Origin of the sequence: Jiangella rhizosphaerae, from assembly GCF_003579925.1 — a bacterium.
Classification (GTDB): Bacteria; Actinomycetota; Actinomycetes; order Jiangellales; family Jiangellaceae; genus Jiangella; species Jiangella rhizosphaerae.
In genome coordinates, this window is the sequence record NZ_QUAL01000018.1 from 1 (window position 1) to 88,281 (window position 88,281).

Below are 88,281 nucleotides of genomic sequence, written 5' to 3' on the forward strand. Positions count from 1 at the left end.
AACTGCGCGGCCGCGCCCGCCTCGAACCCGGCCACCCACGCGGCCAACCGGGCGGACGCCGCCACCGCCTCCACCAGCTCGTCCGCGCTCGCGGCCGCCGGGTCGAACCGGGCCAGTCGGGCGGCCAGCTCCGGCCCGGCCGGCACCTGATCGATGTCGAAGACCGCGACAGCGGCCTCGCCGCCGGTGCACAACTGTTCCAACAGCGCCGGATCGATGTCGGCGACGCTCGGGTCATCGCATGGCGCCGTCTCCCACTCCACCGGCGGAGCAACCTCCGGCGGCGGAGCAGTCGACAGCGCTTCTTCGAACATGCAAATGATCTTACCCGCCCCCACCGACAAGGTCCGGCTCAGCCGAGTGGCGCGAGCGGCAGACGTACCATGCAGCGTGGCCAGGTACACCCTCGGGGCGGCCGCCGTCCTCGTCCTGACGGCGGCCGGGTGCAGTGGTGACGAGGAGACCGAGCCGGCTCCGGCGCCGTCGATCCTGACCGCATCGGAGGTCCCGACGGCGACCGAGACGGCCACCGCCACGCCGACGCCCACACCGACGCCCACACCGACCCCTTCCCCCACACTGCCGCAGGTGTTCGACCCGGCCGCCGCGTACGCCGTGGTCGAGCACCTGGCCGGCACGATCGGCCCGCGCGAGGCGACGTCGCCGGGGTTCCAGCAGGCGGCGCGGTACGTCGTCGACGCCATGACGGCGCTGGGCTACGAGGTCACCACGACGCCGTTCTCGGTGCCCGACGGCAACTCCTGGGGTGTCGACGTCGAGGCGGGAACGTCGCGCAACGTCATCGCCGACCCGCCCGGGTTCGACCCCGCCCAGCCGCACGTCGTCGTCGGAGCGCACCTCGACACCGTCCCGCAGGCACCCGGCGCCGAGGACAACGCGTCAGGCATCGGGGTCATGATCGAGCTGGCCCGGATGGCCGCCGCCCAGCCGCCGGGGCTGCCGGTGCGGTTCATCGCGTTCGGCGCCGAGGAGCCGCGCGGCGACGGCGACTCCATGCACCACTTCGGCTCGCAGTTCTACGTCCGCGAGCTGCCCGCCGCACAGGCGGCGGCCGTGGCCGGCATGGTGTCGCTGGACCGCGTCGGCGTCGCCGCCGACCACGTGCCGGTGTGCACGGGCGGGCGCGGCACGACGGCGCTGCGCGATGCGCTCGTGGCCGCCGCGGCGGCGGCCGCCGTACCGGTGCGGACCTGCGAGAACCGGTCCAGCGACCATTGGTCGTTCGAGAAGGCCGGCCTGCCGTCGGCGCGGCTGGGCAGCATCCCGTACGACGGCTACCACTCGCCCGGCGACGTGCCCGCGGTCGTCGATCCCGCGCAGCTGGGCCGCGTCGGCGCCATCGTCTGGGCCTGGCTCGGCACGCTCTGATCCCCGCGGAACGGGAGGTTTCGGGCAGCCCGGGCCGGGGCAAGAATGCCCTCCGTCGAGCGGACGGGAGGCGGCATGCGGCCGAGGCGGGCGAGCACCGCGGCCGTCGCCGTGCTCGTCGCCGGCGTCCTGGCGACGGCCGGCTGCGGCGGTGACCCGGTCGCCGTCCCGCGGGCCGAGAGCGTCGAGATCCTGCCGCTGGATCCGCCGTCGGCGACCCCGAGGCCGAGCACTACCACGGCCACTCCGACGCCGTCCTCGTCGCCCACGCCCACGCCCACGCCGACCGCGGAGCCGGAGCCCGAGCCGGAGGAGGAACCGGCCCCGACGGAGGAGCCCGAACCCGAGCCGCCGGCCTCCGAGCCGCCGGCGGAGGAACCCGAGGAGCCGGCCGAGCCCGAGCCCACCGACGTCGGCACGCAGGCTCCCGAGGGCGGCATGTCCGAGCGGGAGCAGGAGGTCGTCGACCTCACCAACGAGATCCGGGCGGACGAGGGCTGCGGCCCGCTGCACGCGGACGACCGGCTGCACGAGGCGGCCGTCCTGCACAGCGAGGACATGGCCGAGCGCGACTACTTCGACCACGTCACCCCGGAGGGCGTCGGCCCGGGCGAGCGGGCCGAGCGGGCCGGCTACGACAGCTGGGGCGGCGAGAACATCGCCTGGGGCTACCGCAGCGCCGAGGACGTCGTCGAGGGCTGGATGGACAGCCCCGGCCACCGGGAGAACATCCTGAACTGCGACTTCCAGGCGATCGGGGTCGGCGCGGCCGACAGCGACGGCGGGCCGTACTGGACGCAGATGTTCGGCTACGAATGACTTGACTTCGAGTGTGCTCGAAGTCCTACCGTCGATGGTGTGACGACGCTCGATCTGCGCGACACCCCGATCCCACAGCCCACCGAGACCATCTCCGAGGTGGCCGAGCGCACCGGCGTGACGGCCCACACGCTGCGCTACTACGAGCGCATCGGCCTGCTCGACGTCCAACGCGACAGCGCCGGGCGCCGGCACTACACCGCCGACGACGTCGACCGCGTCGTGTTCATCACCCGGCTGCGCCAGCTCGACATGCCGATCCGCGACATCCAGCGCTACTTCGAGCTGGTCGCCCTCGGGCCCGGGACCGAGCCCGACCGGCTGGCGCTACTGGTGAAGCACCGCGAGGCCGTCCGCGTCCGCATGGAGGCCCTGCGCGTCGCCCTCGACGTCGTCGACTTCAAGATCGCGAAGTACGGCGGCACGGCCGCACCGTGAGGCGGCTCAGGCCAGCACGTTCCACTGATCCAGGGCCCAGCGCCAGCTGCCGTCCGGCTGCCGGCGCGCCACCTCGGCGGTCACGCCGCCGTCGGTCAGCCGGGTCGAGGTCAGCGCGATATCGCCGGTGCGCAGGACGGGCTGCTGGTCGCCGAGGGTCAGGGTGACGCCGGAGGCCACGTACTCCGCGAAGAACCCGCGGATGGCGTCGCGGCCGGTGACGGTCTGGCCGGGCGAGACGCCCATCACGGCGTCGTCCTCGAACAGGGCGACCAGGCCGTCGACGTCGCGGTCGTTGACGCGCTGGACGAAGAGGCGTTCCAGATCGGACGGCTCGGCCGCAACCGGCCGGTCGTCAGTGCTCATCGAGGGCTCCTTCTGAGGGGACCGGCGACGGCGTGCGCTGGAGGCGGCGCCAGGCGAGCAGGCCGCACACCGCGAAGCCGAGCGCGTTGGCCAGGCCATGGGTCGCCGCCATCCAGGTGAGCGACAGGTGCGGGACGGCGTCCCAGACGTGCCCCGCCGCCCAGCTCAGCGCCAGCAGCATGGTCGCGGCCAGCACCGCCGCGCTCACCGTGAGCAGCACCCGCGTCACCGCGCTGCCCGCCGACGGCACCACGTCGCGCCAGACCGTCCAGCCCAGCAGCCACATGCCGGCGGTCAGCACGACGGCGCCGGCCAGCTCGACGCCGTCGCCGGTGAAGTAGCCGAGGAACACCAGCGCGACGCCGCCCGGCACGGTCAGCGCCGCGATCGACGACGACGGCGACGGCGCGCGGCTCGCGGTCAGCCCGGCCACCAGGGCCGCCGCGAACCCGGCGTAGTGGAAGTGCGCCACCGTCAGCAGCTGGGTCGTCATGCCGAAGCCGAGCAGCTCCCAGCCACCGCGCTCGGCGATCAGCGAGGCGGCCGCGACGGCCGGCGACGCCATGGCCGTCAGCACGGCGATCTCGACGGGGACCAGCGACCGGCGGCGCAGCAGCCGCAGCAGCGCCAGCACCGCGAGCCAGGCCGCCACGGCGGCGTAACAGCACGCCAGCACGACGGCGAACCCGTCGCCGCGGTCGAGCAGCAGCGACAGCCCGCCGAGCAGCCCGGCGAACGGCCACACCTGCCCGACCGGCCCGAGCCGCTGCCGGTCGTCGTCGATCAGCCGCAGCCCGAGCGGCACCACGACGACCATCCCGAGCGCAAGGATCCAGCCGACCAGTACCGTCACGACTAGGACTCTAGAGGTCAGCGGAAGGAGATCGATGCCGGACATCCGGGACAACCTGGCGGCGGTGCGGGCGCGCGTCGACGCGGCCTGCGTGGCGGCCGGCCGCGCGCCGGACGAGGTCGAGCTGCTGCTGGCCACCAAGACGCAGCCGGCTGCGCGGATCGCCGAGGCGATCGCCGCCGGCGCCCGGCTGATCGGCGAGAACCGGGTCCAGGAGCTGGCCGAGAAGGACCTGGAACTGACTGCGCTCGCGGGTCCGAAGCTGTTCGAGCGGCACTTCATCGGACACCTGCAGTCGAACAAGGTCAACCAGGTGCTCCGGTACGTCAGCTGCGTCCAGTCCGTGGACGGCGTCGAGCTGGCCGACCGGCTGCAGCGCCGGCTGGAGACGCTGGACCGGACGCTCGACGTGCTCGTGCAGGTGAACACGTCCGGCGAGGCGACCAAGTCCGGCGTCGCGCCGGCCGGCGCGGTCACCGTCGTCACCGAGGTCGCGAAGCGGGATCGGCTGCGGGTCCGGGGGCTGATGACGGTCGGCCTGCAGTCGCCGGACGAGGCCGCGGTGCGGGCGTCCTACCGCGCTCTTCGCGAGCTGCGCGACCGCGCGGCCGACGTCGTCGGAGCCGAGCTCCCCGTCCTCTCCATGGGTATGAGCGGCGACCTCGAGGCCGCCGTCGCCGAGGGCGCGACGATGGTCCGGATCGGCTCCGCGGTGTTCGGGCCGCGGCCCCGGCCGGCCTGACATCGCAGCAGACGGACGGTGTTGATCATTGGCTGCCGCGATCGCCGTCCGGTTATCCTCTTCGCGTCTCGGGAACAACGTCGGATACCGTGCGTTGTCGCAGGGAGTATTCGTGAGCCGAAGGGGTCGGTTCACCGTGCCCGGGGAGTGAGGAGCATTCATGGCCCGATCCACGAACGGCACGGCCCGCCGCCGTCTCGTCGTCGTGGAGTCGCCGGCGAAGGCCAAGACCATCGCCGGTTACCTTGGTGACGGTTACATGGTCGAGTCGTCGTTCGGCCACATCCGCGACCTCCCGTCCAAGAAGACGGAGGTCCCCGCGGCCGAGCGCGAGCGGTACGGCAACCCTGTCGGCGTCGACGTCGAGGGCGGTTTCGAGCCGCTGTACATCGTGCCGCCGGGCCGCGCCAAGGACCAGGTCAAGAAGCTCAAGACCATGCTCAAGGAGGCCGACGAGCTCCTGCTCGCCACCGATGAGGACCGCGAGGGCGAGGCCATCGCGTGGCACCTGCGCGAGGAGCTGAAGCCGAAGGTCCCGGTCCGCCGCATGGTCTTCCACGAGATCACCCGCGACGCCATCCGGGCCGCCGTCGAGAACCCCCGCGACATCGACGAGGACCTCGTCGACGCGCAGGAGACGCGGCGCATCGTCGACCGCCTCTACGGCTACCAGGTGTCCCCCGTGCTGTGGCGCAAGGTCATGCAGGGCCTGTCGGCGGGACGGGTCCAGAGCGTGGCGACGCGCCTGGTCGTCGACCGCGAGCGCGAGCGCATGGCGTTCCGCTCGGCGGAGTACTGGGACCTCACCGCCACGCTCGACACCGGCACGTCCGACGACCCGCACGCCTTCGAGGCCCGGCTGGCCACCGTCAACGGCACGAAGGTCGCCTCCGGCCGCGACTTCGACGCGCGCGGCGAGGTGAAGAGCCGCGACGTCGCGGTGCTCGACGAGCAGCGCGCCCGCGCCCTGGCCGCCGCGCTGGGCGACGTCGACTACACCGTCCGCTCCGTCGAGGCCAAGCCGTACACCCGCAAGCCGTACGCGCCGTTCCGCACCACCACGCTGCAGCAGGAGGCCTCGCGCAAGCTGGGCTACGGCGCGGCCCGCACCATGCAGGTGGCGCAGCGGCTGTACGAGAACGGCTTCATCACCTATATGCGTACCGACTCCATCACGTTGTCCGACTCCGCGTTGAACGCGGCCCGGGCGCAGGTGGCGGAGCTGTACGGCGCCGAGTACCTGCCCGACGCGCCGCGCAAGTACACCAGCAAGGTGAAGAACGCGCAGGAGGCGCACGAGGCGATCCGCCCGGCCGGCGACACCTTCCGCACGCCGGCCGAGACCGGCCTGCGCGACGACGAGTACCGGCTGTACGAGCTCATCTGGATGCGCACCGTCGCCTCGCAGATGCGCGACGCCAAGGGCGAGACGCTGACCGTCCGGGTGGGCGCCACGGCCGCCACGGGCGAGGACGTCGAGTTCACCGCGTCCGGCCGCACCATCACCTTCCACGGCTTCCTCAAGGCCTACGTCGAGGGCGCCGACGACCCCGAGGCCGAGCTCGACGACCGCGAGCGCCGGCTCCCGCACCTCACCGAGGGGCAGGGGCTGACGGCGGCCGGCGTCGAGCCCGAGGGCCACAGCACCAAGCCGCCGGCCCGCTACACCGAGGCCACGCTGGTCAAAGAGCTGGAAGACCGCGAGATCGGCCGCCCGTCCACCTACGCGTCGATCATCCGCACCATCCTCGACCGCGGCTACGTGTTCAAGCGCGGCACCGCGCTGGTGCCGGCCTGGCTGGCCTTCGCCGTGGTCCGGCTGCTCGAGGAGCACTTCACCCGGCTGGTCGACTACGAGTTCACCGCCAAGATGGAGGACGTCCTCGACGACATCGCCGCCGGCCGGGCCGACCGCGCCGCGGAGCTGGCGCAGTTCTGGCACGGCGACGACACCATCGAGGGCCTGAAGAAGCTCGCCGACAACCTCGGCGAGATCGACGCTCGCGAGATCTCGTCGTTCCCCATCGGCGACGGGTTCACGGTGCGGGTCGGCCGCTACGGGCCCTACCTCGAGGACGCCGACGGCAACCGCGGCAGCATCCCCGAGGACCTCCCGCCCGACGAGCTCGACGCCGAGAAGGCGCGAGAGCTGGTGGCCCGCGGCAACGGCGACCGCGAGCTGGGCGTCAACCCCGCCACCGGCAACACCGTCGTCGCCAAGTCCGGCCGGTACGGCCCGTACGTCACCGAGATCCTGCCCGACGACGCGCCCAAGAACGCCAAGCCGCCGACGGCGTCGCTGTTCAGCACCATGTCGGTCGACACGGTGACGCTCGACGACGCGCTCCGGCTGCTGACGCTGCCGCGGGTGGTCGGCAAGGACGCCGAGGGCAACGAGATCGTGGCGACCAACGGCCGCTACGGCCCGTACGTCAAGAAGGGCTCGGACTCCCGGTCGCTGCCCGACGAGGCGTCGCTGTTCACGGTCACCGTCGAGGAGGCCGAGAAGCTGTTCGCGCAGCCGAAGGGCCGCCGCGGCGCCCGGGCCGCCACGCCGCCGCTGCGCGAGCTGGGCACCGACCCCGCCTCGGGGAAGCCGCTGGTGGTCAAGGACGGCCGGTTCGGCCCCTACATCACCGACGGCGAGACGAACGTGACGGTGCCGCGGGGTACCGACATCGAGCAGCTCACGCACGAGCGGGCGGTCGAGTTGATCGCGGAGAAGCGGGCCAAGGGCCCGGCGCCGCGTAAGCGGGCCGCGCGGTCGCGCAGCTGACCGCGGCCGCGTCGGCGGCGCCGCGCCCTCCCCGCGAAACTCCAAGATCAACGTGGAGTGGGCGGAGAGGGCGGGACGCTGCGGCTCAGTCGCCGTGGGTGATGAACCCGGGCGGGCCGAACCGGACCCCGGTCTCGGGGTCGATGCTGTAGTGCGAGTACGGCGAGAAGCTGCCCGAGGCGATCTCCTTCTCGACCTCCTCCATCGGGACGTGCTTGCCGGCCTCGATCTTGCGGTCCAGGCCCAGCCAGTCGAGCATTCGCTTGTTGGTGATCCCCATGTAGAGCACCGGCTCGTCGCCGGAGTTCACGTGCGTGTGCCACTGCATGGTCGGGATGAACAGGAAGTCGCCCTGCTCCCACGGGTACTTCACGCCCTGGACCTCGGAGTGGCCGACGCCCTTCATGATGTAGATGGCCGCCTCGTTGTGGTGCTTGTGCAGGCGGGTCTGCTGGCCCGGGGCGAGCTCTGAGATGTGCAGCTGGATGGTCCGCAGCGGCAGGTCGACGTCGCGCGCGGGGTGCTGGCGGTCGCCGTCGGCGTAGAGGTCCAGGTGCGGCTGCTTGTGGATGATCGCCTTCGCGGCGAGCGGCCGCACCTCGTCCTCGTGGTAGTGCAGCTTGCCGGTGCGGCGCGGGTTGGCGGGGTCGTGGTCGTCGTGACCGTGACCGTGCCCGTGGCCGTGCCGCTCACCGCCGGTGGCCTGCTCCGACGCGTCGTGGTGGGTCGTCATGCGGCGTGCTCCTCGCTGTGATGGGCGCCTCGTCCAGGTCCTGCCCACGATGGAGTACCGGCTACTGTGTGTCAAGGATAAAAGATACGATCCGCGGCATGACTGAGCGTGTCTGGGATGCCTTCCTCACCGATCGCGACAAGGCGCACCTCGCCGCGTCACCGCCCACCAGGTCGTACGGCTTCGGCCGGCGGGCCGTCGTGCTCTCGGTCGACAACTACCGCAAGGCGGTCGGCGACGAGCCCGAGCCGATCCTCGACGCCATCGCCACCTGGCCCGGCAGCACCGGCCTGGAGGGCTGGGCCGCACTGGAGAAGATCGAGCAGCTGCTCGCGACGGCGCGCGAGTGCGGTGTCGAGGTGATCCACCTGACGGCGTTGAGCTCGGAGGAGTCCGGCATCCCGGCGTGGGGCGCCCGCCTCGGCGGCCGGCACGCGCCGCCCGTCCGCACGGCGGAGGAGGCCGACCGCCATCGCCGGCGGCTCGACATCGTGGAGCAGGCCGCTCCGCTCCCCGGCGAGGTGGTGCTGAAGAAGACGGCGCCGAGCGCGTTCTTCGGGACGCCGCTGGCGGCCTACCTGATCGGCCGGGGCGTCGACACCATCATCGTCTGCGGCGAGAGCGTCAGCGGCTGCGTCCGCGCCACGGTGGTGGATGGCCGCAGTCATCGCCTCAACGTGATCGTCGTCGAGGACTGCGTCTACGACCGGCACGAGGCGTCACGGGCGATCAACCTGTTCGACATGGACCAGAAGTACGCCGACGTCCTGTCGCTGGCGGAGGTCACGGCCTGGCTGCGCAACCAGGCGGCGACAGTTGATAACGGATCCACAACGAACTGAGCTGCGTCTCCGCGCCCATTGACTGTTACCGAGGTCACATCCTACGTTCTGCGGATACAACATCTAATAGCCAATCGACCGGCGCCAGAGGAGAGCACATGTTGCTCCAGCAGCTGCACCGCGGCCCAAGCCCGACCCGGCTCCTGACCATCAGCGCGCTCGCCGCGGGCGCGCTCGTGGTGACCAGCTGCGGCTCGCCCGCCGGTGGCTCCGACGAGACCGCCGCCGGTGGCGACGTCTGCGAGGGCTCCCGGGCGGTCGAGCTGATCGGCGAGACCGACGGCATGGACCAGCAGGAGCGCCAGGACCAGCTCGTCGCCGAGGCCACCGAGACCGAGGGCGGCGAGGTCGACTTCTACACCGAGATCAACGACCCGCAGCCGGTCGTCGACGCCTTCCAGGAGCAGTACCCGGACCTCACCGTCAACGTCTACCGGGCCGGCAGCGAGCAGATCCGCCAGCGCGTGCTCGAGGAGTCCGCCGCGAACTTCCCCGGCGCCGACGTCGTCGAGCTGGACTCCCTGGAGATGTCGATCATCGACGAGAACGGGCTGCTGGCGCCGGCGTCGTCGCCGTACATCGACGAGCTCACCGACGCCGGCAAGTTCGAGAACTTCACCGGCGACCGGCTCAGCTACATCGTGCCGGTCTGGAACTCGGGCATGATGTCCGCCGACGAGGCGCCCACGTCGCTGGAGGACCTGGCCGACCCGCGGTTCACCGGGCGGCTGGCGCTCGAGGGCAGCGACGTGTTCTGGTTCGCGGGCCTGGTGAAGTACATGGAGAGCGAGGAGGGCAAGACCCGCGACGAGGCCGTCCAGGTCTTCCGCGACATCGCCGCCAACTCCGCCATCACCTCCGGGCACACCACGACGACCGAGCTGGTGGTGGCCGGCCAGTACGCGATCGCCGCGAACAACTACATCCACCGTGCGCTGGAGCTGCAGGCCGCCGGCGCGCCGCTGGAGTGGGCGCCGGTGCAGATCCCGGTGGTCGCCGAGATCACCGGCATCGCCGTCCCGTGCCTCTCGGACAACCCGGCGGCGGCGCTGCTGCTGCAGGACTTCGTGCTCAGCGCCGACGGCGGCCAGCGCCTGTTCGTCGAGGAGGGCCGGACGCCGGCGAACGCCTCGCTGGCCCAGGAGACGCTGGGCGGCGAGACGATCGAGCCGATCGTCGTCGACGTCCAGGAGATCGCCGACGAGTACGAGGAATGGGCGACGCTCTGGGACGAGGTCATCCGCGGCGGGGGCCAGGGATGACGCAGCTGGCCGACGCCGGGCCGGCGCCGTCCCCCGACGCCGCCCCGGGCGCCGAGCGCGGCCCGCGCCGGCCCAGGGCGGTGTACGTCCTGGGCGTCGTGGTCCTCGCGATCCTGGCCTACCTGGTCCTGTCGCCGCTGTTCTACCTGGCCTGGCGCGGCCTGACGACGGGTGAGGGCTTCAGCCTCGCCAACATCAGCGCCGCCTACAGCGTCGAGGGCACGCCGGAGATGCTGGTCAACTCGTTCGTCTTCGCCTTCGGCTCGGCCGCGGTGAGCACGGTGAGCGGGACGGCGCTGGCGTTCTTCTGCGTGCGGTCCAACGCCCCGCTCAAGCCGCTGCTGTACGCGGCGTCGATCGTCCCGCTGATCATTCCGGGCATCCTCTTCACCATCGCCTGGGTCTTCCTGCTCAGCGAGGACGTCGGCGTCATCAACATCCTGCTGCGCTCGGTGGGCCTGGACTTCCTGCAGATCGACGCGTTCTCGCTGCTGGGGATGGCGCTGATCGACGGCATGCACCTGTCGCCGCTGGTGTTCCTGCTGATGTTCGCCGCGTTCAAGGCCACCGACCCGGCCCTGGAGGAGTCGGCGCTGATGAGCGGGGCCAGCGTGCCGTCGGTCATCCGCAAGGTGACGCTGCCGCTGGTGCGCCCGGCGCTGTTCGGCGCGATCCTCGTCATGGTCGTGCGCGGCCTGGAGTCGTTCGAGACGCCGGCCGTGCTCGGCATCCCGTCCGGGAACTGGGTGTTCACCTCGCGCATCTACCAGGCGCTGCACACCTACCCGGTGCGCTACGACATCGCCGCCATCTACTCGATCAGCCTGCTGCTCCTCACGGTGGCCGGGCTGCTGTTCGTCCAGCGCGTCAACCGGCGCGGCGAGCGGTTCCAGACCATCTCCGGCAAGGGCTTCCGGCCGCGGCCGCTGGACCTCGGCCGCTGGCGCTGGCCGGTGTCGGTGCTGTTCGCCCTGTACTTCGTGGTGGTGGTGGTGCTGCCGGTGGCGATCCTCGTGTGGATGTCGCTGCTGCCGTACTACCAGACGCCCAGCATCGATGCCCTCGACACCCTGACGCTGCGCAACTACGAGCGGATGTTCGACATGCCGGGTGTCGTCGACGCGGTGCGCAACTCCGCGATCCTGGCCGTCACCAGCGCCACCGCGGTCATGCTGTTCACCAGCGTCGTCGCCTGGTTCGTGCTGAAGTCGCGGATGCGCGGGGCGCGGTTCCTCGAGACGCTGGCCAGCTTCCCGCTGGCGATGCCCGGCCTGGTGCTCGGCGTGGCGCTCATCTTCATCTACCTGCGCTCGCCGCTGCCGATCTACGGGACGCTGCTGATCCTCTTCATCGCCTACGTCACCCGCTACCTGCCGTACGGCATCAGGTACGCGACGTCGTCGCTGGGCCAGGTGAGCGCGGAGCTCGAGGACTCCGCGCAGATGTCCGGCGCCACCTGGCGCGACACCTTCCGCCGGGTGGTGGTCCCCCTGATGGCGCCGGGCATCGTCGCGGGCTGGGTCTACATCGTCGTGGTGTCGGTCCGCGAGCTGTCCAGCTCGATCCTGCTCTACTCCCAGGACACCCGGGTGCTGTCGGTGACCATCTGGGAGCTCTGGGAGAACGGCGAGACCGGCGTGCTGGCGGCCGTCGGCGTCGTCATGGTCGTCGCCCTGATGATCCTCGTCGGTGTCGCCTACAAGCTCGGCGCCAGGGTCGGCGTCCGGGACCTCTGACGGACGGAGTGGACGCACATGCTTCAGGTCGACGCGCTCTGCAAGGCGTTCAAGGAGGAGACGGCGTCCAAGCACGACCGCGTGCACGCGGTCGACGACGTCACCTTCACCGTCGAGGAGGGCCAGTTCTTCACCCTGCTGGGGCCCAGCGGCTGCGGCAAGACCACGACGCTGCGGTGCATCGCCGGGTTGGAGCGCCCGGACACCGGCGAGATCGTGGTCGACGACCACGTGTTGTTCTCGCACGACCGGCGCATCTCGATCGCGGCCAATGAGCGCAACCTCGGCATGGTGTTCCAGAGCTACGCCATCTGGCCGCACATGAACGTCTTCGACAACGTCGCGTTCCCGCTGCGGGTCGGCAAGCGCCGGCGCACCCCGAAGGCGGAGGTGACCGAGCGGGTCGAGCGCGCGCTGAACGTCGTGGAGCTGGGCCACCTGGCCGGCCGGTACGCGACGAAGCTCTCCGGCGGTCAGCAGCAGCGGCTCGCCCTCGCCCGGGCGCTGGTCATCGAGCCCAAGCTGCTGCTGCTGGACGAGCCGCTGTCCAACCTCGACGCCAAGCTGCGCGAGTCGCTGCGGTTCGAGCTGAAGCGGCTGCAGCGCGAGCAGGGCATCACGACGGTGTACGTCACGCACGACCAGTCCGAGGCGCTGTCGATGTCGAACGCCGTCGCGGTGATGAAGGACGGCCGGATCAGCCAGCTCGGCGACCCGTTCGACATCTACCTCAAGCCGGCCAACCCGTTCGTGGCGGACTTCGTCGGCACCACCAACTTCATCGACGGCGTCGTCCGCGAGCAGACCCCGGACGGCTGGGTGGTGCACACGGCCGACGGCCCGCTGACCGTGGCCGCGACCTCCGGCGTGGGCGTCGGCGACGAGTGCGTGGTGTGTGTACGGCCCGAGCACGTCGAGGTGCTGCGCGACGACAGCAGCACCGGCGGAGACAACGTGCTCACCGGTGAGGTGCAGACCCGGCTGTTCGTCGGCGAGGCGATGGAGTACCAGGTCCGGCTGCCGAACTCGCAGCTGCAGTGCCGGACGCCGGCGGCCGCGCGGCTGTCGTCGGGCAAGCCGGTGTCGCTGCACCTGCCGCCGGCGCACTGCACGGCGCTGCCGCGGCCGGAGGCCCGGGCCGGGTCGCGCTGAGCGCCGTCTCGTCGGGTGCGACCGGTGCGCGTGTTCGCGGGCCTGCGGGCGGCACGAGGGCGCGTGTTCCGGTCGCTGTCCGAGCGCAACTACCGGCGGTTCTTCGCCGGGCACAGCTGCTCGGTGGTGGGCACCTGGATGCAGCGCATCGGCCAGGACTGGCTGGTCCTGGAGCTGACCGGGAGCGCGTTCGCCCTCGGTGTGTCGATGGTGTGCCAGTTCCTGCCGGTCTTGGTCGGCGGCGTCTGGGGCGGGGTGGTGGTCGACCGCGTCGACACCCGGCGGCTGCTCATGGTGACGCAGGCGGCCCAGGCCGTGCTGGCCGCTGCGCTGGCGGCGTTCTCGCTGACCGGCACGGCGACCCTGCCGATCGTCTACGGCCTGGCCGCCGGGCTGGGGATCGTGACGGTGTTCGACAACCCCGCGCGGCACACGTTCGTCGCCGAGCTGGTCGGCGAGGCGGACATCGTCAACGCGCAGGCGCTGAACAGCCTGGTGAACAACGCCGGCCGACTGGCCGGTCCGGCGCTGGCCGGCGCGCTGATCGTGCTGGTCGGCGTGGGCGTGACGTTCGTGATCAACGCGGTCTCGTTCCTGGCCGTGCTGGTCGCGCTGTGGCTGATGGACGTCGGCACGCTCCGGCGGCGCCCGCCGGTGCCGCGGGCGCCCGGCCAGGCCCGCGCTGGGCTGCGCTACGTCTGGCGGCACCCGGAGCTGCGGCTGGCGATCGTGCTGGTCGCGGTCGTGTCGGTGTTCGGGCAGAACTTCCGGGTGGTGTTCCCGATCCTGGCGTCGGAGGTCTTCCACGGCGACGCACGGGTCTACGGCTGGCTGACCGCGGCGCTCGGGCTGGGCGCCGTCGCCGGCGGGATGGCGGCCGCGGCGGCCACGACGGCGACGCCGCGGCGGCTGCTGCTGGCCTGCGCGGCGTTCGGAGCGGTGAACCTGGCCGTCGCGGGTGCGCCGGCGCTCGGGGTGGCGCTCGCGGCGGTCGTACTGCTCGGCGTGACGAACATGGTCGTCAACACGCTCGCGCGGGCGCTGATGCAGCTGCGCACCGCGCCGGAGCTGCGCGGCCGGGTGATGGCGATCAACGGGCTGGTGTTCCTCGGCGGCACCCCGGTCGGCGGGCCGCTGATGGGCCTGCTGTGCGAGTGGTGGGGTGCGCGCGCCGGGCTCCTGGTGTCGGGTGCCGCCTGCCTCGCCGGCGCCGTCGCCGTCGTGCCGGTCCAGCGTCTTGCCCGATCAGGTCCCGCACTTTAGACTCTGTATCAATTATCCAAAATGGAGGTTCGATGCGGAGCGAAGACGTCGTCTTCTACAGCGAGGGCTGCCGGATCTCGGCGTCCTGGCGCACGCCGGATCGGTCCGACGGGCCGCTGCGGGCCATCGTGCAGGGGCCGGGCTGGCTCGGCCTGAAGGACGCCAAGCTGTACGTCCGGTACCACGAGGCGCTCACCGCCGCCGGGTTCGGCGTGCTGATCTTCGACTACCGGGGCTTCGGCGACTCCGAGGGCGAGAAGAAGCTCTCCCCGGCCGTCCAGCTGCAGGACCTGCGCAACGCCGTGACCTACCTGACCACGCGCGACGACGTCGACGCCGACCGCATCGGCGTGTTCGGCTCCGGCGGCACGGGCGGTGGCAACGCCGTCCTGCTGGCCGCCGTCGACGACCGCGTCCGGGCCGCCGTCAGCCAGCTCCCCGTCGCGAACGGACGCGACTGGCTGCACCGCATGCGCTCGGAGTACGAGTGGCTGGACTTCCTCAAGGGCCTCGACGACGACCGCCGCGAGCGGGTCACGACCGGCAAGGGCCGGCTGGTCCACCCGCGCGAGGAGATCATGGTCCCGACGCCGGAGCGGCGGGCCACGACCGTCAAGGCCGACGTCGACAGCCGCATCCCGACGGCGGTCTCGCTGGCCGCGGCCGACGAGATCCTCGAGTACGACCCGCTCAGCGCGGCCCGCACGCTCACCACGCCGCTCATGGTCATCGGCATCGAGGGCGACGCGACCACGCCCACCGACCACGCCGTCGCGATCTACGAGGCCGCGAAGGGCCCGCGCCGGCTGGTCATGCAGCGGCACACCACGCACTACGCCGCCTACGACAAGTACTGGGAGAAGGTCACCCCGGCGATCGTGGGCTGGTTCGACACCTACCTGGCCAACGGCGACGTCGTCATCACGACGCAGGACGGCCCGGCCGAGTCCGTGACCTACCTGGAGGGGCAGTGACATGGCAGTGACGACCCGGATCAGCGGAGGCGACGTCGTCACTCCGAGCGGCACCGTCCGTGCCGACGTCCTGATCTCCGACGACGGCAAGATCGCCGGCCTCGTCTCGCCCGGTACGGTCATCGGCGACGACGCGACCGTCGTCGACGCGGCCGGACGCCTGGTGCTGCCGGGCATGGTCGACGTCCACGTGCACACCCGCGAGCCCGGGTACACGCACAAGGAGGACATCACCACCACGACCGAGCAGGCCGCGGTGGGCGGCGTCACCACGATCTTCGGCATGCCGAACCTCGACCCGCCGACGACGGACCGGAAGACCCTCGACGAGGTGCTGGCGCTGTACGCAGAGAAGTCGATCGTCGACTACAATCACAACCCGGCGCCGACGAACTTCGAGGACATCGCGTCGATGGCCGAGGCCGGCATCAACGCCTACAAGATCTACATGGTGGTCGACACCGGCCGCACCTACCCGCACCCGGCCGGCACCGGCATGCACGACCACGGTCACCTGCTGCAGATGATGGACCTGATCAAGCCCACCGGGAAGCGGTTCATCATCCACCCGCACGACCAGGCGCTGATGGACTACATCGAGGGCGAGGTGCTGGCCCGCGGCGACAACACCCCGCAGGGCTACGCCGGCGCCTACGCCGCCCGCGACGGCGTCATCTGGGACACCGCTATCGACGTCGTGCTGCGGCTGTCCGAGGCGTCGGGCTGCCCCATCCACATCGCCCACATGCAGACCCGCCGGTCCATCGACGCGGTGCGCCGGGCCAAGGCCCGCGGCGTCGACGTCACCGGCGAGGTGAACCACTGGGCGCTGTTCCTGTCGACCTGGCGCGACGTCGAGACGCTGGGCCCGTACGCGCTGTCGTACTGGGTGCCCGACGACCACCGCGCCGCCGTCTGGGAGGGCCTGCTGGACGGCACCATCGACATGATCTCCTCCGACCACGCGCCGCACACGCGCGAGGAGAAGGAGATCGGCTGGACGAAGATGTGGAGCGCCCACACGGGCACGCCGGGCATCCAGTACTACTACCCGCTGCTGCTCGACGCCGTCCGCCAGGGCCGGATCCCGCTGGAGCGCGCCGTCGACGCCGCCGCCCGCCGGCCGGCCGACGCGTTCGGCCTGACCGGCGTGAAGGGCCGCATCGCCGTCGGCTACGACGCCGACCTCGTCATCGCCGACCTCGACAGCCCGTGGACCATCACCAACGACGGCGTGCTGTCCCGCTGCGGGTGGACGCCGTACGACGGCCGGAGCCTCGGCGTCCGGTTCGAACGCACCCTGGTCCGCGGCACGGACGTCTTCGCCGACGGCGCCGTCGTCGGCAAGCCCGGCCACGGCCGGCTCGCCACCGCCCACCTCTGACGCCCACCCCCGAAGGACGATACGAATGCGATATGGACTCTTGCTGCCCCACTTCGGTGAGCAGGCCGACCGGGAGAAGCTGCTCAAGGGCTCCCAGCGGGCCGAGGAGCTCGGCTTCGACTCGGTGTGGGTGCGCGACCACCTGGTGTTCGAGCCGCACGGCGAGATGGAGAAGCCGAACCGGACCTTCTACGACGCGCTCACCACGCTGACCGCGATCGGCGCCGTCACCGAGCGGATCCAGCTGGGCACCGGCTCGCTGATCCCGTTCCGGCACCCGCTGGTGACCGCGCTGATGGCCGGTACGATGTCGCACCTGCTGGGCGCCGACCGGCTCATCCTGGGCTTCGGCGCCGGAACCTTCGACCACGAGTTCGAGGCGATCGGCTGGGGCGACCGCGACCGCGTCGAGCTGGTCCGCTCCAACGCCGAGATCCTCAAGCGGGTCTTCACGGAGAACGAGGTCACCTACAAGGACGACAACTTCTCCTTCGAGGACGTCAGCATCGAGCCGAAGCCGCTGGGCGGGCGCATCCCGTTCTGGTACTGCGGCGCGACGCCGCGCTCGGCCCGGCTGGCGGTGGAGTTCTGCGACGGCTGGATGCCCGGCCGCATCGCCATGGCCACCCTGCGCAAGCGCATCGAGACGATCGAGGAGCTGTCCGCGGCGGCCGGTCGCGAGCGTCCCACCATCGCCGTCATCCCGCCGACCTCGATCGAGCGCACCCGCGAGGAGGCGCTCGAGCACGTCAACATCCCCGGCCTGCTGGCCTGGGCGAACAAGTCCAAGTGGGCGGTCAAGCCGCCGTCGGGCCGCTTCGAGACGGTCGAGGACCTGGAGGGCCAGCTGATCGCCGGCGACGTCGACGGCGCCGTCGAGGAATGCCGTAAGTTCGAGGCAGCCGGCGTCGAGCACCTGGTCTTCGACTTCCGCTTCAAGTTCGACAAGTGGTTCGACCAGATCGAGCTGCTCGGCACCGAGGTCCTGCCCAAGCTCAAGAGCTGAGTACGAGAAAGGGGCCCGCATGCCTCGAAACGAGTTCGGCCGCGAGCTGACGGTGTCCGCGGCGCCGGCGCAGGCGTGGGCGACGCTGACCGACGTGCCGGTGCTGGTGTCGTGGATCAGCGTGCTCGAGCAGGCCGAGGAACTGGCCCACCTCGAGCGGTACACGGCGGTGCTGCTGGACCGGCTCGGCCCGTTCAAGCTGCGCGCCGACCTCGCCATCACGCTGAGCGACGTGCGCACCGAGGAGCACGTGACGGTGCACGCCGAGGGCGAGGACCGCCAGGTCGGCTCCCGGCTCGTCGTCGACGCCACCCTCGATCTCGAGCCGGCGGCCGGCGGCGGCACGACGGTGCGCGTGGCCGGCGTGTACGAGGTGAGCGGCAAGGTCGCGGCCATGGGCGGCGGCACCATCACCAAGAAGGCGGAGAAGATCATCAACGAGTTCTTCTCCAACGCCGGGAAGGTGCTGGGCGCCGCATGACGCTGCCGCCGTTCGCCCTGCTGCGACCCACCACACTGGACGACGCGCTGCGCGAGCTGTCCGAGGACTCGGTGCCGTACTGCGGCGGCACCGAGCTCCTGCTCGCCATGCGCGCCGGCCTGCACCGGCCCGCGGCACTGGTCGACCTCAAACGGATCCGAGAGCTGTCCGGGGTGCGGGTCGAGGACGGCGTGCTGGTCATCGGCGCGACCGAGCGGCACGCCGACCTCGCGGCGCACCCCGTTGTCCGGGAACGGCTGCCGGTCTTCGCCCGCATGGAGAAGCACATCGGCAACGCCCGGGTGCGCACCCAGGGCTCCATCGGCGGCAACCTCTGCTTCGCCGAACCGAAGTCCGACGTCGCGACGGTGCTCATGGCACTGGAGGCGTCGGTCACGCTGGCCGGACCCGGCGGCCGGCGCACCGTGCCGGTCGAGGAGTTCGTCGCCGGCCCGTACTACGCGGAGAAGGAGCCCGACGAGCTGCTCGTCGACGTCCGCGTCCCGCTGCGCGACGGGCTGCGCGGCGCGTACGTGAAGTTCCAGACCATGGAGCGTCCGACAGTGGGGGTCGCGGTGCTGGCCGACGACGCCGCCGGCTGGTACCGGCTGGGCGTCGGCGCGGTCGGCGAGGTGCCGCTGGCGTGGTCGTTCGGGTCGCTCGGCGAGATCGACGCCGACGAGGTCGCCGGCTGGGTCGACCCGACGCCGGACCTGTCGGGGTCCGAGGAGTACAAGCGGCACGTCACCGCGGTCTACGTGCGGCGTGCCCTGGCGAGACTGGAGCAGGTGAGCGCATGAGCGAGTCCGCGTCCGAGCCGGTGCAAGGTCCTCCGCGCGTCCCTGTGACCGTCGAGGTCAACGGCGTCAGCGTCGACCGGCAGGTCGAGCCGCGCTCGCTGCTCGCCGACTTCCTGCGCGAGGACCTCGGGCTCACCGGCACCAAGGTGAGCTGCGAACTGCAGGTGTGCGGCGTGTGCACCGTGCTCGTCGACGGCCGGCCGGTCAGCTCGTGCACGTTCCTCACCGCCGACGCCGACGGCGCCGCCGTCACCACCGTCGAGGGGCTGTCCGACGGCCAGACCCTGCACCCGCTGCAGGAGTCGTTCGTCGACCACTTCGCGCTGCAGTGCGGGTTCTGCACGCCGGGCTTCCTCATGATGTCGAAGGCGCTGCTCGACGGCGACGACGTCCCCGACCGCGCGGCCATCGTCGAGCACCTCGAGGGCAACATCTGCCGGTGCACCGGTTACCAGCCGATCGTCGAGGCGGTCGAGCATGCCGCCGAGCGGCTGCGAGGAGGCGCGCATGGGTGAGAACGTCGTCGGCCGGTCGGTGCGCCGTCCGGACCTCGTCGAGAAGGTCACCGGCGCGGCGCAGTACTGCGTCGACGTGACGATGCCCGGCATGGCGCACGCGAAGGTCGTGCGGTCCGATCGCGCGCACGCGCGGATCACCGGCATCGACGTCGCCGAGGCGCTGGCCGGTCCCGGTGTCGTGGCGGTCGTGACGGCCGACGACATCGCGTCGCTGCACGCGCGGTTCGGCCACATCATCGCCGATCATTGGATCCTGGCCACCGGCAAGGTGCGCTACTACGGCGAGCCGGTCGCCGTCGTCGTCGCCGAGACCGTCGCGGCCGCCGCCGACGCCGTCGAGCTGGTCCGGGTCTCCTACGAGGACCTGCCGGCGGTCATGGACGTCGACGCCGCGCTGGCCGACGGTGCGCCGCTGGTGCACGAGCAGAGCTACGAGGCCACCGGCGACGAGTCGTTCAAGAACCTGTCGCACGTCGACGAGGAGACCGCCGAGCCGGCGCTGACGAACCTGGCGCACGAGGTCACCCTCGGCTGGGGCGACGTCGACGCCGCGTTCGCCGAGTCCGCCGCCGTCGTCGAGAACACCGTCCACTTCCCCATGCTCTACGCGTACGCGATGGAGCCGTACAACGCCGTGGCGTCGTACCACGAGGGAGCGCTGAGCGTCGTCTCCACGGCGCAGCACCCGTACATGGTCCGCGACGACCTCGCCCGCGTCTTCGGCCTGCCGCTGGCCCGGGTCCGGGTCACGTCGCCGTACCTCGGCGGCGGCTACGGCTCGAAGTCGTACACCAAGGTCGAGCCGCTGGCGTCGGTGGCGTCCTGGGTCACCGGGCGGCCGGTGAAGCTGACGCTCAGCGTCGAGGAGGCCATCTACACCACCCGCGTCGACTCCGCGCGGATCCATGTCAAGAGCGGCTTCGCCGCCGACGGCACCATCCTCGCGCGCGACTTCGACATCGTCATGGACTCCGGCGCGTACGCCGACAACAGCCCGCTGGTCATGGCCAAGGCGGTGAACCGCTGCTTCGGCCCGTACCGGGTGCCGAACCTGCGCGTCCGCGGCCGGTCGGTCTACACGAACACCGCACCGGCGTCGTCGTACCGCGGGTTCGGCGCGCCGCAGGGCAACCTGGCCGGCGAGACCAACCTCGACCGGGCCGCCGAGCGGCTCGGCATCTCCGGTGCGGACATCCGGCGGCGCAACCTGGTGCGCAAGGGCGAGGAGATCCTGCCCGGCAAGCGCGGCATCGACGCCGACATCCCGGCCGACCTGGAGATGGTCGTCGAGTCGCTGGAGCGCGACCGCAAGGACGTCCCCTACTACGGCATCGGCTTCGGCTGCTCCGCGTCCGACGCCGGCGCGTACCCGATCTCGACGGCCCAGGTGCGCATCCAGATCGACGGATCGGTGCTGGTGCTCAGCGGGTCGACGGAGATGGGCCAGGGCAGCCGGTCGCTGCTCGCCCAGGTCGCCGCCGAGGAGCTGGGCGTCGACCTGTCCGTCGTCACGGTGGTCCAGTCCGACACGTCGGTGACGCCGTACGAGCGGACCACCGGCGCCAGCCGCACGACCACGCTGGTCGGGCTGGCGCTGCAGCGCGCCTGTGCCGACGCCCGCGCCAGGCTGCGCGACATGGCCGCCGAGCTGTTCGAGTGCGCGCCCGGCGAGGTGCGCGACCTGCCCGGCGCGGTGGCCGGCCCCGACGGGCGCGAGCTGAGCTTCGGCGCCGTCGTGCGGCAGTGGTTCGGCGGCTCGGCCGGCGAGGTCACCGGCGTCGGGCTGCTGCGCCGCGACGGCGCGACGCAGAAGATGCCGCCGTTCTGGGAGGTCGGCATGGTCGGCGTCGCGGTCGAGATCGACCCCGAGACCGGCGTCGTCGCCGTCGACCAGCTGGTCACGGTCGCCGACGTCGGCTTCGCCATCAACCCGCGTGCCGTGGAGGGACAGGACCTCGGCGCGGCCACGCAGGGCCTCGGCGGCGCGCTGTACGAGGAGCTCGTCTACGACGGCGCGCAGCTGGCCAACGCCAACGTCGTCGACTATCGCGTCCCCCGGATGAAGGACCTGCCACGAAAGATCGATCTGATGATTGCCGAGCGCAGGGACGGTGTGGGACCGTATGGCGCCAAAGGCGCGGGGGAGGGCACGCTCAACCCCATCGGCGGTGCGGTGGCCGCGGCCGTGGCGCGGGCCGTCGGCCGGTGGCCCGACCGTCTTCCACTCACCCCCGAGCGCGTGTGGCGCCTGATGAGCAGCGATTGACTAATGTATCTTCGAGAAATACCGGAGGCAGGGGAACAATCATGGCGAAGGCGAAGTCCGCCGCAGCGGACAACGGTCAGTCGGCGGGGCAGGAGGTCCTCGACCGGCTCGCCCAGTCCGTGCGGGGCACCTTCCAGACCGTCGAGGACATGACGCAGACGTTCATCCGTGAGGCGATCCTGCAGGGCCACTTCCCTCCGGGGCAGCGGCTGAACCTCGACAACATCGCGGCGACGCTCGGCGTCAGCCGCATGCCGGTCCGGGCCAGCCTGCGCCAGCTCGAGGGCGAGGGCCTGGTCCGCATCCACGCGCATCGCGGCGTCACCGTCTCCGTCCTGCAGCCCGACGAGATCGCCGAGATCTACGAGCTGCGCATCCTGCTCGAGACGTACCTGCTCGAACGGGCGATGCCGCACCTCACCGAGGACATCCTGCGCGACCTTCGCGCGTCGGCCGAGGCCATGGAGGCCGCCGACGACCTCGCCGACGGCCTCGAGATCCGCAAGGACTTCTACGAGAAGCTCTACGCGCTGGCTGAGCGGCCGCGCGCGCTCGCCGAGGCCAAGCACCTGCGCGGCTCCGTCGGCCGCTACCTCCTGCTGCTGCGGGTCACCGAGGAGCACGGCGGCCACCCCGGGCTGCTGTCGCACCTGGAGAAGGGCGACCTCGAGGGCGGCAAGAAGTGGCTGCGCGACCACCTGTCGCACGTGTCCGAGGAGCTGCAGAAGCTGGTCTCCGAGAACGATCCCGCGGCGGCCGGCCGCTGATCGTCGTCGCGGGTGGTCAGGACTCGGGCCGGACGTAGGCGTCCCAGGCCGTGCCGCACTCCTCGCACTGGTAGAGCACGGCGATGAAGCCGCGCGCGTCGGGCTGGTCCGCGCGGCTCAGCTCCACCTTCTGCCCCGAGTCGCACTCGGGGCAGTACTCCTCGGTGACGTTCATGCTTCCTCCAGTCGGTAGGCCACGCCGAACACCAGCAACCCGCCCGCCGTCAGCGTCAGCGGGCCGATCAGCTCGCCGTCGGTGGCGGGGTCGAGGTCGCCGTCCCTGATCGTCAGGACGACGTGCGGCTGGTCGCCGAACTCCGCGCTCATCTTCTGCTTGGTCAGCTCCACGATGTCACCCTCGGCGTGCTCGAGCACGTGCCGGTGGATCGGGTGGCAGGCGGTGCCCGTCGGCGTCGCGTTCGGCGGGAGCGCGGCGTAGACCAGCGAGCGCAACCCGGGTCCGGTCATGGGGGCTCCTTCGACTGTGAGTTTTAGATATCGTATCGAAAATCACGGTTGCCGAGGAGGCATGGATGAGCGACGCGCCGGGCGGCGACGGCCGGAGCCCGCTGCGGCGGCGCGACTTCGCGATCTACTGGTGGGCCGGCATCGTGTCCAGTCCCGGCAACTGGGCCAGCAACGTGTGCGCGTCGGTGCTCATGCTGTCGCTGACCGGGTCGCCGTTCCTGGTGGGCGTCGTCAACTTCGCGATCTTCATCCCGAACCTGCTGTTCAGCCTGCCCGCCGGTGCGCTCGGCGACCGCGTGGAGCGCCGCCGCATGGTCGTCGTCAGCCAGTCGGCGGCGCTCGTGGTGGCGGCGCTGATGGCCGTGCTGAGCGGGCTCGGCGCGCTGACGCCGCTGCTGCTGGTGGTGACCTGCTTCCTGCTGGGCACGGCGAACGCGTTCACCAAACCGCCGATTCTCGCGCTGATCCCGCTGCTGGTGCCCCGTCCGATGGTCGCCCGGGCGACCGCCCTCAACGTCGTGCAGTTCCAGTTCGGGCAGATCGCCGGGCCCGGCATCGCGTCGGTGCTGCTGCTCGCCGCCACGCCGACGTGGGCGTTCGCGCTCAACGCGGCCAGCTGCCTCGGCCCGATCGTGGCGATGCTCCTCATCCGCGTCGACGCCGATGCCGGACGCGGGGAGGTGGCGGCGCCGCGGCGCTCGTCCGGCGGGGTGGCCGAGGGGCTGCGGTTCGTCGCCCGGACCCCGCTGATGCCGGCCATCCTCGCCGCCGTCGTCCTCACCAACGCCGCCGTCGAGGCGTTGCGGACCCTGGCGCCGACGCTGTCCTCGGAGCTCGACCTGCCCGACGCCGCCGGCGTCGTCATCATGGGCAACAGCGTGGGCGCCATGCTCGGCCTGGCCGGCTTCGGGCTGATCGAGCGGGTGCTGCCGCGGCGCTGGATGCTGACGACGGCGTTCGGGCTGCAGGCACTGGGCGCCGCAGTGGTGGCGGTGGGCGGGAGCCTGCCGGTGCTGGCCCTCGGGGCGCTGCCGCTCGGGGTCGGCTTCTCGCTGAGCATCCCGCTGCTGAGCGCGTCACTGCAGATGCTGTCGCCCGATGAGTTCCGCAGCCGGGTCATGGCGGTGTTCTCGATGGCCCACCTGGGGTTGCGGCCGGTGTTCGCGCTCGTCGCGGGCGCGTTGGCGACCGGGTTCGGCGGTGCGGTCGCCCTCGTGGTCTTCGGGGTGATGGCCGCGGTCGTGGCCCTCGTCGTGCGACGGCTGCCGCTGGCCGGCCTGCCGTAAGCCGCCACCCGGCGGCCCGATTCGTCCGTTGACCGCCGCCATCCGTCCCACTAGTTTGGATATTTAATCAAATCCAGGAGGCCAGATGAGCAGAGTTCGGGTGGGGGAGCTGGACATCGCCTATCGGGTGACGGGGGCCGGGCCGGCGCTGCTGCTGGTCGCCGGGACCGGGTACAACGGCGGCACGTGGTGGCCCGGGATGGTCAACGACCTGGCGCGGGAGTACACCGTCATCACCTACGACCACCGCGGCACCGGCCGCACCAGGGGGCCGTCCGGCCCGTTCTCGACCCGGACGCTGGCCCGCGACGCGCTGGGGCTGCTCGCGGCGTTGGGGGTCTCCGGCGCGCACGTGCTGGGCCACTCGATGGGGGGCCGGGTCGCGCAGTGGATGGCGCTCGAGGGCGGAGCCAGGGTCGGCGGGCTGGTCCTGGCCGCCAGCGGGCCCGGGCCGCTGCCCGGCCACGAGGACCGGCACACCCCGGGCATCCCCGTGGCGACGGCGGCCGGGATGGTCGAGCTGGGATACGACGGCTACGTCCGCAGGCTCCAGCGCGACACCTTCTTCACCGAGTCGTATGCGCTGGCCCACCCGGAGCCGGTCGACTGGCTGTTCGACGCGTTCTGGGCGGGCCGGCCGACGGTGACCGACTACTTCCGGCACGTCATGGCGCGGCAGCAGCACGACACCGTCGAGCTGCTGCGGCTCATCGCCCACCCCACCCTGGTGCTCGTCGGCGACGAGGACGCGCACGCCGGCGGCACCGGCTCACATCTGGAGCAGTCGCTGTATCTGGCTCGCGCTCTGCCGTCCGCGACGCTGTCCGTGATTCCCGGCGTCAAGCACGGCTATTTCTGGGAGGCGCCGGTGGAATCGGTCGGCCGGGTCAAGCGCTGGCTGGCCGGAGTTGACACCGTCGTCACGTCATAGAAGCAGGTCAGCCATCTAGTGTCGACGGATCGAGCGAGTCACCCGAGACCATTGACCCAGCTTCTGTATCATGTATCCTCTCCTCAGAGCTCCCGGAAAAGTGACGCCCGTCATGGTGGAGCGTCGCGGAGGCTCCCATCCCGATCCAGGTCGGACGCACAGGAAGAAGGCCATCGCATGACTGTGGAACCGCAGAGCAAGTCCGTGCCGGACCTCGCCGACATCGAGCGTCGCGAGCAGCCGCTGAGCGGTGCGCGCAACAGTGAGATGGGGCAGCGGGAGACGTGGAACAAGAAGAACCCGCCCACGGAGGCCGTGCTCATCAAGGACCTCCGGACCACGGAGCTGACGCCCCGCGAGTACCGGAACACCAGCGCTCGGTTCTACCGTCTCGGCCACGACATCCGCCTGCAGCCGCACCTGAGCGAGCTCCCGCCCGGCGGCGCGTCGGTGAACCACCGGCACACCACCGAGGCCGTCATCTACATCGTCAAGGGCTTCGGCCACTCGATCATCAGCTGGGACGGCGTCAACGAGCAGCGCATCGACTGGGAAGAGGGCGACCTGTTCAGCTTCCCGGTGTGGATGTGGCACCAGCACTTCAACGACAGCGAGACCGACACCTGCCGCTACCTCGCCGTCCAGGACACCTTCTCGATGAAGGCGCTCGGCCTGCACGCCATCGAGCGCTTCCCCGAGGGCGGTACGGACAAGTAGCCGGCCGACCCTCCCGATCGTCCACCGCGAGCGAAGTGGGGAACGTGCAATGCGAGGGCTACACGCGAAAGGCCTGATGCTGGCCGGGACCGCCGCGGCGGCCGCGCTGGTGCTGGCGGCGTGCGGCAGCGACGCCGCGTCGCCGACCGCAGGCAGCGAGGACGAGGACCCGGCCGCCTTCTACGAGGGCAAGACCCTCACCATGATCGTGCCCTACAACCCCGGTGGCGGGTTCGACAGCTACCTCCGGCTGCTCGTGCCGTATCTGGAGGAGCAGCTGCCCGACACCACGATCCGGGTGGAGAACCAGCCGGGCGGCGGCGGGCTGATCGGCGCCAACGCCGTCTACCAGGCGGAGCCGGACGGCCTCACCGTCGGTCTCATCAACTACCCCGGCGCGGTCTTCGCCGAGGTCACTGGGACTGACGGCGTCACGTTCGAGAGCACCGAATGGACGCAGTACGGCCGGCTCGGCGCGCTGCCTCCACTGGTGTACACGGCGCCGGACTCCGAGTACACGTCGTTCGAGGACATCCTCGACGCGAGCGACACCGTGAAGTTCGGCCTCGGCGGCGTGGGCTCGGACGCCTACTACGTCGCCGTCGCCATCTCCAACGTGTTCGACTTCCCGCACGAGATCATCGGCGGGTACCCGGGCAGCAACGAGGCCGACGCCGCGCTGCTGGCCGGTGAGGTCGACGTGTCGGTGAACTCCGGCGGCGCGGGCGTGCTCATGGTCGAGGGGTCCGGGGCGCACGGCGTGGTCGCGGTGAGCAACGAGCCGCTCGAGCAGCTGCCCGACGTCCCGGTGATCGGCGACTTCGGCGACGACTCGCAGAAGGAGCAGCTGGCCCCGCTCGCCTCCATCTACGACCTGGAGCGGATGGTCGTCGGGCCGCCCGGCGTTCCGGAGGACCGTGCCGACTTCCTGGCCGAGGCGATCTTCGCCGCGGCGTCGGAGAGCGGCTACGCGGAGGAGATGGAGGCCGCGAGCTACCCGGTGAACGCACTGAACCGCGCTGACACCATGGAGCTCTCCAGCACGGTCAACGAGTCGATCGAGTCGCTGGCCGACCTGCTGGCGGACTGAGACGACAGGCGCGGGGTCGTGCGTCGGCGGACGCGCGGCCCCACGCCCGGCACGGACCCGAACACCCGCATGTAACGGAGTTCCGCTATGGGCCAGGCCCTTCTCGACGGTCTGCTGATGCTGCTCGAGCCGATGTCGCTGGTGTACCTCACCATCGGCATGGCGATCGGCCTCGTCTTCGGCTTCCTGCCGGGCCTGGCCGGTCTCGCCACGCTCGCCCTGCTGATGCCGGTGATCATCGGGATGGAGCCCGTGCAGGGCCTGGCGTTCATCCTCGGTGCCTACGGCGCGCAGTCGTTCGGCGGGTCGATCACCTCGATCCTGTTCAACGTCCCGGGCTCGGGGGAACAGGTCGTCACGACGTTCGACGGCTACCCCATGGCGCGCAAGGGGCAGGCCGGCCGCGCGCTCGGCGTCTCGGCCGCGTCCAGCGCGTTCGGCGGCATGTTCGGCGTCGTCATCCTGCTGCTGGCGATCCCGGTCGCGCTGCAGCTCATCACCTACCTGCGGCCGCCGGAGATCTTCGCGCTGGGCATCGTCGGCATCATGGTCATGGGCGTCTCCAGTGCCCGCACGAAGATCAAGGGCATCATCTCCGGCGCGCTCGGCCTGATGCTGTCGTTCATCGGACTCGACCCCATCACCGGCATCGCCCGCATGACCTTCGGGCACCTCGAGCTGAACAGCGGCCTCGGCATCACCGCGATGACGATGGGGCTGTTCGCCGTCACCGAGATGCTCGTCCTCTACACCCGCGGCCAGGCCATCGCGGCGCAGGCACCCGCGCAGACCAGCCGCGCGAAGGGCAGCCGCGTCATCGACGGTGTCTGGGACACCGTCCGCAACTGGAAGATGGTCATCCAGGGCGGCGTCATCGGCTCGATCTGCGGCCTGGTGCCCGGCATGGGCGGCACGGTCGCGATGTTCGGCGCGTACGGCTACGCCAAGGCGCGCTCGAAGGACCCCGACTCCTTCGGCAAGGGCAACCCGGTCGGCGTCCTGGCTCCGGAGTCGGCCAACAACGCCAAGGAGGGCGGCTCGTTCGTGCCGACGCTCGCGTTCGGCATCCCGGGCTCGTCCGGCATGGCGCTGGTCATCGTCATCCTGCTGATCCTCGGTTACGTGCCGGGACCGCAGATGATCGACAACCACATGGACATCGTGTTCCTCATCGCGTGGATCTGCGCGCTGAGCAACGTCCTCGCCAGTGTCCTCGGCCTCGCCATGGCGCCGTTGTTCGCGAAGCTGGCGTTCCTGCGGCCGCAGCTGCTGGCGCCGCCCCTGGTCGCCGTCTCGCTGATCGGCGCGTTCGTCGACACCCGGTTCATGCTGAGCGTGCTCATCGCGGTGATCGCCGGGTTCGCCGGCTACGTGCTGCGGGCGCTCGGCTACTCGCTGGCCGGGGTGATCCTCGGGTTCGTGCTGGGCCCCATCGTCGACCAGAACCTCGGCCTGGCCCTGCAGCTCTACGGTTCGGGCTTCGTGCTGCGGCCCATCACGGCCGCGATCCTCAGCCTGACGGTGGTCGCCGTCCTGTGGGGCCCGGTGCGCAAGGCCCTGCGGCGGCCGAAGGACGAGTCCGGCGGACCGGGCGGCGGCGCCGTCGTGGCCGCCGGTGAGGCAGGTGGGAGCAACCGATGAACGAACGCCGGTTCGAGCTGATCGTCTCGTGGATCCTGCTCGCCTTCGTCCTCTGGTATCTGGCGACGATGGCGTCGTACCCCGACAACGCCGGTCGGGTGCCGGTCATCACGGCCGCCGTCGCGGCGGCGGCGCTGGTGGTGCAGATCGCGACGCTGCACCTGCGCCGCCGCAGGCCGGCAGCGGACGGGGAACCGCACCTGCCGCACCTCGCCGAGGCCGTCCTCGACCGCGCCGACGCGCGCACCGAGGGGCACGACGTCCAGCATCCGCACCTGGCCGAGGAGCTCGAGGACGAGCTGGAGAAGGACTCCTACGACACGCTGATCGCGATCACGGGGGTCAGGCGCCGCCGGTTCCTCGCGATGGCCGCGTTCTGCGTGCTGTTCTACGTCGGCATCCTGGTCGCCGGGTTCGTGGTCACGACCGGCGTGCTCATCGCGGCGATCATGCTGTCGGCCAAGGAGCGGCTCCACGTCGCCCTGATCGGCGGCCTGGCCGGCGCCGCTGCGGCCTACGGCCTGGTGGTCCTGCTGATGGGGCTGCAGCCGTGGACCGGTTACCTCTTCGTCGGCCTCACCTAGACCCTGGAGCAGGCATGCCCACTCGGCTCGCACCCGGCGACGTCGCGCCCGTCTTCACCCTGCCCACGGCCGGCGGCGGCAGCGTCAGCCTCGCCGGCTACCGCGGCCGCCACGTCGTCGTCTACTTCTACCCGAAGGCGATGACGAGCGGCTGCACGACACAGGCCTGCGACTTCCGCGACTCGCTGGCCTCCTTGGCGGCCGCCGGGTACGACGTCGTCGGCATCTCTCCCGACCCGCTGGAGCGGCTGGCCGAGTTCGCGGCGAAGGAGCGCCTGACGTTCCCGCTGGCCTCCGACCCGTCGGCGACGACCCTGGCCGCGTGGGGTGCGTACGGCGAGAAGGTGAAGGACGGCCGCACGGTCACCGGGGTCATCCGGTCGACGGTGGTGGTCGGTCCGGACGGCCGGGTGGAGCTGGCCCGCTACGACGTCGCGGCCGACGGCCACGTCGCCGCGTTGCGTACCGAGCTCGGCCTGGACTGACCGCGCCGGTCTGGGAAGCGTCAGTTCGCCGTCACGCGGTCGCGGCGGGCGCTCCAGGTGGCGGCGAGCACGAACGCCAGCCCGATGCCGGCGGCCACCGGGAACCCGACCGCCAGCCCGGCCGCACCGATGAGCGGGCCGATCGCCACCGGCGCGACGGTGGCCGCCGCCTGGTTGACGCCCGAGCGCAGGCCGAGCGCCAGGCTGCGCTGCTCCGGCGGCGCCGCGTCGCTCATCAGCGTGATCAGCATCGGCAGGCTCAGCCCCTGGCCGATCCCCACCAGCGCGGCGGCCAGATAGCACAACGGCATCGTGTCGAACACCGGCGAGACCGCGACGCCCAGGCAGCCCAGCGCGAGCGCGACGGACGTGACGGCCACCGGCGTGCCGAGCCGGGCGATGCGGCCGGTGAAGAACGAGGTCACGGTGGCGACGACCGCCATCGCCGAGATGACGCTGCCGGCGACGGTGGGCGAGACGCCGTGGCCGACCAGGTAGAGCGGGAAGAACGACGACCACGCCGCCGGGACCCAGAGCCGGTTGAAGGTCAGGAACATGACGGTCTGGATCCGGCTCAGCCGCATCAGGCCGAGCGCCGCGCCGAACCCGGAGCCGGTGTCCGCGGCCGCCGGTGCCCGGCCGACGTCGAGCAGGCCGAGGCTGACGGCGAAGAAGACCGCGCCGAGGGCCACGACCATCGCGAACCCCGCTCGCGGGCCCTGCCAGCCGGCCAGTGCGCCGGCGAGGATCGGGCTGACGATCTGGCCGAGGTTGGCGACGGAGCTGAACCGTCCGGCGTCGTGGCTGCGGTGCGACCCGCCGCGCAGCCCGGCGGCGTAGGACTGGCCGCCGATCCAGCCGAGCGGCCGCACGACGCCCATCAGCGCCTGCAGTACGAACAGCAGCCACAGCGACGACGCCGCCATCATGCCGACGCCCACGAGCGCGGTGGCGGCGGTCCCGAGCTGGATCGACCGCTTGGCGCCGACGCGGTCCATGAACGCGCCCATCGGCACCGACAGCACCGTCTCGAACAGCGCCTTCACGCCGATCAGCAGGCCGATGACGCCCACGCCGGCGCCGAGCTCGTCGGCCCGCAGGGGCACCAGCAGATAGAGGACGGCGTTCATGCTGAGGCCGAAGCCGCCGACGGCGTAGGCCAGGAACCGGTGACGTGCCGCTACCTCGCTCACGATCGGCGGACCCTCCGTAGCTCTCGCTGAACCGGCAGAGTTCGGATAACATATTCAAAATCAGAGAGCCGGGTCAAGGGGCCCGCGACGATGGTGGTGCACTGTCCCCGTGCGAGACGGCGGTGGCTCGGATGGGTGACGGCCTGGCGCTCGTCGCGCTCGTGCTGTTCGCGGCGAACGCGTTCGTCGTGCGCGCCGCCAGTCGCCGCCTGGAGCAGGGGCTCGGGTTCCTCGTCTCGCTGGCGACGAACGTCGTGGCCGGCGGTGCGCTGCTGGCGGGTCAGCTGCTGCTGCGGCCCGAGCCGTTGCGGGTCGACTGGTCCGCCGCCGCGATGTTCCTGGTGGCCGGGGTGTTCTCGGCCTACCTCGGCCGGCGCGGTTACTTCAGGTCCGTCGAGACGCTCGGGCCGTCGCGGGCCAGCGCGGTGCAGGCGGCGAACCCGATGTTCACGATGGTCTTCGCCTGGGTGCTCCTCGGCCAGGCGCTGGGCTGGGCCGACGTCGCGGCGATCCTCGTCGTCGTGCTCGGCGTCTACCTGACCAACCGCCGGCCGGACCGCTCGACGCCGTCCGGTCCGCCGCAGGCCGACGAGCCCGCCCGGCAGCGGCTGGCGCTGCTCGCGCCGGCGGTCGTCGCGACCGCGTCGTATGGGCTGGGCAACGTGCTGCGCGGCGCCGCCGTCGACGACTGGACCGAGCCGATCGCCGGCGGCGTGCTGGGGGCGGTCGCCGGCACCGCGGCGTACCTGGCGTTCCACGTCTCGCCGCGCGGCTTCGTCGCCCGCGTGCGGCGGGCCGACCGGCGCGGCGTCGCCTGGTGGACGCTGACCGGCGGGCTGACCATCGGCGGCCAGATGAGCGTGATCGGCTCGGCGGCGCACATCGACGTCGCGGTGGCCGTCGCCATCTCGTCGGCGCTGCCGATGATCGTGATCCCGGTGAGCGTGATCGTGCTGCGGATCCGCGAGGCCGTCACCATGGTGACGGTGCTCGGCGCCGCGCTCATCACCGGCGGTGTCGCCTGGCTCGTCGTGTGGTGACGCACGAGCGCCTAGGCTCCCTGTGAGGGCCTTGCACACCGGCGGCGACCGGGGGCCGGAGGCTCCCGCGAGCCGTCGGTCGAGAGCGCGAGGCGGATAGAGAGCGGACTGTGTCGTGCAAGGCCCGACACGTGAGGATGATTGCCATGAGCCTGTACGCCACCGAGGTCAACCAGCTCACCGCCGCCTGGCTGCGGCGCACCGAGGGCGCCGGCGTCCTGTCCGGCGCGGGGCTCTGGCCGCTGCTGGCCGTGCTGGCGTCGTCGGCCGACGAGCCCGGCCGCGACGAACTGGCCGCCGCCGTCGGGCTGTCCGCCGACGAGTCCATGGACGCCGCGCGCGACGTGCTCAAGGCCCTGGCCGACCTCGACGGCGTCGACGCCGCGCTCGGCCTGTGGGCGCAGCAGGCGGCGCAGGTCCGGCCCGAGTGGCGCGACACCCTGCCGTCGGGCACGTTCGGCGAGCTCACCGGCGACGCCGCCGTCGACCAGCCGGTCCTCGACGCGTGGGCGCGCGAGCGGACGCACGGGCTGATCGAGCGGTTCCCCGTCCAGGCCGGGCCCGAGCTGATGCTGACGCTCGCGACGGCGCTCGCGCTGCGCACGACGTGGCAGCGCAAGTTCTCCGACGAGCCGTGGCAGGTCTCCGGCGGCGTCTGGGCCGGACGGCGCCTGGCCGGGCTCCAGCGCACCACCCCCGATGCCGACGACCTGCGCGTCGCCGACTCCGCCGCCGGTCCGCTGACGCTGACCAGGGTGGCCGGCGACAACGGCCTCGACGTCCACCTCGTGCTCGGCGAGGAGGGCGCGGCCTCGGGCGACGTGCTCGCCGCGGCGGTGCCGCTGGTGGCCGGCGACGCCGCGGTGACCGGCGGCGCGGCGCTGCTGGAGTCCGGCGACGTCGCGCGCTGGCCCGGGGTGTCGACGGTGTCCGCGCAGCGTCCCGGCCTGGTGCTCAGGACCGCCCGGTTCACCGTCCGCTCGCTGCACGACCTGCTGCGCCAGGCCGACGTGTTCGGGCTGCGCGCGGTCAGCACCGGCGACCGCGACCACTTCCCGGCCATCGGGCCGGTGCCGCTGCGCGTCGACCAGGCCCGGCAGGCCGCTGTCGCCATCTTCAGCGCGACCGGCTTCGAGGCGGCCGCCGTCACCGCCATCGGGCTGCGGGCGGTGTCGATGCCCGTTTACCGCGCCCAGGCGGTCGCCGTCAGCTACGACCGTCCGTTCGGCTTCCTCGCCGTCCACCGCGAGAGCGGCCTCGTCCTCTTCGCGGGCTGGGTCGACTCGCCGGAGGACTGGTCCGGGGCGTCGCAGCGCGAACGGCCGCAGCCCGGGGCGATGCGCGACCGCCTGCCACGCCACCCGGCGCAGTGACCTCAGCAGACCAGCTCGGGGGCTCGTGACGGCGACGGCTCGTCGCGGCCGGCGGCCGCGGCCTCGGCGGCGCGGGCGCGGTCGGTCATCCGGCGCCGGGTGCGGATGATGGTGTGCGCCGCGCCGGCCCAGACACCCACCAGGACGCCGACGGCCGCGCCGATCGCCACCTGGAGCCACAGCGGCGCGTCGGTGACCGTGCCGGTGACGTAACCGAGCCCGACCGCCCAGCTGGACCAGATGAGCCCGGCCGCGAACGCGATCACCCCGAACCGCCGCCGCCGCATGCCGGCCACCCCCGCCGCCGCGGACATCGTCGTCCGGCCCAGCGGGATGAAGCGGGCGGCGATGATGGCCGCCGCGCTGGTGGACCCCATGTGGTCATGGGCCCGGATGATCTTCGCCTTGAGCCGCCGGCCCAGCCGGAACCGTTCCAGCGCGCCGGGCAGCGCGCGCCGGCTCATGCCATGGACGGCGAGGTCGCCCGTCAGCGCGCCCAGCGTCGCCGCGGTGATCGCCCAGGCGACGTTCAGGTGGCCGGCGGCGGCGAGCGCTCCGGACGAGATGACGGCCACCTCGCCCGGGAACGCCGGCACCACCGCGTCGATGGCCACGAACGCCGCCATGACGAGGTAGGCGAGCGCGGGCACGGCCACGAACGACAGCAGGTCCATGGACTCCACACTCGGTGTCTACCGCCGCCGGAGCAACGGTGCGCAGCCGAACTCAGGGATCTCTCAGGGACGGACTCAGGGACGGTGCTGGGGCTGTCCCCAGTCTTCGGGGCGTACGCCCGCGTTGTCGGTGTCATTCACTACGCTGACCCTGTGGAGGGCCGTGCACACCGGCGACGACTGGGGGCCGGAGGCTCCCACGAGTCGTCGGTCCTGGGCGGAGTGAGTTGGAGCCAATGAGTTGACGTGCACGGCCGGACACATAGGAGTAGAGCTGTGAGCGGACCGCGAGGGCTGTTCGTCGCCTTCGAGGGCGGCGACGGTGTCGGCAAGACCACTCAGCAGGCGCTCCTGGCCGACTATCTGCGCGCCCAGGGCCGCGACGTCGTCGTCACCCGCGAGCCGGGCGACTCCCGCATCGGGCCGCAGGTGCGGGCCATCGTGCTCGACGGCGGCGAGCTCGACGCGCGAGCCGAGGCGCTGCTGTTCGCCGCCGACCGCGCCGACCACGTCGCGCACGTCGTCCGCCCGGCGCTCGCGCGCGGCGCCGTCGTGCTGGTCGACCGCTACGTCGACTCCTCCGTCACGTACCAGGGCGAGGGTCGCGGGCTCGGGCGCGAGCAGATCGCCGCCATCTCCACGTTCGCCACCCAGGGCCTACTGCCCGACCTCACGGTCGTGCTCGACCTCGACGAGGCGGCGCGGGCCGAGCGCGTGCGCCGGCAGGGCTACGTCGACCGCATCGAGCGCGAGCCCGACCACCTGCACGAGCGCGTCCGGCGGGCGTTCCTCGAGCTGGCCGCGGCCGCGCCCGACCGCTACCTCGTCGTCGACGCCGCCCGCCCGGCCGAGGAGATCGCGGCCGAGATCGCCGTCGCCGTCGAGAAGGTGCTGCGCACATGACCGTCTGGGACACCGTCGTCGGGCAGACCGTGGTGCCCGCCCTGCAACGCACCGTCGCCGACGCCGCCGCGTACCTCGACGGCGGGCCGCGCGGCGCCATGACGCACGCGTGGCTGTTCACCGGGCCGCCGGGCTCGGGCCGGTCGGTCGTCGCGCGGGCGTTCGCCGCCGCGCTGCAGTGCCCCAACGGCGGCTGCGGCCAGTGCTCCGAGTGCGCCGACGTGCGCGCCCGCACCCATCCCGACGTCGCGTCGCTGGTCACCGAGGGCCTGAACATCCGCATCAGCCAGGTGCGCGAGCTGGTGCCGCGGGCGGCGCTGCGCCCGGCCCGCGGCCGCTGGCAGGTGGTCATCGTCGAGGACGCCGACCGCCTCGGCGAGGACGCCGCCGACGCGCTGCTGCTGTCGGTCGAGGAGCCGCCTGAGCGGACGGTGTGGATGCTGTGCGCTCCCACGGCCGAGGACATCGTGCCCACCATCCGCTCCCGGTGCCGCGTCGTGCATCTGCGCACGCCGCCGTACGCCGACGTCGCCCAGCACCTCGTCGCCACCGCGGGCGTCGAGCAGGAGCTGGCCGAGTTCGCCGCCCGCGCCGCCCAGGGCCACGTCGGCCGGGCCCGCGCGCTGGCCACCGACCCCGAGGTCCGTGCCCGCCGCGCCGAGGTGCTGCGGCTGCCGTTCGACCTCGCCGACATCCGCCAGTGCCTCGACGCCGCCGCCAACCTCGTCGAGGCCGCCAAGGCCGACGCCGAGAAGCACTGCGACGCCCTCGACGAACGCGAGGTCGAGGAGCTGCGCAAGGCGCTCGGCGCCGGCACCACCGGCCGCAAGCCGCGCAACATCGAGGCCGCGGTGAAAGAGCTCGAGCGCGAGCAGAAGCTGCGCCGCACCCGGGTCCAGCGCGACTCCATCGACCGCGCGCTGGTCGACGTCCTGGCGCTCTACCGCGACGTCATGATGCTGCAGCTGGGCGTGCGCACCGAGCTCGTCAACGAGGAGATGCGCCCGTCCATCGACCGCCTCGCCCGCTCCGGCACGCCCGCATCCACCCTGCGCCGCATGGAGGCCGTGGTCGCCGCGCGCGAGGCGCTGCAGGCCAACGCGCTGCCGCTGCTCCAGCTCGAGTCCATGGCGCTGGCCCTGCGCGAGGGCTGAGCGCCTCCCGGTTAAGGTCGTCCGATGGACGCCGACGCCGACCCGTGGAAGATCGTCGACGCGCTCGCCGAGTGGGCCGAGCGCACGCCGTGGTGCGACTGGGTGGAGCTCGGCGGGTCGCTGGGGCGCGGCGCGGGTGACCGCGTCTCCGACGTCGATGCCGGTCTGGGCGTCGTCCTCGACGGCGCCACGTACGACGAGCGCCGCGACGCCGCGCTGGCGGCCGCGCGCGAGTACGCCGTCGTCGCCGACGAGCTGATCCAGCACCTCGGCAGCCCGGAGCAGCCGGCCGACCACCTCGTCCTGCAGTACGCCGACGGCCGTCAGCTCAGCCTCGTCGTCATGACGGCGGACAGCCGGCCCGGGCTGGCACCGGGATCGCGGCCGGTGTTCGACCGCTCCGGCCGGCTGGCCGAGCCGTTCTCGCCGTCCACCCTGCACGCCACCGACGAGGCGCGGCGCGAGTGGGCCTTCCTCGGCTGGTGGGGCCTGGCCGACGTCGCCAAGCATGCCGGGCGCGGCCGGGTCTGGCGGGCCATCGAGTCGCTGCACGAGGTGCGGTCGTTCGTCTGGCGGCTGCACGCCGCCGAGCTGGGCGTCGACTACCCGGTGTTCGGCGCGGTCAGTGTGCAGAACGCCGACTTGCCCGAGCCGGCCGGGTTGGCCGCGACCCTCCCCGCCGCCGCGGAGCCGGCCGCGATCATCGCCGCCGCACGGGCGCTCGGCGACGTGCTGGAGCCGCTGGCCGCGCCGCACGCCGTCGACGGTGTCCGGGCCGAGGCGCTGCGCCGACTCGCCGCGGCCTGACGCCGTTCACCGTCCGGTCGTCTTCCGGACACCCAGGCCCTCTGGCGTCTGCGCGGTTGACGACCTGTTGCTCATGAGGGGGGCCACCGGTGACCCGACCGCGTCCATCGCACGTCCGCGCCGCCACCGCCGCGACGGCGGGCCTGGCACTGACGGGGCGTTCGCGCTGCCGGCGATCGCGGACATCGTCGACGAGCCGATCTCGCACTCCGCGTCCGGCGCGCGCCTGGAGCTCGCGCCGATCGGCACCTACGAAACCGGCGTCTTCGACGAGGGCGCGTCGGAGATCGTGAGCTATGACGCCGGCTCCCAGTGGTCTGCCGCCGCAGCGCCTGACGTCGCGGCACCGCCTACGCGCGGCACACCACCTGCGGCGCTGGCCGATCTGGCGTTCGGCGAGACGTGGAGGATGTGGGCACGCCTCACGCTGGGCGCGCCCGTTTCGCGCTGTTTGTGGGGCTGTGGACAGCGATGATCATCCAGGATCGTCTACATCACGAGGATTTCGTGAGCTTCACCATGGCTGTAGGGGTGTTGACGCTGGGGTAATCCTCGTGATGGCTCCCGAATCACGGCGAAATCTCGCGATGTGGACGCTCCACGACACCAACGCCACACGCAAACGCGGCGAACGCACGCGGCGTCGTCGCCGCTCTTCCCCCGTCCCCCTGATAGCTGCCCGTTCTGAGCCGCGGGGGCGCGGGTCAAGCGGTCATCGCCGGCGCGAAGCGCCTCCATAGTCCGCTTGAGGCGCGCGCACGCGGCCAAGACAATCGGGCAGCAGGGGGACGGGGCCAACGCCACAAACCCCAGGCCAACGCAGACCCATCCTGCCGGTGCGGTCCGGGCCGACGTCGGCACGGCCGAGCTCGACGCGCTGCTCATCGGCGCCGCCCGGGCGGTCGAGCACGCCGGCGGCGACCCCGACGTGCGCCGGCGCACGCTGGCGGTCATCCTCGACGGCCTGCGTCCCGGCCGCGGCGATGCCGTTTCCCGCGCTCCGACGCCTTAGGGTGGACGCGTGGGCATGGTGATGGCAGTGGCCTTCACCCGGTACGGGAGGCTCTACTACCTCGACCCGGGTGAGCACAGTCCACGCGTCGGCGACAAGGTCCTCGTCCCCACCGACGACGGCCCCGAGGTCGCCGAATGCGTGTGGGCGCCGCAGTGGGTCAGCGAGGACATCGGTGGCCTGCCCGTGTGCGAGGGGCCGGCCACCGAGAAGCACCTGCAGCGCGAGGAGCGCAACCGCCGCCGCCGGGCCGAGATCCGGGTCGCCGCGCGCCGGCTCATCCGCCACCACGACCTCCCGATGAAGATCGTCGGCGTCGACTACGTCGACACCCGCCCCGACGTCGACCAGCTGGTCACCATCTACTTCAGCGCGCCGCACCGGGTCGACTTCCGCGAGCTGGTGCGCGACCTCGCCCGTACCCTGCGGGCCCGCATCGACCTGCGTCAGCTCGGCGCCCGCGACGAAGCCCGCGTGCAGGGCGGCATCGGGCCGTGCGGCCGCGACACCTGCTGCTCGACGTTCCTCACCGACTTCGAGCCGGTGAGCGTGCGCATGGCGAAGGACCAGGACCTCCCGCTCAACCCGTTGAAGATCTCGGGCGCGTGCGGGCGGCTGATGTGCTGCCTCAAGTACGAGCATCCGCTGTACCAGGACTTCAAGCGCAGTGTGCCGACCGTCGGCTGCGACGTCACCACCGACGACGGCGTCGAGGGCACCGTCGTCGCCTACAACGTCCCGGCCGAGACGGTGTACGTCCGCGACCGCGAGACCGGCCGCCGTGTCGCCTGCCCCAAGGCGAGCGTCTGCGGGTCCCGGCAGGCTTACGAGGGCGCCGTCGCCCAGGGGGCTCGCCGCACGCCCGACATCGAGGACGACGTGTACGAGGACGACGGGGAGAACCTGTGAGACTCCGTGCCCTGGCCGGCCTGGCGGTGGCCGCCGTGGTGGCCGCCGCGGGCTGCTCGGCCGAGCCGGCGCGTGACGGCCAGCCGGCCGACGTGCCGGACCGGTCGACGCCGGCCCCCGACGCCACCGAGGGGATCGAGCCCGGGCTGGAGCCGTTCTACACGCAGCAGCTCGAGTGGCGCGACTGCGGCGAGGGCTACCAGTGCTCGACGGCCACCGTCCCGGTCGACTACGCCGACCCGGGCGGCGACACCCTCGAGCTGGCGCTGCTGCGGGCGCCGGCGACGGGCGACCAGCGTCTGGGCTCGCTGCTGGTCAACCCGGGCGGGCCGGGCGCGTCCGGCGTCGAGTACGCGCAGCTGGCCGGCTCGGTCGTCACCGAGCAGGTGCGCGAGCGCTACGACATCGTCGGCTTCGACCCCCGCGGCGTCGCCGAGTCCACCCCGGTCGACTGCGTCGACGACGCCGAGCTGGACGAGTACCTCGCCGCCGACGCCACCCCTGACGACGACGCCGAGATCGCCGACATGGAGGAGTCGATCCGCGATCTCGCCGCCGGGTGCGCGACGAACTCCGGCGAGCTGGTTCCGCACATCGGCACCGCCGACGTCGCCCGCGACCTCGACGTGCTGCGCGCGGCGCTGGGTGACGAGAAGCTCAACTACCTCGGCAAGTCGTACGGCACGTTCATCGGCGCCCTCTACGCCGACCAGTTCCCCGACCGCGTCGGCCGGCTGGTGCTCGACGGCGCCATCGACCCCACGCTGTCCGGCGACGACCTCGGCCTCGGCCAGGCGCGCGGCTTCGAGCGGGCGCTGTCGGCGTTTCTGACCTGGTGCTTCGACCAGAGCGACTGCGCGCTCGGCTCGTCGGACGACGAGGCGCGCGCCACGCTGGCGGGGCTGCTGCGGCAGGCCGACCAGGAGCCGCTGGCCACCGACGACGAGAACCGCCCGCTCACCGAGTCGCTGGCGTTCTACGGCATCATCCTGCCGCTGTACCTCACTGCCGACGAGGGCTACGAGCCGCTCAACGAGGCGCTCGACCTCGCGCTCACCGAGGACGACGGCACGCTGCTCATGACGTTCGCCGACCTCTACCTCGAGCGCAACAGCGACGGCACCTACAACGGCAACGCCAACGAGGTGATCAGCCTCGTCAACTGCATGGACCATCCGGAGACCGCCACCGCCGACGAGGCGCGGGCGAGCCTGGCCGAGTTCAGCGCGGTGTCGCAGGTGTTCGGGCCGTTCCTCGCCTGGGGCGGGTTCGGCTGCTCCGCACTGGCCGACGGCCTGGCCGAGGCCGGCGTCGGCGGCGACGACGATCCCACGGCCACGCCCACCGGGGCGCCGGCGCCGCACCCGCCGGTCGCCGCACCGGGCGCCGACCCGATCCTCGTCGTCGGCACCACCGGCGACCCCGCCACGCCGTACGAGTGGGCGCAGTCGCTGAGCGAGCAGCTGTCGTCCGGTGTGCTGCTCACCTACGACTCCACCGTGCACACGGCCTACCTCGCGGGGAGCAACTGCATCGACGAGGCCGTCGACGCGTACCTGCTGGCCGGCACGGTGCCGGACGACGGCACGACGTGCGCCTCGTGAATCGCCGCGAACTATGCGGATAATGGAGTGATGCGCCTTCGCTTGACCATCCGCCGGGCCGTGCTCGTGCTGAGTGCGGCGGTGCTGCTGACGTCGTGCAGCGGCTCCGACGACGGCGGCGCGGGCGGCGACGCCACCGCGCAGGCGGAGGGTCCCAAGTCGCAGCGGGTTCCGTTGCGCCTCGACGGCATCAGCGACGAGGTGGCGTTCGGCACCCCGCTGCAGTTGAGCGTCCCCCGCGGCCACATCGACTCCGTCGAGGTCGCCCCCGAGGGCGGCGAGCCGGTCGAGGGCCAGGTCGGCGACGACGGCAGCAGCTGGCAGAGCGCCGCGCCGCTGGAGCCCGGCGCCTCCTACGCCGTCACGGTCGTCGCGTCCGACCGGCTCGGCATGGAGCACACGTTCACCGACTCCTTCGCCGTCGGCGCCGTGCCCGACGCCAACCGCCTCACGCTGAGCATGCAGCCCACCGACGGCGCCGTCGTCGGGGTGGGCGCGCCCATCACCGTCCGGTTCGACCAAGAGGTCACCGAGCGCGAGAACGTCGAGCAGGCCATGCACGTGGCGTCGAACCCGCAGGTCGAGGGCTCGTGGCACTGGGTGAGCTCGCAGGAGGTGCACTTCCGGCCGAAGGAGTACTGGCCGTCGGGCACCCAGGTGCGGCTGAACCTCGACCTCAACGGCGTCCAGGCCGGCGCCGACCTCTGGGGCGGCCGCTCCTACGACCTCGACTTCACCGTCGGGAAGGCGCAGGTCGCCACCGTCGACGCCGCCACCCACACCATGACCTACAGCGTCGACGGTGCGGCCGTGGCCACCTGGGACACCAGTCTCGGCGCGCCCGAGTTCGCCACCCGCAACGGCACGTACATCGTGCTGGAGAAGTTCGAGACGCGGCAGATGACCTCGTGCAACGCGAACATCACCTGCGACCCGAACGACCCGAACTACTACGACCTCGAGGTGCCCAACTCCGTCCGCCTGACCTGGAGCGGCACGTTCGTCCACTCGGCGTCGTGGTCCGAGGGATCGCAGGGGTCCGAGAACGTGTCGCACGGGTGCATCAACCTCAGCCAGGCCAACGGCGCCACGTTCTTCCAGCTGGCGCAGTACGGCGACATCGTCACGGTCGCCAACTCCACCCGCGGCCCCGAGGACCTCCTCCAGCGTGGCGACCCCGGCATGGCCGACTGGAACTACACCTGGGATCAGTACGTGGCCGGGTCGGCCCTCGGCGCTGCCATCACCACCGACGCTCTCTGACCCCTCGATTGGGTGCCGGGCACCTTCACGCCCTATACTCATGCACCGTGCCCGGTTCGCCGGGCACGCGCCGCCTTAGCTCAGTCGGTAGAGCGATTCACTCGTAATGAATAGGTCGTCGGTTCGATTCCGACAGGCGGCTCCACACCACGTCCCGGCCGGTCAGGCTCCTCCTGACCGGCCGTTCTCGTTCCCGTAGGCGCGATCAGCCCAGCGCCAGGTCCCGCTCGCGTTCGGCCCGCCGGCGCCGCTGCTCGACCGGGTCGGGCACGGGGGCGGCCGCCAGCAGCCGCCGGGTGTAGTCGTCCTGCGGAGCGGACAGGATGTCGGCGCTGCCGCCCTGCTCGACGATGCGGCCCTGGTGCATGACGGCGATGCTGCCGGCCAGCAGCTCGACGACGGCGAGGTCGTGGCTGATGAACAGGCACGAGAAGCCCAGCCGCGTCTGCAGGTCCATGAGCAGTTCGAGCACGCGCGCCTGTACGGACACGTCCAAGGCGCTGGTCGGCTCGTCGGCGACCAGCAGGACGGGGTCGAGCGCAACGGCGCGGGCGATGCCGACCCGCTGGCGCTGGCCGCCGGAGAGCTCGTGCGGGTAGCGGTTGCGCCAGGCCGCCGGCAGCTCGACGCTCTCGAGCAGCTCGGTGACCCGTTGCGCCACCTCCGCGCGCGGCCGGCCGTGCAGCCGCAGCGGTTCGCCGATGCTGTCGCCGATGGTGTACCGGGGGTTCAGCGACGACGCCGGGTCCTGGAAGACCATGCCGACGGTGCGCCGCAGCGCGCGCAGCTCCGCTCGCGACGCCTTCGTGACGTCCTGACCGTCGACGACGACCCGCCCGGAGGCCGCCCGCAGCAGGCCGACCACGCAACGGCCGATCGTGGACTTGCCCGATCCGGACTCGCCGACCAGGCCCAGCACCTGTCCGCGCGGGATGGTGAGCGACACGCCGTCGACGGCGCGGAAGGCGGGGCGCCCGAAGCCGCCGGGATACTCGACGACGACGTCGTGCAGCTCCAGCGCGGCGCGCGGACCGTCGCCGGGCGCGGCCGGAGCCGGCCGGACCTCCTGCCGTCCCAGGTGCGGCACGGCGGCCAGCAGGTCGCGGGTGTACGGCTGGGCCGGCCGGGCGAACAGCTGCTCGACCGGCGCCTCCTCGACGATCTCGCCGCCCCGCATGACGACGACGCGGTCGGCGATGTCGGCCACCACGCCCATGTCGTGGGTGATGATGAGGATGGCGGAGTCCAGGCGGTCGCGCAGGCTGCGCAGCAGCGCGAGGATCTCGGCCTGGACGGTGACGTCGAGCGCCGTCGTCGGCTCGTCGGCGATGAGGACGGCGGGATCGCACGAGATGGCCATCGCGATCATGGCGCGCTGGCGCTGCCCGCCGGAGAGCTGGTGCGGGTAGTACCCGAACCGCTGCTCCGGGTCGGGCAGCCCGACCAGGCCGAGCAGCTCGACGGCCCGCGCCCGCGCGGCCCGGCGGCTGAGGTCGGTGTGCAGCCGGAGCGCCTCGACGATCTGCGAGCCGACCGTGAAGACGGGGTTGAGCGCCGTCATCGGGTCCTGGAACACCATGGCGACGTCCTGGCCGCGTAGCCGCCGCAGGGTCGGCCCGTCGGGCGTGGTGACGTCGCGGCCGCCGACCTCGATGCGCCCGGTGCGGACGGCGGTCGGCGGCAGTAGCCCCAGCACGGAGAGCGCGCTGACGCTCTTGCCCGAGCCGGACTCGCCGACCAGCGCGAGGATCTCGCCCGGCCGGACCTCGATGCTGACGTCGCGCGCGGCGGTGGTGGTGCCGTCGCCGGTGCGGAACTCGACGCCGAGGCGGTGGATCGCGAGCGCGGGTGTGGTCACAGGGCGCCCCCTTCGACGAGGGTGAAGGCGCGCTTGACGGTGATCAGCTCCAGGCCGATCTCGACCCGGCGGATGCCGGGCAGCTCGCCGAGCACGCGGGTGTTGAAGGTCAGCAGATCGTCCTGGTGCCGGAGAACGACCTCGCAGGTCAGGTCGCTGTAGCCGGCGGTGGAGGAGAGGTAGCGCACCTCCGGCCGCTCGCCCAGCGCCTTGGCGGTCTCGTCGAGGTGACGCAGGTCGACGGCGAGCCAGTAGAACACCTCGACGCCGTAGCCGAGCAGCTCCGGCCGGACGATCGTCGTGTAGCGGACACGCCCGTCCCGGGTCAGCGTGTCGAGCCGCCGCTTGACCATCGACTCGCTCATGTCGAGCCGGGCGGCCAGCTCGGCGAAGCTCAGCCGGGCGTCGTCGCCGAGCAGCTCGACGAGGGCGTGGTCGCGCTCGTCGAGCGGCTTCGGGTCGCGTTGCTCGATGGGCCCGCGCTCGGACTCCAGCGTCGCGATGGCCTCCGGCGACAGCGTGCCGTGCGCCCACACGTTGGCGACCTTGTGCTGGGCGATCACCGTCTCGGTGACTGTCGAGAGGATGCCGTCGACCTGCTCGATCTCCTCGAACAGCACCCGGGCCAGCGCGCGCTGCGACGGCACGATCAGCTCGACGATGAGGTCGAACGTGCCGGTGATGAGGGCGGCGAAGCGCACGTCGGGCCGGGCGGCCAGCTCGGCGGCGACCCGCGGCGCCTGGCCGACGCGGCAGGTGACCTGGACGAGGACGGGGTAGCCGCCGACGCTGCGCAGCGGGTCGGCGGACGCGACGACGCGGACGAGGCCGGAGCCGAACAGCCGTTGTGCGCGCCGGGCGGCCGTGGTGTCGGACGTGCCGACGGCCCGCGCGATCTGCTGCCACGTCGCCCGGCCGTGCGTCTGCAGCGCGGCGACGATGCGCCGGTCGAGGTCGTCGAGCACGGTCTCGTCCGTCATGGCGGCCATCGTATCGGACGGGGCGCCGAAATCCAGCGTGCAACATGAACGTTACGCCGATCTCCGTCGCAATACTTGCCGTGAATGCCGAGATCTGCCATCGTCGGTGGGGTTGATGAAGGATTCCGGGAGGTCTGCCGTGCTCGAACCGGCCAAGCGCTACGACGGGTATCGCTCGTACAGCTACCTGCGTGAAGGCATCGACTACAAGGCGTTCGATCTGGCGCCCGAGCTCGGCCGGGTGCCCGAGTACGGCGGGCTGGAGCTGTCCGACGCGCAACGGGAACGGGTCACCCGGCTGCTGACCGAGAGCGTCGTCGTGTCCACGCACGAGCACCCGACGCGGTTCCCCGACGACATCGGCGAGACCATCGACTACAACCGGCACGGGCGGCACCGCACCGGCTACGAGGGCCTCGCGCGGTCCGGCCTCACCGCCGTCATCGACAACTTCATGGACGGCACGGCGTGCGTGACCAGCCACGCCGGCTGGAAGTGGACCGACATCATCGCCGACCTCGGCATGCGCTTCTCCGACCTCGCCCACCAGGACTTCGTCATCAAGGCCGAGACGCTCGCGGACATCCGGCGGGCGCACGAGACCGGCCGCATCGCGCTCATCGCCGGGCTGGAGGCGTCCACCCCGATCGAGAACGAGCTGGACCGCATCGACATCCTCTACGGCTTCGGGGTCCGTCAGCTCGGCATCGCCTACAGCGAGGCCAACACGCTCGGCAGCGGGTTGAAGGAGCGCCGCGACGGCGGGCTCACCGCGTTCGGCCGCAAGGCCGTGGAGCGCATGAACAAGCTCGGCATCGTCGTCGACGTGTCGCACTCCGGCGACCTCACCTCGCTGGAGGTGATCGAGCACTCGACGAAGCCGATCATCATCACCCACGCCGGCGCCCGCTCGGTGTGGCCGACCAACCGGATGAAGCCGGACGACGTCATCAAGGCCTGCGCCGAGCGCGGCGGCGTCATCGGCCTGGAGGCCGCACCGCACACGACGCTGTCGCCGCAACACCCGCGGCACAGCCTGGAGTCGGTGATGGACCACTTCGTGTACTGCGTCGACCTGGTCGGCATCGAGCACGTCGGGTTCGGGCCGGACACGCTGTTCGGCGACCACGTCGGGCTGCACCACCTGTTCGCCGGCCACCTGTCGATCGGCGACGCCCACGGCTCGGTCGACTACGAGGAGGTCGAGTACGTCGACGGCCTGGAGAACCCGGCCGAGTGCTTCTGGAACATCGTCGGCTGGCTGGTCACACACGACTACTCCGACGACGAGATCCGCGCCGTCATCGGCGGCAACGCCATGCGTGTCATCGAGGAGGTCTGGGAGAGATGAGCACTATGCGCGGCCTGGGCCGGCGCGCCGCGCTGGGCGCGGCGGCGGCCCTGACCCTGGCGGGCCTGGCGGCCTGCGTCCCGTCCGAGCCCGACGGCGCGTCGGGCGACGCGTCCGAGGACGCCGGTGAGGGCGGCGACGGCGGCAGCGGCGGCGAGCTGGCCATCGGCACCACCGCGGACGTCGTCAACTTCAACCCGCTGGTCGGCAACAGCCGCACCGACAGCTGGGTCACGAACCTGATGTACCCCGCGATGATGACCATCGACGACGAGGGCACCAAGGTGCCGGCGCTGGCGACGGAATGGGGCTACGGCGAGGACGGCCTGAGCGCGTGGATCGAGATCCGCGACGACATGGAGTGGTCCGACGGCGAGCCGCTGACCGCCGAGGACGTCGTCTTCACCATCGACGCGATCAAGGCCGAGCAGCTGGGCACCGTCGCGGGCATGATCAGTGCGTACGAGTCCGCCACGGCCGTGTCGGACACCCGCATCGAGTTCACCCTCAGCAGGCCGGACGGCGCGTTCCTCAACAGCATCGGGTTCTGGATGCCGATCGTGCCTGAGCACGTGTTCGGGCAGGCCCCGACGGTGGCCGACTTCGCCAACGACTCCGACTGGGTGTCGGCCGGCCCGTTCGTGCTCACGCAGGTCGAGCGCGGGCAGCGCTATGTGCTGGAGGCGGTGGAGAACTATCCGCTCGCCGAGGACGGCCGCGCCGTGCTCGACCGGGTGGTGTTCCGCGTCTACCCCGACGTCAACACCGAGGTGCTGGCGCTGCGCTCCGGCGAGATCGACCTCATCGGCAACGCACTGCCGCCGTCGGTGGCCCGCGACGTCGAGGGCGACGAGGAGCTGCAGACGTTCAGCGTCCCGTCGCTGGGCTGGGCGCACATGCAGTACAACATGCGCCGCCCGCCGCTGGACCGGGTCGAGGTCCGCCAGGCGCTCGCGCACGCCGTCGACTACGAGGCCATCCGCGAGGTCGTGCTGGGCGGCAACGCGGTGTCGGCCAACTCCAGCGTCCTCACCCCGACGTTCGCGCAGTGGGTGGACGAGACGGCCGAGGAGTACGAGTACGACCCCGAGCTCTCCCGCGACCTGCTGGCGCAGGCCGGTGTCGAGAACCTCGAGCTGGAGATGATCTACGACGCCGGCGACCCGAACATCTCCTCGTGGGCGGAGCTGGTGCGCGACCAGGCGGCGGAGGCCGGCATCACCATCACGCTGGCCGGCCTGGAGCGCAACACCTACCTGGCCCGCACCAACGAGCGCGACTTCGACATCTACGCCGGGTCCTGGGCGATCATCGACGAGCCGCAGTCGAACTTCTCGCTGCTGTTCGCGCCGGACGGCTTCATCAACTACGCCGGCGTCAACGATCCCGAGATCAACCGGCTGCTCGCGGAGGCGTCGTCGGCGCTGACCGTCGAGGACGCGCGCGGGCCGCTGCACGAGCTGGCCCGCATCGTCACCGAGCAGGTCTACGACAACGTGATGTACGTCGAGCAGTTCACCTTCGCGGCCTCGAACGAGTGGACCGGCTTCCAGCCCAAGCCCAGCGAGCTGCTCTCGGTGGTCAACCCGCAGTCGCTGGCGTCGGTGCGGGCGGCGGACTGAGCGCACATGGCCCTGCTCCGGTTCGCTTCGCTGCGGGTGCTGCGCGGCCTGCTCACGCTGTGGTTCGCGGTCAGCGTCACGTTCTTCCTCGTGCGGCTGCTGCCGGGCGACCCGGCGCTGGCCATCGCGAGCCCGACGATGAGCGAGGACCAGCGCCAGCAGATCCTCGCCGACTTCGGGCTCGACCGGCCGCTCGCGGTGCAGTACGTGACGTACCTCGGTGAGCTGCTGCAGGGCAACCTCGGCGTGTCGTTCCGGCAGTCGATCCCGGTCGCGGACGTGCTGCTGGAGCGGCTGCCGTGGACGCTCATCCTCACCGGCAGCGCGCTGGTGCTGACGCTGCTCATCGGGCTGCCGCTGGGGGTGCTCGCGGCCACCCACCGCGGCGGCGCCCTCGACCGCTTCATCCAGGTCGGCGGCGTGATCGGGCAGTCGCTGTTCGTCCCGACGGTGGGCATCGCGCTGCTCTACACCTTCGGGCTCTGGCTGGGCTGGTTCCCGATCGGCGGCGCCATCGACGACGACGTCTACGGGCTGGAGGCGTACGCGAGCATGCTGCGGCACCTCGTCCTGCCGTGCCTGAGCCTGGTGGTGCTGCAGATCGGCGCCTACGTGCTCACGCTGCGGACGAACCTCATCGACGCGCTCGGCGAGGAGTACTGCACGGTGGCACGGGCCAAGGGCGCGCCGGAGCGCCGAGTGGTGTGGAAGCACGCCCTGCGCAACGCGCTGCTGCCGACGACGACGCTCGTCGGGCTCCAGCTGGGCTTCCTGGTCGGCGGCGCGGTCCTGACCGAGACGATCTTCGCCTACCCGGGCGTCGGGCGGGCGATCTACGAGTCGGTCGGCCAGCTCGACTTCCCGGTGCTGCAGGGCGCCTTCGTCCTGCTGGCGGCGGCGGTCGTGGTGGCGAACCTGCTGACCGACCTCGCCTACGGCCTCCTCGACCCGCGGGTGCGTGCGGCATGAGCGGGCTCAGCGAGGAGCTGACGACGGCGGTCGAGCCCGCGGCGGGCCCGACGCCGGCCAGCCGCACGTGGCGGGCGTTCCGGCGCAACCCGCTCGGCCTGGTCGCGGCCGGGCTGCTGGTGGTGCTGCTGCTGGTCGCGCTGGCCGCTCCGCTGATCGCCGACTACCCGCGCGGCTACGGCGAGGACGTGCTCGCCGGGCCGTCGGCGGCGCACTGGTTCGGCACCGACCACCTCGGCCGCGACATCTTCGCCCAGGTCGTCTGGGGGACGCGCACGAGCATGGCGGTGGGCCTCGGCGCGTCCGCGCTGGCGATCGTGCTCGGTGTGGCGGTCGGTGTCGGCGGTGCGTACTTCAAGCGGCTCGACGGCGTGCTCGGCCTGTTCGTCGACGTGATGCTCTCGCTGCCGGTGCTGCCGCTGATGATCCTGGTGGCGGCGCTGGCCGGGCCCAGCGTCACGACGCTCGTCGTCGTCATCGCGGTGTTCTCCTGGCCCGAGGTGGCCCGGGTGGTCCGCTCGCAGGCGCTGCCGATCGTGACGCTGTCGTACGTGGACGCCGCGCACGTGATGGGGGCGCCGAACCGCTGGGTGCTGGTGCGGCACGTGCTGCCGGCGGTGTCGCCGGTGATCGCGGTGTCGGTGGTGGTGACGGCGTCGCGAGCGGTGCTCAGCGAGGCCGGCCTGGCCTTCCTCGGTCTGGGCGACCCGTCCAGCTGGTCGTGGGGGACGATCCTCTACAACGCCCAGCGCTCCGGCGCGCTCAGCTCCTCGTGGTGGACGGCGTTCTTCCCGTCGCTGGCCATCCTGCTGCTGGTCGTCGCGGCCACCCTGGTCGCGCTGGCCTACAACGACGCCCGCAACCCCCGAACCCGACAGGACGGGACCCGATGACCTTCTCCCAGCGGCTGCCCGCCGCGTTCTACCGCGACGTCCACGCCCGGCTGCGCACGCGCATGCAGACCGCCGGGCTGGACGCCGTCGTCGTCGACGACTGGCACGACGTCGCCTACCTGACCGGCTTCTTCCACCACCCGAACGAGCGGCCCGCCGTCGTCTGGGTGGGCGCGGACCGCGTCGTGCTGCTGGTGCCGGAGCTCGAACGCGAGCACGCGCAGGCCCAGAACGCGGTCGTGGACGAGCTGGTGGCGTTCGAGGAGTTCCCCGGCGTCGACAGCCCGTTCGCCGCGCTGGCCAAGGCGGTGCCGTCGAGCGGCGTGTGGGGGCATTCGCCGGCGGTGTCGACCGGTCGGCTGGCCCAGCTGGAGGCGGTGTTCGGCGGCGTGACGTGGCGGATGTCGGCGCTGGTCGACGAGCTGCGGCTGGTGAAGCAGCCGGAGGAGGTCGAGCTGCACCGGCAGGCCGGCCGGCTCGGCGACGTGATGCTGGCCGCCGGCGTGGAGCTGGTGGCGGCCGCCGTCGCCGGCGGCGAGCTGCCCACCGAGGCCGAGCTGGCCGACCACGTCGTCCGCGCCGGCGCCAGGTGGATGTACGAGACGCACTCCGACGTCGTCGTGGTGCCGATGCTGACCGGCGGCCTCGTCTACGGCGGCGCCAACTCCGCCTACCCGCACGGGCTGCCGTCGTCGTACCGGCTGCGCCCCGGCGACACGTTCATCCTGTCGCTGGGCGGCGCCGTCGGCGGCCGGTACGCCGAGAGCGAGCGGACGTTCTTCCTCGGAGAGCCGACGCAGGAGCAGGTGGCCTACTTCACCGCCGACCACCGGGCGCAGGAGGCCGGCACTCGTGCTCTGCGGCCGGGGGCGCGCTGCCAGGACGTCAACCGGGCCTGCCTCGACGTCATCCGCGACGCAGGCTACGGCGAGTACCTGCGGCACCGTCAGGGACACGGGATCGGCCTGAACTTCCACGAGCCGCCGTGGCTGTCCGACGGCGACGACACCGAGCTCGCGCCCGGCATGGTCGTCTCCAGCGAGCCCGGCATCTACGTGCCCGGCCACGCCGGCTACCGCATCTCCGACACCGTGCTGGTCACCGAGCACGGACCGGAGCGGCTGACCGCCTTCCCCCGAGACCTTGACGACGTCGTCATCGCGCTGTCCTAGGAGGAGCAAGCAAATGATCGTGGAGATCAACGGCAACCCGCTCGACGTCGAGGTGCTCGGCGGCGACGACCCGGGCAAGCCGCTGCTCATCGCGCACCACGGCGCCCCCGGCCTCGGGTCCAGGAACGAGCCCACGGCGGCGTTCGGGCACCTGTCCGACCTGTGCCGGGTGCTGGTGTTCGACGCCCGCGGCAGCGGCAAGAGCGGCGACGTCCCGCCGTTCACGCACGAGCAGTGGGTCGCCGACATCGACGCGCTGCGCGCCTGGGCCGGCGCGGAGTCGCTGGTCATGGCCGGTGGGTCGTACGGCGGCTTCCTCGCGATGGAGTACGCGATCGCCCACCCGGACCGCGTGCTGGCGCTGGTCCTGCGCGACACCGCGCCGGACCACTCGCACGAGGAGGCGGCGATGGCCAACGCGCGCGCCTCGTCGCGCATCGAGGTCGACGAGGACAAGCTGGCCCGCATCATGGAGGGCCGCATCCGCGACAACGACGACTTCCGCGACTGCTGGGCGTCGATCCTGCCGCTCTACGACCACGAGTACGACCCGGCGTCCATCCAGGCGCGCGTCGACTCCGTCGACTACCACTACGCCACGCACAACTTCGCCTTCTCGGTGAACCAGCTGACCTACGACGTCAAGCCGGGCCTGCCGTCGGTGACCTGCCCGGCGCTGGTGACGGTGGGCCGCAGCGACTGGATCACGCCGGTCGAGTGCAGCGAGACCATCGCCTCGCTGATCCCCGACTCGCAGCTGGTGGTGTTCGAGAAGTCCGGCCACTCCCCGCCGATGGAGGAGCCCGAGCGGTTCCGGCAGGTGGTCCGCGACTTCCTGGTGTCGCGGGTGCTCGCTCGCTAGGAGTGCTGCGCCGCGTGGTGGGCGGCGAGCAGGTCGTCGCCCCAGTCGTGGCGCAGGTCGCGCCAGACGGAGTGGACGTGGTTCGCGTCGTGCTGGGTGTTGTCGTACTCGAGGAGGAACGTCGGTCCGAGGACGGCGTAGTAGTGGCCGTGGCCGGGCTCGACCGAGCCGGCCCAGCGGAACGTGACGTGCTCCAGCCCGGCGGCGGCGATCTCGGCCCAGGCCGGCGCCGCGGCGGCCGTCGTCACCCGGCCGAGGTAGTGCCGGACCAGCCGCTCGAGCAGCTCGCGTGCGTCCGGCGGCATGTCGCCATAGGCGAGGCCCGGCGCGATCCGTCCCGCGTCGGCGACCGGGTCGTCGCGGGTGAGGATGTCGCGCGGCGCCTCCGGTGACGTGATGGCGGCGGCCTTCTCGGCCGGCGGCAGCGACGTGACCAACGCCCGGCCGAGGTCCTGTTCGGCGGCGAGCGTCCGCCGTCCGGCGCCCGGGAAACCGCCGGGAACGGTGGCCGGGTTGGCGCCGAAGAACTGCGGCGTCGCGGTGACCCGGCCGTCCACCACGGTCACCGTGACGGCCAGGTGGTGCCCGCCCAGCCGCCACCCCCACGTCGCCGACCCCGGCGTCCCGTACACCCGGAACCAGTACAGCCCGGGCTGCCGCCGCTCCCACGTCGGCACCCCGGCCGCGCGCTCGACGGCACCGAGCACCGTCTCGAGGTCCATGATCGCCCGCGCGTCGGCGAGCCCCGTGGCCGACAGCCCGGTGGCCAGCAGCTCCAGCGCCAGCGATCGTTGCTGGCCGGACAGCTCGCCCAGCGCGATCCCGGGACGGGGCCGCGGCAGGTACGTGAACGTGCGCCGGTCGGGCGCGTCGAACGGCGCGGCCGCCTGCGCCAGCCGTCCGGGGTCGAGCGCGGCGAGGAACGCCGTCGCCGCCCGCGTCATCGGTTCGGTCATCGGACACCACTCTGCCAGCCCGGCACGCTCCGGGGTCGATCGCTGACACTCCGTGTCAGCGTCTGTCCGTCACCATCGGTCCATGGAGAAGACGCTGGAAGGCAAGGTCGCGCTCGTCGCCGGTGCGTCGCGCGGCGCGGGGCGGGGGATCGCGGTCGAACTCGGGGCGGCCGGCGCGACGGTGTACTGCACCGCTCGCAGCACGCGGGCGCAGCGGTCGGAGCAGGACCTGCCCGAGACGATCGAGGAAACCGCGGAGCTGGTCACCGCGGCCGGCGGGACGGGCATCCCGGTGCAGGTCGACCACCTCGTGCCCGAGCAGGTGAAGGCGCTGGTCGACCGCATCGACGCCGACCAGGGCCGCCTGGACGTCCTGGTCAACGACATCTGGGGCGGCGAGCTGCTGTTCGCCTGGGACGCGACGGTGTGGGAGCACTCGCTGGAGAAGGGCCTGCGGATCCTCCGGCTCGCCGTCGACACCCACATCGTCACCAGTCACTTCGCGCTGCCACTGCTGCTGCGCACGCCCGGCGGGCTGGTCGTCGAGATGACCGACGGCACCGCCGACTACAACGCGGCGAACTACCGGGTGTCGTTCTTCTACGACCTCGCGAAGGCCTCGGTGCTGCGCATGGGGTTCGCCCTCGGCCAGGAGCTGGGGCCGCGCGGTGCGACGGCGGTCGCGCTGACGCCTGGATGGCTGCGCTCGGAGCTGATGCTCAGCCACTTCGGGGTCACGGAGGAGACGTGGCGCGACGCACTCGAGCGGGAGCCGCACTTCGCGATCTCGGAGACGCCGCGGTTCGTCGGCCGGGCGGTCGCGGCGCTGGCCGCCGACCCGGACGTCGCACGCTGGAACGGGCAGTCGCTGTCCAGCGGCCAGCTGGCGCGGGTCTATGGTTTCACTGACCTCGACGGCAGCCGCCCCGACGCCTGGCGGTACCTGGTGGAGGTGCAGGACGCCGGCAAACCCGCCGACGTCACGGGGTACCGCTAGGAGCGACAGATGACGGACTCGGCTCGGCGCATCCGATGGGGCATTCTCGGCACCGGTGGCATCGCGGCCTCGTTCGCGCGCGATCTGCAGCTGCTCGACGACGCCGAGGTGGTCGCCGTCGGCTCGCGCAGCGACGAGAGCGCGAGCGGCTTCGCCGGCCGGTTCGACCTGCCGCGGGCCTACGGCTCGTACGAGAAGCTGGTCGACGACCCCGACATCGACGTCGTCTACGTCGCCACGCCGCAGACGGCGCACGCCGCGAACGTCCGGCTCGCCCTGGAGGCCGGGAAGCCGGTGCTGTGCGAGAAGCCGTTCACGGTCACCGGCGCAGAGGCGCGCGAGGTCGTCGACCTGGCGCGCGACCGCGGCGTGTTCCTCATGGAAGCGATGTGGACGCGGTTCCTGCCGCACTTCCGCCGCATCGACCAGCTGCTGCGCTCGGGCGTGCTGGGCGAGATCACGACGGTGGTCGCCGACCACGGCCAGGCCATCCCGGCCGGCGGCGGCCACCGGCTGCACGACCCCGCGCTTGCCGGCGGCGCACTGCTCGACCTCGGCGTCTACCCGGTGTCGCTGGCGTCGTACGTGCTGGGCCGCCCGGCCGGCGTCGTCGCGGCCGGCACGTTGCTGCCGAACGGCCTCGACGCCCAGACGTCGGCGGTGTTCACCTACGAGGGCGGCGCGCACGCCGTCGTCACCACCACGCTGGGGGCGCGGACGGCGAACCGCGCGGTCATCTCCGGCACCCAGGCGCGGCTGGAGATCGACGACGTCTGGTACGCGCCGACGTCGTTCTCGCTGCTCCGGCCGGGGTCGTCGCAGCCGGAGCGGTTCGAGCACACCCGGGTCGGCGGCGGGCTGCGCCACCAGGCCGCCGAGGTCGGCCGGCTGCTGCGCGAGGGCGCCACCGAGAGCGACGTCATGCCGCTGGACGAGACCGTCGCGATCATGGAGACGCTCGACGAGATCCGCCGGCAGATCGGGCTGCGCTTCCCCGGCGAGTGATCGTCCGGTCCGGTCCTGCTCGCCACGGCGGTGCTGGCCGCTCCGCAATGAGCACCGATACGCACCACGAACCGGCCCGGCGAGGGTGGAACTCATGGTGCTCGCGACCAAGAACGGGCAGCGAGCAGGGGACGGGGTCGATTCTGGGCTCCTCGATGCGCGCGGCGTTCGCCCTGTTCTGGCGTGACGCTGAGCCGTCGGCCGTACGCCGTTCGCGTCGCGTGGTGCGTGGAGGCGCTCATTGCAAAGCGCGGCGCACGAAACCTGACCTGCGCCATTCCGGCGGTCGCCCCGGTGCGGCCCGGCCTCGGGTAGGGCATCATCCTCCTGAGGAGGGGGCCATGACATCCATGCTCATGCCGGGCGTGACGGCGACTCGTCACCAGACGCCGCGGCTCACCGTCAACACGCTCACGGTGGCCGGCCGCGACACCGGGGAACCGGTCGTGTTCGTGCACGGCAACGTGTCGTCCAGCGTGTTCTGGCAGCCGGCCATGCTGCGGCTGCCTGAGCGGTTACGCCCGGTCGCGGTCGACCTGCGCGGCTTCGGCGGCACCGACACCCTGCCGGTCGACGCGACCCGTGGCGTCCGCGACTACGCCGACGACGTCGCCGGGCTGCTCGACACCCTCGGGCTCGACGACGCGCACCTGGTCGGCTGGAGCATGGGCGGTGCGGTGGTGCTGCAGCTGCTGCTCGACGCGCCCGCGCGGTACCGGTCGGTCACGCTGGTCAACCCGGTCTCGCCGTACGGGTTCGGCGGCACCCGAGGCGCGGACGGGAAGCTGTGCGATCCGTCGGCCGCGGGGTCCGGCGGCGGTGCGGCGAACCCGGAGTTCGTGGCGCGGCTGCGCGACGGCGACCGCGGCGACGACGGCGCGCTGTCGCCCCGTCAGGTGATGCTGTCGTCGTACGTGAAGCCGCCGTTCGTGCCTGAGCACGCCGACGCCTACGTCGAGTCGATGCTGACCACCGCCGTCGGCGACGACCACTATCCCGGCGACTCCGTGGCCGCCGACGCCTGGCCGGGCGTGGGCCCGGGCACCCGAGGCGTGCTCAACACGATGGCGCCGACGCATCTGCGCCTGGACGGGCTCGACGCCATCGACCCGAAGCCGCCCATCCGCTGGATCCGCGGTTCCGACGACGTCATCGTCTCCGACACGTCGCTGTTCGACCTCGCCTACCTCGGCTCCATCGGCGCCGTGCCGGGCTGGCCGGGCGAGGACGCCGCGCCGCCGCAGCCGATGGTCGCGCAGACCCGCGCCGTCCTCGACTCCTACCGCGCCGCCGGCGGCGTCACCAGCGAGACCGTCATCGCCGGCACCGCGCACAGCCCGCACATCGAGAAACCGGACGAGTTCGTGGCGGCGCTGGTCAGCGGGCTGGACACGCGATGACGCTCGGGGTCGCGGTCGACGGGGGGACGCTCGCGGTCCACGAGCTGGGACGCGGCGGGGCCGGCGCCCCCGTCGTCATGGCGTTGCACGGCATCACCGCGAACGCGCTGGCCTTCGGTGCGGTCGCGCAAGCGCTGGACGGCCAGGTCCGGCTGCTCGCGCCCGACTTGCGCGGCCGGGCCGACAGCCGGTCGATCCGCGGGCCGTGGGGGCTGGAGGCGCACGCCGCCGACGTCGTCGCCGTCCTCGATGCCGCCCGGGTCGAGTCGGCGGTGCTGCTGGGCCACTCGATGGGCGCCTACGTCGCGGCGCTGACGGCGTACCTCCACCCGTCCCGGGTGTCGTCGCTGGTGCTGATCGACGGCGGCGTCGGGTTCCCGGCTCCGGACGGCGACATCGACGCCGCTCTGGAGCAGGTGATCGGCCCGGCGATGCGGCGGCTCACCATGACGTTCGCCGACGAAGCCGCCTACCTGGACTTCTGGCGTGAGCATCCGGCGATCGGCCCGGCCCTCGACGCACCGTACGGCGAGCTGGTCGAGGCGTACCTGCGGCACGACCTCGTCGGCCGCGACGGCGAGCGTCGCTCGTCCTGCGTGCTCGACGCGGTGCGAGCCGACGGCGCCGACGTGCTGGCCGACCCGGTCGTGCTGCGCGCGCTGCGCGACGGCACCGTCCCGGCGACGCTGCTGTACGCCGCGCGCGGGCTGCTGGACGAGCCGCAGGGCCTGCTCGACGCCGAGCGCATCGCCGCGGCCGAGCTGCCGCCGACGGTCCGCGTCATCCCGGCCGGCGGCGTGAACCACTACACCGTCCTCTTCGAGCACCAGGCGGTCCGCCTGATCGAGTACGCCATCGGCACGTCGGTCTAGCGGCCGCGATGCTCAGCGCGCCGACCAGCCGCCGTCGATGACGAGGTCGGTGCCGGTGATCGACTGGGCGGCCGGGCCGGTGAGGTAGGCCACCGCCTCGGCGACCTCGTCGGGCTCGACGAGGCGCTTGATCGCCTCGTTGGCCAGCAGGATTTCGCTGACCACGCGCTCCTCGGGCAGGCCGTGCACCGCGGCCTGGTCGGCGATCTGCGCCTCGACCAGCGGCGTGCGCACGTAGCCGGGGTTGACGCAGTTCGACGTCACCCCGTGCGGCGCACCCTCGAGCGCCGTCACCTTCGACAGCCCCTCCAGGCCGTGCTTCGCGGCGACGTACGCGGACTTGAACGGGCTCGCCCGCAGGCCGTGCGCGCTGGAGACGTTCACGATGCGGCCCCACGAGCGCGCGTACATGCCCGGCAGCGCGGCGCGGATGAGCAGGAACGGCGCCTCGAGCATGAGCCGGAGCATGAACGCGAACCGGTCAGGCGGGAACTCCTCCAGCCGGGCGACGTGCTGGATGCCGGCGTTGTTGACCAGGATGTCGACGTCGATCTCGGCCGATGCCAGAGCGGCGGTGTCGGAGAGGTCGACCTGCCACGGCTCGCCGCCGCAGTCGCCGGCTACGGACGCCGCGCGCTCGCCGTCGACGTCGGCGACGATGACGTGCGCACCCGCCGCGCCCAGCCGCCGGGCCACCGCGGCGCCGATGCCGCTGCCCCCGCCGGTGACCAGCGCCCGCCGCCCGCTCAGATCGAGTCCCGTCATGGGGCGACTCTAGGGCGCACCCGCCCTCGCCGCACCCGCCCAACTCGGGGGAGGGAGGTGTGGAGGGAAGAAGCTGACTAGAGTCAGAGAATGGACGAGACGATGATCGCGCAGGTGCGGCGGTTCAACCGCGTCGTCACGCAGCAGGTCGGCGCGCTCAACGACCGGTTCCTCGCGCGCGACCGGCCGCTGGGGGAGTCGCGGCTGCTGTGGGAGATCGGCGACGGCCGGGACGTGCGGTCGCTGCGTACGGCGCTCGACCTCGACTCCGGCTACGTGAGCCGGCTGCTGCGCTCGCTGGAGGCGGCCGGACTGGTGACCACGCAGCCCAGCCCGGCCGACCGGCGGGTGCGGCTGGCCCGGCTCACCGAGGCCGGGTGGGCCGAGCGGCGGCTACTGGACGAGCGCAGCGACGCGCTCGCCGCGGAGCTGCTCGCGACGCTGCCCGGCCGGCAGCGCGAGCGGCTGGTCGCGGCGATGGCCGAGGTCGAGCGGCTGCTGACGGCGGCGTCGGTGCGGTTCGCGGTGACCGACCCGGACGACCCGGTCGCCCGGCACTGCCTGCGCGCCTACGCCGCCGAGTTGGACGTCCGGTTCGACGGCGGGTTCTCCCTGGACCATGGCATCCGCGCCGATGCCGCCGATGTGCGCCCGCCGAACGGGCTGCTCCTGGTCGCCATGCTGCACGGAGCGCCGGTGGGGTGCGGCGTGCTGCTGTTCCGCGACGCCGAGCCGGCGCACCTGAAGCGCATGTGGGTCTACGAGTCCGCGCGCGGACTGGGGCTCGGCCGCCGGCTGCTCGCCGAGCTGGAACGGCTGGCCGCCGAGCACGGCGCGCCGGCCGTCCGGCTCGAGACGAACTCAGCCCTGACGGAAGCGATCGCGCTGTACCGGTCGGCCGGCTACACCGAGGTTCCGCCCTTCAACGCCGAGCCGTACGCCCACCATTGGTTCCAGAAGCCCCTCCCGCCGCCCGGCTGACGACCCGACCTGCGACAATGGAGGCATGGCGGAACGCAAGCCGCCCGGCATGGGCTTCGAGACATGGATCGACAAACAGGTCCGCGAGGCTCAGGAGCGCGGCGAGTTCGACGACCTGCCGCTCGCCGGCAAGCCGTTGCCGCCCCGCCGCCCGGGCGACGAGTACACCTGGATCCGCGAGAAGCTGGCCCGCGAGGGCGAGTCCGCCGAGGCGTTGCTGCCGACGCCGCTGCGGTTGCGCAAAGAGATCCACCAGCTGCCCGAGACGCTGCGCGACGTCCGGTCCGAACAGGCGGTTCGTGACGTGGTCGCCGAGCTGAACGAGCGCATCGCGCAGTGGCTACGCGCGCCGTCGGGCCCGAACATCCCGGTCGCGCCCGTCGACGCCGACACCGTCGTCGCCGAGTGGCGCACGGCGCGGGCCGAGCGCCAGGCCGCCGAGCGTCAGATCGCCCAGGAGCGCGCAGCCGCGGCCGAGCAGGCGGCGGCCGCCGCGCGCGCCACCGCCGAGGAGGCCCGCCGCAACCGCGGCAACCCGCTCAGCCCGTTCACCTGGCTCACCTGGTGGCGCCGGCAGATCGGACGGCGGGGAGACCGAACGCCCTGACCAGCTCCGCATCGCGGAAGACCGTCACCCGGTCGATCCGCCCGCCGGCCATCGTCAGCAGCATCAGTCCGTGCGCCCGGTGCACGCCGTCCTCGCCGCGCTTGTACATCGCGTGCGCCGGCTGCCCGTTGGCCCGGGTCTCGATCGTGAGCATGTCGCCGGGCGCGCCGAGGCGCGGCGCCAGGAACCGGCCGACCGTCTCCGCACCGCGGAACCACGTCGCGTGCGGCGGCATCTCCAGCACGGCGTCGCGGGCCAGCAGCCGCACCAGGCCGTCGACGTCGGCGTGCTCGAACGCCGCCACGTAACGGTCCAGCAGCTCGCGCTGCCGCGCGTCGGACGGCTCCGGCGCGACGCGCGCGACGCCGTCCGCGTCCAGCCCGGCCAGCTGGGCCCGCGCCCGCCGTAGCGCGCTGTTCACCGCCGTCGTCGTCGTGTCGAGCAGCCGCGCGACCTCCGCGGCCCGCCAGCGCAGGACGTCGCGCAGGATCAGCACCGCCCGCTGCCGCGCCGGCAGGTACTGCAGCGCGGCGACCAGCGCCAGCCGCGTGCTCTCCCGGCCGACGGCGATGGCGGCGGGGTCGTCGGCGTGCGGATCGGCGACGGCGNGATGGCGGCGGGGTCGTCGGCGTGCGGATCGGCGACGGCGTCCGGGAACGGCTCCAGCCACGGCACGTCGGTGAGCGGCGGCTCCAGCGGTGCGTCGGGGTCGGCGTTCGGCCCGCCCAGCCCCGACGGCAGGGCGCGGCGGCCGCGGCTCTCCAGCGCACGCAGACACGCCCGGGTCGCAATGGTGTACAGCCAGGTGCGCAGCGACGCCCGGCCCTCGAACCCGTCGTAGCCGCGCCACGCCCGCAGGTACGTCTCCTGGACGGTGTCCTCGGCGTCGTGCAGCGACCCGAGCATGCGGTAGCAGTGGGCCAGCAGCTCGCGGCGGTACGGGTCGGTCTGCCGGGCGAACTCGTCGGCCCGCGCCTCGGACGTCACGGTCATTCGGTCCCTCCTGGTCGTGCGCTCTCCCTGGTACAGACCCGCGCGGCACCCGGAAGTCGTCGGTGCGGCGAGTTTCGCGGTGACGGTGGATCTGCCTGGGGTGACGGAATCGTGAAACCGAAGGAGTCGCACGATGAGCTCGCGCTCACACCGGGCCTGGGTGCTGGCCCTCACCTCGATCGCCTCGCTCATGGTGGCACTGGACACGCTGATCGTGACGGTCGCCCTGAGCACCATCAGGTCCGACCTGGGTGCCACGCTGGAGGAACTGGAATGGACGGTCACGGCCTACAGCCTGAGCCTGGCCGTGCTCCTGATGACCGGATCGGCCCTGGGCGACAGGTACGGCCGCAAGCGGCTGTTCGCCGTCGGCCTGGTGGTGTTCACCGCCGCGTCGGCGGCGTGCGCACTGGCTCCTGGGATCGGCTGGCTGATCGCAGCCCGGATCGTCCAGGGTGCCGGCGCCGCGGTGCTGATGCCGCTGTCGCTGGCGATCCTGAGCGCGGCGTACCCGCCCGAGCGCCGGGGCCGGGCGATGGGCGTCTTCATGGGCGTGACCGGGCTGTCGGTGGTCGGCGGGCCGCTGCTGGGCGGCGCCATCACCGAGGGCGCGTCCTGGGAATGGATCTTCTGGCTGAACGTGCCGCTCGGGCTGCTGGTCCTGCCGTTCGTGCTGACGCGTATCGAGGAGAGCCGCGGCGGCGACACGGGGCTCGACCTTCCCGGCCTCGCGCTGGGCACGGCCGCGGCGTTCGGCCTGGTATGGGGGCTGGTCCGTGGCAACGTCGCCGGCTGGGGCAACGCGGAGGTGGTGACCGCGCTGGTGCTGGGCGTCGCGCTGCTGGCGGCGTTCGTGGCGTGGGAGCGGCGAGCGTCCGAGCCGATGCTGCCGCTCGCGTTCTTCCGCTCCCGGGCGTTCTCCGCCGGCAACGCCACCGCCTTCCTGCTGACCGCCTCGCTGTTCGGGACGCTGTTCCTCATCGCCCAGTTCATGGAGATCGGCCTGGGGCACACGCCGTTCGAGGCCGGCCTGCGACTGGTGCCGTGGACCGGCTGCCTCATGGTCGTGGCGCCGGTCGCCGGCGCGCTGGTCGACCGGCTGGGCGAGCGGCCGTTCCTGGTCGGCGGGCTGCTGCTGCAGGCCGGCGGGTTCGCCTGGCTGGCGCTGATCGCCGAGCCGGGCATGGCGTACGCACCGCTGGTCCCGCCACTGGTCATCAGCGGCATCGGCATCGCGATGGCGATCCCCGCCACCCAGAACTCCGTCGTCGGCGCCGTGCCCGCGCACATGATCGGCAAGGGCGCCGGCACGAACACCATGCTCCGGCAGCTCGGCGGGGTCTTCGGCATCGCCGTCCTGGTGGCGGTCTTCGCCGGCCGGGGCGGCTACGCCTCGCCGCGGGAGTTCACCGACGGGTTCGTCGCGGCCCTGGCCGGCGCCGCGCTGCTGGCCCTGGCCGGCGCCGCCGCCGGGTTGCTGATTCCCCGGCGGCGGACGACGGCGGACGCCGCGGACGGCGCCCGTGACCGTCACCGCGAGGTGGTCAGGAGCTGAAGTACTCCGTGAGCACCGGGACCTGCACGGCCGCCTTCACCATGTGCGTCTGGCCGGGCAGGGTCCGGTGCTGCGCGTTGGGCAGCACCTCGGCGAGCCGGCGCTGACTGTTGCGCATGTACTCGGGGCTCTTGCCGCCGTCCATGACCAGCGCCGGCTGCGTGACGGCGGACCACCGGTCGGCCGGGAACGGCTTGCCGTAGCCGGTGTCGCCGAGCACGCGGTAGTCGTACGGGATCGTGTGCGCGACGGCCTTGAGCTTCTTCCACACCGGCGTGAGCCGCATGATCGCGATGGCCGCGGCCGGCGTGCCGACGGTCTTCATGAACAGCTTGACGACGTCGCTGCGGCGGTCGGCCGCGACCAGCTCGTCGGTGCGGGCCAGCAGGTCCGGCGGCCACGGCTTGCCGGTGTCGTCGGTGATGGCCGGCAGCTCGTAGAGCGCGAGCTTCGTGACGCCGGAGCCGGGCCGCTTCGCCGCCTCCAGGGCCAGCGCCGCACCGGAGGAGCAGCCGTACATGAACACCTCGCCACCGGCGGCGGCGATCAGGGCCTCCAGGTCCTCGGCCTCGCGCTCGACGGCGTACGGGGCGGTGTCGCCGCTCTCGCCGCGGCCGCGCCGGTCGTAGAAGTAGACGGTGAACGCGGCGGCCAGGCCGTCGGCGAGGTCGGCCATCGGGCCGAAGTCGCGGTAGCACAGGGCGCCGTCGACGAGGATCAGCGGCGGCCCGGAGCCGACCTTCGTGTAGGCGATGGTGGTGCCGTCGGCCGAGGTGACGGTGCTGGACATGGGCGGACTCTCCTTGGGCGGGTGAGTGTGGTCAGCCGAGGACGCGGGTCAGCCAGGCCTGCCAGGCGGCGTCGGTGTGGCGGTGCGCGTCGTCGGCGAAGACGTGGTGGGCGGCGATCATGGGGCCGTGGAACCCCTGGAGGAAGCGGATCAGCGTGCCGGCGGTGCGGATGCCGAGGGTCTCGGCGTTGACGTAGTAGACCACGCCGTCCTCCTCCGCACCGTCCGCGAACCGCAGGCGGATGCCGTCGCCGGGAGCGACCGGAGCGGTGAGGCCGAGCTCGGCGCGCAGCGTGGCCCAGGCGTGGTCCCAGTCGGCGACCGGCGGGCCGAACGCCGTGACGGGCGTGGCCGTGCGGCCGGCGAAGTGGGTGAGGTACTCGAACAGCGTCTGGAAGAACAGCTCGTGGCCGCGCGACATGGCCTCGAACTCGTCGGCCCAGTCGTCGCCGGGGAGGAAGCCGCTCGCGACCACCCGCAGCGTGGTGCTGCCGCGGTCGCGGCCCTCGAGCAGGAACTCGTAGGCGACGAACCGGCCGTCAGGCTCGGGCTCGGTCGCGTAGGCCAGCCGCTTGCCGGGCTCCCACGCGGTGACGCCGTGCGCCGGAGCGTAGCCGCCGAAGTCGATGCGGACGGCGCCGTCGGGGCCCGGCTCGACGTCGGCGCGGCCCATGAACCACGACTCGATGCCGGGACCGGTGGCGATGGCCGCCCAGATCTCCTCGGGCGTGGCGTCGACGTCGGCCTGGTGCGTCGACTCGAACTCGCGACCCATGGTCAGGACTCCTTCGGCGCGGCGTCGACGCTCGGGTGGACGGCGACGACGATGCGGTGGGGGCGTCCGCCGGGGGCGGACTCGTCGTGGTACTTGGCGACCAGCGCGGTGACGGCGCCGGCCAGTTCTTCGGCGAACGCGGCGCGGTCGGCGGCCGAGGCGAACCGCACCTCGCCGTCGACGGCGAACGTGGCCACCCGCTTGCGCGCCTTGGCCGACGCCGTGATGAGCAGGCCGACGTCGCGGACCAGCCTCGACGCCAGCGCCAGCAGCCAGCGGGCGGACAGCCTGTCGGGTGAGCGGGACGGGTCGGGCTGCACGGCGGCCAGCGCCGTCGGCGAGATGACGTACGACGCCGCCGTCGCCTGGAGCACCCGCTCGGTGACGTTGCCCTTGCGCCGCTCCTCGACCAGCTCGACCAGGCCGTGCCGTTCCAGCGTGCGCAGGTGGTAGTTCACCTTCTGCCGGGCCAGGCCGACGCGGGCGGCCAGCATGGTGGCCGACCCGGGCTCGGCGAGCTCCGCCAGCAGCCGGGTCCGCATGGGGTCCAGCGACGCCTCCGCCGCTGCGGGGTCCTCGATCACCGCTACGTCCTGCATGCCGAGAAGCGTGCCACCGACAAATACGTTTGTCAAGAAGGTGAGCACTGTCGGAAGTCTTGGCATCTCGATGTTCTGATGCGAACATGTGTTCGTGGCCAGTCGGGCGACCATTCTGCATGCCGACCTCGACGCCTTCTACGCGTCGGTCGAGCAGCGCGACGACCCCGACCTGCGCGGCAAGCCCGTCATCGTCGGCATGGGCGTCGTCCTGGCGGCCAGCTACGAGGCCAAGGCGCGCGGGGTGCGCACGGCGATGGGCGGCCGGCAGGCGCGCCGGCTGTGCCCTGACGCCGTCGTCGTCTCGCCGCGCATGTCGGCCTACTCGGCGGCCAGCGAGGCGGTGTTCGAGGTGTTCCGGCGGACGACGCCGCTGGTCGAGGGGCTCTCCATCGACGAGGCGTTCCTGGACGTCGGGGGGCTGGCGAAGATCTCCGGCTCGCCGCCGGAGATCGCCGCGCGGCTGCGCGCCGAGGTGCTGCGCACCGTCGGGCTGCCGATCACCGTCGGCGTGGCTCGCACCAAGTTCCTCGCCAAGGTGGCCAGCGCGGTGGCCAAGCCGAACGGCCTGCTGGTGGTCGAGCCCGAGCGCGAGCTGGAGTTCCTGCACCCGCTGCCGATCGAGCGGCTGTGGGGCGTCGGTGAGAAGACGGCGGTGAAGCTGCGGCAGCGCGGCGTCTACACCGTCGGCGACGTCGCCCGGCTGGCCGAGCGGTCGCTGGTCGCCATCGTCGGCCCTGCGGCCGGCCGGCACCTGCACGCGCTGGCCGTCGGCCGCGACCCGCGCCGCGTGGTCGTCGGCCAGCGGCGGCACTCCATCGGGTCGCAGCACGCCCTGGGCAGCCGGCGCCGGTCGGCGGCCGAGCTCGACGCCGTCGTCGTCGGCATCGTCGACCGCGTGGCCCGGCGGCTGCGCGGCGCTCGCCGCGTCTGCCGCACCGTCGTGCTGCGGCTGCGCTTCGACGACTACACCCGCGCCACCCGCTCGCACACCCTGGCCGAGCCGACGTCGCACACCGGCCAGCTGCTCACCGTCACCCGCAACCTCCTCGCCGCGGTGGCGCCCACCATCGAGCAGCGCGGGCTGACGCTGGTCGGCGTCGCGCTGAGCAACCTCGAGGACGACAACCCGCTCCAGCTGCCGCTGCCCATCGACCGCCACGGCGGCAGCGCGCTCGACGCCACCGTCGACGACGTACGCGACCGGTTCGGCTCGCGCGCCGTCACCCGCGCCGTCCTGCTGAACCGGGACGAGGGTGTGGTGATGCCGCTGCTGCCCGACTGACGGAGCGCCGTCAGCCGTCCCTGCTGCGTGGGCCGTCCCCCTGCTGCGGCTAAGAACGGGCAGTTATCAGGGGGACGGGGGAGTGTGGCGATGGGACCGGGGGCGTTCGGCCCGGCTTCTATGTGGCGTTGGTGTCGTTGAGCGTCCACGTGGTGAGATTTCCCCGTGATTCGGGAGCCGTCACGAGGATTACCCCAGCGTCAACACCCCTGCAGCCATGGTGAAGCTCGTGCAATCCTCGTGATGTAGGCGATCCTGGATGATCATCGCTGTCCACAGGGGCGGCAAACGGGGCGAAACGGGCGCGGAAGCGTGGCGGCAGAGGCGCGGCGACGGTACCAACCCGCGTGACGTCGGCCTCGTCCCGAGCCGTATTGATGAGCGCGGCTTCTCGGTGTCATCGATCATCCCTGTTGGACAGCACGGCCGCCGTCCACGGAGGCTGATGGCATGTTGCAGACCGCACCTCTGGGCCGTACCGGCATGGACCTCACTCGGGTGGGCTTCGGCGCCTGGGCCATCGGCGGCGGCGACTGGGCGCACGCCTGGGGACCGCAGGACGACGACGAGTCCGTGCAGGCCATCCGCTATGCGGTGGAGTCCGGCGTGAACTGGATCGACACCGCCGGCGTCTACGGGCTCGGCCATTCCGAGGAGGTGGTCGCGCGGGCGCTGCGCGACCTCCCTCCCGACGACCGTCCGTACGTGTTCACCAAGGGCGGGCTGGTGTGGGACCCCGACGACCGCTCGCGGCCGGCGAGCCGGGTGGGCCGGCCCGAGAGCATCCGCCGTGACGTCGAGAGCTCGCTGCGGCGGCTCGGCGTCGAGCGCATCGACCTGTTCCAGATGCACTGGCCGGCCGAGGACGGCACACCGGTCGAGGAGTACTGGGCGGCGTTCCGCGAGCTGGTCGACGAGGGCAAGATCCGCGCCGCCGGGCTGTCCAACCACGACGTCAAGCAGCTGGACGCGGCCGAGTCCGTCGGGCATGTCGACGCCCTGCAGCCGCCGCTGAGCCTGATCCGCCGCGACGCCGCCTCTGACGTCATCCCGTGGTCGGCCGAACACGACACCGGCGTCATCGTCTACAGCCCGATGGCCTCCGGCCTGCTCACCGGGTCGTTCACCGCCGAGCGGGCGGCGTCGCTGGGCGCCGACGACTGGCGCAGCCGCAGCGCCGATTTCACCGGTGACGGGCTGCGGCGCAACCTCGCGCTGGTCGACGACCTGCGGCCGATCGCCGAGCGCAAGGGCGTCAGCGTGGCGGCGCTCGCGGTCGCCTGGACGCTGGCGGTCCCGGGTGTCACCGCCGCCATCGTCGGCGCCCGCCGGCCGAGCCAGATCGACGGCTGGGTCACGGCGGCCGGCCTGGAGCTCGACACCGCCGACCTCGACGACATCGCGGCGGCCCTGACGGCGAACGCGGCGGGCACCGGTCCGTTGCGTCCCTGACGATCCCGGGTAAGGGTTCCACCGTGCGTGCGATGACGGTGGAACCCGGCCGGCCCGGATCGTTCGAGGTCCGCGAGGTGCCCGACCCGACACCAGGCGACGGCGACCTGCTCGTACGGGGCCTCGCGGCCGGGATCTGCGGCACCGACGCGGAGATCGTCGCCGGCGAGTACGGCGAGCCGCCGCCCGGCAGCGACCTGCTGGTGCTGGGCCACGAGTCGCTCGGGACGGTGCTCCAGGCGCCGGACGGGAGCCAGGTCCGCCCCGGCGACCTGGTGGCCGGTGTCGTCCGGCGGCCCGACCCGGAGCCCTGCGCGGCCTGCGCGCACGGGGAGTTCGACATGTGCCGCAACGGCCGCTACACCGAGCACGGCATCAAGGAACTGGACGGCTTCGGCGCCGAGCGGTGGTGCGTCCCGGCCGGCGACGTCGTCGTCCTCGATCCGGCGCTCGAACCGGTCGGCATGCTGGTCGAGCCGGCCAGCGTGGTGGCGAAGGCGTGGGAGCAGATCGAGCGCATCGGGGAACGGTCGTGGTTCGACCCCGCGTCGGTGCTGGTCACCGGTGCTGGGCCGATCGGGCTGCTCGCCGCGCTGCTGGGCGTGCAGCGCGGGCTGGACGTCCACGTCCTCGATGTCGTGGACCGCGGGGCCAAGCCGGACGCCGTCGCGGCCTTGGGCGCGACCTACCACCACGACGGGCTGGAGCGGGCGGCGGAGAAGGTCCGGCCCGACATCGTCATCGAGGCCACGGGGGTGTCCGACCTCGCGTTCGGCGCCATGGCGAGCACCGCCGCGTTCGGCATCGTCTGCCTGACCGGCGTGTACGCGGCCGGCCGCCGGATCTCCGTCGAGGCCGGCAGCGGCTACCGCGAGATGGTGCTGGAGAACGACGTGCTGTTCGGCTCGGTCAACGCCAACCACCGGCACTACCGGGCCGCGGCGGACGCGCTGGCCGCGGCCGATCCCACCTGGCTCGGCCGGCTGATCACCCGGCGGGTGCCGCTGGACGACGCGGTGCGGGCGCTGCGGCGCGAGGACGGCGACATCAAGGTCGTCGTCGATCTGATCTAGGCGCAGCCTGGTCCGAGTTGTCCGGAAACCGCCCGCGCGAGGCCGCCCAGCCGGAATGATGGTCCCCGTGGCGGCGGACGCTTCCGATCTGCGTGATGACACGCTCTGGCTCGGCGGTGCCTACGAGCTGGCCGTCGAGCTGGGCGAGCGCGACGACGCCCGGCTCGAGGCGGCGCTGACGACGCTGTGGACGGCCGCGGACGTCGCCGGGTGCCACGCCGCGGGGCCTGACGACCCGGGCACGTGGGCCGAGGCGCCCTGCACCGCGGCGGCACTGCACCGGCACGGCCGGCTGGCCGGGCTCGTCACGCTGCCGCGCCGGCGCACCGTCGTGTGCGGGGTCCGTGCCGTCCGGCAGGTGTCCGGCACCGACTGGCTGGTGTTCTTCATCCCGGTCGGCGCGCTGGACCTCGCCGAGCCGCGCAGCGCCGCGTTCCCCTTCCGCGGCGGCGACTCGCTGCTATGGCGGCGGCCGCTGGACCGCTGGCTGGCCGGCATCGGCGCCCGGGTCTACGCGGCCGTGCCGTTCCGGCTGGCGCTCATCGGTCCCGAGGTCGCCGGGCTGACGACGGCGCGATCGTTGGGCGGCCGGCCGCCGGCCGAACGCTGGGCGGCGTACCTGATCCCGTCCGGCGCGGGCCTGGAGTACCACCAGGCCGACCGCTGACGCCGTCCGCCCTCCTCGGGTCAGCGGGCGGCGAGCCGGTCGAACGCGGCCTTCACCGCGGCCGGCAACCGCTCGGGGTCGTCGTCGACGAGCGTGCGCGCGGCGTGATAGCAGGCCAGCCCCAGCTCGGCGGCGACGGTGGCGGTCTCGCGGTCGGCGCCGCGGTCGGTGAGCACGCGCGTCAGCGTCTCGGCGTGCCGGCGCAGCTTGGTGAGGCTGCGGGCGCGCAGCTCCGGGTGGCTCTCGACCAGACGCTCGTGCGCGGCGTCGATGATCGCCTCGCGGGTGCGTTGCTGCTTCCGCTCGCGCAGGGTCTCCGGTGCCACGTCGTCGAGCTTAGAGCGATCAGGCCACCGGGTGCCGCATCCACACGTTGGGCTCGACGTAGACGGCGTAGTCGTGCTCGACACTGCAGTGCACCGGCACCAGCGCCTCCGGCACGACGACGTCGCCGCTCGTGTCGAACGGCAGGCCGGTCCACTGGCGCCAGTCGGCGAGCGTGCCGGTGATCACCATCGACCGCGGCGCGACCTTGACGATCGTCGCCCCGGCCCGCGCGTGCACCCGCAGCCACGGGTCGGCCGGCAGCCCGTCGGGCCGGGTGCGGTAGGCGTACTCGCTCATCGGGGCATGCGGCTCGAGGTGCTTCGCGCTCGGCCGTACGGGCGCGACCAGCTCGGTGAAGCCCAGCCGGCGGACGTTGTCGTGCATCGCCTGCAGCATGACGGCGGCCAGGCCCTGGCCGCGGCGGTCCGGCCGGATGGAGATCTCCAGCGCCGACACCAGGTTCGGCGTCGTGCCGCGGTCGCGGTCCTGCGCCGCCCACCGGATGACGCCGTCCCACCCGTCGTCGGGCAGCTGCTCGCGGTTCCTGCCGCCGAACGCGACCGGCACGGTGTAAGCCAGCGCCACGGGGGTGTCGGGCGGTTCGTAGGCGACGAGCACGTGCTCGGGATGGTTCCGCCCGGCGTCCGGGTAGTAGAGGTTGGATGTGGGGTCCTGCTGCATGAACGCGGGCCACAGCTGCGGGATCTTCTCCTCCAGCGCGGCCAGCTCAGGGTGGAGGTCCAGCGGCTGGACGATCAGGTTCCCGGACATGGCCGGATTGTGTCATTCCGGTCAGCGCGGAAGCATGTCCCTTTGCCGGTCGAGCGCCTGCCGCAGCAACGCTGCCACCGCGGCAGGGTGCTCCCGGGCTCGTGTGAACGGCATGGTGCGCAGGTACCGGCCGCCGCCGTCGAGCAGGTCGTCCGGGTCGTCGAGCAGCACGCCCTTGTGGAACATCAGGCTGACGGTCTGCTTGTTCACGGCCACGGCGCAGATCCAGTGGTGCCAGTCGCCGCCGGCGGTGAAGGTGAGCCGGTTCCACTTGATCGCCTCGTCGAGGTCGCCGGGCGCGGCGTCGCGGAGCTGGTCGGCCAGCGCCTCGGTCTCCGTGCGGCGCTCGGCGGGCAGCTGGTCGAGCCAGAGGTCGATCTGGTGGGGTCGGCCGGTCATGACGCACCTCCTGTTCCTCCGGCGTACCCGCTGCGGCCGGTGCTGAAGCGGACCTGAAGGAAACCGTAAGGCGGGCCCGGCATCGTGAAGCCATCGAGAACACCCAGCCAGGAGGACATCATGCGCAAGATCATCGAGTCGACCTTCATCACCCTCGACGGCGCCATCGGCGAGCCGCACGTGTGGGGCCCGCCGTACTGGGACGAGCAGCACAACGACTACAACCAGAAGCTCGCCTACAACGTCGACGCCATGCTGCTCGGCCGGGCGACCTACGAGGGGTTCAAGGACGCCTGGACACAGCGGGCGGGCGATCCGTTCGCCGACCGCTTCAACGCCCTGCCGAAGTACGTGGCCTCCCGCACGCTCACCGGCGAGCTGGAGTGGAACGCGCAGCTGCTGCAGGGCGATGTGGCGCAGGCCGTCGCCGACCTGAAGGCGCAGCCCGGCGAGACGATCATCAAGTACGGCACCGGCGAGCTGGACCGGACGCTCCTGGAGCACAAGCTGGTCGACGAGTACCACTTCTGGATCTTCCCGGTGCTGTCCGGCGGCGACGGCTACCGGCTGTGGGACGGGTTCGACACCGCGCACCTGAAGCTGGTCGACCAGACGGTGTTCGACTCCGGGATCATCGTGGGCGTCTACGCCCCGAAGTGACCGTCCGGACCCGTGCGCGGCCGCCCGGCCAGCTCCCGGGCGGCCGCGGGGGTCAGCTCCGCGCCCGCCGCGAACGCCGCCTCGAAGGCGGCCTCGTCCTGCGCCGACCGGATCAGCACCGCGATCCGGTCGGCTTCGCGCTGCTCGGCCGGTGACCGCGGCAGGCCTCCGGCGACGCGAGCGCTCTCCGCGGCACCGAGCACGACGGCGGCATCGTGCGCCGCGCCGCCCATGGCCAGCGCCGCGGCCGCCGCCTCGAGCGCGAACGTCCACTCGCGGGTGGCGGCGAGCTCGGTTCCGGTGTCGTAGGCGCGCAGGTGCAGCTCGAGCGCCGCGGCCGCGTCACCGCGCGCGGCGACGAGGAAGCCGAGCTCGTTGAGCACGATGGAGATGTAGAACGCGGTACCGGCCTCCGTGGCCTGCTCCTCGGCCGTCCGCAGCAGCCGGGTCAGCTGCTCCTCGGCGGCGTCCAGGTCGCCGGCCCGCCGAGCCGCGAACGCCAGCCCCAGGGCGGCGAACACCTGGGCGGCCTGCTGGCCGTGCTCCGCCGCCAGCCGCACCGCCCGTTCGCCGTGGTCGCGCGCGGCGGCGTAGTCGCCGGTCTGCACGCCGATCCAGGCCAGCCACGACAGCAGCCCCGCGACGTCCGGCCACAGGCCGAGCTCCTCGGCCCGCGGGAGGGCCTCCTGGCAGCGCCGGATCGCGGCGTCGTAGTCGCCGGTGAGGTCGGCGAGTCCGATCAGCCAGTCGGTCGCCTGCAGGATGCCCCAGCCGTCGCCGAGGTCGCGGAAGATCTCCAGCGCCCGCGCCGCCGCCTGGTCCAGCGTCGCCGGGTCGCCGTGGACATGCGCGATCCGGGCCCGCAGGACGAGCGCGGCGGCCTGGCCCCAGCGGTCACCGGTGGCCTCGAACCCCTTCGTGGCGCGCCCGAGCATCCTCTCGCTGGCGGCGAGGTCGCCGAGGTCGAACGTCGCCCAGCAGAGGAACCACTCCGCGCGAGCCCGCAGCGTCGAGTCGTCGGCGTGCTCGAACGTGGCGAGTGCGTCGGCGCACCGGGCGGACCAGTCGCGCTGGTCACCCTGCAGGATCGCGATGCCGGTGTGCCAGGTCAGCGCATGCCCGCGCACAGCGGCCGGTGCGTCGCCCTCGACGGCCAGCGCCGCCTCCAGTGCGCGGCGCCCCTCCGTGAGCCGGCCGCGCAGCAGCCAGTACCACGTCTGGGCGCCGGCGAGTCGCAGCGCCAGCTCCGACGCGCCCAGCCGCTCGGCGGCGTCCAGCGCGGCGCGCAGGTTGGCCGACTCCGCGTCCAGCGTGTGCAGCCACTCGCCCTGGCGGGGGCCGCGCAGCTCGGCGTCGGCCTGTTCGGCCAGCGCCGCGTAGTAGTGGGCGTGCCGGAGCCGGATCCGGGCATGCTCGCCGGTCTCGAGCAGCCGGTTGACACCGTAGGCGGCGACGGACTCCAGCAGCCGGTAGCGCCGCGCGCCGGTCCGCTCGTCGACCACGACCAGGGATCGGTCGACCAGCCGGGCCAGCAGGTCCAGCACGTCGAGGTCGCCGTCGACGGCGCAGACCGCCTCGGCGGCCGCGAGCGTGCAGCCGTCGGCATGCACGGCCAGCCGCCGCAGCACGACCTGTTCGTCGGGCTCCAGCAGGTTCCAGCTCCAGTCGATCGCGGCCGCGAGCGTCCGCTGCCGGGCCGGCCGGTCGCGCGGCCCGCTGCCCAGCGCGCGGAACCGGTCGTCGAGGCGGTCGAGCAGCGTGTGCACGCCGAGCGCTCGGACCCTCGTGGCAGCCAGCTCGAGGGCGAGCGGGATGCCGTCGAGCCGCCGGCACAGCTCGGCCACGGCCGGACCGGTGGACGCGTCCAGCGTGAACTCGCGGGCGGCCGCCGCCGCCCTGGCGACGAACAACCGCACCGCGGCGGACTCGACGAGCCGGTCGCCGTCGTCGTCGGCGGGCACGTCGAGCGGCGGGACCTCCCAGAGCACCTCGCCGCTGAGCCCGAGCGGCTCGCGGCTGGTGGCCAGCACGGTGACGCCGGGCGCGGCGTGCAGCAGCCGGCCGGTGAGCGCGGCGGCGTGCTCGACGAGGTGCTCGCAGTTGTCCAGGACCAGCAGCAGCCGCCGCTCGCGCAGCGCCTCGGCCAGCCGGTCCGACGGCGCGGCCGGCCGCTCGCCCGGCTCCGCGGCGTCACGGATGCCGAGCGCCGCCATGGCCAGCTCGGCGATGTCGTCGACGGCGCGACGGGGGTTCGGTCGCTCCAGTGCCGCCAGCTCGACCAGCCAGCCGCCGTCGTCGTAGCCGTCCGCGAGCGAGTGGGCCGCCGCCGTCGCCAGCCGGGTCTTGCCGACCCCGCCGGGGCCGGTGAGCGTGACCAGCCGCTCCTTGCCCAGCAGCTCGCGCAGCTCGGTGAGGGCGTCGTCGCGGCCGATCAGTGCCGGCGGCCGGGGGAGGTTGGTGCGCGGCGGCCGCCTCGGCTCCGGCGCGGGGGTGAGGCGGGGGTCCTGCTCGAGGATGGCCTGGTGCAGGGCGGCGAGCTCGGGCCCGGGGTCGAGGCCCAGCTCGTCGGCGAGGCCGCGGCGGAACTCCTCGTAGCCGTCCAGCGCCTCGCGCTGCCGCCCGGCCCGGTAGAGCGCGCGCAGGTGGACCGCGCGCAGCCGCTCGCGGAACGGGTGGTCGGCGACCGGCGCGGCCAGCTCGGCGGCGAGGACGGTGTGCTCGCCCAGCGCCAGCCGCGCCTCGGCGAGCAGTTCGAACGCGGCCAGCCGCCGCTCCTCCCAGCCGGCGGCGACCGTGCGGGCGAACTCGTGGTCGGCGAAGTCGGCGAGGGCCGGGCCGCGCCACAGGCCGAGCGCCTCCGTCAGCACGTCCCTGCGGCGTTGCGGGTCGTCCGTCGCCTGGGCCCGGCCGACCAGCTCGGCGAAGCGTGCGACGTCGACGGCGTCGGTCTCCAGCGCGTAGCCGGGTGCGCGCGAGACGACGAGGTCGCGGGCGCCCGGCTCGGCGTCGTCGAGCGCTTTGCGCAGCTGCGAGACCCGCACCTGCAGCGCGGCGCCGGGATTGGCCGGCGCGTCGTCGCCCCAGACGTCCTCGACCAGCCGGTCGGCGGAGGCGGCCCGGCCCTGGTGGACGAGGAGGTCGGCCAGCAGCGCCCGCACCTTCACCCCGGGGACGGTGACCGGCACGCCGTCATCGGTCCAGACGGCGAGCGGACCGAGAACGCCGAAACGCATGCGCTCACCCTAACGAGCGCCTGGCGTCTACGATCAGGCATGGCCGTGCGCATGGAGGAACGGTTCGGCGGCGACGACCTCGACACGAGCGTCTGGTTCCCCTTCTATCTCTCGCACTGGAGCTCGCGCGCCGAGTCCGCCGCGACGTACTCCGTCAGCGACGGCGAGCTGCGGTTGTCCATCCCGCCGTCGCAGGGCCTGTGGTGCCCCGACCGGCACGAGGAGCCGCTGCGGGTGTCGGCGCTGCAGACCGGCGCGTTCTCGGGTCCGGTCGGCAGCACGGTGGGGCAACAGCCGTTCGCGCCCGGGCTCACGGTGCGTGAGGAGCAACCGCCGTTCTGGGGGTACACGCCGACGTACGGACGGTTCGAGGCCCGGCTGCGCGGCGTCGTGACCGAGCGGTCGATGGTGGCGTTCTGGCTGTCCGGCATCGAGGACCGGCCCGAGCGGTCCGGCGAGATCTGCGTCATGGAGGTCTTCGGGTCCGCGCCCCACGACATCGGCATGGGCGTGCACGCGTTCCGCGACCCCGCGCTGCGCGAGGACTTCGAGACGCCCTGGCTCGACCTCGACGTCGCCGACTTCCACCTCTACGGCGTCGACTGGCGGCCCGGCCGCGTCACGTTCAGCGTCGACGGACAGGTCGTCCGCGTGGTGCACCAGGCGCCGGACTACCCGATGCAGCTGATGCTCGGCGTGTTCGACTTCCCCGCCCGCGGCGGCGACGAGGGCGCCGTGCCGGAGCTGGTCGTGACGCACGTGACCGGCGACCAGCTTCAGCAGCTCTAGGATCTGGGCGTGGAGCTGGAGTTCAGCGGCGAGATCTGGCATTGGCGCGGCCCGTCGCCGTTCCACTTCGTCACCGTGCCGGGTGACGAGAGCGCCGAACTGGCCGAGGCGGCGGCGATGGTGACGTACGGCTGGGGCATGATCCCGGTCAAGGCCCGCATCGACGGCACCGAGTGGACCACGTCGCTCTACCCGAAGGACGGCGGATACGTCGTCCCCATCAAGGACGTCGTCCGCCGGGCCGAGAAGCTGCAGGTCGGCGACGTCGTCACGATCAATCTGTTCGTCGACGTCTGAGCTCGGCGTCAGGATGGGCCGATGACGACCTTCGCGTGGCGCGGCCCGTTCACCAACGACGAGCTCGACGCCCTGCACGCCGACGCCTTCGACCACCGCCCCTTCGACGACGACTGGCAGGCCCAGCTCGACCGCCACAGCCTCGGCTGGGTCACCGCCCGCGACGGCGATGCTCTGGCCGGTTTCGTCAACGTCGTCTGGGACGGCGGCGTCCACGCGTTCATCCAGGACACCGCGGTGGCGAGCCGCGCCCAGCGGCAGGGGATCGGCGTGCGGCTGATCTCCATCGCCCGCCAGAACGCCCAGGCCGCCGGCTGCGAATGGCTCCACGTCGACTTCGACGACCATTTGCGCTCGTTCTACTTCGACGCCTGCGGCTTCACCCCGACCAACGCCGGCCTCATCAAGCTCGTGGGGGACTGACCGGCCCAGGAGGGTGCCGGTGACGCCGAATCCCTCACCGCCCCGCCGGGGAGGCCTGTCGCTCCGGGCCGATCGCGCGGGAGCGCAGGCCGCCCGACGCGGGGTGGACGGCGATCCGGGAAAGCGAACGGCCCAGGTCGGCGATACCGCCGTTGACCTGGGCCGATATGAGTGGAGCGGGTGACGGGAATCGAACCCGCGTTGTCAGCTTGGGAAGCTGGAGTTCTACCATTGAACTACACCCGCAGGTGCCGCCCGTAGAGGCGGCACGACGCCGAGCATACCGGTTCCGCCCGCGATCGCACACATCAGCTCGCCCCTGCCGCGACGGGAGCGTGCACCGGCAGCCGGATGGTGAACGTCGACCCCGCGCCGACCATGCTCGACACCGTCACCGTCCCGTCGTGCGCCTCCACGAGGTGCTTGGTGATCGCCAGGCCGAGCCCGCTGCCGCCCGTCGCCCGGGTGCGGGAGGTGTCGGTGCGGTAGAAGCGGTCGAACAGGTGCTCCAGGTGCTCGGGTGCGATGCCGGGACCGTCGTCGCGGACGGCGAGCACGACGTCGCCGGTCGCCGCGTCGCGCGCCACTCGCACCAGCACGGTGCTGCCGGCGCCGGAGTACTGGACGGCGTTCGCCACCAGGTTGCCCAGCGCCTGCCGCAGCCGCACGGGATCGACGTCGGCGACGACGGCCGACGGCGCGGCCACCACCAGCTCCGTGCCGGACGACGCCGCCGACGGCTGGTGGGCGGCGACCACCTGACGGGCCAGCTCGGCGACGTCGGTGTCCTCACGGTGCACGCGCAGCATGCCGGCGTCGGCGAGGGCGAGGTCCTGCAGGTCGTCGATCAGCCGCTGCAGCAGCGTCGACTCCTCCAGCAGCGACGACACCAGCTGCGCGTCCATGGGCACGACGCCGTCCTCGGCCGCTTCGAGGTAGCCGCGGACGTTGGCCAGCGGCGTCCGCAGCTCGTGCGCGATGTCGCTGACCATCGCCTTGCGCTGCCGCTCGTTCTCCTCGATCGACGACGCCATCGCGTTGAACGCGTGCCCCAGCCGGGCCACCTCGTCGCGGCCGGTCACCTCGACCCGGGTGCCCCGTCCGCCGGCGGCCAGCTGCTGCGCGGCCGCGGTGAGGGTGCGGATCGGGTGCGAGAGCCGCCGGCCGGCGAGAACGGTGACACCGGTGGCCGCCGCAAGGACGCCGAGCCCGGTGAGCGCCGTCCGCACCCAGCCGCCGCCGGTGAACGCGTCGAACCGATCGGTCGAGCCGATGTACAGCAGCGCCGGGTCGGCGAGGTAGGGCTCCATCGCCTGCTCGTTCGCCCGGACCGAGCATTCGGCGAGCGTGGCGAGCGCGACCGGGTCGTCGGGGTCGACAGTGAGCTGGGCCAGCCCGGTCTCGGAGGCGACCCTGGGCGTGGCCGTGACGCCGGCACTGGCGAGGCACTCCCCGGTCAGCCGCACCTGCTCGCGGTTCAGCGCCTGGCTGGCCTCGCTGGGCATCGACAGCTCCTCGGGTACGCAGTCGTGGACGGCGCTGTCGAGGGTCGTGGTCTCGGTGACGTACAGCGGCTTCTCCTCCAGGACGGTGGCTGCCGGGTCCGGGGAGATCCGCAGCACCATGCCGTCGGGACTGACGGCCAGCTCCTCGCTGCCGAGCCGCTGCAGGCAGGCGTTCGCCTCGGCGACCAGGCGCTCGCGGGCGGCGGCCTCCGCCTCGGTCAGGCGCCAGTCCAGCGGCATCGACAGCGGCAGGCCGGCCGACCCGACGAAGGTCGCGTCGGCGTTGCCTCGGACGACGTCGTCCGACGGAGCCGTCTCGGTGCCGGCTCCCGGCGTCGGCGTGCTGGGCGGCACGTCGTCGGCCACCTCACCGCCGGCGGCCGACCAGCTCTCGACTGCCATCGGCTGGGCCGCGGCGATCGACACCCCGCCGGCCATGACCGCGAGCGGCGTCATGGGGTCGATCTCCGCCGTCGGGGTGGACGGCAGCGGCGGAGCGTCGCCGCCACCGGTCGCGGCGGAGTCGGCCAGCACGTCGCCGCCGGGGTCGGTCAGCGCGACCCGGCTCCCCGTCGCCGCCGCCAGGTCGTCGACCACGGGGCCCACGCCGTCCCACGAGTCGTGGCCCTGCGCGTAGGCGATCAGCGCCGAGTAGATCTCGGAGTCGGCCTCGAGGGTGCTCTCGAACTCGCCGCGCAGCCGCTGGCTGGTGCTCTGCGTGGTGATCCAGGCGGTGGCGGCGATGGAGATGACCGCCACGCCCAGGAACAGCACGAGCAGGCGGACGAACAGGCTACGACGCATCGCGGACTCCTGGTCGGTCGGCCATCTTGTAGCCGACGCCGTACACCGTCAGCAGGAACGCCGGGGCCGCGGGATCGGCCTCGATCTTGCGGCGCAGGTTCATCACATGGACGTCGACGGTGCGGTCGAGCGCGTAGTGGTCGAAGCCGAACGCCTGCTCCAGCAGCTTCTGCCGCGGGAAGACCCGGCCGGGCTCCGCGGCCAGGCAGGCCAGGATCTTGAACTCGGCCGGCGTGACGTCGATCTCGCGGCCGTCGACGAACACCTGGTGCCGCGCGGTGTCGACCACGAGGTCGCCGATGCGCAGCCGCGAGTCGGCGCTGCGGTGCCGGTCGACCCGCCGCAGGATCGTCCGGACCCGGGCCACCAGCTCGCGCGGGCTGTACGGCTTGGTGAGGTAGTCGTCGGCGCCGAGGTCGAGGCCGAGCAGCAGGTCGTCCTCGGTCGACCGCGCGGTCAGCATGATGATCGGGGTGTCGGACTCCGTCCGCAGGATGCGGCAGACGTCGAGACCGTCGACGCGCGGCATCATGACGTCGAGCACCAGCAGGTCGGGCCGGCGCCGCCGCGCCTCGTCCAGCGCGGTGCGCCCGTCGTGCGTGACGACGACGGAGTGACCCTCGCGTTCGAGGTAGCGGCGGACGAGCTCGGCCTGTTTGACGTCGTCCTCGGCCACGAGGATCCGGGCTCCCATACCCACCGAGTGTCGCAGGAACCTGTCAGGAACCTGTGAAGAGCGCGGATCTGACGGCTCCTTCACAGGTTCTTCACAGCGTCCTTCGCACCCTGCTGGCATGACGAATTGGCGAGCACGGGCCCGGCTGCTGGCATTCGCCTGCGTCGCCGGCCTGGCCCTGACCGGCTGTGGCGACGAGGACGGCAGCGGCGGGCAGAACGACGGGACGAACGGCGACTCCGCGGACCAGGCGAGCGGCGACGGCGAGGAGCTGAGCCCGCTGGAGGAGTACATGGGCGAGAACTCCGGCTTCACCGGCGGCGGCCGCATGACGGTCGCGATCTCGTCCGGCGACCTGAGTGAGGAGGAACGCCAGAAGATGCGGCAGGTCGAGGAGCTGGTGGCCACCTGCATGGAGGAGGCCGGCTTCGAGTACATCCCGGTGGACCCGTTCGGCGGCGACACCGAGGACGATCCCTTCGCCGACGCGTTCGCGCTGCCGCCGGAGGAGTTCGCCCGCGAGTACGGCTACGGCATGACCACCCTGATGAACCCGGACAAGGCCGGTGAGGACGAGGTCACCGATCCCAACCAGGAGATCCGGGACGGCCTGTCCGAGGCCGCGCTGGAGGCGTACAACCGCGCGCTCTGGGGCGACATGGTCGAGATCTCCGACGGCGGCAACGCGGTCGCCGTCAAGCCCGTCGGGCCGGGCGAGGGCGAACCGCCCGCGCTGGAGGACCAGGGCTGCCACGGCCAGGCCCGCGCCGAGGTCTACGGCGACGACGGCGGAATGGTGATGGGGCCGGACATGAGCGAGTTCGAGGGCCTGTTCGAGGACCTCGAGGCACTACGCCAGCGCATCGAGAGCGACCCGCGCATGGTCGAGGCGACGGAGGCGTGGGCGGCCTGCATGGCCGAGGCCGGGTACGGCGACTTCGACGCGACGACCGACCCCGAGGATTCGGTCATGCAGCAGATGAGCGAGCTCTACGGCTGGGACGACCAGGCGCCGGAGGACGACGTGAGCGCCGGCGGGCCGAGCGTCAGCATCGGCGGCGGGCCGGAGGACGTCGACGTCGACGAGGAGGCGCTGGCCGAGCTGCAGGAGCACGAGATCGCCCTCGCGACCGCCGACTACGAGTGCGAGCAGCAGGAGTACGCGGACGTCCGGCAGGAGGTCGCCTGGGGCTTCGAGGAGGACTTCGTCGAGGAGCACCGGGCCGAGCTGGAGCGCTATCGCGACGCGATGGCGGAGGGCCCGGCCGGTCGGGCCGGTGGCGTCGGGTGAGCCGAGCGCGCAGCCGGACCCTGCTCGTCGTGGGCGGCACTGCCGTCATCGCCCTGGGTGCCGGCATCTTCGCCGGCACCCGCATCACCTCGCCCGCCGACGCCATCGCGCGGACGGCCGCGCCCGAGGCGTCCGAGGTCACGGTGCCGGTTGAGCTGCGCACGCTGAACAGCGAGGTGGTGACCCGCGGTGACGTCACGGCGGCCGGCGCCGTCGACGTCACGCCGGAGGTCGGCGGGCTGGAGACGCCGCCGATCGTCACCGGCCAGGTGCCTGAGGTCGGCGCGGAGATCACCGAGGGAGCGGCGCTGCTGGAGATCGTCGGCCGGCCGCTGATCGCGCTGGCCGGCGAGCTGCCCATGTACCGGTCGCTGCGGCCGGGCATGAGCGGCCCGGACGTCGAGCAGCTGGAGCTGACGCTCGAGCGGCTCGGGCTCGACCCCGGCCGGGTCGACGACGAGTACACCGCGTCGACCGGCAACGCCGTCGCGGAGCTGTTCGAGCGGATCGGCTACGAGCCGCCGGAGCCGGACCCCCAGGCCCAGGGCGAGCTGGACGCCGCGAACGACGCGGTCGACCAGGCCGAGGACGCCGTCGAGGACGCCGAGGAGGCGCTCGACTCGGCGGGCTCGACCTCGCCCGGGCCGGGCGAGGCCCCGCTCGACGAGGACGCGCTGGAGGACGCGCTCGACGACGCCCGCGAGCAGCTCGCCGAGGCCGAGGCGACCCGTGACGAGGCCGCCGCGGCCGCCGGCACGCCGCTACCCGCGTCGGAGGTGGTGTACGTGCCGAGCCTGCCGCGCCGCGTCGACGAGGTGCACGTGCGCCGCGGCAACCAGGTCGACGGCGCCGTCATGTCGGTCAGCGGCGCGTCGCTGGTGGTGACCGCGAACGTCGACGAGGCCGACTACGAGCTGCTGGCCGTGGACCAGGCAGTGTCGATCGAGCTGCCGACCGGCGAGCTGGTGCCCGGCACGATCACCGGCATCGCCGAGGCCGAGGGCGAGGGCGCCACCGGCTGGGACGTCACCATCACCCCCGGCGAGCTGACGCCGGAGCAGGCCGAGGCGCTGCGCGGGCAGAACGTGCGCGTCACCGTGCCGATCGAGAGCACCGAGGGCGACGTGCTCGCCGTCCCGCTGGCGGCGCTCACCGCCGGGCCGGGCGGGGAGACGCGCGTCGAGGTCATGCGCGACGGCGTGGCCGAGCTGGTCGAGGTCGAGGTCGGCCTGACCGCCCAGGGCTACGCCGAGGTCACCGCCGTCGACGGCACTCTCGCGGAGGGCGACCTGGTCGTCGTCGGCGACGGCGGCGAGAACACCGGCGACGGGAGCGACGAGTGACGCCGCCGGTGGTCGAGATGAGCGGTGTCGGCCGGGTGTTCCCCGGCCCGCCGCGCGTCGAGGCCGTCCGCGACGTCGACCTCACCATCGCGCAGGGGGAGTACCTGTCGATCATCGGGCCGTCGGGATCGGGCAAGTCGACGCTGCTGCACCTGCTCGGGCTGCTGGACCGGCCGTCGCGCGGCGTCTACCGGCTGGACGGCGTCGACGTCGGCACGCTGTCCGAGCGGCGCCGCACCCGCGTGCGCGGCGAGCGGATCGGCTTCGTCTTCCAGGCGTTCCACCTGCTGCCGCATCGCAGCGTGCTGGAGAACGTCGAGCTGGCGATGGTGTACCTGCGGGTGCCGCGGAAGGAGCGGACGGCGCGGGCCGTCGCGACGCTGGAACGGGTCGGGCTCGGGCACCGGCTCGACTTCGACCCGATCACGCTCTCCGGCGGCGAGCGGCAACGCGTGGCGATCGCCCGGGCGCTGGTCGCGCAGCCGAGCCTGCTGCTGGCCGACGAGCCCACCGGCAACCTCGACTCCGGCAACGCGGCGTCGGTGCTCGACCTCTTCGACGAGCTGCACGCCGACGGCCTCACGCTCGCCGTCATCACGCACGACGACGGCGTCAGCGCTCGGGCGCAGCGGCGGGTGCGGATCGTCGACGGCGTGATGTCCGACGTCGCGTCGGCCGGGGTGATCGCATGAGGCGGCCCGGGCGTCAGCGGCTGACCCGCCGGGGCCGCCGGATGACGCTGCGCGACCTGCTCGGCGAGGCGCTGGCCGGTGTGGCCGCCCGCCCGTCGCGGCTGGCGCTGACCACGCTCGGCACGGTGCTGGGCATCGCGGCGCTGGTGGCGACGATCGGGCTGGGGCAGACGGCGGCCGGGCAGATCTCCGACCGGTTCGACGCGGTCGCGGCCACCCGCGTCACCGTCGAGCCGGGGGAGACCGACGGCCCGGACGGTCAGGTCGCCCTGACCCAGCTGCCGTGGGACGCGCCGGAGCGGCTCGAGCGGCTGGCCGGCGTCGCGTCGGCCGGCACGTTCGCGACCGTCGACGTGGGCGGCGACCCGGTGCGCGGCGTGCCCTACGGGACGCAGCAGCAGACGGTGCCGGTCGCGGCCGCGTCGCCGGGGCTGTTCGAGGCGCTCGGCGCACGGCTGTCCGGCGGCCGGGTCTTCGACGAGGGGCACGACGCGCGCGGCGACGCCGTCGTCGTCCTCGGCCGGTACGCGGCCGACCGGCTGGGCATCAACCGGGTGGACTCGCAGCCGTCGATCTTCATCGGCGACCGCGCGTTCACGGTGATCGGGATCCTGGACGGCGTCGACTACCGGTCGGAGCTGCAGGACTCGGTGATCATGCCGATGACGACGGCCAGCGAGTTGTACGGGCTGGAGGCTCCGGAGGTGCTGGAGGTGCGGACGGAGCTCGGCGCGGCCCAGCTGATCGGCCGGCAGGCGCCGATCGCCGTCGACCCGAACAACCCCGACCTGCTCGACGTGACCGCGCCGCCCCGGCCGGGGTCGCTGCGCGACAACGTGTCGGCCGACGTCAACGGGCTGTTCCTGGCGCTCGGCGGGCTGGCGCTGCTGGTCGGCGGCCTGGGCATCGCGAACGTCACGCTGCTGTCGGTGCTCGAGCGGGTGTCGGAGATCGGGCTGCGGCGGGCGGTCGGTGCCGGCCGGTCGCACGTGGCCGGGCAGTTCCTGGTCGAGAGCGGGATCGTGGGGTTCCTCGGCGGGCTGATCGGGTCGACCGTCGGCGTGCTGGCGACGGTGGGGGTGTCGGTCGTGCGCGACTGGACACCGTTGCTGGACATCCGGCTGGCCCTGGCGGCGCCGCTGCTCGGCGGGGCGATCGGGCTGGTCGCCGGCGCCTACCCGGCCTGGCGGGCGTCCGCCGTCGAGCCGATCACCGCGTTGCGCAGCGGCTGAGGATCACGCAGGGCCGATGCTGGCCCGGTGGAGATCTTCGCGGAGCGGACCCAGCTCGCGCTCGACCTCGTCGGAGTGTTCTTCTTCGCGGTCACCGGCGCGCTGCTGGCGGCGCGCAAGGGGTTCGACGTCGTGGCCAGCGCGCTGCTGGCGGGGATGACGGGGCTGGGCGGCGGGGTGATCCGGGACCTGATCATCGGGGTCCGGCCGGCGGCGCTGGAACACCCGGTGTACCTGGCTCCCGTGGTGCTCGCCGCCGGCGTCGTCTACCTGTACTACCCGCACGTCCCGCGGTTCCGGCGCACGCTGCTGCTGTTCGACGCGGCCGGGCTCGGGCTGTTCTGCGTCACCGGGACGGAGAAGGCGCTGGCCGCGGGGGTTCCGGCGGTGTCGGCGGCGCTGCTGGGCGTGACGTCCGCGGTCGGCGGCGGCCTGCTGCGCGACGTCGTGGCACGCGAGGTTCCGTCGCTGTTCCGCTACGACGACATCTACGCGCTGCCCGCGATGACCGGCGCCGCGGCGACGGCCGTGCTGTGGCGGCTGGACGCGCTGTCGGTGTGGACGGGCGTCACCGCGAGCGTGGTGACGTTCGCGCTGCGGGCGCTCGCCGTCCGGTACGGCTGGCGGGCGCCGCTGGCCTACCGCCGTCAGGCCCCGGACGGCTGACCCTCGTCCAGGCCCAACGGGCGTTGGAGCGGTGGTGGAGTGGAGGTCGTGTGGGACGGCCCGTGTTCTCTCGGTAGTGTCCCCACATGCTGCTCTCCGACCGCGACATCCGGGCCGCCGTCGAGTCGAAGCGGGTCACGCTCGACCCGTTCGACCCGGAGATGATCCAGCCGTCGAGCATCGACGTCCGGCTCGACCGCTACTTCCGCGTGTTCGAGAACCACCGGTACCCGCACATCGACCCAGCCGAGGAGCAGCCCGACCTCACCCGCATGGTCGAGCCGCACGGCGGCGAGCCGTTCGTGCTGCACCCGGGTGAGTTCGTGCTGGCTTCGACGTACGAGACGGTGACGCTGGGCGACGACGTCGCGGCGCGGCTGGAGGGCAAGTCCAGCCTGGGCCGGCTGGGCCTGCTGACCCACTCGACCGCCGGGTTCATCGACCCCGGCTTCACCGGGCACGTCACGCTCGAGCTGTCCAACGTCGCGACGCTGCCGATCAAACTCTGGCCGGGCATGAAGATCGGCCAGCTGTGCTTCTTCCAGCTGACGTCGCCGGCCGAGGAGCCGTACGGCTCGCAGCGGCACGGCTCGCGCTACCAGGGGCAGCGCGGGCCGACGCCCAGCCGGTCGTACCTGAACTTCCACCGGACGCGGGTCGACAGCGCCTAGTGGGTTACTCGCGAGTAATCTAGTCGCGAGAACTCGTCGGACCGGCAAGGAGGCCGAACCCCATGCAGTACGTCGCGGTGGTCGCCGCCCTCGGGGTGACGGTGCTGGCGCTGGTGGTGTTCACCGACGCCGTGATGCGCATGGTGCGCGTGATCCGGCTCGGCGGGCCGGCGCCGGGCCGCCGGCTGAACCCGTCGGGGCGTACCCGCACGCTGGTGCGCGAGTTCCTCGGTCACACGAAGATGGCCAAGCGCCCGGTGGTGGCCGCGGCGCACTGGTTCGTCATGATCGGGTTCTTCGCGCTGTTCTTCACGCTGGTCACCGCGTACGGGCAATTGTTCGACGCGTACTTCGCGCTGCCGCTGATCGGGCACTGGATCCCGTTCGAGTGGTTCACCGAGGCGATCGCGTGGCTGACGCTGATCGGCATCGTGGTGCTGACGGCGATCCGGCAACGGTCGCACCCGCGCCGGCTGGGCCGCGGCTCGCGGTTCTTCGGGTCGAACTTCTGGCAGGCCTACTACGTCGAGTTCACCATCGCGTTCATCGCGACGAGCATCCTGGTGCTGCGCGGGCTGGAGTACCGCCTGTTCGGCGACGGCGACGTGCTGCACTTCCCGCTGTCGGCGTTCATCGGGTCGTGGTTCTCCAGCGTCTCGACGGCGGACGTCGAGCTGGCGGTGCACGTGGTGGCGGCGGCGAAGATCATCGTGTCGTGGCTGTTCTTCACCGTCATCGCGTGGAACCTGACCATGGGCGTGGCGTGGCACCGCGGGCTGGCGTTCGTCAACATCTGGTTCAAGCGCGACCCCGAGGGCGGCGCCGCGTTGGGCGCGGCCAAGCCGCTGACGGTGAACGGCGAGCCGGTCGACTTCGAGGCCCTCGACGACCTCCCCGACGACGCCTCGCTGGGTGTGGGGAAGGTCGAGGACTTCTCGTGGAAGGGGCTGCTCGACTTCTCCACGTGCACCGAGTGCGGGCGCTGCCAGTCGCAGTGTCCGGCGTGGAACACCGAGAAGCCGCTGTCGCCGAAGCTGTTCGTGACGGCGCTGCGCGACCATGCGTACGCGAAGGCGCCGTACCTGCTCGCCGGTGGTGAGCAGGCCAAGGCCGACGTGCCGGCCGAGGCGGTGGCCGAGGCCGACCGCCCGCTGGTCGGCGCGGCCGAGGCGGGCGGCGTCATCGATCCCGACGTGCTGTGGTCGTGCACCACGTGCGGCGCCTGTGTGGAGCAGTGCCCGGTCGACATCGAGCACGTCGACCACATCCTCGACCTGCGCCGCTACCAGACGCTGATCGAGTCCGAGTTCCCGTCGGAGCTGAACGGGCTGTTCAAGAACCTCGAGAAGGCCGGCAACCCGTGGGGCGTCAACGCGTCGAAGCGGATGGACTGGGCCAAGGACCTGTCGTTCGAGGTCAAGCAGGTCGGCGTCGACGTCGAGTCGCTGGACGAGGTCGAGTGGCTGTTCTGGGTCGGCTGCGCCGGAGCGTTCGAGGACCGCGCGAAGAAGACCACCCAGGCGGTCGCGGAGCTGCTGCACACCGCCGGCGTCTCGTTCGCCGTGCTCGGCGACGGCGAGACCTGCACCGGCGACCCCGCCCGCCGGTCGGGCAACGAGTTCCTGTACCAGCAGCTGGCGATGCAGAACATCGACGTGCTGCGCGAGACCCGCGCCGTCCGGGTGGTGTCGACGTGCGCCCACTGCTTCAACACGATCAAGAACGAGTACGCCCAGCTCGGCCTCGAGCTCGAGGTCGTCCACCACACCCAGCTGCTGAACCGGCTGGTCCGCGAGGGCAAGCTGACCCCCGTCGCGCCGGTCGGCGACGCCGTCGCGGGACGGCCGGTCACCTACCACGACCCCTGCTACCTGGGCCGGCACAACCAGGTCTACACGCCGCCGCGGGAGCTGGTCGGCGCGCTGCCCGGTGTGGAGCTGCGCGAGATGCCACGCAACCAGCAGAACTCCTTCTGCTGCGGCGCCGGCGGTGCCCGCATGTGGATGGAAGAGCGCATCGGCACCCGCATCAACAGCGCCCGCACCGCCGAGGCGCTCGACACCGGTGCCGAGACCATCGCCATCGGCTGCCCGTTCTGCCGCGTCATGCTCTCCGACGGGCTGACGGAGGCCCAGGCGGCCGGCCGGGGCGAGGGCGTCGAGGTCCTCGACGTCGCCCAGTTGCTGCTGGCCGCGGTGAAGCGCGGCTCCTGACGCCACCCTGGCGTCATCATGGCGCCACCTCGGCGCTCCAGCCGCTGGTCGGCCGGCCGTTGGCGGCCCGCCGGCCCCTACCCGTCTGTCAGCCGCCGCGTTCGATGCCGACGTGGGCGCCATGGTGGTGACGACGAACGCCGCGGCAACGCCGTGACGGCCGGTCGGCTCGTCGGCGACGTCACCGTGACGACCTGTCCCGGACCTTTCGGTGTGTTCATCCAGGATCGACCACAGCATCAGGTGGTCGATCCTGGATGATCATCGAGACAGCACGGACCAGCCACCGCGGATGTCCCGATCGGCGGCGTGCCGAGGCAGCGGCCACCGACATCGTGACGACGATGCCGACATCCTGACGACCACGCCCCGGCGCGATCGTCACGCTCTCGTCCGCACGCCCGATGTCGCCCACGCCGTCATTCTCGATGGCGGCTGACTGCAACGGGAGGGACGCCCCACCGGCGACGGCTGACGCCACGGCGGCGGCAGAGTGGCGCCACCATGACTTGACGTGACGCCATTATGGCGTCACCATGGTGTCATGGAACTCACTCAGTACGTCGAAGCGTTGCGCGGCTCGCTGGCCGCGGCCGGGCAGGCCGCCGCCGACGACGTCCGCAGTGCCGCCGAGCGGCTGTCGTATGCCGTCGAGCCGTCCCTGCGGCTCACGCTGCTGGAGGCTCTGGGCGACGCGGCGGCTGAGATCACCACCCAGCTCGACGGCATCGCCGTCGAGGTGCGGCTGCGCGGCGGCGACCCCGAGATGGTCGCCACCGAGACGGTGCCCGCGCCGCCCCACCCGCCGCAGCCGCCCACGCCGCCGGCGCCGCCCGCACCGCCTGAGGACGAGGGCACGTCGCGCGTGTCGCTCCGGCTGCCCGAGACGCTCAAGGTCCGGGTCGAGGAGGCGGCCGCCGCCGAGGGGATGTCCGTCAACGCGTGGCTGATCCGCGCCGTGCTGCAGACCCTCGAGCCGCCGCGTTCGTCCACCCGCGTCACCCTCGGCCGGAACTTGTCCGGCTGGGTCCGCTGACCGCTCAGACCGTTCGACCACCCGGGAGACCGCCGTGTCCGACATCCTCACCCACACCTTCCCCGCCGATGGGCCGATCAGCCTGTCTGTCGGCCAGCGCTCCGGCGACGTCGTCGTCACTGCCGCCGACACGGCGGAGATCGTCGTCGAGCTGCGACCGGCCGGCCACGACGGCGACGACCTCGCGCGGCGCACGCGGGTCGAGCACCGGCCCGGCGCGCTGCGCATCGAGGTCCCGCGCACCACGTCGCTGCTCGGCCGGTCCGCGTCGGTCGACGTCGCCGTCACCGTGCCGGCCGGCAGCACCGTCGACGCGCAGGCCGCCTCCGGCGACATCCGCCTCGACGGCCGGTTCGCCGACGTCACCGGCAAGTGCGGCTCCGGCGACGTCGCCGTCGACACCTGCGACGACGTCCGGGTCAGCACCGGCAGCGGCGACGTGTACGTCACCGAGTGCGCCGGCGCCAGTGTCCGCACCGGCTCCGGCTCGATCCGGCTGGGTACCGCCGCCGGTGGTGTCGACCTCGAGTCCGGGTCCGGCGACATCGAGGTCGAGCAGCCGGTGCGCGACGGGCGCATCTCCGCCGCCTCGGGCGACGTCCGGGTCGCCACCGTCGAGGGCCGCGTCGAGGTGAAGACGGCGTCGGGCGACATCACCGCGCACCGCGCCCTCGAGGGCGAGCTGCGCGCCCGCACCGCCAGTGGCGACGTGTCCGTCGGCATCGTCGCCGGCACGGCCGCCAACCTCGACGTCTCGTCGATCTCCGGGTCGATCCACTCCGAGCTCGACCGCGCCGACGCCCCCGCCGCCACCGACCGCACGCTGCTGCTGTCCGTCAGCACGGTCAGCGGCGCCATCCGCCTGCACCGCACCACGTGAGAGAGGAGGCCGCCATGACGTTCGAGCCCTACACCGACACCCTGCACCGCGTCCGCGCCGCGGACCTGCAGCAGGACGCCGTCACCGCTGGGATCACCCGCCGGGCGCGCCGTGCTCGCCGGCTGGAGCTGGCCGCCGGGCTGCTCGGCCGCCTGGCCCGCCGGCTCGAGGCCCGGGCCGGCGCCAGCCGGGC

General features: G+C 72.6%; 88 protein-coding genes, 2 tRNA genes and 2 pseudogenes. 66 read left to right on the top strand and 26 right to left on the bottom strand.

Annotated elements, in window-relative coordinates; genetic code table 11:
- On the bottom strand, window positions 1-314 hold a 314-nt coding region (locus DY240_RS32680), incomplete at its 3' end, for a hypothetical protein (RefSeq protein ID WP_199700606.1).
- A gap of 76 nt (window positions 315-390) precedes the next feature.
- On the opposite strand from DY240_RS32680, the gene DY240_RS01810 reads away from it, so the two are divergent.
- The 3 genes from DY240_RS01810 to DY240_RS01820 all read left to right on the top strand — a co-directional run bounded on the left by DY240_RS01810 (window position 391) and on the right by DY240_RS01820 (window position 2,646).
- A complete protein-coding gene (locus DY240_RS01810; protein WP_199700608.1) occupies window positions 391-1,389 on the top strand; it encodes a M28 family metallopeptidase in 999 nt (332 codons plus the stop codon).
- 75 nt (window positions 1,390-1,464) lie between these two features.
- A complete protein-coding gene (locus tag DY240_RS01815; protein WP_119658265.1) occupies window positions 1,465-2,208 on the top strand; it encodes a CAP domain-containing protein in 744 nt (247 codons plus the stop codon).
- A 39-nt stretch (window positions 2,209-2,247) separates the two neighbouring features.
- Window positions 2,248-2,646, top strand: a complete 399-nt coding sequence (locus DY240_RS01820; RefSeq protein WP_119658266.1) for a MerR family transcriptional regulator — start codon at window positions 2,248-2,250, stop codon at window positions 2,644-2,646.
- A 6-nt stretch (window positions 2,647-2,652) separates the two neighbouring features.
- On the opposite strand, the gene DY240_RS01825 is transcribed toward DY240_RS01820, so the two are convergent.
- The gene (locus tag DY240_RS01825; RefSeq protein WP_119658267.1) at window positions 2,653-3,012 is read right to left on the bottom strand and encodes a YybH family protein; all 360 of its coding nucleotides are present in this window, start codon (window positions 3,010-3,012) and stop codon (window positions 2,653-2,655) included.
- A complete protein-coding gene (locus DY240_RS01830) occupies window positions 3,002-3,865 on the bottom strand; it encodes a YndJ family protein (protein ID WP_119658268.1) in 864 nt (287 codons plus the stop codon). Before DY240_RS01830 ends, DY240_RS01825 begins: the two co-directional genes overlap by 11 nt.
- 34 nt (window positions 3,866-3,899) lie before the next feature.
- Here DY240_RS01830 and DY240_RS01835 point away from each other — a divergent pair, with 34 nt between their 5' ends.
- The gene (locus DY240_RS01835) at window positions 3,900-4,607 is read left to right on the top strand and encodes a YggS family pyridoxal phosphate-dependent enzyme (RefSeq protein WP_119658269.1); all 708 of its coding nucleotides are present in this window, start codon (window positions 3,900-3,902) and stop codon (window positions 4,605-4,607) included.
- A 160-nt stretch (window positions 4,608-4,767) separates the two neighbouring features.
- Window positions 4,768-7,383: a type I DNA topoisomerase gene (gene topA / locus DY240_RS01840; protein WP_119658270.1), complete on the top strand. Its 2,616-nt coding sequence runs from the start codon at window positions 4,768-4,770 to the stop codon at window positions 7,381-7,383.
- Window positions 7,384-7,468: 85 nt separating this feature from the next.
- Here topA and DY240_RS01845 read toward each other — a convergent pair whose 3' ends face one another.
- Complete coding sequence (locus tag DY240_RS01845) at window positions 7,469-8,116, bottom strand: cupin domain-containing protein (RefSeq protein WP_119658271.1); 648 nt, start codon at window positions 8,114-8,116, stop codon at window positions 7,469-7,471.
- Between the two features lie 98 nt (window positions 8,117-8,214).
- Between DY240_RS01845 and DY240_RS01850 the strand changes: the two genes are divergently transcribed.
- From DY240_RS01850 to DY240_RS01910, 13 genes are all read left to right on the top strand, one after another.
- Window positions 8,215-8,958: an isochorismatase family protein gene (locus DY240_RS01850; RefSeq protein WP_119658272.1), complete on the top strand. Its 744-nt coding sequence runs from the start codon at window positions 8,215-8,217 to the stop codon at window positions 8,956-8,958.
- Between the two features lie 98 nt (window positions 8,959-9,056).
- Complete coding sequence (locus DY240_RS01855) at window positions 9,057-10,220, top strand: ABC transporter substrate-binding protein (protein ID WP_119658273.1); 1,164 nt, start codon at window positions 9,057-9,059, stop codon at window positions 10,218-10,220.
- Window positions 10,217-11,956 carry an ABC transporter permease gene (locus DY240_RS01860; protein ID WP_158602701.1) on the top strand — a complete coding sequence of 580 codons (1,740 nt, stop codon included), beginning with the start codon at window positions 10,217-10,219 and terminating at the stop codon, window positions 11,954-11,956. The genes DY240_RS01855 and DY240_RS01860 overlap by 4 nt, the downstream gene beginning before the upstream one ends.
- An 18-nt stretch (window positions 11,957-11,974) precedes the next feature.
- Window positions 11,975-13,108 (top strand): ABC transporter ATP-binding protein, encoded by a 1,134-nt coding sequence (locus DY240_RS01865; protein ID WP_119658275.1) that lies wholly within the window; start codon window positions 11,975-11,977, stop codon window positions 13,106-13,108.
- A 24-nt stretch (window positions 13,109-13,132) separates the two neighbouring features.
- Complete coding sequence (locus tag DY240_RS01870; protein WP_158602702.1) at window positions 13,133-14,371, top strand: MFS transporter; 1,239 nt, start codon at window positions 13,133-13,135, stop codon at window positions 14,369-14,371.
- A gap of 32 nt (window positions 14,372-14,403) precedes the next feature.
- Window positions 14,404-15,345, top strand: coding sequence for an alpha/beta hydrolase (locus DY240_RS01875; RefSeq protein ID WP_119658277.1), 942 nt, complete (start codon window positions 14,404-14,406; stop codon window positions 15,343-15,345).
- 1 nt (window position 15,346) lies between these two features.
- On the top strand, window positions 15,347-16,729 hold the full coding sequence (locus tag DY240_RS01880; protein ID WP_119658278.1) for a dihydroorotase: 1,383 nt from the start codon (window positions 15,347-15,349) through the stop codon (window positions 16,727-16,729).
- A gap of 25 nt (window positions 16,730-16,754) precedes the next feature.
- Complete coding sequence (locus DY240_RS01885; protein ID WP_119658279.1) at window positions 16,755-17,735, top strand: LLM class flavin-dependent oxidoreductase; 981 nt, start codon at window positions 16,755-16,757, stop codon at window positions 17,733-17,735.
- 19 nt (window positions 17,736-17,754) lie between these two features.
- Complete coding sequence (locus DY240_RS01890) at window positions 17,755-18,216, top strand: CoxG family protein (protein ID WP_119658280.1); 462 nt, start codon at window positions 17,755-17,757, stop codon at window positions 18,214-18,216.
- On the top strand, window positions 18,213-19,016 hold the full coding sequence (locus DY240_RS01895) for an FAD binding domain-containing protein (RefSeq protein WP_119658281.1): 804 nt from the start codon (window positions 18,213-18,215) through the stop codon (window positions 19,014-19,016). The genes DY240_RS01890 and DY240_RS01895 overlap by 4 nt, the downstream gene beginning before the upstream one ends.
- Window positions 19,013-19,531, top strand: coding sequence for a (2Fe-2S)-binding protein (locus DY240_RS01900; RefSeq protein WP_119658282.1), 519 nt, complete (start codon window positions 19,013-19,015; stop codon window positions 19,529-19,531). The genes DY240_RS01895 and DY240_RS01900 overlap by 4 nt, the downstream gene beginning before the upstream one ends.
- Window positions 19,524-21,800 carry a xanthine dehydrogenase family protein molybdopterin-binding subunit gene (locus tag DY240_RS01905; RefSeq protein ID WP_158602703.1) on the top strand — a complete coding sequence of 759 codons (2,277 nt, stop codon included), beginning with the start codon at window positions 19,524-19,526 and terminating at the stop codon, window positions 21,798-21,800. Before DY240_RS01900 ends, DY240_RS01905 begins: the two co-directional genes overlap by 8 nt.
- Window positions 21,801-21,841: 41 nt before the next feature.
- Window positions 21,842-22,567, top strand: coding sequence for a GntR family transcriptional regulator (locus tag DY240_RS01910; RefSeq protein WP_119658284.1), 726 nt, complete (start codon window positions 21,842-21,844; stop codon window positions 22,565-22,567).
- Between the two features lie 16 nt (window positions 22,568-22,583).
- Here the strand turns inward: DY240_RS01910 and DY240_RS31580 are convergent, their stop codons facing one another.
- On the bottom strand, window positions 22,584-22,742 hold the full coding sequence (locus DY240_RS31580; RefSeq protein ID WP_158602704.1) for a hypothetical protein: 159 nt from the start codon (window positions 22,740-22,742) through the stop codon (window positions 22,584-22,586).
- Window positions 22,739-23,035, bottom strand: a complete 297-nt coding sequence (locus DY240_RS01915; RefSeq protein ID WP_119658285.1) for a hypothetical protein — start codon at window positions 23,033-23,035, stop codon at window positions 22,739-22,741. Before DY240_RS01915 ends, DY240_RS31580 begins: the two co-directional genes overlap by 4 nt.
- A gap of 65 nt (window positions 23,036-23,100) precedes the next feature.
- Here DY240_RS01915 and DY240_RS01920 point away from each other — a divergent pair, with 65 nt between their 5' ends.
- From DY240_RS01920 to DY240_RS01950, 7 genes are all read left to right on the top strand, one after another.
- Window positions 23,101-24,321, top strand: a complete 1,221-nt coding sequence (locus DY240_RS01920) for an MFS transporter (protein WP_119658286.1) — start codon at window positions 23,101-23,103, stop codon at window positions 24,319-24,321.
- Window positions 24,322-24,406: 85 nt separating this feature from the next.
- A complete protein-coding gene (locus DY240_RS01925; protein WP_119658287.1) occupies window positions 24,407-25,252 on the top strand; it encodes an alpha/beta fold hydrolase in 846 nt (281 codons plus the stop codon).
- A 177-nt stretch (window positions 25,253-25,429) separates the two neighbouring features.
- A complete protein-coding gene (locus DY240_RS01930; RefSeq protein WP_119658288.1) occupies window positions 25,430-25,969 on the top strand; it encodes a cupin domain-containing protein in 540 nt (179 codons plus the stop codon).
- A 76-nt stretch (window positions 25,970-26,045) separates the two neighbouring features.
- On the top strand, window positions 26,046-27,059 hold the full coding sequence (locus tag DY240_RS01935; protein WP_158602705.1) for a Bug family tripartite tricarboxylate transporter substrate binding protein: 1,014 nt from the start codon (window positions 26,046-26,048) through the stop codon (window positions 27,057-27,059).
- 87 nt (window positions 27,060-27,146) lie between these two features.
- A complete protein-coding gene (locus DY240_RS01940; protein WP_119658290.1) occupies window positions 27,147-28,700 on the top strand; it encodes a tripartite tricarboxylate transporter permease in 1,554 nt (517 codons plus the stop codon).
- Window positions 28,697-29,284 carry a hypothetical protein gene (locus DY240_RS01945; protein WP_119658291.1) on the top strand — a complete coding sequence of 196 codons (588 nt, stop codon included), beginning with the start codon at window positions 28,697-28,699 and terminating at the stop codon, window positions 29,282-29,284. Before DY240_RS01940 ends, DY240_RS01945 begins: the two co-directional genes overlap by 4 nt.
- 14 nt (window positions 29,285-29,298) lie before the next feature.
- The gene (locus tag DY240_RS01950; protein ID WP_119658292.1) at window positions 29,299-29,769 is read left to right on the top strand and encodes a peroxiredoxin; all 471 of its coding nucleotides are present in this window, start codon (window positions 29,299-29,301) and stop codon (window positions 29,767-29,769) included.
- A 20-nt stretch (window positions 29,770-29,789) separates the two neighbouring features.
- On the opposite strand, the gene DY240_RS01955 is transcribed toward DY240_RS01950, so the two are convergent.
- Window positions 29,790-30,962: an MFS transporter gene (locus tag DY240_RS01955; protein ID WP_119658293.1), complete on the bottom strand. Its 1,173-nt coding sequence runs from the start codon at window positions 30,960-30,962 to the stop codon at window positions 29,790-29,792.
- A 131-nt stretch (window positions 30,963-31,093) separates the two neighbouring features.
- Between DY240_RS01955 and DY240_RS01960 the strand changes: the two genes are divergently transcribed.
- Window positions 31,094-32,002, top strand: a complete 909-nt coding sequence (locus DY240_RS01960; RefSeq protein ID WP_119658294.1) for a DMT family transporter — start codon at window positions 31,094-31,096, stop codon at window positions 32,000-32,002.
- Window positions 32,003-32,148: 146 nt separating this feature from the next.
- A complete protein-coding gene (locus DY240_RS01965) occupies window positions 32,149-33,375 on the top strand; it encodes a serpin family protein (protein WP_199700610.1) in 1,227 nt (408 codons plus the stop codon).
- A 2-nt stretch (window positions 33,376-33,377) separates the two neighbouring features.
- On the opposite strand, the gene DY240_RS01970 is transcribed toward DY240_RS01965, so the two are convergent.
- The gene (locus tag DY240_RS01970) at window positions 33,378-34,049 is read right to left on the bottom strand and encodes a DedA family protein (protein ID WP_119658296.1); all 672 of its coding nucleotides are present in this window, start codon (window positions 34,047-34,049) and stop codon (window positions 33,378-33,380) included.
- Between the two features lie 276 nt (window positions 34,050-34,325).
- Between DY240_RS01970 and tmk the strand changes: the two genes are divergently transcribed.
- The 9 genes from tmk to DY240_RS02015 all read left to right on the top strand — a co-directional run bounded on the left by tmk (window position 34,326) and on the right by DY240_RS02015 (window position 41,846).
- A complete protein-coding gene (gene tmk / locus DY240_RS01975; RefSeq protein ID WP_199700612.1) occupies window positions 34,326-34,952 on the top strand; it encodes a dTMP kinase in 627 nt (208 codons plus the stop codon).
- Window positions 34,949-36,106 (top strand): DNA polymerase III subunit delta', encoded by a 1,158-nt coding sequence (locus DY240_RS01980; RefSeq protein WP_119658298.1) that lies wholly within the window; start codon window positions 34,949-34,951, stop codon window positions 36,104-36,106. Before tmk ends, DY240_RS01980 begins: the two co-directional genes overlap by 4 nt.
- Before the next feature lie 24 nt (window positions 36,107-36,130).
- Entirely contained in the window at window positions 36,131-36,913 is a 783-nt protein-coding gene (locus DY240_RS01985; protein ID WP_119658299.1) for a hypothetical protein, read from the top strand.
- 73 nt (window positions 36,914-36,986) lie between these two features.
- A complete protein-coding gene (locus tag DY240_RS01990; RefSeq protein WP_147375172.1) occupies window positions 36,987-37,388 on the top strand; it encodes a hypothetical protein in 402 nt (133 codons plus the stop codon).
- Window positions 37,389-37,658: 270 nt separating this feature from the next.
- On the top strand, window positions 37,659-37,925 hold the full coding sequence (locus DY240_RS01995) for an SbtR family transcriptional regulator (RefSeq protein ID WP_119658301.1): 267 nt from the start codon (window positions 37,659-37,661) through the stop codon (window positions 37,923-37,925).
- A 15-nt stretch (window positions 37,926-37,940) separates the two neighbouring features.
- Window positions 37,941-38,834 (top strand): PSP1 domain-containing protein, encoded by an 894-nt coding sequence (locus DY240_RS02000; protein ID WP_119658302.1) that lies wholly within the window; start codon window positions 37,941-37,943, stop codon window positions 38,832-38,834.
- Window positions 38,831-40,438, top strand: coding sequence for an alpha/beta hydrolase (locus DY240_RS02005; protein WP_199700622.1), 1,608 nt, complete (start codon window positions 38,831-38,833; stop codon window positions 40,436-40,438). The genes DY240_RS02000 and DY240_RS02005 overlap by 4 nt, the downstream gene beginning before the upstream one ends.
- A gap of 30 nt (window positions 40,439-40,468) precedes the next feature.
- Entirely contained in the window at window positions 40,469-41,701 is a 1,233-nt protein-coding gene (locus DY240_RS02010) for a L,D-transpeptidase (RefSeq protein ID WP_147375173.1), read from the top strand.
- A 69-nt stretch (window positions 41,702-41,770) separates the two neighbouring features.
- Window positions 41,771-41,846: transfer RNA gene (locus DY240_RS02015), tRNA-Thr, on the top strand.
- 60 nt (window positions 41,847-41,906) lie between these two features.
- On the opposite strand, the gene DY240_RS02020 is transcribed toward DY240_RS02015, so the two are convergent.
- Both DY240_RS02020 and DY240_RS02025 read right to left on the bottom strand, forming a co-directional pair.
- Window positions 41,907-43,559 (bottom strand): ABC transporter ATP-binding protein, encoded by a 1,653-nt coding sequence (locus DY240_RS02020; protein WP_119658304.1) that lies wholly within the window; start codon window positions 43,557-43,559, stop codon window positions 41,907-41,909.
- On the bottom strand, window positions 43,556-44,539 hold the full coding sequence (locus DY240_RS02025; protein WP_158602706.1) for an Lrp/AsnC family transcriptional regulator: 984 nt from the start codon (window positions 44,537-44,539) through the stop codon (window positions 43,556-43,558). The genes DY240_RS02020 and DY240_RS02025 overlap by 4 nt, the downstream gene beginning before the upstream one ends.
- 139 nt (window positions 44,540-44,678) lie before the next feature.
- On the opposite strand from DY240_RS02025, the gene DY240_RS02030 reads away from it, so the two are divergent.
- Genes DY240_RS02030 through DY240_RS02055 form a run of 6 tightly spaced genes read left to right on the top strand, consistent with a single transcriptional unit; the run spans window position 44,679 to window position 51,408 of the window.
- Window positions 44,679-45,890, top strand: coding sequence for a dipeptidase (locus tag DY240_RS02030; RefSeq protein WP_119658306.1), 1,212 nt, complete (start codon window positions 44,679-44,681; stop codon window positions 45,888-45,890).
- Window positions 45,887-47,512, top strand: a complete 1,626-nt coding sequence (locus DY240_RS02035; RefSeq protein ID WP_199700624.1) for an ABC transporter substrate-binding protein — start codon at window positions 45,887-45,889, stop codon at window positions 47,510-47,512. Before DY240_RS02030 ends, DY240_RS02035 begins: the two co-directional genes overlap by 4 nt.
- Before the next feature lie 6 nt (window positions 47,513-47,518).
- Entirely contained in the window at window positions 47,519-48,481 is a 963-nt protein-coding gene (locus DY240_RS02040) for an ABC transporter permease (protein WP_119658308.1), read from the top strand.
- A complete protein-coding gene (locus DY240_RS02045) occupies window positions 48,478-49,374 on the top strand; it encodes an ABC transporter permease (protein WP_119658309.1) in 897 nt (298 codons plus the stop codon). The genes DY240_RS02040 and DY240_RS02045 overlap by 4 nt, the downstream gene beginning before the upstream one ends.
- A complete protein-coding gene (locus DY240_RS02050) occupies window positions 49,371-50,546 on the top strand; it encodes a M24 family metallopeptidase (RefSeq protein WP_119658310.1) in 1,176 nt (391 codons plus the stop codon). Before DY240_RS02045 ends, DY240_RS02050 begins: the two co-directional genes overlap by 4 nt.
- A 13-nt stretch (window positions 50,547-50,559) precedes the next feature.
- Complete coding sequence (locus DY240_RS02055) at window positions 50,560-51,408, top strand: alpha/beta fold hydrolase (RefSeq protein WP_119658311.1); 849 nt, start codon at window positions 50,560-50,562, stop codon at window positions 51,406-51,408.
- On the opposite strand, the gene DY240_RS02060 is transcribed toward DY240_RS02055, so the two are convergent.
- Window positions 51,405-52,364 carry a DUF3500 domain-containing protein gene (locus DY240_RS02060; protein ID WP_119658312.1) on the bottom strand — a complete coding sequence of 320 codons (960 nt, stop codon included), beginning with the start codon at window positions 52,362-52,364 and terminating at the stop codon, window positions 51,405-51,407. The genes DY240_RS02055 and DY240_RS02060 overlap by 4 nt on opposite strands.
- 82 nt (window positions 52,365-52,446) lie before the next feature.
- Here DY240_RS02060 and DY240_RS02065 point away from each other — a divergent pair, with 82 nt between their 5' ends.
- The 4 genes from DY240_RS02065 to DY240_RS02080 all read left to right on the top strand — a co-directional run bounded on the left by DY240_RS02065 (window position 52,447) and on the right by DY240_RS02080 (window position 56,638).
- The gene (locus DY240_RS02065) at window positions 52,447-53,361 is read left to right on the top strand and encodes an SDR family oxidoreductase (protein ID WP_119658313.1); all 915 of its coding nucleotides are present in this window, start codon (window positions 52,447-52,449) and stop codon (window positions 53,359-53,361) included.
- A gap of 9 nt (window positions 53,362-53,370) precedes the next feature.
- Window positions 53,371-54,366, top strand: a complete 996-nt coding sequence (locus tag DY240_RS02070; protein WP_119658314.1) for a Gfo/Idh/MocA family protein — start codon at window positions 53,371-53,373, stop codon at window positions 54,364-54,366.
- Window positions 54,367-54,707: 341 nt separating this feature from the next.
- Window positions 54,708-55,766 (top strand): alpha/beta fold hydrolase, encoded by a 1,059-nt coding sequence (locus tag DY240_RS02075; protein WP_119658315.1) that lies wholly within the window; start codon window positions 54,708-54,710, stop codon window positions 55,764-55,766.
- On the top strand, window positions 55,763-56,638 hold the full coding sequence (locus DY240_RS02080; RefSeq protein ID WP_119658316.1) for an alpha/beta hydrolase: 876 nt from the start codon (window positions 55,763-55,765) through the stop codon (window positions 56,636-56,638). The genes DY240_RS02075 and DY240_RS02080 overlap by 4 nt, the downstream gene beginning before the upstream one ends.
- Before the next feature lie 12 nt (window positions 56,639-56,650).
- On the opposite strand, the gene DY240_RS02085 is transcribed toward DY240_RS02080, so the two are convergent.
- A complete protein-coding gene (locus DY240_RS02085) occupies window positions 56,651-57,403 on the bottom strand; it encodes a 3-hydroxybutyrate dehydrogenase (protein ID WP_119658317.1) in 753 nt (250 codons plus the stop codon).
- A 90-nt stretch (window positions 57,404-57,493) separates the two neighbouring features.
- On the opposite strand from DY240_RS02085, the gene DY240_RS02090 reads away from it, so the two are divergent.
- Together DY240_RS02090 and DY240_RS02095 are read left to right on the top strand one after the other, a co-directional pair.
- Complete coding sequence (locus DY240_RS02090) at window positions 57,494-58,384, top strand: bifunctional helix-turn-helix transcriptional regulator/GNAT family N-acetyltransferase (protein ID WP_119658318.1); 891 nt, start codon at window positions 57,494-57,496, stop codon at window positions 58,382-58,384.
- 25 nt (window positions 58,385-58,409) lie between these two features.
- Window positions 58,410-58,991 carry a DnaJ family domain-containing protein gene (locus DY240_RS02095; protein ID WP_199700626.1) on the top strand — a complete coding sequence of 194 codons (582 nt, stop codon included), beginning with the start codon at window positions 58,410-58,412 and terminating at the stop codon, window positions 58,989-58,991.
- On the opposite strand, the gene DY240_RS33845 is transcribed toward DY240_RS02095, so the two are convergent.
- The 3 genes and pseudogenes from DY240_RS33845 to DY240_RS33850 all read right to left on the bottom strand — a co-directional run.
- Window positions 58,942-59,599, bottom strand: a 658-nt coding sequence (locus DY240_RS33845; protein WP_325049268.1) for an RNA polymerase subunit sigma-70, incomplete at its 5' end; no start/stop codon positions are given. The two genes, DY240_RS02095 and DY240_RS33845, sit on opposite strands and share 50 nt — an antisense overlap.
- Before the next feature lies 1 nt (window position 59,600).
- Window positions 59,601-59,841 (bottom strand): annotated as a pseudogene (locus tag DY240_RS33940) (hypothetical protein); the annotation flags it as partial.
- Window positions 59,796-60,221: pseudogene (locus DY240_RS33850) on the bottom strand (sigma factor); the annotation flags it as partial. The pseudogenes DY240_RS33940 and DY240_RS33850, both read right to left, overlap by 46 nt.
- Between DY240_RS33850 and DY240_RS02105 the strand changes: the two are divergent.
- Entirely contained in the window at window positions 60,118-61,539 is a 1,422-nt protein-coding gene (locus DY240_RS02105; protein ID WP_119658319.1) for a DHA2 family efflux MFS transporter permease subunit, read from the top strand. The pseudogene DY240_RS33850 and the gene DY240_RS02105 sit on opposite strands and share 104 nt — an antisense overlap.
- On the opposite strand, the gene DY240_RS02110 is transcribed toward DY240_RS02105, so the two are convergent.
- The 3 genes from DY240_RS02110 to DY240_RS02120 are packed head-to-tail and all read right to left on the bottom strand — an operon-like array spanning window position 61,529 to window position 63,703.
- Entirely contained in the window at window positions 61,529-62,329 is an 801-nt protein-coding gene (locus DY240_RS02110; protein ID WP_119658320.1) for an alpha/beta fold hydrolase, read from the bottom strand. The two genes, DY240_RS02105 and DY240_RS02110, sit on opposite strands and share 11 nt — an antisense overlap.
- 31 nt (window positions 62,330-62,360) lie before the next feature.
- Complete coding sequence (locus tag DY240_RS02115) at window positions 62,361-63,104, bottom strand: SRPBCC family protein (protein ID WP_119658321.1); 744 nt, start codon at window positions 63,102-63,104, stop codon at window positions 62,361-62,363.
- A 2-nt stretch (window positions 63,105-63,106) separates the two neighbouring features.
- Entirely contained in the window at window positions 63,107-63,703 is a 597-nt protein-coding gene (locus DY240_RS02120) for an ArsR/SmtB family transcription factor (RefSeq protein WP_119658322.1), read from the bottom strand.
- A gap of 88 nt (window positions 63,704-63,791) precedes the next feature.
- Here DY240_RS02120 and dinB point away from each other — a divergent pair, with 88 nt between their 5' ends.
- The 4 genes from dinB (at window position 63,792) to DY240_RS02140 (ending at window position 68,180) form a co-directional block, all read left to right on the top strand.
- Entirely contained in the window at window positions 63,792-64,988 is a 1,197-nt protein-coding gene (gene dinB / locus DY240_RS02125) for a DNA polymerase IV (protein ID WP_119658323.1), read from the top strand.
- 450 nt (window positions 64,989-65,438) lie between these two features.
- Complete coding sequence (locus DY240_RS02130) at window positions 65,439-66,440, top strand: aldo/keto reductase (RefSeq protein WP_199700630.1); 1,002 nt, start codon at window positions 65,439-65,441, stop codon at window positions 66,438-66,440.
- A 23-nt stretch (window positions 66,441-66,463) separates the two neighbouring features.
- The gene (locus DY240_RS02135) at window positions 66,464-67,513 is read left to right on the top strand and encodes a glucose 1-dehydrogenase (protein WP_119658325.1); all 1,050 of its coding nucleotides are present in this window, start codon (window positions 66,464-66,466) and stop codon (window positions 67,511-67,513) included.
- A 67-nt stretch (window positions 67,514-67,580) separates the two neighbouring features.
- On the top strand, window positions 67,581-68,180 hold the full coding sequence (locus DY240_RS02140; RefSeq protein ID WP_119658326.1) for a hypothetical protein: 600 nt from the start codon (window positions 67,581-67,583) through the stop codon (window positions 68,178-68,180).
- Between the two features lie 20 nt (window positions 68,181-68,200).
- Here the strand turns inward: DY240_RS02140 and DY240_RS02145 are convergent, their stop codons facing one another.
- Genes DY240_RS02145 through DY240_RS02155 form a run of 3 tightly spaced genes read right to left on the bottom strand, consistent with a single transcriptional unit; the run spans window position 68,201 to window position 69,677 of the window.
- On the bottom strand, window positions 68,201-68,506 hold the full coding sequence (locus tag DY240_RS02145) for a hypothetical protein (protein WP_119658327.1): 306 nt from the start codon (window positions 68,504-68,506) through the stop codon (window positions 68,201-68,203).
- Window positions 68,507-68,525: 19 nt separating this feature from the next.
- The gene (locus DY240_RS02150; protein ID WP_119658328.1) at window positions 68,526-69,278 is read right to left on the bottom strand and encodes an N-acetyltransferase; all 753 of its coding nucleotides are present in this window, start codon (window positions 69,276-69,278) and stop codon (window positions 68,526-68,528) included.
- Window positions 69,279-69,299: 21 nt separating this feature from the next.
- Complete coding sequence (locus DY240_RS02155) at window positions 69,300-69,677, bottom strand: DUF1801 domain-containing protein (protein WP_119658329.1); 378 nt, start codon at window positions 69,675-69,677, stop codon at window positions 69,300-69,302.
- Window positions 69,678-69,797: 120 nt separating this feature from the next.
- Between DY240_RS02155 and DY240_RS02160 the strand changes: the two genes are divergently transcribed.
- A complete protein-coding gene (locus DY240_RS02160) occupies window positions 69,798-70,337 on the top strand; it encodes a dihydrofolate reductase family protein (RefSeq protein WP_119658330.1) in 540 nt (179 codons plus the stop codon).
- Here DY240_RS02160 and DY240_RS02165 read toward each other — a convergent pair.
- Window positions 70,322-73,570, bottom strand: coding sequence for a BTAD domain-containing putative transcriptional regulator (locus DY240_RS02165; protein WP_119658331.1), 3,249 nt, complete (start codon window positions 73,568-73,570; stop codon window positions 70,322-70,324). The genes DY240_RS02160 and DY240_RS02165 overlap by 16 nt on opposite strands.
- A gap of 39 nt (window positions 73,571-73,609) precedes the next feature.
- Between DY240_RS02165 and DY240_RS02170 the strand changes: the two genes are divergently transcribed.
- From DY240_RS02170 to DY240_RS02180, 3 genes are read left to right on the top strand one after another with little or no spacing between them, the layout of a single operon-like run.
- On the top strand, window positions 73,610-74,359 hold the full coding sequence (locus DY240_RS02170; RefSeq protein ID WP_199700634.1) for a glycoside hydrolase family 16 protein: 750 nt from the start codon (window positions 73,610-73,612) through the stop codon (window positions 74,357-74,359).
- 9 nt (window positions 74,360-74,368) lie between these two features.
- The gene (locus DY240_RS02175) at window positions 74,369-74,656 is read left to right on the top strand and encodes a DUF1905 domain-containing protein (RefSeq protein WP_119658332.1); all 288 of its coding nucleotides are present in this window, start codon (window positions 74,369-74,371) and stop codon (window positions 74,654-74,656) included.
- A 21-nt stretch (window positions 74,657-74,677) separates the two neighbouring features.
- Complete coding sequence (locus tag DY240_RS02180) at window positions 74,678-75,079, top strand: GNAT family N-acetyltransferase (RefSeq protein WP_119658333.1); 402 nt, start codon at window positions 74,678-74,680, stop codon at window positions 75,077-75,079.
- 172 nt (window positions 75,080-75,251) lie between these two features.
- Here the strand turns inward: DY240_RS02180 and DY240_RS02185 are convergent.
- The 3 genes from DY240_RS02185 to DY240_RS02195 form a co-directional block, all read right to left on the bottom strand.
- Window positions 75,252-75,325: transfer RNA gene (locus tag DY240_RS02185), tRNA-Gly, on the bottom strand.
- 62 nt (window positions 75,326-75,387) lie between these two features.
- A complete protein-coding gene (locus DY240_RS02190; protein ID WP_119658334.1) occupies window positions 75,388-77,388 on the bottom strand; it encodes a sensor histidine kinase in 2,001 nt (666 codons plus the stop codon).
- Complete coding sequence (locus tag DY240_RS02195) at window positions 77,378-78,082, bottom strand: response regulator transcription factor (protein ID WP_119658335.1); 705 nt, start codon at window positions 78,080-78,082, stop codon at window positions 77,378-77,380. Before DY240_RS02195 ends, DY240_RS02190 begins: the two co-directional genes overlap by 11 nt.
- 100 nt (window positions 78,083-78,182) lie before the next feature.
- Here DY240_RS02195 and DY240_RS02200 point away from each other — a divergent pair, with 100 nt between their 5' ends.
- From DY240_RS02200 to DY240_RS02230, 7 genes are all read left to right on the top strand, one after another.
- Window positions 78,183-79,355, top strand: coding sequence for a hypothetical protein (locus DY240_RS02200; RefSeq protein ID WP_119658336.1), 1,173 nt, complete (start codon window positions 78,183-78,185; stop codon window positions 79,353-79,355).
- 29 nt (window positions 79,356-79,384) lie between these two features.
- A complete protein-coding gene (locus DY240_RS02205; RefSeq protein ID WP_199700636.1) occupies window positions 79,385-80,698 on the top strand; it encodes an efflux RND transporter periplasmic adaptor subunit in 1,314 nt (437 codons plus the stop codon).
- A 17-nt stretch (window positions 80,699-80,715) separates the two neighbouring features.
- On the top strand, window positions 80,716-81,390 hold the full coding sequence (locus DY240_RS02210) for an ABC transporter ATP-binding protein (protein ID WP_119658345.1): 675 nt from the start codon (window positions 80,716-80,718) through the stop codon (window positions 81,388-81,390).
- The gene (locus DY240_RS02215; protein WP_199700638.1) at window positions 81,387-82,622 is read left to right on the top strand and encodes an ABC transporter permease; all 1,236 of its coding nucleotides are present in this window, start codon (window positions 81,387-81,389) and stop codon (window positions 82,620-82,622) included. The genes DY240_RS02210 and DY240_RS02215 overlap by 4 nt, the downstream gene beginning before the upstream one ends.
- A gap of 27 nt (window positions 82,623-82,649) precedes the next feature.
- Window positions 82,650-83,288 (top strand): trimeric intracellular cation channel family protein, encoded by a 639-nt coding sequence (locus DY240_RS02220; protein ID WP_199700639.1) that lies wholly within the window; start codon window positions 82,650-82,652, stop codon window positions 83,286-83,288.
- An 86-nt stretch (window positions 83,289-83,374) separates the two neighbouring features.
- Window positions 83,375-83,959: a dCTP deaminase gene (gene dcd / locus DY240_RS02225; RefSeq protein ID WP_119658339.1), complete on the top strand. Its 585-nt coding sequence runs from the start codon at window positions 83,375-83,377 to the stop codon at window positions 83,957-83,959.
- A 62-nt stretch (window positions 83,960-84,021) separates the two neighbouring features.
- Complete coding sequence (locus DY240_RS02230) at window positions 84,022-86,172, top strand: (Fe-S)-binding protein (RefSeq protein ID WP_119658340.1); 2,151 nt, start codon at window positions 84,022-84,024, stop codon at window positions 86,170-86,172.
- A 217-nt stretch (window positions 86,173-86,389) separates the two neighbouring features.
- Here DY240_RS02230 and DY240_RS31295 read toward each other — a convergent pair whose 3' ends face one another.
- On the bottom strand, window positions 86,390-86,587 hold the full coding sequence (locus DY240_RS31295) for a hypothetical protein (RefSeq protein ID WP_147375174.1): 198 nt from the start codon (window positions 86,585-86,587) through the stop codon (window positions 86,390-86,392).
- A 129-nt stretch (window positions 86,588-86,716) separates the two neighbouring features.
- On the opposite strand from DY240_RS31295, the gene DY240_RS02235 reads away from it, so the two are divergent.
- Both DY240_RS02235 and DY240_RS02240 read left to right on the top strand, forming a co-directional pair.
- The gene (locus tag DY240_RS02235) at window positions 86,717-87,208 is read left to right on the top strand and encodes a hypothetical protein (protein ID WP_119658341.1); all 492 of its coding nucleotides are present in this window, start codon (window positions 86,717-86,719) and stop codon (window positions 87,206-87,208) included.
- Between the two features lie 34 nt (window positions 87,209-87,242).
- Window positions 87,243-88,088, top strand: coding sequence for a DUF4097 family beta strand repeat-containing protein (locus tag DY240_RS02240; protein ID WP_119658342.1), 846 nt, complete (start codon window positions 87,243-87,245; stop codon window positions 88,086-88,088).
- Window positions 88,089-88,281: the final 193 nt, after the last annotated feature.

Excerpts from the sequence above, each read along its gene's own strand:
- DY240_RS01815 (WP_119658265.1), top strand. The coding sequence starts at position 1,465 with ATGCGGCCGAGGCGGGCGAGCACCGCGGCCGTCGCCGTGCTCGTCGCC.
- DY240_RS01825 (WP_119658267.1), bottom strand. The coding sequence starts at position 3,012 with ATGAGCACTGACGACCGGCCGGTTGCGGCCGAGCCGTCCGATCTGGAA.
- DY240_RS01835 (WP_119658269.1), top strand. The coding sequence starts at position 3,900 with ATGCCGGACATCCGGGACAACCTGGCGGCGGTGCGGGCGCGCGTCGAC.
- topA (WP_119658270.1), top strand. The coding sequence starts at position 4,768 with ATGGCCCGATCCACGAACGGCACGGCCCGCCGCCGTCTCGTCGTCGTG.
- DY240_RS01845 (WP_119658271.1), bottom strand. The coding sequence starts at position 8,116 with ATGACGACCCACCACGACGCGTCGGAGCAGGCCACCGGCGGTGAGCGG.
- DY240_RS01850 (WP_119658272.1), top strand. The coding sequence starts at position 8,215 with ATGACTGAGCGTGTCTGGGATGCCTTCCTCACCGATCGCGACAAGGCG.
- DY240_RS01855 (WP_119658273.1), top strand. The coding sequence starts at position 9,057 with ATGTTGCTCCAGCAGCTGCACCGCGGCCCAAGCCCGACCCGGCTCCTG.
- DY240_RS01860 (WP_158602701.1), top strand. The coding sequence starts at position 10,217 with ATGACGCAGCTGGCCGACGCCGGGCCGGCGCCGTCCCCCGACGCCGCC.
- DY240_RS01865 (WP_119658275.1), top strand. The coding sequence starts at position 11,975 with ATGCTTCAGGTCGACGCGCTCTGCAAGGCGTTCAAGGAGGAGACGGCG.
- DY240_RS01875 (WP_119658277.1), top strand. The coding sequence starts at position 14,404 with ATGCGGAGCGAAGACGTCGTCTTCTACAGCGAGGGCTGCCGGATCTCG.
- DY240_RS01880 (WP_119658278.1), top strand. The coding sequence starts at position 15,347 with ATGGCAGTGACGACCCGGATCAGCGGAGGCGACGTCGTCACTCCGAGC.
- DY240_RS01885 (WP_119658279.1), top strand. The coding sequence starts at position 16,755 with ATGCGATATGGACTCTTGCTGCCCCACTTCGGTGAGCAGGCCGACCGG.
- DY240_RS01890 (WP_119658280.1), top strand. The coding sequence starts at position 17,755 with ATGCCTCGAAACGAGTTCGGCCGCGAGCTGACGGTGTCCGCGGCGCCG.
- DY240_RS01895 (WP_119658281.1), top strand. The coding sequence starts at position 18,213 with ATGACGCTGCCGCCGTTCGCCCTGCTGCGACCCACCACACTGGACGAC.
- DY240_RS01900 (WP_119658282.1), top strand. The coding sequence starts at position 19,013 with ATGAGCGAGTCCGCGTCCGAGCCGGTGCAAGGTCCTCCGCGCGTCCCT.
- DY240_RS01905 (WP_158602703.1), top strand. The coding sequence starts at position 19,524 with ATGGGTGAGAACGTCGTCGGCCGGTCGGTGCGCCGTCCGGACCTCGTC.
- DY240_RS01910 (WP_119658284.1), top strand. The coding sequence starts at position 21,842 with ATGGCGAAGGCGAAGTCCGCCGCAGCGGACAACGGTCAGTCGGCGGGG.
- DY240_RS31580 (WP_158602704.1), bottom strand. The coding sequence starts at position 22,742 with ATGAACGTCACCGAGGAGTACTGCCCCGAGTGCGACTCGGGGCAGAAG.
- DY240_RS01915 (WP_119658285.1), bottom strand. The coding sequence starts at position 23,035 with ATGACCGGACCCGGGTTGCGCTCGCTGGTCTACGCCGCGCTCCCGCCG.
- DY240_RS01920 (WP_119658286.1), top strand. The coding sequence starts at position 23,101 with ATGAGCGACGCGCCGGGCGGCGACGGCCGGAGCCCGCTGCGGCGGCGC.
- DY240_RS01925 (WP_119658287.1), top strand. The coding sequence starts at position 24,407 with ATGAGCAGAGTTCGGGTGGGGGAGCTGGACATCGCCTATCGGGTGACG.
- DY240_RS01930 (WP_119658288.1), top strand. The coding sequence starts at position 25,430 with ATGACTGTGGAACCGCAGAGCAAGTCCGTGCCGGACCTCGCCGACATC.
- DY240_RS01935 (WP_158602705.1), top strand. The coding sequence starts at position 26,046 with ATGCTGGCCGGGACCGCCGCGGCGGCCGCGCTGGTGCTGGCGGCGTGC.
- DY240_RS01940 (WP_119658290.1), top strand. The coding sequence starts at position 27,147 with ATGGGCCAGGCCCTTCTCGACGGTCTGCTGATGCTGCTCGAGCCGATG.
- DY240_RS01945 (WP_119658291.1), top strand. The coding sequence starts at position 28,697 with ATGAACGAACGCCGGTTCGAGCTGATCGTCTCGTGGATCCTGCTCGCC.
- DY240_RS01950 (WP_119658292.1), top strand. The coding sequence starts at position 29,299 with ATGCCCACTCGGCTCGCACCCGGCGACGTCGCGCCCGTCTTCACCCTG.
- DY240_RS01960 (WP_119658294.1), top strand. The coding sequence starts at position 31,094 with ATGGGTGACGGCCTGGCGCTCGTCGCGCTCGTGCTGTTCGCGGCGAAC.
- DY240_RS01965 (WP_199700610.1), top strand. The coding sequence starts at position 32,149 with ATGAGCCTGTACGCCACCGAGGTCAACCAGCTCACCGCCGCCTGGCTG.
- DY240_RS01970 (WP_119658296.1), bottom strand. The coding sequence starts at position 34,049 with ATGGACCTGCTGTCGTTCGTGGCCGTGCCCGCGCTCGCCTACCTCGTC.
- DY240_RS01980 (WP_119658298.1), top strand. The coding sequence starts at position 34,949 with ATGACCGTCTGGGACACCGTCGTCGGGCAGACCGTGGTGCCCGCCCTG.
- DY240_RS01985 (WP_119658299.1), top strand. The coding sequence starts at position 36,131 with ATGGACGCCGACGCCGACCCGTGGAAGATCGTCGACGCGCTCGCCGAG.
- DY240_RS01990 (WP_147375172.1), top strand. The coding sequence starts at position 36,987 with ATGAGGGGGGCCACCGGTGACCCGACCGCGTCCATCGCACGTCCGCGC.
- DY240_RS02000 (WP_119658302.1), top strand. The coding sequence starts at position 37,941 with ATGGTGATGGCAGTGGCCTTCACCCGGTACGGGAGGCTCTACTACCTC.
- DY240_RS02010 (WP_147375173.1), top strand. The coding sequence starts at position 40,469 with ATGCGCCTTCGCTTGACCATCCGCCGGGCCGTGCTCGTGCTGAGTGCG.
- DY240_RS02025 (WP_158602706.1), bottom strand. The coding sequence starts at position 44,539 with ATGACGGACGAGACCGTGCTCGACGACCTCGACCGGCGCATCGTCGCC.
- DY240_RS02035 (WP_199700624.1), top strand. The coding sequence starts at position 45,887 with ATGAGCACTATGCGCGGCCTGGGCCGGCGCGCCGCGCTGGGCGCGGCG.
- DY240_RS02040 (WP_119658308.1), top strand. The coding sequence starts at position 47,519 with ATGGCCCTGCTCCGGTTCGCTTCGCTGCGGGTGCTGCGCGGCCTGCTC.
- DY240_RS02045 (WP_119658309.1), top strand. The coding sequence starts at position 48,478 with ATGAGCGGGCTCAGCGAGGAGCTGACGACGGCGGTCGAGCCCGCGGCG.
- DY240_RS02050 (WP_119658310.1), top strand. The coding sequence starts at position 49,371 with ATGACCTTCTCCCAGCGGCTGCCCGCCGCGTTCTACCGCGACGTCCAC.
- DY240_RS02055 (WP_119658311.1), top strand. The coding sequence starts at position 50,560 with ATGATCGTGGAGATCAACGGCAACCCGCTCGACGTCGAGGTGCTCGGC.
- DY240_RS02060 (WP_119658312.1), bottom strand. The coding sequence starts at position 52,364 with ATGACCGAACCGATGACGCGGGCGGCGACGGCGTTCCTCGCCGCGCTC.
- DY240_RS02065 (WP_119658313.1), top strand. The coding sequence starts at position 52,447 with ATGGAGAAGACGCTGGAAGGCAAGGTCGCGCTCGTCGCCGGTGCGTCG.
- DY240_RS02070 (WP_119658314.1), top strand. The coding sequence starts at position 53,371 with ATGACGGACTCGGCTCGGCGCATCCGATGGGGCATTCTCGGCACCGGT.
- DY240_RS02075 (WP_119658315.1), top strand. The coding sequence starts at position 54,708 with ATGACATCCATGCTCATGCCGGGCGTGACGGCGACTCGTCACCAGACG.
- DY240_RS02080 (WP_119658316.1), top strand. The coding sequence starts at position 55,763 with ATGACGCTCGGGGTCGCGGTCGACGGGGGGACGCTCGCGGTCCACGAG.
- DY240_RS02085 (WP_119658317.1), bottom strand. The coding sequence starts at position 57,403 with ATGACGGGACTCGATCTGAGCGGGCGGCGGGCGCTGGTCACCGGCGGG.
- DY240_RS02090 (WP_119658318.1), top strand. The coding sequence starts at position 57,494 with ATGGACGAGACGATGATCGCGCAGGTGCGGCGGTTCAACCGCGTCGTC.
- DY240_RS02095 (WP_199700626.1), top strand. The coding sequence starts at position 58,410 with ATGGCGGAACGCAAGCCGCCCGGCATGGGCTTCGAGACATGGATCGAC.
- DY240_RS02105 (WP_119658319.1), top strand. The coding sequence starts at position 60,118 with ATGAGCTCGCGCTCACACCGGGCCTGGGTGCTGGCCCTCACCTCGATC.
- DY240_RS02110 (WP_119658320.1), bottom strand. The coding sequence starts at position 62,329 with ATGTCCAGCACCGTCACCTCGGCCGACGGCACCACCATCGCCTACACG.
- DY240_RS02115 (WP_119658321.1), bottom strand. The coding sequence starts at position 63,104 with ATGGGTCGCGAGTTCGAGTCGACGCACCAGGCCGACGTCGACGCCACG.
- DY240_RS02120 (WP_119658322.1), bottom strand. The coding sequence starts at position 63,703 with ATGCAGGACGTAGCGGTGATCGAGGACCCCGCAGCGGCGGAGGCGTCG.
- DY240_RS02130 (WP_199700630.1), top strand. The coding sequence starts at position 65,439 with ATGTTGCAGACCGCACCTCTGGGCCGTACCGGCATGGACCTCACTCGG.
- DY240_RS02150 (WP_119658328.1), bottom strand. The coding sequence starts at position 69,278 with ATGTCCGGGAACCTGATCGTCCAGCCGCTGGACCTCCACCCTGAGCTG.
- DY240_RS02155 (WP_119658329.1), bottom strand. The coding sequence starts at position 69,677 with ATGACCGGCCGACCCCACCAGATCGACCTCTGGCTCGACCAGCTGCCC.
- DY240_RS02160 (WP_119658330.1), top strand. The coding sequence starts at position 69,798 with ATGCGCAAGATCATCGAGTCGACCTTCATCACCCTCGACGGCGCCATC.
- DY240_RS02165 (WP_119658331.1), bottom strand. The coding sequence starts at position 73,570 with ATGCGTTTCGGCGTTCTCGGTCCGCTCGCCGTCTGGACCGATGACGGC.
- DY240_RS02170 (WP_199700634.1), top strand. The coding sequence starts at position 73,610 with ATGGCCGTGCGCATGGAGGAACGGTTCGGCGGCGACGACCTCGACACG.
- DY240_RS02180 (WP_119658333.1), top strand. The coding sequence starts at position 74,678 with ATGACGACCTTCGCGTGGCGCGGCCCGTTCACCAACGACGAGCTCGAC.
- DY240_RS02190 (WP_119658334.1), bottom strand. The coding sequence starts at position 77,388 with ATGCGTCGTAGCCTGTTCGTCCGCCTGCTCGTGCTGTTCCTGGGCGTG.
- DY240_RS02195 (WP_119658335.1), bottom strand. The coding sequence starts at position 78,082 with ATGGGAGCCCGGATCCTCGTGGCCGAGGACGACGTCAAACAGGCCGAG.
- DY240_RS02200 (WP_119658336.1), top strand. The coding sequence starts at position 78,183 with ATGACGAATTGGCGAGCACGGGCCCGGCTGCTGGCATTCGCCTGCGTC.
- DY240_RS02210 (WP_119658345.1), top strand. The coding sequence starts at position 80,716 with ATGAGCGGTGTCGGCCGGGTGTTCCCCGGCCCGCCGCGCGTCGAGGCC.
- DY240_RS02215 (WP_199700638.1), top strand. The coding sequence starts at position 81,387 with ATGAGGCGGCCCGGGCGTCAGCGGCTGACCCGCCGGGGCCGCCGGATG.
- dcd (WP_119658339.1), top strand. The coding sequence starts at position 83,375 with ATGCTGCTCTCCGACCGCGACATCCGGGCCGCCGTCGAGTCGAAGCGG.
- DY240_RS02230 (WP_119658340.1), top strand. The coding sequence starts at position 84,022 with ATGCAGTACGTCGCGGTGGTCGCCGCCCTCGGGGTGACGGTGCTGGCG.
- DY240_RS02235 (WP_119658341.1), top strand. The coding sequence starts at position 86,717 with ATGGAACTCACTCAGTACGTCGAAGCGTTGCGCGGCTCGCTGGCCGCG.